Source organism: Paenibacillus sp. J31R98 (assembly GCF_056269245.1).
Genome location: NZ_JBWDNO010000001.1, coordinates 576,296 through 691,638 on the forward strand (window position 1 = coordinate 576,296; position 115,343 = coordinate 691,638).

Annotated in this window: 101 protein-coding genes and 2 pseudogenes (2 of these 103 running past the window's edge); 69 read left to right on the forward strand and 34 right to left on the reverse strand. The window is 51.6% G+C overall.

Annotated elements, in window-relative coordinates; all coding sequences use genetic code 11:
- The 4 genes from AC0YNX_RS02630 to AC0YNX_RS02645 form a co-directional block, all read left to right on the forward strand.
- A protein-coding gene (locus AC0YNX_RS02630; protein ID WP_475814087.1) for a DAK2 domain-containing protein crosses the window boundary here: on the forward strand, window positions 1-849 show its 3' end. 996 nt of this gene lie to the left of the window's left edge; 849 of the gene's 1,845 nt are visible here — the last part of the coding sequence; its start codon lies beyond the left edge, outside the window; its stop codon occupies window positions 847-849.
- Window positions 850-861: 12 nt separating this feature from the next.
- Window positions 862-1,716, forward strand: a complete 855-nt coding sequence (locus AC0YNX_RS02635; RefSeq protein ID WP_475814088.1) for a DegV family protein — start codon at window positions 862-864, stop codon at window positions 1,714-1,716.
- Window positions 1,717-1,726: 10 nt separating this feature from the next.
- Window positions 1,727-3,775, forward strand: a complete 2,049-nt coding sequence (gene recG, locus AC0YNX_RS02640) for an ATP-dependent DNA helicase RecG (protein ID WP_475814089.1) — start codon at window positions 1,727-1,729, stop codon at window positions 3,773-3,775.
- Window positions 3,776-3,851: 76 nt separating this feature from the next.
- Window positions 3,852-4,139 (forward strand): stage VI sporulation protein F, encoded by a 288-nt coding sequence (locus AC0YNX_RS02645; protein WP_475814090.1) that lies wholly within the window; start codon window positions 3,852-3,854, stop codon window positions 4,137-4,139.
- A 44-nt stretch (window positions 4,140-4,183) separates the two neighbouring features.
- Here the strand turns inward: AC0YNX_RS02645 and AC0YNX_RS02650 are convergent, their stop codons facing one another.
- Complete coding sequence (locus AC0YNX_RS02650; protein ID WP_475814091.1) at window positions 4,184-4,861, reverse strand: SOS response-associated peptidase; 678 nt, start codon at window positions 4,859-4,861, stop codon at window positions 4,184-4,186.
- 124 nt (window positions 4,862-4,985) lie between these two features.
- Between AC0YNX_RS02650 and AC0YNX_RS02655 the strand changes: the two genes are divergently transcribed.
- Complete coding sequence (locus AC0YNX_RS02655) at window positions 4,986-6,281, forward strand: DUF2515 family protein (protein ID WP_475814092.1); 1,296 nt, start codon at window positions 4,986-4,988, stop codon at window positions 6,279-6,281.
- A 55-nt stretch (window positions 6,282-6,336) separates the two neighbouring features.
- Here the strand turns inward: AC0YNX_RS02655 and mtnB are convergent, their stop codons facing one another.
- The 8 genes from mtnB to AC0YNX_RS02695 all read right to left on the reverse strand — a co-directional run bounded on the left by mtnB (window position 6,337) and on the right by AC0YNX_RS02695 (window position 14,461).
- Entirely contained in the window at window positions 6,337-6,987 is a 651-nt protein-coding gene (mtnB, locus tag AC0YNX_RS02660) for a methylthioribulose 1-phosphate dehydratase (RefSeq protein WP_475814093.1), read from the reverse strand.
- Between the two features lie 2 nt (window positions 6,988-6,989).
- A complete protein-coding gene (locus tag AC0YNX_RS02665) occupies window positions 6,990-7,649 on the reverse strand; it encodes a 2-hydroxy-3-keto-5-methylthiopentenyl-1-phosphate phosphatase (RefSeq protein ID WP_475814094.1) in 660 nt (219 codons plus the stop codon).
- Window positions 7,649-8,884 carry a 2,3-diketo-5-methylthiopentyl-1-phosphate enolase gene (locus AC0YNX_RS02670; RefSeq protein ID WP_475814095.1) on the reverse strand — a complete coding sequence of 412 codons (1,236 nt, stop codon included), beginning with the start codon at window positions 8,882-8,884 and terminating at the stop codon, window positions 7,649-7,651. The genes AC0YNX_RS02665 and AC0YNX_RS02670 overlap by 1 nt, the downstream gene beginning before the upstream one ends.
- Complete coding sequence (gene proC, locus AC0YNX_RS02675) at window positions 8,881-9,762, reverse strand: pyrroline-5-carboxylate reductase (RefSeq protein ID WP_475814096.1); 882 nt, start codon at window positions 9,760-9,762, stop codon at window positions 8,881-8,883. The genes AC0YNX_RS02670 and proC overlap by 4 nt, the downstream gene beginning before the upstream one ends.
- Window positions 9,763-9,783: 21 nt before the next feature.
- Window positions 9,784-11,031 carry a glutamate-5-semialdehyde dehydrogenase gene (locus AC0YNX_RS02680; protein ID WP_475814097.1) on the reverse strand — a complete coding sequence of 416 codons (1,248 nt, stop codon included), beginning with the start codon at window positions 11,029-11,031 and terminating at the stop codon, window positions 9,784-9,786.
- Between the two features lie 25 nt (window positions 11,032-11,056).
- A complete protein-coding gene (proB, locus tag AC0YNX_RS02685; RefSeq protein ID WP_475814098.1) occupies window positions 11,057-12,172 on the reverse strand; it encodes a glutamate 5-kinase in 1,116 nt (371 codons plus the stop codon).
- A 397-nt stretch (window positions 12,173-12,569) separates the two neighbouring features.
- Window positions 12,570-13,757: an aminotransferase class I/II-fold pyridoxal phosphate-dependent enzyme gene (locus AC0YNX_RS02690; RefSeq protein WP_475814099.1), complete on the reverse strand. Its 1,188-nt coding sequence runs from the start codon at window positions 13,755-13,757 to the stop codon at window positions 12,570-12,572.
- Window positions 13,758-14,005: 248 nt separating this feature from the next.
- Window positions 14,006-14,461: a hypothetical protein gene (locus tag AC0YNX_RS02695; RefSeq protein WP_475814100.1), complete on the reverse strand. Its 456-nt coding sequence runs from the start codon at window positions 14,459-14,461 to the stop codon at window positions 14,006-14,008.
- 140 nt (window positions 14,462-14,601) lie between these two features.
- Between AC0YNX_RS02695 and AC0YNX_RS02700 the strand changes: the two genes are divergently transcribed.
- The gene (locus AC0YNX_RS02700; RefSeq protein ID WP_475814101.1) at window positions 14,602-15,399 is read left to right on the forward strand and encodes a carbon-nitrogen family hydrolase; all 798 of its coding nucleotides are present in this window, start codon (window positions 14,602-14,604) and stop codon (window positions 15,397-15,399) included.
- Between the two features lie 17 nt (window positions 15,400-15,416).
- Here the strand turns inward: AC0YNX_RS02700 and AC0YNX_RS02705 are convergent, their stop codons facing one another.
- The gene (locus AC0YNX_RS02705; protein WP_475814102.1) at window positions 15,417-16,319 is read right to left on the reverse strand and encodes a LysR family transcriptional regulator; all 903 of its coding nucleotides are present in this window, start codon (window positions 16,317-16,319) and stop codon (window positions 15,417-15,419) included.
- A 195-nt stretch (window positions 16,320-16,514) separates the two neighbouring features.
- On the opposite strand from AC0YNX_RS02705, the gene leuC reads away from it, so the two are divergent.
- From leuC to gyrA, 16 genes are all read left to right on the forward strand, one after another.
- Entirely contained in the window at window positions 16,515-17,936 is a 1,422-nt protein-coding gene (gene leuC / locus AC0YNX_RS02710) for a 3-isopropylmalate dehydratase large subunit (RefSeq protein ID WP_475814103.1), read from the forward strand.
- Window positions 17,937-17,969: 33 nt separating this feature from the next.
- Window positions 17,970-18,563, forward strand: a complete 594-nt coding sequence (gene leuD / locus AC0YNX_RS02715; RefSeq protein ID WP_475814104.1) for a 3-isopropylmalate dehydratase small subunit — start codon at window positions 17,970-17,972, stop codon at window positions 18,561-18,563.
- Between the two features lie 153 nt (window positions 18,564-18,716).
- Window positions 18,717-20,225: an N-acetylmuramoyl-L-alanine amidase gene (locus tag AC0YNX_RS02720; protein WP_475814105.1), complete on the forward strand. Its 1,509-nt coding sequence runs from the start codon at window positions 18,717-18,719 to the stop codon at window positions 20,223-20,225.
- 11 nt (window positions 20,226-20,236) lie between these two features.
- Window positions 20,237-20,878, forward strand: a complete 642-nt coding sequence (locus AC0YNX_RS02725; RefSeq protein WP_475814106.1) for a GerMN domain-containing protein — start codon at window positions 20,237-20,239, stop codon at window positions 20,876-20,878.
- A 15-nt stretch (window positions 20,879-20,893) separates the two neighbouring features.
- Window positions 20,894-23,605, forward strand: a complete 2,712-nt coding sequence (locus AC0YNX_RS02730) for an S-layer homology domain-containing protein (protein WP_475814107.1) — start codon at window positions 20,894-20,896, stop codon at window positions 23,603-23,605.
- A gap of 190 nt (window positions 23,606-23,795) precedes the next feature.
- The gene (gene nth, locus AC0YNX_RS02735) at window positions 23,796-24,443 is read left to right on the forward strand and encodes an endonuclease III (protein ID WP_475815163.1); all 648 of its coding nucleotides are present in this window, start codon (window positions 23,796-23,798) and stop codon (window positions 24,441-24,443) included.
- 55 nt (window positions 24,444-24,498) lie between these two features.
- A complete protein-coding gene (locus AC0YNX_RS02740) occupies window positions 24,499-24,765 on the forward strand; it encodes an NAD/NADP transhydrogenase alpha subunit (protein WP_475814108.1) in 267 nt (88 codons plus the stop codon).
- Window positions 24,766-24,949: 184 nt separating this feature from the next.
- The gene (locus AC0YNX_RS02745) at window positions 24,950-28,645 is read left to right on the forward strand and encodes a dynamin family protein (protein ID WP_475814109.1); all 3,696 of its coding nucleotides are present in this window, start codon (window positions 24,950-24,952) and stop codon (window positions 28,643-28,645) included.
- Window positions 28,646-29,246: 601 nt separating this feature from the next.
- A complete protein-coding gene (locus tag AC0YNX_RS02750) occupies window positions 29,247-31,025 on the forward strand; it encodes an ABC transporter ATP-binding protein (protein ID WP_475814110.1) in 1,779 nt (592 codons plus the stop codon).
- Window positions 31,022-32,860, forward strand: coding sequence for an ABC transporter ATP-binding protein (locus AC0YNX_RS02755; protein WP_475814111.1), 1,839 nt, complete (start codon window positions 31,022-31,024; stop codon window positions 32,858-32,860). The genes AC0YNX_RS02750 and AC0YNX_RS02755 overlap by 4 nt, the downstream gene beginning before the upstream one ends.
- Before the next feature lie 69 nt (window positions 32,861-32,929).
- Window positions 32,930-34,108 (forward strand): formate-dependent phosphoribosylglycinamide formyltransferase, encoded by a 1,179-nt coding sequence (purT, locus tag AC0YNX_RS02760; protein ID WP_475814112.1) that lies wholly within the window; start codon window positions 32,930-32,932, stop codon window positions 34,106-34,108.
- Window positions 34,109-34,284: 176 nt separating this feature from the next.
- Window positions 34,285-35,115, forward strand: a complete 831-nt coding sequence (locus tag AC0YNX_RS02765; protein WP_475814113.1) for a GDSL-type esterase/lipase family protein — start codon at window positions 34,285-34,287, stop codon at window positions 35,113-35,115.
- Between the two features lie 12 nt (window positions 35,116-35,127).
- The gene (locus tag AC0YNX_RS02770) at window positions 35,128-36,102 is read left to right on the forward strand and encodes an ABC transporter ATP-binding protein (RefSeq protein ID WP_475814114.1); all 975 of its coding nucleotides are present in this window, start codon (window positions 35,128-35,130) and stop codon (window positions 36,100-36,102) included.
- A complete protein-coding gene (locus AC0YNX_RS02775) occupies window positions 36,095-37,081 on the forward strand; it encodes an ABC transporter permease (RefSeq protein WP_475815164.1) in 987 nt (328 codons plus the stop codon). The genes AC0YNX_RS02770 and AC0YNX_RS02775 overlap by 8 nt, the downstream gene beginning before the upstream one ends.
- 74 nt (window positions 37,082-37,155) lie before the next feature.
- Window positions 37,156-39,129, forward strand: a complete 1,974-nt coding sequence (gene parE / locus AC0YNX_RS02780) for a DNA topoisomerase IV subunit B (protein WP_475814115.1) — start codon at window positions 37,156-37,158, stop codon at window positions 39,127-39,129.
- Window positions 39,130-39,141: 12 nt separating this feature from the next.
- Window positions 39,142-41,598 (forward strand): DNA gyrase subunit A, encoded by a 2,457-nt coding sequence (gene gyrA, locus AC0YNX_RS02785; protein ID WP_475814116.1) that lies wholly within the window; start codon window positions 39,142-39,144, stop codon window positions 41,596-41,598.
- A gap of 17 nt (window positions 41,599-41,615) precedes the next feature.
- Here gyrA and AC0YNX_RS02790 read toward each other — a convergent pair whose 3' ends face one another.
- On the reverse strand, window positions 41,616-41,783 hold the full coding sequence (locus AC0YNX_RS02790) for a hypothetical protein (protein WP_165911052.1): 168 nt from the start codon (window positions 41,781-41,783) through the stop codon (window positions 41,616-41,618).
- A 240-nt stretch (window positions 41,784-42,023) separates the two neighbouring features.
- On the opposite strand from AC0YNX_RS02790, the gene AC0YNX_RS02795 reads away from it, so the two are divergent.
- The gene (locus AC0YNX_RS02795) at window positions 42,024-42,431 is read left to right on the forward strand and encodes a MarR family winged helix-turn-helix transcriptional regulator (RefSeq protein WP_475815165.1); all 408 of its coding nucleotides are present in this window, start codon (window positions 42,024-42,026) and stop codon (window positions 42,429-42,431) included.
- 706 nt (window positions 42,432-43,137) lie between these two features.
- On the opposite strand, the gene AC0YNX_RS02800 is transcribed toward AC0YNX_RS02795, so the two are convergent.
- From AC0YNX_RS02800 to AC0YNX_RS02815, 4 genes are read right to left on the reverse strand one after another with little or no spacing between them, the layout of a single operon-like run.
- Window positions 43,138-44,565, reverse strand: a complete 1,428-nt coding sequence (locus tag AC0YNX_RS02800; RefSeq protein WP_475814117.1) for a CapA family protein — start codon at window positions 44,563-44,565, stop codon at window positions 43,138-43,140.
- Window positions 44,562-45,320: an RluA family pseudouridine synthase gene (locus AC0YNX_RS02805; protein WP_475814118.1), complete on the reverse strand. Its 759-nt coding sequence runs from the start codon at window positions 45,318-45,320 to the stop codon at window positions 44,562-44,564. The genes AC0YNX_RS02800 and AC0YNX_RS02805 overlap by 4 nt, the downstream gene beginning before the upstream one ends.
- Before the next feature lies 1 nt (window position 45,321).
- Window positions 45,322-46,188, reverse strand: a complete 867-nt coding sequence (locus AC0YNX_RS02810) for a class I SAM-dependent methyltransferase (protein ID WP_475814119.1) — start codon at window positions 46,186-46,188, stop codon at window positions 45,322-45,324.
- Complete coding sequence (locus AC0YNX_RS02815; protein WP_475814120.1) at window positions 46,175-46,903, reverse strand: response regulator; 729 nt, start codon at window positions 46,901-46,903, stop codon at window positions 46,175-46,177. The genes AC0YNX_RS02810 and AC0YNX_RS02815 overlap by 14 nt, the downstream gene beginning before the upstream one ends.
- Before the next feature lie 50 nt (window positions 46,904-46,953).
- Between AC0YNX_RS02815 and AC0YNX_RS02820 the strand changes: the two genes are divergently transcribed.
- Window positions 46,954-49,089: a sensor histidine kinase gene (locus tag AC0YNX_RS02820; protein ID WP_475814121.1), complete on the forward strand. Its 2,136-nt coding sequence runs from the start codon at window positions 46,954-46,956 to the stop codon at window positions 49,087-49,089.
- Here the strand turns inward: AC0YNX_RS02820 and AC0YNX_RS02825 are convergent.
- Both AC0YNX_RS02825 and AC0YNX_RS02830 read right to left on the reverse strand, forming a co-directional pair.
- Complete coding sequence (locus tag AC0YNX_RS02825; protein ID WP_475814122.1) at window positions 49,086-49,406, reverse strand: helix-turn-helix domain-containing protein; 321 nt, start codon at window positions 49,404-49,406, stop codon at window positions 49,086-49,088. The two genes, AC0YNX_RS02820 and AC0YNX_RS02825, sit on opposite strands and share 4 nt — an antisense overlap.
- A 199-nt stretch (window positions 49,407-49,605) precedes the next feature.
- Window positions 49,606-50,310 (reverse strand): protein-glutamine gamma-glutamyltransferase, encoded by a 705-nt coding sequence (locus AC0YNX_RS02830; RefSeq protein ID WP_475814123.1) that lies wholly within the window; start codon window positions 50,308-50,310, stop codon window positions 49,606-49,608.
- 123 nt (window positions 50,311-50,433) lie between these two features.
- Between AC0YNX_RS02830 and AC0YNX_RS02835 the strand changes: the two genes are divergently transcribed.
- The gene (locus tag AC0YNX_RS02835) at window positions 50,434-51,585 is read left to right on the forward strand and encodes a hypothetical protein (RefSeq protein WP_475814124.1); all 1,152 of its coding nucleotides are present in this window, start codon (window positions 50,434-50,436) and stop codon (window positions 51,583-51,585) included.
- A gap of 36 nt (window positions 51,586-51,621) precedes the next feature.
- Here the strand turns inward: AC0YNX_RS02835 and AC0YNX_RS02840 are convergent, their stop codons facing one another.
- Window positions 51,622-53,610, reverse strand: a complete 1,989-nt coding sequence (locus AC0YNX_RS02840; protein WP_475814125.1) for a terpene cyclase/mutase family protein — start codon at window positions 53,608-53,610, stop codon at window positions 51,622-51,624.
- 175 nt (window positions 53,611-53,785) lie between these two features.
- Between AC0YNX_RS02840 and AC0YNX_RS02845 the strand changes: the two genes are divergently transcribed.
- From AC0YNX_RS02845 to AC0YNX_RS02865, 5 genes and pseudogenes are all read left to right on the forward strand, one after another.
- Window positions 53,786-54,844, forward strand: a complete 1,059-nt coding sequence (locus tag AC0YNX_RS02845; protein ID WP_475814126.1) for a FecCD family ABC transporter permease — start codon at window positions 53,786-53,788, stop codon at window positions 54,842-54,844.
- A gap of 3 nt (window positions 54,845-54,847) precedes the next feature.
- Entirely contained in the window at window positions 54,848-55,873 is a 1,026-nt protein-coding gene (locus tag AC0YNX_RS02850) for a FecCD family ABC transporter permease (RefSeq protein ID WP_475815166.1), read from the forward strand.
- A pseudogene (locus AC0YNX_RS02855) lies at window positions 55,866-56,051 on the forward strand (multidrug ABC transporter ATP-binding protein); the annotation flags it as partial. The gene AC0YNX_RS02850 and the pseudogene AC0YNX_RS02855, both read left to right, overlap by 8 nt.
- A 54-nt stretch (window positions 56,052-56,105) precedes the next feature.
- Window positions 56,106-57,140 carry a stalk domain-containing protein gene (locus tag AC0YNX_RS02860; RefSeq protein WP_475814127.1) on the forward strand — a complete coding sequence of 345 codons (1,035 nt, stop codon included), beginning with the start codon at window positions 56,106-56,108 and terminating at the stop codon, window positions 57,138-57,140.
- A gap of 94 nt (window positions 57,141-57,234) precedes the next feature.
- Entirely contained in the window at window positions 57,235-58,476 is a 1,242-nt protein-coding gene (locus tag AC0YNX_RS02865) for an aminopeptidase (RefSeq protein ID WP_475814128.1), read from the forward strand.
- A gap of 88 nt (window positions 58,477-58,564) precedes the next feature.
- Here AC0YNX_RS02865 and AC0YNX_RS02870 read toward each other — a convergent pair whose 3' ends face one another.
- The 4 genes from AC0YNX_RS02870 to AC0YNX_RS02885 all read right to left on the reverse strand — a co-directional run bounded on the left by AC0YNX_RS02870 (window position 58,565) and on the right by AC0YNX_RS02885 (window position 60,561).
- The gene (locus tag AC0YNX_RS02870; RefSeq protein WP_475814129.1) at window positions 58,565-59,107 is read right to left on the reverse strand and encodes a GNAT family N-acetyltransferase; all 543 of its coding nucleotides are present in this window, start codon (window positions 59,105-59,107) and stop codon (window positions 58,565-58,567) included.
- A 69-nt stretch (window positions 59,108-59,176) separates the two neighbouring features.
- Entirely contained in the window at window positions 59,177-59,809 is a 633-nt protein-coding gene (locus AC0YNX_RS02875; protein WP_475814130.1) for a hypothetical protein, read from the reverse strand.
- 16 nt (window positions 59,810-59,825) lie between these two features.
- Complete coding sequence (locus tag AC0YNX_RS02880; protein WP_475814131.1) at window positions 59,826-60,233, reverse strand: permease prefix domain 1-containing protein; 408 nt, start codon at window positions 60,231-60,233, stop codon at window positions 59,826-59,828.
- Window position 60,234: 1 nt separating this feature from the next.
- Entirely contained in the window at window positions 60,235-60,561 is a 327-nt protein-coding gene (locus AC0YNX_RS02885) for a PadR family transcriptional regulator (RefSeq protein ID WP_126017726.1), read from the reverse strand.
- Between the two features lie 505 nt (window positions 60,562-61,066).
- On the opposite strand from AC0YNX_RS02885, the gene AC0YNX_RS02890 reads away from it, so the two are divergent.
- The 17 genes and pseudogenes from AC0YNX_RS02890 to AC0YNX_RS02970 all read left to right on the forward strand — a co-directional run.
- Window positions 61,067-61,945, forward strand: coding sequence for a sugar phosphate isomerase/epimerase family protein (locus AC0YNX_RS02890; RefSeq protein ID WP_475814132.1), 879 nt, complete (start codon window positions 61,067-61,069; stop codon window positions 61,943-61,945).
- Between the two features lie 32 nt (window positions 61,946-61,977).
- Window positions 61,978-62,970, forward strand: a complete 993-nt coding sequence (locus AC0YNX_RS02895) for a zinc-dependent alcohol dehydrogenase (RefSeq protein ID WP_475814133.1) — start codon at window positions 61,978-61,980, stop codon at window positions 62,968-62,970.
- Window positions 62,971-62,975: 5 nt separating this feature from the next.
- The gene (locus AC0YNX_RS02900; protein ID WP_475814134.1) at window positions 62,976-63,827 is read left to right on the forward strand and encodes a sugar phosphate isomerase/epimerase family protein; all 852 of its coding nucleotides are present in this window, start codon (window positions 62,976-62,978) and stop codon (window positions 63,825-63,827) included.
- A 6-nt stretch (window positions 63,828-63,833) separates the two neighbouring features.
- Window positions 63,834-64,637 carry an alpha/beta fold hydrolase gene (locus AC0YNX_RS02905; RefSeq protein WP_475814135.1) on the forward strand — a complete coding sequence of 268 codons (804 nt, stop codon included), beginning with the start codon at window positions 63,834-63,836 and terminating at the stop codon, window positions 64,635-64,637.
- A gap of 18 nt (window positions 64,638-64,655) precedes the next feature.
- Window positions 64,656-65,555 (forward strand): sugar phosphate isomerase/epimerase family protein, encoded by a 900-nt coding sequence (locus tag AC0YNX_RS02910; protein ID WP_475814136.1) that lies wholly within the window; start codon window positions 64,656-64,658, stop codon window positions 65,553-65,555.
- A gap of 1 nt (window position 65,556) precedes the next feature.
- Window positions 65,557-66,369: a sugar phosphate isomerase/epimerase family protein gene (locus AC0YNX_RS02915; RefSeq protein ID WP_475814137.1), complete on the forward strand. Its 813-nt coding sequence runs from the start codon at window positions 65,557-65,559 to the stop codon at window positions 66,367-66,369.
- Window positions 66,370-66,460: 91 nt separating this feature from the next.
- Window positions 66,461-67,267, forward strand: a complete 807-nt coding sequence (locus AC0YNX_RS02920) for an ABC transporter permease (RefSeq protein WP_475814138.1) — start codon at window positions 66,461-66,463, stop codon at window positions 67,265-67,267.
- Between the two features lie 20 nt (window positions 67,268-67,287).
- A complete protein-coding gene (locus AC0YNX_RS02925) occupies window positions 67,288-68,187 on the forward strand; it encodes a carbohydrate ABC transporter permease (protein ID WP_475814139.1) in 900 nt (299 codons plus the stop codon).
- Between the two features lie 48 nt (window positions 68,188-68,235).
- Window positions 68,236-69,888, forward strand: a complete 1,653-nt coding sequence (locus AC0YNX_RS02930) for a type 2 periplasmic-binding domain-containing protein (protein WP_475814140.1) — start codon at window positions 68,236-68,238, stop codon at window positions 69,886-69,888.
- Between the two features lie 67 nt (window positions 69,889-69,955).
- Window positions 69,956-72,190 (forward strand): helix-turn-helix domain-containing protein, encoded by a 2,235-nt coding sequence (locus AC0YNX_RS02935; RefSeq protein ID WP_475814141.1) that lies wholly within the window; start codon window positions 69,956-69,958, stop codon window positions 72,188-72,190.
- 666 nt (window positions 72,191-72,856) lie between these two features.
- Window positions 72,857-75,289, forward strand: coding sequence for a nitrite reductase large subunit NirB (gene nirB / locus AC0YNX_RS02940; RefSeq protein ID WP_475814142.1), 2,433 nt, complete (start codon window positions 72,857-72,859; stop codon window positions 75,287-75,289).
- 25 nt (window positions 75,290-75,314) lie between these two features.
- Window positions 75,315-75,650, forward strand: a complete 336-nt coding sequence (gene nirD, locus AC0YNX_RS02945; protein ID WP_475814143.1) for a nitrite reductase small subunit NirD — start codon at window positions 75,315-75,317, stop codon at window positions 75,648-75,650.
- Window positions 75,651-75,681: 31 nt separating this feature from the next.
- A complete protein-coding gene (locus tag AC0YNX_RS02950; protein ID WP_475814144.1) occupies window positions 75,682-76,866 on the forward strand; it encodes a nitrate/nitrite transporter in 1,185 nt (394 codons plus the stop codon).
- Between the two features lie 75 nt (window positions 76,867-76,941).
- Complete coding sequence (gene nirB, locus AC0YNX_RS02955; protein ID WP_475814145.1) at window positions 76,942-79,329, forward strand: nitrite reductase large subunit NirB; 2,388 nt, start codon at window positions 76,942-76,944, stop codon at window positions 79,327-79,329.
- Window positions 79,330-79,378: 49 nt separating this feature from the next.
- Entirely contained in the window at window positions 79,379-81,511 is a 2,133-nt protein-coding gene (nasC, locus tag AC0YNX_RS02960; RefSeq protein WP_475815167.1) for an assimilatory nitrate reductase catalytic subunit NasC, read from the forward strand.
- A gap of 275 nt (window positions 81,512-81,786) precedes the next feature.
- Window positions 81,787-82,671, forward strand: a complete 885-nt coding sequence (locus tag AC0YNX_RS02965; RefSeq protein ID WP_475815168.1) for an NAD(P)-dependent oxidoreductase — start codon at window positions 81,787-81,789, stop codon at window positions 82,669-82,671.
- 187 nt (window positions 82,672-82,858) lie between these two features.
- Window positions 82,859-83,008: pseudogene (locus AC0YNX_RS02970) on the forward strand (ketol-acid reductoisomerase); the annotation flags it as partial.
- Window positions 83,009-83,743: 735 nt separating this feature from the next.
- On the opposite strand, the gene AC0YNX_RS02975 reads toward AC0YNX_RS02970, so the two are convergent.
- The 3 genes from AC0YNX_RS02975 to AC0YNX_RS02985 all read right to left on the reverse strand — a co-directional run bounded on the left by AC0YNX_RS02975 (window position 83,744) and on the right by AC0YNX_RS02985 (window position 85,167).
- Window positions 83,744-84,007: a hypothetical protein gene (locus tag AC0YNX_RS02975; protein WP_475814146.1), complete on the reverse strand. Its 264-nt coding sequence runs from the start codon at window positions 84,005-84,007 to the stop codon at window positions 83,744-83,746.
- Window positions 84,008-84,127: 120 nt separating this feature from the next.
- Entirely contained in the window at window positions 84,128-84,541 is a 414-nt protein-coding gene (locus tag AC0YNX_RS02980) for a VOC family protein (RefSeq protein WP_475814147.1), read from the reverse strand.
- 113 nt (window positions 84,542-84,654) lie between these two features.
- Window positions 84,655-85,167, reverse strand: coding sequence for a tetratricopeptide repeat protein (locus AC0YNX_RS02985; protein ID WP_475814148.1), 513 nt, complete (start codon window positions 85,165-85,167; stop codon window positions 84,655-84,657).
- Window positions 85,168-85,356: 189 nt separating this feature from the next.
- Between AC0YNX_RS02985 and AC0YNX_RS02990 the strand changes: the two genes are divergently transcribed.
- From AC0YNX_RS02990 to AC0YNX_RS03060, 15 genes are all read left to right on the forward strand, one after another.
- The gene (locus AC0YNX_RS02990) at window positions 85,357-86,337 is read left to right on the forward strand and encodes a substrate-binding domain-containing protein (protein WP_475814149.1); all 981 of its coding nucleotides are present in this window, start codon (window positions 85,357-85,359) and stop codon (window positions 86,335-86,337) included.
- Between the two features lie 3 nt (window positions 86,338-86,340).
- On the forward strand, window positions 86,341-87,780 hold the full coding sequence (locus AC0YNX_RS02995) for a sensor histidine kinase (protein WP_475814150.1): 1,440 nt from the start codon (window positions 86,341-86,343) through the stop codon (window positions 87,778-87,780).
- On the forward strand, window positions 87,777-89,366 hold the full coding sequence (locus AC0YNX_RS03000) for a response regulator transcription factor (RefSeq protein ID WP_475814151.1): 1,590 nt from the start codon (window positions 87,777-87,779) through the stop codon (window positions 89,364-89,366). Before AC0YNX_RS02995 ends, AC0YNX_RS03000 begins: the two co-directional genes overlap by 4 nt.
- 16 nt (window positions 89,367-89,382) lie before the next feature.
- Complete coding sequence (xylF, locus tag AC0YNX_RS03005) at window positions 89,383-90,483, forward strand: D-xylose ABC transporter substrate-binding protein (RefSeq protein WP_475814152.1); 1,101 nt, start codon at window positions 89,383-89,385, stop codon at window positions 90,481-90,483.
- 213 nt (window positions 90,484-90,696) lie between these two features.
- The gene (locus AC0YNX_RS03010) at window positions 90,697-91,794 is read left to right on the forward strand and encodes a sugar ABC transporter substrate-binding protein (protein ID WP_475814153.1); all 1,098 of its coding nucleotides are present in this window, start codon (window positions 90,697-90,699) and stop codon (window positions 91,792-91,794) included.
- Between the two features lie 131 nt (window positions 91,795-91,925).
- Window positions 91,926-93,446, forward strand: a complete 1,521-nt coding sequence (locus AC0YNX_RS03015) for an ATP-binding cassette domain-containing protein (RefSeq protein ID WP_475814154.1) — start codon at window positions 91,926-91,928, stop codon at window positions 93,444-93,446.
- A 12-nt stretch (window positions 93,447-93,458) separates the two neighbouring features.
- The gene (locus tag AC0YNX_RS03020; RefSeq protein WP_475814155.1) at window positions 93,459-94,634 is read left to right on the forward strand and encodes a sugar ABC transporter permease; all 1,176 of its coding nucleotides are present in this window, start codon (window positions 93,459-93,461) and stop codon (window positions 94,632-94,634) included.
- A 123-nt stretch (window positions 94,635-94,757) separates the two neighbouring features.
- Window positions 94,758-95,594 (forward strand): methyl-accepting chemotaxis protein, encoded by an 837-nt coding sequence (locus AC0YNX_RS03025; RefSeq protein WP_475814156.1) that lies wholly within the window; start codon window positions 94,758-94,760, stop codon window positions 95,592-95,594.
- Between the two features lie 136 nt (window positions 95,595-95,730).
- The gene (locus tag AC0YNX_RS03030) at window positions 95,731-95,946 is read left to right on the forward strand and encodes a hypothetical protein (protein ID WP_475814157.1); all 216 of its coding nucleotides are present in this window, start codon (window positions 95,731-95,733) and stop codon (window positions 95,944-95,946) included.
- A gap of 35 nt (window positions 95,947-95,981) precedes the next feature.
- Window positions 95,982-96,710 (forward strand): hypothetical protein, encoded by a 729-nt coding sequence (locus tag AC0YNX_RS03035; protein ID WP_475814158.1) that lies wholly within the window; start codon window positions 95,982-95,984, stop codon window positions 96,708-96,710.
- On the forward strand, window positions 96,707-97,915 hold the full coding sequence (locus tag AC0YNX_RS03040) for a glutathionylspermidine synthase family protein (protein ID WP_475814159.1): 1,209 nt from the start codon (window positions 96,707-96,709) through the stop codon (window positions 97,913-97,915). Before AC0YNX_RS03035 ends, AC0YNX_RS03040 begins: the two co-directional genes overlap by 4 nt.
- The gene (locus AC0YNX_RS03045) at window positions 97,912-98,556 is read left to right on the forward strand and encodes a signal peptide protein (protein WP_475814160.1); all 645 of its coding nucleotides are present in this window, start codon (window positions 97,912-97,914) and stop codon (window positions 98,554-98,556) included. Before AC0YNX_RS03040 ends, AC0YNX_RS03045 begins: the two co-directional genes overlap by 4 nt.
- On the forward strand, window positions 98,556-98,948 hold the full coding sequence (locus AC0YNX_RS03050; RefSeq protein WP_475814161.1) for a DUF350 domain-containing protein: 393 nt from the start codon (window positions 98,556-98,558) through the stop codon (window positions 98,946-98,948). Before AC0YNX_RS03045 ends, AC0YNX_RS03050 begins: the two co-directional genes overlap by 1 nt.
- Before the next feature lie 167 nt (window positions 98,949-99,115).
- Entirely contained in the window at window positions 99,116-100,189 is a 1,074-nt protein-coding gene (locus AC0YNX_RS03055) for a BclA C-terminal domain-containing protein (protein WP_475814162.1), read from the forward strand.
- Window positions 100,190-100,512: 323 nt separating this feature from the next.
- Window positions 100,513-100,920: an S-Ena type endospore appendage gene (locus AC0YNX_RS03060; protein WP_475815169.1), complete on the forward strand. Its 408-nt coding sequence runs from the start codon at window positions 100,513-100,515 to the stop codon at window positions 100,918-100,920.
- A 17-nt stretch (window positions 100,921-100,937) separates the two neighbouring features.
- Here AC0YNX_RS03060 and AC0YNX_RS03065 read toward each other — a convergent pair whose 3' ends face one another.
- Complete coding sequence (locus AC0YNX_RS03065; RefSeq protein ID WP_475814163.1) at window positions 100,938-101,279, reverse strand: DUF3992 domain-containing protein; 342 nt, start codon at window positions 101,277-101,279, stop codon at window positions 100,938-100,940.
- A gap of 26 nt (window positions 101,280-101,305) precedes the next feature.
- Window positions 101,306-101,677 (reverse strand): DUF3992 domain-containing protein, encoded by a 372-nt coding sequence (locus AC0YNX_RS03070; protein WP_475814164.1) that lies wholly within the window; start codon window positions 101,675-101,677, stop codon window positions 101,306-101,308.
- Between the two features lie 232 nt (window positions 101,678-101,909).
- Here AC0YNX_RS03070 and speD point away from each other — a divergent pair, with 232 nt between their 5' ends.
- Complete coding sequence (gene speD, locus AC0YNX_RS03075) at window positions 101,910-102,722, forward strand: adenosylmethionine decarboxylase (RefSeq protein ID WP_475814165.1); 813 nt, start codon at window positions 101,910-101,912, stop codon at window positions 102,720-102,722.
- A 79-nt stretch (window positions 102,723-102,801) separates the two neighbouring features.
- Here speD and ytxJ read toward each other — a convergent pair whose 3' ends face one another.
- The 4 genes from ytxJ to AC0YNX_RS03095 form a co-directional block, all read right to left on the reverse strand.
- Entirely contained in the window at window positions 102,802-103,146 is a 345-nt protein-coding gene (gene ytxJ, locus AC0YNX_RS03080) for a bacillithiol system redox-active protein YtxJ (RefSeq protein ID WP_475814166.1), read from the reverse strand.
- A gap of 98 nt (window positions 103,147-103,244) precedes the next feature.
- Window positions 103,245-105,179, reverse strand: coding sequence for a glycosyl hydrolase family 18 protein (locus AC0YNX_RS03085; protein ID WP_475814167.1), 1,935 nt, complete (start codon window positions 105,177-105,179; stop codon window positions 103,245-103,247).
- A gap of 152 nt (window positions 105,180-105,331) precedes the next feature.
- The gene (locus AC0YNX_RS03090; protein ID WP_475814168.1) at window positions 105,332-105,610 is read right to left on the reverse strand and encodes a YxcD family protein; all 279 of its coding nucleotides are present in this window, start codon (window positions 105,608-105,610) and stop codon (window positions 105,332-105,334) included.
- Window positions 105,611-105,612: 2 nt separating this feature from the next.
- Window positions 105,613-106,041, reverse strand: a complete 429-nt coding sequence (locus tag AC0YNX_RS03095; RefSeq protein ID WP_475814169.1) for a hypothetical protein — start codon at window positions 106,039-106,041, stop codon at window positions 105,613-105,615.
- A gap of 119 nt (window positions 106,042-106,160) precedes the next feature.
- On the opposite strand from AC0YNX_RS03095, the gene AC0YNX_RS03100 reads away from it, so the two are divergent.
- A complete protein-coding gene (locus tag AC0YNX_RS03100; protein WP_475814170.1) occupies window positions 106,161-106,691 on the forward strand; it encodes a DUF309 domain-containing protein in 531 nt (176 codons plus the stop codon).
- A gap of 70 nt (window positions 106,692-106,761) precedes the next feature.
- On the opposite strand, the gene AC0YNX_RS03105 is transcribed toward AC0YNX_RS03100, so the two are convergent.
- Together AC0YNX_RS03105 and AC0YNX_RS03110 are read right to left on the reverse strand one after the other, a co-directional pair.
- Complete coding sequence (locus AC0YNX_RS03105; RefSeq protein ID WP_475814171.1) at window positions 106,762-107,340, reverse strand: beta-class carbonic anhydrase; 579 nt, start codon at window positions 107,338-107,340, stop codon at window positions 106,762-106,764.
- 42 nt (window positions 107,341-107,382) lie between these two features.
- Window positions 107,383-107,703, reverse strand: coding sequence for an iron-sulfur cluster biosynthesis family protein (locus tag AC0YNX_RS03110; protein WP_475814172.1), 321 nt, complete (start codon window positions 107,701-107,703; stop codon window positions 107,383-107,385).
- A gap of 125 nt (window positions 107,704-107,828) precedes the next feature.
- Here AC0YNX_RS03110 and AC0YNX_RS03115 point away from each other — a divergent pair, with 125 nt between their 5' ends.
- The 4 genes from AC0YNX_RS03115 (at window position 107,829) to AC0YNX_RS03130 (ending at window position 112,773) form a co-directional block, all read left to right on the forward strand.
- Complete coding sequence (locus AC0YNX_RS03115; protein WP_475814173.1) at window positions 107,829-109,340, forward strand: carboxypeptidase M32; 1,512 nt, start codon at window positions 107,829-107,831, stop codon at window positions 109,338-109,340.
- A 76-nt stretch (window positions 109,341-109,416) separates the two neighbouring features.
- Window positions 109,417-110,412: an aromatic acid exporter family protein gene (locus tag AC0YNX_RS03120; RefSeq protein ID WP_475814174.1), complete on the forward strand. Its 996-nt coding sequence runs from the start codon at window positions 109,417-109,419 to the stop codon at window positions 110,410-110,412.
- Between the two features lie 149 nt (window positions 110,413-110,561).
- The gene (locus tag AC0YNX_RS03125; RefSeq protein WP_090573227.1) at window positions 110,562-111,116 is read left to right on the forward strand and encodes an outer spore coat protein CotE; all 555 of its coding nucleotides are present in this window, start codon (window positions 110,562-110,564) and stop codon (window positions 111,114-111,116) included.
- 139 nt (window positions 111,117-111,255) lie between these two features.
- Window positions 111,256-112,773 carry a putative amidoligase domain-containing protein gene (locus AC0YNX_RS03130; RefSeq protein WP_475814175.1) on the forward strand — a complete coding sequence of 506 codons (1,518 nt, stop codon included), beginning with the start codon at window positions 111,256-111,258 and terminating at the stop codon, window positions 112,771-112,773.
- Between the two features lie 190 nt (window positions 112,774-112,963).
- Here AC0YNX_RS03130 and AC0YNX_RS03135 read toward each other — a convergent pair whose 3' ends face one another.
- A complete protein-coding gene (locus AC0YNX_RS03135) occupies window positions 112,964-113,977 on the reverse strand; it encodes a glycoside hydrolase family 172 protein (protein WP_475814176.1) in 1,014 nt (337 codons plus the stop codon).
- 250 nt (window positions 113,978-114,227) lie between these two features.
- Between AC0YNX_RS03135 and mutS the strand changes: the two genes are divergently transcribed.
- Window positions 114,228-115,343, forward strand: partial view of a DNA mismatch repair protein MutS gene (gene mutS, locus AC0YNX_RS03140; RefSeq protein WP_475814177.1) — the start only. 1,653 nt of this gene lie beyond the right edge of the window; only the first 1,116 of its 2,769 coding nucleotides appear in the window; the start codon lies at window positions 114,228-114,230; its stop codon lies beyond the right edge, outside the window.

Below are 115,343 nucleotides of genomic sequence, written 5' to 3' on the forward strand. Positions count from 1 at the left end.
ATCTTGAACATGCGCGAGCAGCACCGTGATCTACTCCACGAAGAGACGGTTGAACTGAACAGCACTGCAGCTTCCAGCGATACACTTCATGAGACAGCGATCGTGGAAGAAGCAGCGCTCGGGCTCGCCGTATCCGAAGTGCTGACAGGCACTCAGGCGACATCGCTCTCCGCAGAGCAAGCGCATGAATGGGCGCCGTTCGGCATCATCGCAGTTGCGATGGGCGAAGGCATCGGCTCGATCTTCCTCGATAACAACGTTGACGTCGTGTTATCCGGCGGACAATCCATGAACCCGTCTACAGAAGACTTCGTCAATGCAATTGATTCTCTCGCGGCTGAACATATCTTCTTGCTGCCGAACAACGGCAATATCATTCTGGCTGCTCAGCAAGCCGCTGAATTGACGGATCGGAACGTAACCGTAATCGGGACGAAGACAATCCCTCAAGGTCTTGCAGCCGTGCTGGCGTTCAAAGAAGAAGGAACAGCCGAGGAGAATACGGAAGCGATGAGTTCCGCATCCAAGCATGTCCGCTCCGGCCAGGTAACCAATGCGGTTCGCAACACAGAGATCGACGACATCACGATCCAAGAGGGCGATTACATCGGCATCATGGAGAAGTCGATTGTAGCCTCGTCTGCTAGCTTGCAAGAGACATGCCAAGCGCTGCTGACTCGCATGCTTCAGGACGGTGGCGAGCTCGTCACGATTCTGACTGGCGAGCAGGCAAATCCAGCGGAAACATCCGAATTCATCGCGTGGGCGAAGGAAACGTTTGACGATGCTGAGTTTGAAGTGCATGCTGGCGGTCAACCGCTTTATCCATATCTTTTTGCAGTGGAATAGGGGGCATGTAGGATGGGCGCAGTCAAAATTATTACGGACAGCACGGCCGATGTGCCGAAGCGCGTTCGCGAACAATATGGCATCGAGATGGTGCCTCTGAAAGTGTTGTTCGGAGAAGAGTCGTTCCTTGATACGGTGACGATTACGAATAATGAATTCTATGAGCGTCTTGCGAAGTCAGAGATGCTGCCGAAGACATCGCAGCCTTCTCCGACGGAATTTATGGAAATGTACGAGCGGCAGGTTGCCCAGAAACCGGATCAATCCATTATCTCGATTCATCTGTCTTCTGCGCTTAGCGGCACTTATCAGTCCGCGCTTCTGGGCTCGACGCTGCTCGAAACGGAAAGTGACATCACGGTGATCGATTCCAAGTCGGCATCGTATGGGTGCGGTATGCTTGTTGTGGCGGCTGCCGAGATGGCTGCGGCCGGCGAGTCGAAAGAGAGGATTCTTGCGAAGATTGATGAAATGATCAAGAACCGCAAAATTTATTTCTTGCTCGATACGCTCGATTACTTGCAGAAGGGCGGCCGTATTGGCAAAGCTGCTGCATTGTTTGGTTCGATTCTGAACATTAAGCCGATTCTGACCATTGATCAGGATGGCGAAGTGTCGGCGGTCGATAAAGTACGCGGCACGAAGAAAGCCATGCAGCGCATCGTAGATCTATTCAAGCAGGAATACGGCGACGATCCCGTTGAAATGACGGTTGGCTGGACGCATAAGAGCGATCTTGCAAAGGAGCTTGCGGCTCTCGCGCAGACGCAGCTCAAAGTGGTTACGATCAGACAGACGGAGATCGGCTCCGTTATCGGAACGCATGCCGGCCCAGGGGCCGCTGCGTTATTCATTACGCGAGTGTGAGGTTTGGGAGATGAAGCTGGATGAGATTACGGTCCGGCAAATAAAAGGCGTGAGTGCTCAGAAAGAACAAGAGCTTCACGCCTTTGGCGTTCATACGATCGCCGATTTGCTGGATTACTTTCCGTTTCGGTATGAGGATTACCGCATTCGGGACATTGGGGAAACGAAGGACGGAGAGAAAGCGACGTTCGAAGGCAAAATCATGGGCAATCCGTTGCTTCAGCGCTACGGAAAGGCGAAGACGAGGCTTACTTGCAAGATCGTGATTGAGAACGTACTCATCACAGCGGTGTGGTTTAATCGTCATTTTCTGCAGGAGCAGCTGATCCCTGGCCGTGATATTATCATCACCGGCAAGTGGGAACAGCATCGGCTGCAGATGACGGTGTCGGACTCGGAGTTCCCCGATAAAGGGAAAGCGAAATCCGGTACGCTTCAATCGGTTTATTCGGTTGGAGGAAGCATCACACAGCCATGGATGCGCAAAACAATCAATCAAGCGCTCTTGCAGTACGACGCGATGATTGAAGAGATGCTGCCGGTAGAGCTCATGGACAAGCATGGACTGATGCCGCGCAAAGATGCGGTTATGCACATCCACAATCCCGAAGATATTGCCATGGGGCAAGCTGCCAGGCGTAGGCTCGTGTACGAGGAGCTGTTCTTGTTCCAGCTCAAGCTGCAGGCGTATCGCACGATCAATCGGAAACGGCAGGATGGTGTTGCGCATGTAGTTGACGGCGAGTCGATTCGCGTCTTCGTGCGCACTCTGCCTTTCGAGCTGACGGATTCGCAGAAGAAGGTCGTCAATGAGATTCTCATTGATATGCGCCATCCGTCCTGCATGAATCGACTGCTGCAAGGCGACGTCGGCTCAGGCAAAACGGTGGTGGCGGCCATTGCGCTGTTTGCCGCGGTTAAAGCGGGTCACCAAGGCGCGCTGATGGTGCCGACGGAGATACTAGCGGAGCAGCATTACCGTTCGTTACAGAAGCTGCTTGGCGGCGTAGGGCTGCAGGTCGGCTTGTTAACGGGCAGTCTCACGGAGAAGAAGCGGCGGGATGTACTGGCTGGGCTGCAAATGGGCCTTATAGATGTGATTGTCGGCACGCAGGCGATCATCCAGGAAGGCGTCAATTTCCGCAGCCTTGGACTCGTCGTTACAGATGAGCAGCATCGGTTCGGCGTCAACCAGCGGAGTATTCTGCGCCGTAAAGGGATGAATCCGGATGTGCTTACGATGACAGCGACTCCGATTCCGAGAACGCTTGCGATCACGGCGTTCGGTGATCTGGATGTGTCAACGCTCCGCGAGCGCCCGCAAGGACGCAAGCCTATTCAAACCAATTGGGTCAAGCATAATATGCTGGACCGTGTTCTTGGCTTTATTCGGCGTGAAGTAGAGGCGGGACGTCAATGCTACTTCATCTGTCCGCTTATTGAGGAATCCGACAAGCTCGATGTCCAGAATGCGATTGATCTGCACATTCAGATTCAACAGGCGTTCCCGGATCTGCGGATAGGGTTATTGCACGGGCGGCTTACGACGGCGGAGAAAGACGAGGTCATGCGCGCATTCAGTGAGAATGAAGTGCATGTGCTGGTAGCAACGACCGTCGTAGAAGTCGGTGTAGACGTACCGAATGCGACGCTCATGGTCATCATGGATGCGGAACGGTTCGGCCTCTCACAGCTGCATCAGCTGCGCGGGCGGGTAGGTCGTGGAGCTCATCAATCGTATTGTGTGCTCATTGCGGATCCGAAGTCCGAGAACGGCCGTGAACGGATGAAGATCATGACGGAGACGGGCGATGGCTTCGAAGTGTCCAGGCGGGATCTTGAGCTGCGCGGCCCTGGCGACTTCTTCGGTACGAAGCAGAGCGGAGTACCGGACTTTAAGCTGGCCGATATGGCGGCGGACTTCGGCGTCCTTGAGGATGCGAGGGATGATGCGGCAGAGCTGACGGCAAAGCCGGATTTCTGGAGTGCGGCCGCATTCGCGAGACTGCGCGAGGTACTTAGGCGGGAGCAACTTTTTCAGGGAGAGCTATTGGACTAGTTTCTTAAAAGCGCTCAGGCGGCATATAGTACAACGAATGGCTTTTATGAAGCCGGACGGAGGTGCTATATCGAAGATGAGCTATACGAAATACGGCATTCGGCCGGATCTGGTCGAGCGTGTGAAAGTGAAAATGAAGAACCCTGTCACTAAGGATAAAGTAAAGAAGCTGCTCGAGGGCGTGAACAAATATGATTTGCAGGATCGGCTCAAGGTGCGCAAGCTCGTTCGGGCAGCAGCTGGGGTATTGCAAGAGCCGCTAACGGAGCTTCAAGAGGAGCAGCTCATCTCGTTCGTGCTCGGTCAAAAGATCGATCCGAATAATACGCTGCACCTAATTAAATTATGGGCAATGTTCCGCTAATCTTCGGATTGGCGGTTTTTTTTATGTATAGGGGCATGTATTAGCTAGCTCGTAAGCGGTTCGATGCAGGACGGATCGTCATAGCTGACGCTACCCACGGTCTTGGCGACAGGGTAGGCATCCATTAGCTCCGACGGGAAAGGAATTAGGAGTTTATCGAGGTCCGTACGCGTCTGAATGCGCCGATTCAGCCAGAGGTGCTCGTCCTCCTCATGAAGAATGACAGGCATGCGGTCATGAATGGGCTCCATTAGCTCGTTCGGGGTAGTTGTAAGAATCGTGCATGTGCTAAGCTTAACGCCTTCGTGTGAAATCCACGTATCATATAAGCCTGCCATGCTGAATAGCTTGCGGTCTTGTCGTACGATCCGCATCGGCTGTTTCCCTGTGAGCTCATCTTGCCGCCAGTCATAGAATCCGTCTGCTGGAATGATGCAGCGCTTGCGGCGGATCAACTCACGGAAAGCCGGCTTCTCCCAAGCGGTTTCTGCTCTTGCATTGAGCATCTTCGGTCCTACCTTCGGACTTTCTGCCCATGAAGGGACAAGCCCCCATTTGAGCTCGCCAAGACGGTTCTGTTCCCCATCATTAATAATCGCCATAATCATCTGCCCTGGGGCTACATTGTATTTAGGCTTGTGAAAAGGCACATTTGAAGAGGAAATGAAATACCGTAGCATAAGCTCTTCCATCGTAATGGTAATCGTATACCGTCCGCACATTCGGCTGCAGCCCCTTTATTATCACGTTTTGGTTCTCTTTTTTAAGTATACTACGAGCGGCTAATTGAAGGTAGTGAAGCAGATACTATCGCTTAGGCAGATGAAAAGAAGGAGGGAGAGGGATATGAACCGCCTGCTCAAGCTGTTCAAGCGGCTCGCATTGCTGCCGGCCAAACTGATAGGATATGCTGCGATGAAGCGGCGGGCACGAGTAAAGTCCGAGCAGCAGCTGATTCAAGCGGAGGCTCCGAAAATGCGGCTAGAGCTTGTCCGTGAGCTACAGCAAACTTGGCATTCGCTCCCGAAGGTGCTCGACAAACGCGATCAGGAGTATATGAAGGTCGAACGCGCGCTTATCCATCGAATCCTTCATGAGACGGAGCAAGCCAACCGAAACAACGTAACGCGCACCGAAGCATATCGGGCGATCTATCATCGCAATCAGGAGCTGCACTGGGCGCTTCTTGCACATGTTGTTTCCCGCAATGGCGGCTGGAATATGACGGATCTGCAGGGGGATCTGCTGCCGAGGCTGCTCGATGAGGGGCACCGGAAGGATACGTTTCTTCTTCTTGAGCGAGCGAATTCGCTTATTTTCCAGGATGCCTACCCGCAGCTGCTTCTCTATGAAGCTTCATGCAAGGCAGGAAGAGAGCTGTTCGATTTGCTGCCTGCTTTTCATGTGTCAGCTTTTATGAAGCCGGTATGGAAGCAATTCTGGCGGCGGGAAGACTCGGCGATTCTTACGACAGCGCTTATTGTCAATGAACAGCATGTCATTGAAGAGCCAATCATCCAAAGTCCTTTCTTCAAGCAGCATGTGCTCGGTCAGCCTTCATTTCTGCTGCAATCCCCTATGCAGACAAACGCCGTGTTCATGCCTTATTGCACGCCAGGTTGTGTAGATACGAGGCTGGCCGGTCTCATATTGGAGGATTTCAGCGACTTGCGTGAGCGAATCGAATTCGGGAAACGATTGTATGCCATACTATTCGGTGTCCCTGAGGTATCGGATGGGGTGCATGCCTTCGTTCGCGCCGTGCCGCACACGGGTTCGCGTGTGGATTACGCACCGCATCTGTTTACGAAGGAGCAGGATGCGACAGCTTCATCAGCGGCATATGCGGAGAAGCTGGACGGCTGTGGGCTGCGTGCTGGCGCTACTAAGCTATCGAGTCTGGAGCTGGCCTCGGCATGGGAGGATGTTCCGTTCGAAGCAGTGGGTCTGCAGGATTGGTTCAATGAGGTGAAGGATAATCTGGTGAGTTATTTCGCCGCGGCGGAACTGCCATTGCCGGATGTCTTCGAGATGACGGAGGAGCACTGCTATGCGCTGAACAAAATCGAGCTTGCCGTACTAGCCGCTGAACGGCTGCGGATGACATTCACAGAGAAAAGAAAAGGCGATAAAACGAGCTGACGAATGAACGTGCAGCCTATTTTATCGCCTTTTTGGTGCTGTTAATTGTTGATTGTTACGCCTTGCGTTGCAGCAGCTCCCAGCGGTAAACATATTCGAACAAGAATTCGAATGCTTCCAGATGGCGCTTCGCTTCGAACGCATTCGCGCCCCAAGCGTAGATGCCATGCTTGCGCAGCATGATGCCAGGGATACGAGGATCAAGACGCTCAGTTACTTCCGGCACGATACTTGGGATATGGGCAAAATTCGAAACGATCGGAATGTCGATATGCGCTTCCTCGTCCCAAATGTTGAACGCTTTAATTAGCTCAACGCCGTCAACTGGAATTGACTTGCGCTCCCAGAACAGCTCGGACACGATGCTGTTGAACACGGAATGGATATGAAAAATCGCCCCTGCACCTGTTTGACGATAAATCTCGCAGTGGATAAGCGTTTCCGCGGAAGGCTTCAGACGTGTCGTCTCGCAAGGCTTGCCCGATTGATCAACGAACAGGAAGTCCTCCGGCGTCGACAGCGACTTGTCTTTTCCGCTCGCCGTAATGGCGAAGTGGAATTCGTCCGGTGCGTAATCGCCGACGCGAATGGACAGATTGCCGCTTGTGCCCGGGAACCAGCCGCGGGAAGCGAAGAGGCTCTTCACTTCGGTAAGCTCTGCAAGCGCGCGCTGTTTATCTTCTGTAGCAATTTGTTCGAATGACATCGTTAAGTGGTCGCCTCCTGCAGTTTCAGTACCTGTATAACCTCATGGAAGGTTTCGAACGGATGGAAAGGTAGTCCGAGCTCCTTGCATTTCTGGATGAGATGCGAGCGTGCGAATACGGTGTCAACGAGCTTCGCGCCTTCAAAGTCCGTTACGCTGTCGCCAATAATGATTCGCTCATAGCGCTCAGCTGGGAAGCGGCGGATGATGGTCGATTTGCACATGCCGCAATCGGTCTTGCAATCGCCCTGGCACGGATGCGGCCAAGTGATCTCGATCTGCTCGCCAGAGAAGTCGCTGCCGTTGCAATAAATATGCTCTTCCGGAATGCCGAATGGCGCAAGCAGCGGATAGACGAAGAAGTCGATCCCGCCGCTCGTGACGTAGAACTCGATATCGGCATCTTTGCAGTATTGCAGCAGCTCGGCGAAGCCAGCGCGAATCTTCGCGTTCGAGATGGCATAATCCACAACTTCGCGTTTCATCGAAGTGGGAAGCAGGAGGAACAGTTCACCGACGCCTTGCCGGATAGTCTTGCACCCCGCGACGATGTCGTTCACAATTGCCTCCCAGCCGGGAGGGTTGAAATGACGGATAATCGCGACAATGTTATCGTTCTCGGTAATCGTACCGTCAAAATCACAAAAAATAACGCGTTTCATTACTGTTTATACCCCCACAATTCAATCGCGGCCTTGAGTGCTTCATTGCCAGGTTGTGCTGCCGCATCAGGCAGTGGAACGCCCGCGCTTGTCGCTTCAATCGCTTGACGGAACGCATGACCGCCGGCTGCAGTGCCCATAGGATGTCCGTGGATGCCGCCGCCTGCGTTCACGACAACCTCTGTACCGAAGTCCCTCAGGATGAGCGGGACGAGACCCGGGTGAATGCCTGCGGAAGGGACAGGGAAGCTAGTGCGAACAGGCAATGCTGCATCGATAAGCGCGGCTTGAACCGCGAGATTCTCTTCTCTTGGCATGACAACAGAGCCGTATGGCGACGGGAAGAGGGCGAGATCCGCGCCAGCAAGACGCATAAGCTTGCCAAGCAAGAGCGGAGCTGCAATGCCGTAATGCGGCGATGGGTAGAGTGCTCCAGCCATCGCAGGGTGAGCGGCAATTGGCACCGAAATTTCCGGATCGCTGCTTAGCTCATGAAGCACGTCGTAGCCGTAAGCCAAGACGTTGAAGAGCAGGGCATTGGCGCCTGCAGCAATTGCTCGCTTCGCTTGCGAAGCCAGCTTCGAAGTTGGTCCAGTTAAATTAACGGCATAGAGCAGCTTCTGGCCGGTTTCAGCTTCTGCTTGACGCGCTGCTTCCATACATGCTTCCACACGCTTCTCAAGCGGTGTGAGCGGGTTCTCGAATAGAATTTCGTCATCCTTAATCAGATCCACGCCGCCGAGCGCTTGTTTGTAGAATTGGTCGCGCAAGTTGGGGAGGTCATGTCCGATAACGGATTTGAAGATGCTCATAAGCAGTGGACGATCATACACACCGAGCAGATCGCGAATGCCGGAAATACCGAACTTCGGGCCAGGGAACGCGGATACGAAGTCGGAAGAGAAATCGAGATCAAGCAGCTTGATCTTGCCGTCCATGGACAGCTTGCCAAATACGGTTACAAGCAGGGCAGGGAGGTCACGGCTAAAGTTGACGTCGGGGTAAGCGATGCGGATATCCGCATAACGCTCACCTGGCGCTGCATCAGCCGGCTCACAAGCCTCAACCGAAACGACGCGTCCGAGATGCTTCTCCATCTCGGCTTTGCGCGCTTCCGGCAGCTCTGTCCAGCTGCCTACGGTAAGCCCTACGGCAATGCCGAGCGCTTTCTTCTGAAAATCTGCTTTATCGTCATGTAGACGATACGTTGCTATACATACTGCACCATTGCTCATGATGTCGCTTTCCTTTCAATTTCTGCGCCCATCTCGGCAGCTCGCTCAGCAGCGCGTGCTATTGCGCTGATTAAGCCGCCAGAGAAATTATGCGCATCCAATTTTTCAATTGCCGCTTGGGTCGTTCCGTTCGGAGACGTTACCTTGCGGCGTAGATCTGCCGGATTCTCACCTGTAGCTTTTACCATATGGGCAGCTCCTAGTACGGTTTGAATCGTCAACTCGCGTGCTGCTTCCTCGGTTAAGCCAAGCTCAGCACCGGCAGCAATCATTGCTTCCATCAAATAATAGACATAGGCAGGTCCGCTGCCGGAAAGTCCAGTAACTACATCAAGCTTTGGTTCCTCTACGACGGCCGTCAAGCCGACGGATTGGAAGATCAGCTCCGCAACCGATCTCTGCGAAGCCGAAACGGAAGCAGAGAAGCTGACGCCTGTTGCGCCAAGGCCGATTGTACTCGAAGTGTTCGGCATTGTACGTACGATGGGCATCGGCATGCCGACGAGCGTTTCGAGCGTCTTAATGGTCATCCCAGCGATAATCGAGATTATCAGTTGGCCAGGATGAAGCAAATCACGGACTTGCGAGATTGCTTCGGCCGCGTCCTTGGGCTTCATCGCGAGGAAGACAATATCGGCATCGCGCAGCATCTCGGATTTCGCCTCATCCTCTGCTGAGGTATGAACGCCATATCGGGAGGATAGCTCGTTAAGCCGGTCAACGTTCGAACGATTCATCATGCTAACCTGCTGCGGTTCCGTTAAACCACGGTCCAGCAAGCCTCTTACCATGGCTTCGGCCATTGAGCCTGCGCCGTAGAAACACATCTTGAGCGAACTGATTTCTTGTACAGCTTCTGCATTCGAAAGTGTTGTCATTGCCTTACGCTCCTCCTGTCCTTATCCGCGAATTTGTCCGTTGCCGTAAACTCGAAACTTCGTTGAAGTGAGCGCAGGCAGACCCATCGGTCCGCGTGCATGCAGCTTCTGAGTGCTGATGCCGATTTCGGCGCCATAACCGAATTCGAAGCCGTCTGTGAATCTTGTGGAAGCATTATGGTAAACTGCTGCAGCATCAACCTGCTGCAAGAATGCAGCTGCATGCTCTTCATTCTCCGTCACAATGCATTCCGAGTGCATCGTGCCATACTTGCGGATATGCTGGATCGCTTCGTCCACGCCTCCGACAATTCGAATATTCATGATGTAGTCATTGTATTCTGTCGCATAATCGGCATCCGTTACTGATTTCGCTTCAGGGATTAGGTTCAATGTCTGCTGGCAGCCGCGAAGCTCTACGTTAGCCGAGAGGAAACGGTTTGCAAGTTCACGCAGATGGCGAGCAGCCCAAGCTTCATGAACGAGCAGCGTCTCCATGGAGTTGCAGACGGAAGGGCGCTGTACTTTGGCATTGAAGGCGATGTCCGTTGCCATATCCGGCTGCGCGCTTTCATCCAAATAAGTATGACAAATGCCTGCCCCGGTTTCAATGACAGGGACGGTCGCATTTTCAACAACATTACGAATTAATGAAGCTCCGCCGCGAGGAATGACTACATCGAGCAGGCCGTTCAGCTTTAGCATCTCGTCGACCGAGCTGCGGGATGGATCTTCGATGAGCTGCAATGCATCTGGCGGAAGGGCAGTGCCAACGAGCGCTTCGCGCAGCACCTCGATGATGCGGCGGTTCGATTCAAGCGCTGCAGAGCCGCCGCGAAGCACGACTGCGTTGCCTGTCTTAAGACAGAGTCCAGCGGCATCAACGGTGACATTCGGACGCGCTTCGTAGATCATGCCGATGACGCCAAGCGGCACCGATACTTTCTCAACGCGAAGTCCGTTCGGGCGTTCGAACGTTTCGAGCATCTTGCCGACAGGATCCGGAAGATCCGCGACTTGGCGCAACCCTTCCGCAATATCTCCAATACGGTTCTGCGTTAGAGTGAGGCGATCTAGCAAAGACTCGCTTGTTCCATTCGCACGGCCGCGATCAATATCGATGCGATTGGCTGCAATGATGGAATCTTGCTGCAAGATCAGATGGTCCGCCATCACTTGCAATGCTTTGTTTTTCTCATTCGTGGTCATTCGGTTCATGACAGCCGCAGCTTGTTTTGCTAACGCTGCTTTTTCCCTCACTTCACTCATAACGCTCTCCCTCTCCATCTCTTATCTATGCTCTAAGTGTGACCCATTCATCGCGGTGGATGACTTCAATCCGTGATACTTCGACGCGTCTGCGCACTTCCTCGGTGCTGAGTCCGGCGACGGCTTGAACTTGCCATGCCGCGTAGTTGACGACGCCGCGTCCGAGCGATTGCTGATGCGCATTGAACACTTCAACCACATCGCCAGGGTGGAAGTCGCCGTCGATTGCTTGAATCCCTGCCGGCAACAAACTCTTCCCGCCGAGCAGGAGAGCCTTCTCAGCGCCGTCATCGACAATAATGCGGCCTTGCGGCATCGAGTGGAAGCCGAGCCACTGCTTCTTCGTAGTCAAGTTATGTTCACTCGTGTCAAAATAAGTGCCTTTGCCTTCATTCTTCACAGCAAGCATCAGATCACCGGGTTCCATCACGCGGCCGATAAAGACCGGAACGCCGCCGCGCATCGCAATTCTCGCCGCTTCGATCTTGGAGCGCATGCCGCCGGTTCCGACAGATGAGCCTGCGCCGCCAGCGATACGGAGAATGTCGTCCGTAATGTGATCGACGCGGTCGATCTTCACCGCATTCGGATTTTTGCGCGGGTCTCCCGTATACAAGCCGTCCATGTCGGTGAGAATAATAAGCCTCTTCGCTTTCACGAGATTGCCGACAAGCGCGGATAAGGTATCATTTTCGCTGAACTTCAGCTCATCCGTTGCGACGGTATCGTTCTCGTTGATTATCGGCACCATCCGTCGATGGAGGAGCTCTTCAATGGTCATGAGTGCGTTATTGATTCGCTTGCGGTTAGAGAAATCTGCGCGCGTCAGCAGAATCTGAGCTACTCCGATTCCTTCGCCAGTTCCATAGGAAGCGAACGCTTCTTGATAGGCTTGCATGAGCAGCGCTTGACCGACTGCTGCGGCAGCTTGTTTCTCATGAACGAGCTTGGGCCGTGAAGCGTAGCCGATCTTCTTGAAGCCTGCGGCAATTGCGCCGGAGGTAACGAGCAGTACTTGAAATCCGGCTTCATGCAGGGAAGCGAGCTCATTCGCGAAGAAGGCAATGCGTTCCTTGTTGATGCCTCCTTCTTCGGAGGTTAAGGAGCTGCTGCCGATTTTGACTATGATGGTATCTGTCATGATTCACCTCAAGCCCTTTCTATGTAGATAAAATAAAAAAAACTTCCATCCCTTGTAATTATACAAAGGACGAAAGTTGTTTACTTCCGCGGTACCACCTTTATTAACGGCGATGAGGCTCCAATTGGCTGGAGGCATGCCGTTCCGCTCAAAGACCTGTTAACAGCAGGCCGCTGTCCGACTCGTCGCCGGCCGTTCCGGGGTAGGTTTCTGCAGCAAATGCTGTAAATTCTCTCAGCTAATGAATTTACTCTCTGATCGCATCTGCGGTCTGCATACTTAGCCCCATCAATACGTTCTCGTTATTTAATTAACGATAAGCATACCACGCAGAGGCTCGGGCTGTAAAGACATACAAAACCCGTAAAGCTTAAGCTTTACGGGCGGTCATTGCTACTTAAAAAAGATTCAATTTCCCTATGCGGTGAATCGCTTCCTGCAGCCGTTCTTCCGATGCGAGCAAGCCAAGCCGGACGTATGATTCTCCATGCGTACCGAATCCGACGCCTGGCGCGAGTACGACATCCGCATGCTCAAGCACGTAATCGGAGAACGATGCAGAAGTGTGACCTTTCGGCACAGGCAGCCAGCAGAAGAAGGAACCGCTAGGCTTCGCAGCTTGCCAGCCGATCTCATTCATCGCTTCGTAGAGGGCGTTACGGCGACTCTCATAAGCGGAGGTGAGATCTTTGACGCATTGCTGGGAGCCGGTGAGCGCTTCTGCAGCAGCGGCTTGTATGCCGCCGAAGAGACTGCAATAGTAGTGGTCTTGAATAAGATTGATGAGCGAAATAATTTCTGAGTTGCCGAGCGCAAAGCCGACGCGCCAACCTGCCATGTTATAGGTTTTGGACAGCGTATAGAACTCAACGCCGACTTCCTTCGCGCCAGGCGTCTGCAAGAAACTGACTGGCTGCTTGCCATCGAAGCCAATAGCGCCGTAAGCGAAATCGCTAGCAACGACGATACCGTGCTTCGCTGCAAATTCAACCGTACGCGAGTAAAATGCTGAATCAGCCGTCGCGCCAGTCGGGTTGTTCGGATAGTTAATGAACATCAGCTTTGCTTTGTCCGCTACTTCCGGTTTGACGCGGTCATAATCAGGCAAGAATGCATTGTCCGCTGTGAGCGGCATATATTCCATTCGGCCGCCTGCAAGCGCGACGCCGGACCAGTAATCTGGATATCCGGGATCAGGAACGAGGCAGACGTCCCCAGGATTGAGCAAACATTGCGAGATTTCGATTAGACCTGTTTTGCCCCCGAACAGAATGGCAACTTCCTTCTCCGGGTCAAGGTCGACGCCATAATCTTCCTTGTACCGCTGCGCGACCGCTTGTTTCAGAAACGGATAGCCGCTGAAAGGCGGGTAGCGGTGATAAAGCGGGTTTGGCGCCGCTTCCTGAAGCGCTGTTACAATATGCTCTGGGGTTGGCCGGTCTGGATTGCCTTGTCCCAAGTTGATGACATCGCGACCTTTGGCCGTCTGGGCATTCGCTTTGCCAACAAGTCTTGCGAAAAATTGTGTAGGCAAACCGGTCATCCGGTTTGCCGGGTTGATTTGAAATGTTTTTGTTCCATCCATCGTCATCACTCCACCGTTAATCTAAGCCTAAATGTAGCATAGGAGCGCTCGCTACATCAATGCATGAGTTTTAATATGTTCTTTAAGTGCAATACCGGCTCCGCCTCGAAATTGCGATGATCGCTCCCGTTGTACTTCGTACAAAAGTCGCTCTCATTCGCAATTTCGACTGCTGCGCCTTCTTGCACCAAAGAACAAACGACAAACTCACGATTGATTCGCTCGTTTGGTGGGGGGAAAGAAAAAACCTATAGATCGATTGCCTTCAGGAACGGCTTAATATTCCCTTTGAACGTGAGCAAATAGGGTTTACGGTTCTCATCGAAGATAAGAAGCAGCTGAGGCTTCTTCGGGCAATAGAACAGGAATACGTCCTGGGTCATGACTTGAGTGCCGCCGGCATTGACGGCTGTTGTCTCGTCGAGCGGGATACGGAACACATAGCCGCATTTGTCATCGGCCGTTAGTTTGGGCGACAGACCGGTTACGCCTTTGAGCCATGACTTGGCGTAGCCTTGATATTCTGGGCTGTTCGGTACGGACTTGACGACTTTGCCTTGCACGACGTCGAAGGCTTGGACAGGTCGCTGTCCTGCGCCGCCTTCATCATGTTTCGCTGCGCCAGCTGCATTCGGGATCATTAAGCATAGGAATAACGCGATAACGGCAATGAAGTGCTTGCGGTACATTCTCATCATGTTCATCAGATTGGTCTCCTTTATGTCGGTCATGGTGGTTTCTCAGTTACGTTACCCATCTTGACAGCGAAGCATGAGACGTTATGATAAGGTAAAACTGAGCAGATAAGGTCGGTTCAGCTAGTGTTTTAAGGAGGCAAATTATTATGACAGATACGAAGCTGCGGATTGCGCTTGTGCAGATGCATGTTGATGCAGGAAATCCGGATGCCAATTATGAACGGTTGAAGGCAAAGCTGGAAGAGGCGGTACAAGGTACCGAGAAGCCAGATCTCATTATGCTGCCGGAGATGTGGAATACGGGTTATGCGCTGGAGCAAATCGATCAGCTTGCAGATCCGAACGGGGAACGCACGAAATCGATGCTGTCTGCATTCGCAAGCGAGCATCGCGTTCAAATTATCGGCGGTTCTATCGCGGAGAAACGCGATAACGGCGTATTTAATACGATCTACGCTTTTAATGAGCAAGGAGAAGTGATTGCGGATTATTCGAAGATCCACTTGTTCCGTCTTATGGACGAAGAGAAGCACTTGCTCGCAGGGGAGAAGCTTGGGAAGCTCCAAGTAGCTGGAGCGGACGCTGGCATGATGATCTGCTACGATATCCGGTTCCCGGAGCTTGCGCGCAAGCTTGCGCTTGATGGAGCGAAGGCCATGTTCGTGCCGGCACAATGGCCGAATCCGAGATTGCATCATTGGCGTACACTGCTGCTTGCAAGAGCGATTGAGAATCAAATGTTCGTTATCGCTTGCAATCGCTGCGGCACGAGCGGTGCGAGCACGTTCTTCGGCCACTCGCTTATTATTGATCCGTGGGGTGAAATTATCGCAGAAGCGGGCGAGGAGGAGACGATTCTTCGAGCGGAGATCGACCTCTCCATGGTGGATGCGGTTCGCGCCAAGATTCCAGTGTTCGAAGATCGTCGTCCATCGTTGTACTAACTGTTCACAGCTTGCTGTTAGCTGCCAAAATGCTGTTCCGTCGTCAGTTTCATCGTTTCAATGAACGCTTCGGCCGCTCTCGACAGATAGCGGCCCTTGCGGCTTGCGATGACGAGCGTCCTGATGGGTGCGGGTGATGCGAGCGGAAGGTATACAGGGGTCAAAGCGTTCGCGTTTGTCCGCGTAATCATCTTGGGTATGAAGGTGATGCCCATTCCAGCGGCTACGAGCGATTGAACCGTCTCAATGTTTGTGCTCTCGAAGACGATCCGCGGCTCGAAGCCGGCTTTCTCGCATATTTCCATAACATTTTGCCGGAAGCCTTGTCCTTTCTTCAGAACGATGAAGGGCTCATTACGTAAACTTTCGATCCGAACAGGCTCAAATTGTTTCGCCAGGTGATGCTCCGGCGGCACGGCAAGTACAATTTCTTCTTCTATAATAGGGACCCATTCAAGCGATGGCTCGAATAGCGGAAGGGCGAGCAGACTTAGATCTGTCTGACCGCTTGCTGTAAGCTGCTCAAGCTTGGATGGAGTATCCTCGACGAGGACAATTTCAATCTCGGGATACTGCTCGCCGAAGATCGGCAGTACGATTGGCAGAACATGAGACCCTGTAATCGAGAGGCTGCCGACGACAAGCTTACCCTTTCGCATGTGGGCGAGGTCATCAAGTTCTTGCTTCAGCTGTTCGATATTATCGAGGATGCCTTGCGCTTTGGTAACGAAGACAGAGCCGGCGTGTGTCAGTTCTACCGAGTTTGTAGTTCGGCGAAACAGGAGGACGCCAATTTCCTTCTCCAGCTTCGAGAGCTGCTGACTTAGTGACGGTTGAGCGATATGAAGCTTCTCAGCGGCACGGGAAAAGTTCTTCTCTTTGGCAATTTGTATGACATATTGGAGCTGGCGAAATTCCATTCTTAGTTCACTCCACGACTTATATGAATTGTAAGGTATACTCATAGGTTAAACCTATTGCTGTTATAGATATTATATCTTAGATCAATGAAGAATGAAATGTTATGATTGCTTCAGTGAAACACATTGAAAGTACGATTAAGTACGATGAATTGATAATTGAACGAATCAAATGAACTTATGAGGTGAATTCATATGACAAAAAGAACGATGTTTGAGAAAATTTGGGATAATCACGTCATTCATTCAGAGGCTGGCAAGCCAAGCGTCATTTATATCGACCTGCACCTGGTGCACGAAGTAACTTCTCCGCAAGCGTTCGAAGGTCTTCGTCTGACAGGCCGTCAAGTTCGCCGTCCTGAGCTGACTTTCGCAACGATGGATCACAACGTACCGACAAAGGATCGTTACAACATTACAGATCCAATCTCCAAACAGCAGATTGATACGCTTACGCAGAACTGCAAAGACTTCGGCGTAACATTGTACGATCTGGACAGCATCGACCAAGGCGTTGTTCACGTTATGGGTCCTGAGCTCGGTCTTACGCACCCTGGCAAAACAATCGTATGTGGTGACAGCCACACTTCGACACACGGCGCATTCGGTGCACTTGCTTTCGGTATCGGTACTTCCGAGGTTGAGCATGTAATGGCTACTCAATGTTTGCAACAATCCAAAGCGAAGACGATGGAAGTTCGTTTCATCGGTAGCCGTAAACCAGGCGTAACGGCGAAGGATATGATTCTTGGCGTTATTGCCAAATACGGCACAGACTTCGGTACTGGCTATGTTATGGAGTACACAGGCGAAGCAATCCGCAGCCTGTCAATGGAAGAGCGTATGACAGTATGTAACATGTCCATCGAAGGCGGTGCACGTGCTGGTCTTATCGCTCCGGACGAAACAACTTTCGAATACCTGCGCGGCCGTGAATATGCACCGCAAGGCGAAGCATTCGATCGTGCTGTTGCCGCTTGGCAAGAGCTTCAAACAGACGAAGGCGCTACATTCGATACGGTTCTTGATTTCGATGTAGATTCCTTGATTCCGCAAGTAACTTGGGGCACAAGCCCTGGCATGGGTACTGACATCACAGCAAACGTACCTGTACCAGCTGAGCTGCCTACAGAGAATGAACGCAAAGCTGCTGAAAAAGCACTTGAATATATGGGCCTTACTCCAGGCACGCCAATGAGCGAAATTGACATTGACTATGTCTTCATCGGTTCTTGCACGAACGGTCGTATCGAAGACCTTCGCGCTGCGGCTGAAGTTGCACGCGGCTACCAAGTAAGCGATCGTGTAACGGCAATCGTTGTTCCAGGCTCAGGCCGCGTTAAGATTCAAGCGGAGAAAGAAGGTCTTGATAAGATCTTCACAGAAGCAGGCTTCGAATGGCGTGACGCTGGTTGCTCCATGTGCCTTGCGATGAACCCTGACGTACTAGAACCAGGCCAACGCTGCGCATCGACATCCAACCGTAACTTCGAAGGTCGTCAAGGCCGCGGCGGACGTACGCATCTCGTATCTCCGGCAATGGCTGCAGCTGCTGCAATTATGGGTAAATTCACAGACGTTCGCGATTGGCAGATCAAATCCGAAGTTCTGAACTAGTATATATTTGAGATTCGAGAGGAGTTCATCAACATGGAAGCTTTCAAACAACTAACGGGTCTTGTTGCCCCGGTAGACCGTGTAAACGTAGATACAGACGCAATCATCCCGAAACAATTTCTGAAGCGCATCGAACGCAGCGGATTCGGTCAATTCCTGTTCTTCGAATGGCGCTGGGACGAGAAAGGCAATGTCATTGACAGCTTCAGCCTGAACCAACCGCGCTATCAAGGTTCGGAAGTGCTGATCTCCCGCGCTAACTTCGGCTGCGGATCTTCCCGTGAGCATGCACCATGGGCAATCATGGACTATGGCTTCAAAGTGGTCATCGCGCCTTCGTTCGCTGATATTTTCTACAACAACTGTTTCAAGAATGGCATCCTGCCGATTCGTCTGAGCGAAGAGCAAGTTGAAGACTTGTTCCAGCGTACAAACAAGACAGAAGGTTATAAGTTGAATGTCGACCTCGAGAACAATACAATTACTGATGATGCAGGCCTTAGCATCTCGTTCGATCTCGATGAGCACCGCCGTCAATTCTTGCTGCTCGGTCTTGACGATATCGGCCTGACGCTTCAGCACGAGGACAAGATCTCTGCTTATGAAGCGAGCCGCGTAGCATTCTAATCCGTTTGAAATAATACGTTCAATGAGAAACTCCGGTACCGGTGTACCGGGGTTTCTTTTTTTTTGCGTCAAACATGTTACAAATTTCCTCAAAACGCAACTTTTTCTGTCAAATTGCGTCTAAGTAAGCGATAAAAAGTCACGAGGTGAAAGATGAAGAAATTTGTAACCGCTGTACTGTTGTTGTCGTTCCTCATCTCTATGTTTCCGGCTCTTGTAGGAGCTGCAGAAGCTGCGCCGAAGCTCTATCTGAACGGCAAGCAGCTGCAAAGCGGCACAGAACCGCAAATTGTCGGCGATACCACTTTTGTGCCTATTCGCACGGTAACCGAAGGACTTGGATTTGATGTATCATGGACGTCGCCTGTTGTCACCATCTCGAATGGCGATACGAGCATGCTGCTAACGATTGGCGATAAGACGGCCATCGTGAACGGTCAAGAAGCGTCGCTAGAGAAGCCTGCTATGATATCGACGGGTTCGACGTTAGTTCCGCTTCGATTCGTAGGCGAACAGTTTGGGTTACAAGTTTATTGGGACAAGCTGTCACGATCTGTACACTTATATGCCGACTCCACTGCACCGGGTTCGCCTGACGATTCAGGTAACGGCAATGGAGGAGACAACGGCACGGGTTCAGGCGATTCCGGCAACCCAGGCACTGACCCGTCAACCGATCCACCAACCGACGAGCCAAATTCCACAACAATGTTGAAATCTATCGAGTATAATGGACTTGGCAGTATTTCTCTCCCTTATGACGGCAGCTTCGGCGATGCACAAACACAAGTGCTGCACAGCCCTGAGCGAATCGTCATTGATTTGCCGAATATGAATTTCGCATCGGATTTCACGCCAGGATTCACGAACAGCACCGCGAAACTCGGGGAAATTCTCGTCGATTCGCATCCGACTCTACAGAAGATCCGATTCTCGTATTATTCGGACAAGCCTTCGACCGTTCGTATTGTATTGGATCTGACGGCTCCGACCAATTACAAGGTCGTGAAGGAAGATCAAGCCATTCGCATTGATGTGCTTGAGCAGACAGGACCACCGCCTGTCGACCCGCCGCCGGTGACCGATCCGGATCCGCCGATAGTAACACCGCCAACTGGACCGGTTATTTATAAAGTCGTATTGGATGCCGGGCACGGAGGCAAGGACCCGGGTGCTGCAAGCGTAAACGGGCATAAGGAGAAAGAGTACAATCTAGCGATTACTTTGAAAGTAAAAGCGCTTCTTGACAAAGAAACAAGAATTAAGCCGTATCTGACAAGATCGAATGATACCTTCATTGAACTTGATGATCGCGCTGCATTCGCAAACAAACTTAAAGCGGACTTATTTATTTCATTCCATGCGAATAAAGCAGAAACTGCATCCGTTACCGGTTCGGAGACGTACTACTATCATGCCAATAGCAAAGCTTTCGCTGATATCATTCACAAGCACTTGATAGCTGGTACCGGACTTAAGGATCGCAGTGTAAGAACGGCTGCATTCCGCGTCGTGAAAGCAACGACGATGCCGGCGATCTTGCTTGAAGCAGGATATCTGTCGAATAGTAATGACAGCTCGGTATTGTTTAGTGACCAGAAGCAGAATAAGATCGCTGCAGAAATCGTCAAAGGAATCAAAGAATATTTGAAGCTAAGCTAGGAGGATGCAGGATGAAACGTCATGTCACGACTTCTTTATTTTCAGTTCTCATAGCTGCAACGATGATCGTCCCTCTTAGTGCCTGCGGAAGCCGAGCCTCTCAGGAAGGTCAGCAGCAGAATTCACAAGCGGGCTCTGTAAACCAGCAGAATACGAATGCGAATGCGAATGCGGATACGAACGCGAACCAGTCGCTCGCGGGAGGAACGAATTCGGATAATACGGCCTCGAATGAAGAACAAGAGCCGCCGAAGCCAGAGGTAAAGAAGGAGCAAATCTCGCTTTACTATACCGATGACGAAATGCTGGATTTACATGAGCAGAAGGCCGAGATTGAGTACAGCGATGGCAAACAGAAGCTGGAAGCGGCTTTCGCTGCCATGAAGAAGGACGATGCGAAGGGTGAACCTTCCCTGTGGAAGCATGCTGAACTCCTCAGTGCAAAGCAGGAAGGAACTGCAATTACGCTTGATCTTCATCTTCCGGATGAAGCGCGGCTCGGGGCTCCGGGCGAGATGCTCGCTCTTGAGGCGTTAGAGAAGACTTACTTCCAATTCCAGGACGTGACTTCCATAGACTTGCTGGTCGACGGCAAGTCCGTGGAAAGCCTTATGGGTCATATGGATTTGGACCATCCAATTACTAAACAATAGAGGGAGCTTACAGACATGCCGCAACAGAAGAAATGGGTCAAGGCAGTATCGTCGATTATGGTGTTCTCGCTGTTAACAGGTTTCTCCGCAGTAGGAAGCACGCTTGCACATGCAGAAGCTTCTTCAGTCGTTACGAAATTCACCGATGTACCTGCCGGCCATTGGGCGGAGAAGCATATCGCGAAGCTAGCCATGCAAGGCATTATTAAAGGAACGAACGGCGCGTTCAAGCCAGCCGATAATGTGTCGCAGCAGGAAGCAATAGCGCTTGCGATTCGCTTCATTGGTAAAGAGCAAGATGTGAAGGCAGACGACGCGATCGTCTTCCCGGAAAGCTTCGATGTCAGCACTTATTTCAAACCTTATATCATTCTTGCTTTCCAACTTGGTCTACTTGATCAGACAGAAGAATTTAAACTTGCGGAAGCAGACACGAATTCGCAGTGGGGACTCAAGAAAGCGTCCCGGGAGTGGATTACGAAGCTAATTGTTAAAGCTATCGAGAAGCAGAAGACGGCGGACGAGCTAGCTTCAGCTCCGGTTTCCTTCAAAGATGCAAGCAAAATCGACAAAGGCTATGCAGGATATATTAATGCAGCCGTATCACTGGGTCTCATTAAAGGGATGACGGCGGATACGTTTGATCCGCAGGGCTTCATTACACGTGCTTCTATCGCTACGATCTTCAGCAGAGCCGAAACTCAGTACCCAATGAATTATAATGGCCAGTATAATGCTATTCTTACTAGCGCTGATGCAAGCACGCTTCACCTCTTTGCCAATGACAAGGATACAACGATTGCATTGTCACCGGATACTTACGTGTACCGTTTCGATTCCGAGAAGCCGGCAACAGTCAGCCAATTGACGCCTAACACGAAGTTGCTCGTTATCGCGGATGGCACGAATCCGCTTTACGTAGAGCAACTGGATGACAAAGCTCAGGTAAGTACGGTGTCAGGTGCGGTAACTCGCGTAGCTGCAAATGATAAAAAGCTTTGGATCTGGTCTGATGAAGACATGGTTCCGATTACATACAGCAGCGCAACAAAAGTGACGGACGGCTCTGGCAATGCGATTGCTATAACAAGCTTAGCGGCAGACAGCCAAGTTGAAATTACTCAAGATACATACCGGGCTAAGCCAGTAGCAATTGCAATTAAAGTCCAATCCGCTCCAGTTAATAAGACAGGACAAGGCATCATTCAATCCGTACAAGTATCTCCACCTTCGTTAACGATCCAAGATGATGAGGCAGATACAACTTCGATGTATAACGCCGCTTCTCAGGTCGATGTGGTTTGGCAAGGACAAATTCTTGATGGCGGCTTGTCGGCTCTGCGTGTTGGCGATGTCGTTTCTTACGAAGTGAAGGATTCGCTTATTACGAAAGTAACAATTGTGCAAACATCAGCAAAGCTTGTCCGCGGTGAATTCTACACCGTGAGCAGCGATGGCAAGATTATTTCGTACTTGAGCACAACCGGCTCTGCGAAGCTGGAAGCGAAGTTTATTTCCAGCAATGTTGAAGTAACGATTGATGGACTGACGGGCACCTCGGTCGCGGATCTTGTAAAAGGCGATGTACTTGATATTACGCTGAATAGCAAGGATGAAGTAGTCGCGATTAAAGTAGTGAACCGTCAAGTGGAAGTGCTTGGCGGAGCATCCATTGTAAGTTACGATTCTGATTTGAAGGCACTATTGTTGAAGTCCTCTGCCGGAGGATTGATTTCAGTTTACTTGACTGATGCTACGAGGATTGACATGAACGGTTCGCCGCTCTCAGTCACGGGTGCAAGTGCATTCCTCGTTAAGAACAAGAAACTGACAATCGGTTACACGAACGATAAAGCGGTATTCATCCAATTCGTATACAAATACAGCGGTACGGCTACAAGCGTTAGCTCCAGCTTGAAGCAGGTTACGATCGTACAATCGAATGGGCTTAACATTACGCTCCCGATGGATACGGTTAGTACAGTTGAAATTAACGGCAAAACTTCGGCTACTTTGTCGGATATTACAGTTGGAGATACGGTTACAGCTGTATTGAATGCGAATCAAGATAAGGTTGCAGTGCTGCAAGTGCATACGGCGAAGCAAGCAGCTGTGACTTCGGTAGATAGCACCAATAAGAAGATTACGGTAAGAACGAGCGAAGGAACTCTGGTCGACATCCCTGTAGCAGCTATTGATATGACCAATGAGAACGGCGATAAGCTGACTATTGCGAGCTTCAAGGCCGGACAGACAGTTAACGTGTATTATGTAGGGAAAACTGTTTCTTCTGTGAAACTCGTAAATGTAGCTGTTGGCCGAGTAGTGGCTGTTGCTGCTGGAAGTGTATCCATCATCGATTACAGCGGCAAAGCATCAGAAGTTCAGCTTGGCACAGGCTTCTCCATTCAGAAGAACGGAACGACAAGCAGTAGCTCGACTGTGCTCACTGTCGGTGACCGGGTTGAAGTGAAGAAGAATGTGAAGGATGCTGTGGTCGTTACGGCCTACAGCGGTGTTAACAAGACGTTCTGGAAGTATGACTCGACAAACGGTCAGTTGTCTGTGAAACGGGTGTCGCTGAATGATGCCAACACCTACACAGTGACTTCTGCAACGAAAGTGACACAGGGCGGCAATGTAATCTCGATCGCCCAATTGACAGACGGCGATTCGATTGTGCTTTATGTGAATCAGAACTCCGTTATTGAGATTGAGAAGCTATAATTTCGATCATCGCGGTCCTGGCTGAGAGGCCAGGACTTCTTTTTTTGCAATTCTGTGAAAAGAGGAACAAAATAGAACTTCTTAGGCTAGTTGGCGCGCCAAAGCGGTTGATTAATGCGACATTTTTCGCTACACTTTAGGGCAATGGCCGTAAATAGGAGTGAGTTATCGGTTGAAGGCGAAAGAGAAGATGGATCATTTTTTGCGAGTCGTTGGCGAGATGTTTCCGGATGCCCATTGCGAACTCAATCACCGCAATCCGTTCGAGCTTACAATCGCCGTCCTATTGTCCGCACAATGCACCGATGAAACAGTCAATAAAGTAACGGCAGATTTGTTTCAGAAATATCAGACGCCCGCGGATTATCTGGCTGTACCGCTCGAAGAGCTGCAGCATGACATAAGACGAATTGGTCTATTCCGCAATAAAGCACTGTTTATTCAGAAATTGTGCCGGATTCTCATTGATGAGCATGACGGCGAAGTGCCGGAGAAGCACGAGCAGCTGACGAAGCTGCCTGGTGTAGGGCGCAAAACGGCTAATGTTGTTGTTTCCAACGCCTTTGGCGTTCCAGCCATTGCAGTAGATACACATGTCGAGCGTGTTTCCAAGCGGCTAGGATTTGCCAAGAATGATGATAGCGTGCTTGAAGTTGAGAAGAAATTGATGAAGCTAGTGCCTCGAGATCTTTGGACGGAAACGCATCATCGGCTTATTTTCTTCGGAAGGTATCACTGTAAAGCTCAAAATCCGCAATGCGAGGTTTGCCCAGTGGCAGAACATTGCAAAGAAGGTAAAGGACGTATGAAACTTGCCTTAAACCGAAAGGCTAAGTAATACGTGCGGATCACCACCACCACTAACTAACTTAAATGAGAAGGATGATTGAACCATGAAATGCATCTCCGTATACACGAAAGATTTTTCCCTATTCTCTGATATCTACGAGCAAATTATGGAGTCACCTCCAGCTGAGAATGAAGAAATTATTGTGGAAGGCGTTACAGTAAGCGGCGCAGGCGACGTGCCTGATCAATATATTGAACGTATGAGATTGAAACCGGAATGCGTCGTCATGAAGGAGAAAGAGCGCAACATTACGATTCTCCAGCACGGCGAAGTGTTTGAAATTTGCGTACCTGCTGTTCAATTGGTATAAGAGCGTAAAGCGTAAAGTGTAATTTATAAGCAGTGCAAAGCGAAAGGGTCACAAGGAATGAAGCTAAGTTCGAGCGGTCAAGGTACGTGGCCAGAGAACAAAGGTTTGTTCTTATTGTGGTCCTTTCGTTCAATTATGCTGTATAATGACATGATGAATGGGAAGAAGACAGGGAGAGAGAGAAATGAGCCAAACGATGGAGAAGTCCGCTCAAACGCTTAACAGTTCACTTGCAGAGATAGCGCCTATAATGGCGGAGCAAGGGGATACGGCGGATGCGGCAAGACTGCTGGAGCTGCGTGAAAAGCTGGGGAACGGTCAGTTGACCGTCGCTTTCTGCGGACATTTCTCGGCAGGGAAATCAACACTCGTCAATCGGCTGTGCGGCACTCAGCTGCTGCCATCGAGCCCGATTCCAACGAGCGCGAACGTGGTCAGCATCGTGAACGGCGATGCGAAAGCGACGATCAAGAAGCTGATCGCAGGCGAAGAACAGACGATTGAAGTTCCGGTTGATCAAGTGAATGCCTATTGCAAGGACGGCGAAACGGTGCTATCCGTCAGCTTGTCCTATCCGATCCCGCGTCTTGGCGCACACACGGTGCTGCTAGATACGCCCGGAATTGACTCAACGGACGACGCGCACCGGATGGCGACCGAATCGGCGCTCCATTTGGCAGACGTCGTCTTTTATGTGATGGACTATAACCATGTCCAATCGGAAATTAATTTCACGTTCGCGAAGCAATTGAAAGAGTGGGGAAAGCCGCTCTATCTGATCGTGAATCAGATTGACAAACATCGGGAGCGCGAGCTTTCATTTGAAGCATACAAGCAAAGCGTTGATGAAGCGTTCAGCAACTGGCATCTGGAGCCGAGCGGCATCATCTATCTGTCTCTGCGCGAGCCGGATCATCCGCATTCGGAGCTGTCCGCGCTGGAAGGCCTGTTCGAGTCGCTTGCCGCGATCCGCGGGCCGCTGTCGGTGAACAGCGTGGATGCGTCAGCTCGCTATGTTGTTCGGATGCATGGCAAGTATATGGAGGAAGCATCGGAATCAGAGCGGGAGCGTCTGTTGGCAGAAGCAGGGGGCGAAGGCGAAGCAGAGCGTCTGCGTGGTGAGATCGCAGGGCTGGAAGAAGAGCTGCGCGTGTTTGCTGCGGAGAGCGAAGGCCTGAAGACGAAGCTGCGCCTTGAAATTCAAAGCATTCTCGATAATGCCAATATTACGCCTGCCCCGACAAGGGACTTGGCGCACACTTTCCTTGAGAGCCGCAAACCTGGCTTTAAAGCAGGGCTGATATTCGCCGGAGCGAAGACAGCAGCGGAGCAGGAGCGCCGCCTGAACGCGTTCTTCGAGGACTTCGACGATCGCGTCCGCGCCGGAATTGAGTGGCATGTTCTTGATGTGCTGCGTAAAGCGGCAGATGCAATTGGCTGGCGCGATGAGTCGCTTGAGCATGAGCTGAAGAGCCAGTTCAACGGCTTACTCACGCCTGAGGTGCTTGTGAAGCTCGTGAACACCGGAGCGGTGTTCGGCAATGAATATACAATGACGTATAGCCGCGATCTAGCCGCGGAAGTGAAAGGGCTGTTCCGCAAGCGCGCGCTGGAATGGATCGACGCGCTAGGCACTCGTGCGGCAGCGGCTGGCGAAGCTGCCGCTGCACCGCTTCGCGCGCGGCTTGCCGAGCTCGCGCAGCAAGCCGGCGCGCTCGCGCAGCTGGCCGCGCTTGAGCAGCGCGCGGCCGCGCACCTCGCGCGGCTGGCGGCGCTGCTGCCTCCGGCGCCGCCACGCCCGGAGCTGCCGAAGCCGCAGGCAGCGGCTATCGGCAGCGGGGCGCTTCGCGCCCCTGGCGCCGTGCCGACTGCGGCAGGCGAAGCCGCCGCCGGCACTGGCGCAGCCGCTCTCGCAGGCGGCGATGCGCACGCCCGCGAAGCGGCAGCAGCGTCTGCGACGGCGGACCTCGCCGCAGACGCTGGCGCTGCGGCGCCGCACGCGCTCGCGCCGCAGCGGCAAGCCGCGGAGCGGCTAACACGCGCCGCCGAGCTGCTGGCGGCGCAGCCATCGCTTGCCGCGACGGTCGCCGGCATGCGCGACAAAGCAGAGCGGCTGCGCAGCAGCCGCTTCACGATCGCGCTGTTCGGCGCGTTCAGCGCGGGCAAATCATCGCTCGCGAATGCGCTGCTCGGCGATTCCGTATTGCCGGTGTCGCCGAACCCGACGACGGCGGCGGTCAACCGGATCGTGCCGCCAAGCGAAGGTCATCCGCATGGTACGGCAACCGTGCTTATGAAATCGCGTCAATCGATGCTGGATGATCTACGATATTCACTTGAGCTGCTTGGCGAAGACGCTGGGTCGCTTAGCGACACAGCTCTGCTGCAAGCGATTGTGAAGCTGACTCCGGATGCCGTGCATGCCGGAGGCAGACCGCACTACAGCTTCTTGAAGGCAGCTGCCAAGGGCTGGGCTGCTCATGAAGCGCTGCTCGGTCAGCAGTTATCTGTAAGCGGCGAAGAGTACCGCAGCTATGTAGCGGATGAGTCGCGCTCTTGCTTCGTCAGCGAGATTGAACTGCATCATCGCAATCCGCTCACCGCGCAAGGCATCGTCCTAGTTGATACGCCGGGGGCGGATTCAGTCAATGCCCGGCATACCGGCGTTGCGTTTAACTACATCAAGAACGCGGACGCGATTCTGTTCGTGACTTACTATAACCATGCGTTCTCGCAAGCGGACCGCCAGTTCCTGATGCAACTGGGCCGCGTGAAGGACCAATTCGAGCTTGATAAAATGTTCTTTATCGTCAATGCGGCCGACCTCGCGGCAAGCGAGCAGGAGCGTGACGATGTACTTGCCCACGTAGAGCGCAATCTGCAGCAGCACGGCATCCGCTTCCCGCGGATGTTCCCTGTATCCAGCCTGCAGGCGCTGGATGGCAAGCAGAGCGGCAATGCTTCTCTTCTTGCATCATCCGGAATAGGTGCATTCGAAGATTCGTTCCTCAGCTTTACGCAGAACGATCTCGGTGCGCTTGCGGTAAGCTCAGCCGAGCAGGAGCTTGAGCGTGCTCGCCGTACAATTGCGAACTGGCTGGAAGCTGCGTCAGGCGATGCCCTCTCTCGCGAGCAGGCGCGCGCAGCACTGCAGGCAAGCGCAGACGAAGCTCGTGCGCGGGGAGCGGCTCTTGCCGAGTCGCCGAACAATCAGCAGCTGCAGCAAGAGCTGAAGGAGCTTCTCTTCTACGTGCTGCAGCGCGTGCAGCTTCGCTTCGGCGATCATTATAACTTCGCCTTCAATCCTTCCGTCCTCCAGGACGATGGCCGGGATTTGAAGAAAGCAATGCTTACCTGCTGGCTGGAGTTGCAGCGACTGCTGCAAATTGAGCTTGCGCAAGAGCTTGAGGCCACTTCTCTGCGCCTTGATAACGCGCTGAATAAGCTGGCAGCGAAGAAAGCTGCTGATACAGCGGAAGAAACTTCTCAACTGCTCCCTGGCTTCGCGCCATCCGGCTTCAAGCCGCTTGAGATTGCGACGCCGGAGGAGCGTACTGCTTGGCAGGCGAAGAACATTGACACGAAGCTGCTCTGGAGCAAGTTCAAGTCGCCGCGCCATTTCTTCGAGGGCGAAGGCAAGGCAGCGCTTCGCGCTTTGCTTGAGAATGAGCTTGCTGCGCCGCTGCAGAGCTGGATCAGCGAAGCGGAAGCCGACTGGAGCGAGCGTTATGCCCAGCTGTGGCAGCAGGCAATGAATAACAGCGGGTCAGCGCTGCAGCAGGATATCAGCTCCTTCAGTGAAGGCAAGTTGAGCTCGTTGTCGGATAATGCGAACCTGGAAGAGCTGCGCAGCATCTATGCTGAACTATTAGCAATTTAATGCTTAATTAACTGGCTGCCTCCTTCGGGCTAACGAATCGTATAGCGCTTATTTAGCCCATTTCGGCTGAATTAACCGGTTAACGAACCGTGGGCACGCTATTGCCTCGATTATGCCACCAGAATGGTTAAAATGCGCGGAATAACGTTATGTGAGTTCGTTAGAATATCAATCCAGCCCAATTGTCTCGAATAACGACTCCTGAGTTCGTTAGAGTGAGAGAAGGGCGAGGGAGTAATCGTGCTTCGTTAGAGGCGTCGCATGCTGCACTTACCAAAGTTATATCTTATTAACTGCATAAAAAATCAAACAGAAGCTTATACACCGAAAGAAAACATTCGTGTATAAGCTTCTTTAATTTTTTCAAATAAAATTATGCAAAAAAGAGGGCAAATGTGCAAAAACGGAGCAATACGGACCTATATAGGGTGATTTCAGACGATTTAGAAGAATACCCCCTTACTTTTGATCGAGATGGAAGAGGAAGCGAAAATTGTCAACTATATGCCCCAGCACTCTGTTTGCCGTACCGCACTCATGCTGTTAATATTCACTCATATTCATAAAAAAGACAAAAACGCTGTAGGGAGTGGGTTACCCATTGGACGTCTTTAGGCAACTAAAAGAGTATTATTGGGTCGAACGGAAGAACTTGTTTCTTTCCATCTTCTGTTTGATCTGCGCAACCGCGCTGGGGCTTGTGTATCCGAATTTGCTGAGGATTCTGATCGACGATGTCATCAAGCCAAGAGACTTTAGGCTCGTACCAGCACTTTCTCTAACTGTAGTAGGGGTCGTAACACTTAAAGGCTGTCTGCAATTCCTAAGCGGCTTGTTCGGAGGAAGGCTCGGCAACCGGGTTGCGTTCCGACTTCGCAACGCGTGCTACACGAAACTGCAATCGCTATCTTTCCAGTACTATGACACGGCGAAGACCGGCGACTTGATGTCCCGTCTTACAGCTGATCTGGAGGCGGTGCGCAACTTCATCGGTTTCGGTTTTGCCCAAATCTTCAACATGGTCCTCATGGTTGTCTTCGGGGCAGCAATGATGTTCTCGATTCACTGGCAGCTGACGCTCATTACGCTGATTACGATGCCGGCGCTCGTGCTTGTCGCACTCAAGTTCGAGAAGCTTATTCATCCAGCGTTCCGCGAAATGCGCCAAGCGATGAGCAATCTGACAACGGCGGTGCAAGAGAACATTACCGGCGTTCGAACTGTAAAATCCTTTGCCCGCGAATCGTTCGAGATGGATAAGTTTTCGAGCCGCAGTGATTCGTACAAACAGAATCAGATCTCTGCTTCGGGACTGTGGGGCAAATATTTTCCGGTCATGGAGCTGCTCTCATCGCTGTGTGCGGTTATCCTCCTCGTTGCAGGCGGTACGCTTGTTATCCGGGGATCCCTCACGCTTGGTCAAATGGTCGCATTTTTCAGTATGGTGTGGTACATCATTGGACCGATGTGGTCGATGGGCTTCCTCATCAACAACTTTACGCAATCCAAAGCTTCCGGCGAACGTCTGGTTGAGCTGCTGAACGAATATGTACATGTGAAAGATGTCGAATCGGCGATTGAACTTGACGACAAGCATGTCAAAGGACATGTCGAATTCCATAACGTCACATTCAACTTCGCGGACAAAGCGCCTGCGATTACGAACGTTAACCTGGATGCGAAGCCGGGCATGGTTATTGGTCTGCTCGGGGCTACAGGCTCAGGGAAATCGACGATCATACAGCTGCTTATGCGTGCTTATAACGTGAAGACCGGCTCGATTACCCTTGATGGCACGGATATCCGCGACATCTCGATTGAGAGCCTGCGATCACAGATCGCGACCGTCTTCCAAGAGACATTCCTGTTCTCTTGCTCCATCCGGGACAACATTGCGTACGCAATGAAGAACGTTAGTATGGATGATATTGTTAAAGCGGCGAAGCTTGCGAAAGCCCATGACTTTATTATGGAATTGCCTGAAGGCTATGACACGATCGTCGGTGAACGGGGAATGGGCCTCTCCGGCGGTCAGAAACAGCGTATCGCGATTGCGCGCGCCTTGATTAAGAATCCGCGGATCCTGATCCTTGACGATGCGACCAGCGCCGTCGATATGGAGACAGAGCACGAGATTCAAGCCGGCTTCAGCGAACTTATGGCGGGACGCACCACATTTATTATTGCCCACCGGATCTCATCTCTTCGCCATGCGAACGAAATTATCGTCCTTGATAAAGGCCATGTTGTACAGCGCGGTCAGCATGAGAAGCTGATTGCTCAGGAAGGCCCGTATCTGGATACGTATAACATCCAATACGCGGATCGTCCTAGCGCCGCTAATCCGAATTTGCAAGTAGAAAGAAGGGTCGCACAGTGAGTGAGCAGCAGCAGAAGGGGCAGCCGCGCGCGAGCCATGAACGGTTCATCTATAAGGATGACGAAGCAATCGAGAAACCGTTTAACTGGGCTCAAGTGACAAGGCTGTTCACCTATATGAAACCATACCGCAAGCAGTTGCTGCCGGTCATCATCATTACGATGGTGCTCGGCACGCTCACGCGGCTGGCGATTCCAGCCATTATTATTATGGCGATTGACCAAGCGATTCAGCCGAAGAACGGCGGAGATGCGAGTCTCTCGAAGCTGTATCTGTACGCTGGATTGATGCTAGCTCTCTATATTATTCAATGGGCAGCTAACACGTACCGAATTAAGTATACGAATATCATTGGTCAGCAGGTCATTTATGATCTGCGGGCAGATTTGTTCAAGCATATCCAGAAGCTCTCATTCCGTTTCTTCGATAAACGCCCGGCAGGCTCCGTTCTCGTGCGTGTAACGAATGATGTTAACGCACTGCAGGATCTGTTCACCAACGGCGTCGTCAACTTGCTGATGGATTGCATTCAGCTTTTCGGTATCGTTATCATTTTGCTTCTCTGGAACTGGAAGCTCGGCCTTGCGATTATGATTACTGTGCCACTCATGTTCGTCATTTCGACGAAGCTGCGCAAACGGATCCGCTTCGCTTGGCAGGACGTTCGGATGAAGCAATCTCGTATTAATGCTCATCTCAACGAGAGCATTCAAGGAATGCGCGTGACCCAAGCGTATACGCAGGAGAAAGCAAACTTCAGCTTCTTCACGAGCGTTAACGGTACGAATATTAAAGCGTGGAATAAAGCTTCGGCAATGAACCAAATGTTCGGACCGATCATAGAGATTACGTCAGCACTCGGGACACTCATCCTGTTCTGGTACGGTGCGCATCTCATTCAAGTCGATGAAATTACTGTCGGTGTACTCGTCGGTTTCGCCAACTATGTGGGCAACTTCTGGGATCCGATCAATCGATTAGGTCAAATGTATGCACAGTTGCTCATTGCAATGGCATCCTCAGAGCGGATCTTCGAGTTTATCGACGAGGAGCCAACGGTAGGCGAGCTTGAAGATGCGGCCCAGCTTCCGCGCATTCGCGGGGATGTCTCCTTCGATTCCATCATATTCGAATACGAGAAGGGGAGACCGGCGCTTCGCGGCATCAGCCTCGACGTGCAGGCAGGCCAGACCATCGCGCTTGTCGGCCACACCGGCTCAGGCAAGAGTACGATCATGAACCTGCTATGCCGGTTCTACGATCCCGTTCAAGGCGCAGTGCGCATCGACGGTATCGACATTCGGAATGTAAGCATCGAGAGCTTGCGCTCGCAAGTCGGCGTCGTGCTGCAGGATACATTTATTTTCTCAGGTACGATTCGTGAAAATATCCGGTTCGGACGCCTTGATGCAACGGACGATGAAATTGTGAAAGCAGCAACGGCAGTCGATGCTCATGATTTCATAATGAGCTTGCCTGACGGATACGACACCGAAGTACAAGAGCGCGGCAACAGCCTCTCGATGGGTCAGCGCCAGCTGCTTTCCTTCGCACGTGCATTGCTTGCAGATCCTCGGGTTCTCATTCTCGATGAAGCAACCGCGAGCATCGATACAGAGACGGAGCTGAAGATCCAGGAAGCGCTGAAGAAGCTGCTGCAGGGTCGTACTTCCTTCATCGTAGCACACCGTCTATCCACGATTCGTAATGCAGATCGCATCGTCGTGCTCGATCACGGTCAAATTGTTGAACAAGGCAGCCATGAAGAGCTTATTCGTCAGCAGGGCACCTATAACGGGCTTATCGAAGCACAGTACCGCTTTTTATCGGCATAATTCTTGATTTTTCGCGAGAGAACCTCCACAATGGAAGAAAACATTTCTTCCAGGAGGTTCTTTCCTTTTATGTACGGATCACCGCTATCTTCGAACGCTCGCAAAATCATGCTGCTTGGCTCAGGTGAGCTCGGCAAGGAAGTCATTATTGAAGCACAGCGCCTCGGCATCGAGACTATCGCTGTTGATCGTTACGACAATGCGCCAGCGATGCAGGTTGCTCATCGTTCGTATGTCATTGACATGCTTGACGCTGCCGCGCTTCGTGGCCTTATAGAGAAGGAGAAACCGGATTTCATCGTTCCAGAGATCGAAGCGATTGCGACAAGCGCGCTTGTCGAGCTGGAGAAGGAAGGCTTCCGCGTCATTCCAACTGCACGTGCCGCTCTGCTCACAATGGACCGTGAAGGCATTCGCCGCCTCGCCGCAGAAACATTGCAATTGCCAACAGCGCCATACCGTTTCGCCGATACGCTCGAAGAGCTGAAGGCAGCGGTTGAGGAACTTGGCACGCCGTGCGTCATTAAGCCGATTATGAGCTCGTCCGGTAAAGGACAGAGCGTCTGCAAGACGGAAGCGGATGCAGAGAGCTGCTGGCAGTACGCGATGGATGGCGGACGCGCTAAGAAACAACGCGTAATCGTCGAAGGCTTCATTCATTTTGACTCGGAGATTACGCTGCTTACTGTTCGTTCGTCTTCCGGCACGACGTTCTGTGCGCCGATCGGACATGTTCAGAAGGACGGCGACTATATCGAATCGTGGCAGCCGCATGAAATGTCGCAGCAACAGGTTGAGGAAGCGCAGGAGATTGCGCGTGCCGTAACAGAAGAGCTGGGCGGCTACGGTATCTATGGCGTAGAGCTGTTCTTGACGAAAGATGGCGTGCTGTTCAGTGAAGTTTCGCCGCGTCCGCATGATACGGGCATGGTTACGATGGTCACGCAGGATCTGTCTGAATTTGCGCTGCATGCGCGTGCCATTCTCGGCTTCCCTGTGCCGACGATTCGCCTGCTGACGCCTGGCGCGACGTATACGCTCAAAGCTGACCGCGATTCGGATAGCTTCCGTATCGGCGGGGTAAACGAGGCGCTTGCGCTGCCGAATACGCAAGTACGTGTCTTCGGTAAACCGGTGACGAAGCCGGGTCGCCGAATGGCAGTCGCGATGAGCTCTGCGGATTCCTGCGACGAAGCGCGCAAGGTAGCGAAGCAAGCGGCTGAGCTGCTTCATATTTCGTACGAATAATCACTTGGATTGAGCTGGCGCTGTTGCGCTAGCTCTTTTTTCATTCTCGGGCCTGCATTGCTAGTGTGTCTTCCATGGAGAAATTTGCAAATTGATCCCGAAAGCATTACTTTAAAAAGAAAACGAGTTTTAACGAATTGTGAAGTTTGTGGAAAGAGAGAGGAGAAGCTGCCGCAATGACAAGGAAAACATCGAACGCGCTATGGCGGGCGATCGGCATAAGCGCATTAGTCTCGACTGCGGTGCTGCTTGCCGGCTTCGGCTATGCCGTCAAAGATATGCTTGCCCCCGCAGGGTCTACATACGAGGGTAAACCAGCTGCCGATCCAGCACCCGCTGCGCAATCCCCGTTAAGCGAGAGCAAGACGATTACCGTTGCCGCAATCGGCGACTCGTTGACGAAAGGGACAGGCGATGCGACAGGGCAAGGCTATGTGAAGCAGGTCGTCGATCTGTTGAAAGCCAAGTACCCGACCAAATTAGTCAAGCTTGGCAACAACCTGGCTCTGAATGGGTTGCGCGCGGATCAGTTGGCTCACTTGCTTAGTACTGACAAAGGCTATCGTTACGCGCTGCAGCAGGCGAACTTAATCGTGTTCACGATAGGCGGCAACGACTTGTTCCAGATCGCATCTGGCCAATCCTCGAATCAAGTGACCGGCGATATTAGCCTTGATCAGGTGAAAGCGGAGCTGCCCAAAGGAATTGAACGATTTAAGAAGGTCGTAAAGATTCTGCATGACATCAATCCGAATGCGCATGTCGTTTATGCAGGGATGTACAATCCGTTCTTCGATATTCAAGATTTGCGCGACGGCAGTCTGCAAGTGCAGAAGTGGAATGAAGAAGCGTATGCCATTATGCATCAATATCCGAATATGACGATGGTTCCGACGTTTGACCTGTTTGAGAGGACGATTGGCGACTATTTGTCGAATGATCATTTTCATCCGAATCATGAAGGTTATGGGCAAATTGCGGATCGAATCGTACAATCGCTGGAATAGGAGGGCAAGCCTATGCGTACACATGCAGCAGCATCTGAGGATGTCGTGCTTTCCGTGCAGGATGTAAAGAAACGGATTAGCGGCAAAATGATTATTAAAAATGTCTCCTTCGACGTCAAACAAGGTGAAATCTTCGGTTTCCTTGGTCCGAACGGGTCAGGCAAGACGACTACGATCCGCATGCTCGTTGATCTAATTAAGCCGACCTCTGGCGTCATTCGCATATGCGGCCACGACGTGCAGCGAGATCCGGAGCGAGCGCTTAGCTATATTGGCTGTATCGTGGAGAATCCCGAGGTTTACAGCTATATGACCGGATGGGAGAACCTCGAGCATTTCGCACGCATGCAGCGCGGCATCGACGAGAAGCGAATAGCAGAAGTAGTTGAGATCGTCAGCCTTCAGCAGCGCATTCACGATAAAGTGAAGACGTATTCGCTCGGGATGCGGCAACGGCTCGGCATTGCACAGGCGCTGCTTGGGCGACCGAAGTTGCTCATTCTCGACGAGCCGACGAACGGGCTCGATCCGAAGGGAATCAAGGAGTTGCGAGAGTTCGTGCGCATGCTGGCTGATCAAGGGATGAGCTTGTTTATCTCCAGTCATCTTCTCAGCGAAATCCAGCTCATGTGCGACCGGGTTGCGATCATTAGTCATGGCGAGGTGCTGGCGGTCGGCACGGTTGACGAGCTGGTAAGCCAAGCGGGCAATTACGTGCTGTGGCAGTTCGACAAGCCCGAAGCTGGCAGACAGTTGCTGGCTAGTGAGCCTGGCATGAAGATTATCGGTCATCACGAACACCACATTGATGAGAACATTCTCGCTGGCATGACGGATGCGATCATTACGACGATGAATACGGACCGGATCGCCGCGTTCGTGGAGAAGGCCGTGCACGCAGGCATCGGCGTCCTCTCCGTACAAAAGGTTGCGCCTACGCTGGAAGAGTTATTTTTGCAAATGACGGAAGGTGAAAGCATTGGATAGACTGCTCCCGCTCATTCAGAATGAAACGCTCAAGGTATGGAAGAAGAAACGGTTTTTCGTCGTTCTTCTCGTTCTTCTCGTTCTTATTCCGATTTTTACGTATGCGCAAATGAAGATTGCGGAAACAAATAAGAAGAACTTCAATGATTGGCGCAATCAGCTCGTCCAACAGATTAATGAGTATCAGAATATGCTCTCGAGTGACCGGATTCCGGAGGAATGGAAGCGTCAGCGCCGTATCGCAGTCCAGCAGCTGCAATACTATCTGGATCACGATGTGAACCCGAATTCGCCGAATGGCGTTACGTTCACGCGCAGCTTTATGTCCAATGCGGTGACGCTGTTCTATCCTTTGCTCGTGCTTGCCGTTGCATCGGATCTTGTCTCTGGTGAACGGTCGACGGGAACAATCAAGATGCTGCTGACTAGACCTGTCCGAAGATGGAAAATCTTGTTTAGCAAGCTCATCGCACTCACCATGTATGTTTCATTAACCGTTGTCGCGAGCGCCATTCTCTGTTATCTTATATCAGGCGCAGTATTCGGCTACGGCGGCTGGCAGATGCCGGTCTTCACAGGATTCGTTATTAACGGCTCAACCGTTGAAAGTTCTTATGTGCATGCCGTACCGCAATGGCTCTATGTGCTGATGGAAGGCGGGCTCATCTGGGTGTCGTCGATGACGGTCGCGATTCTGGCACTAATGGTATCCGTACTTGTTCGAAGCACAGCCGCAAGCATTGTAACGATGATGGCAGCGATTATCGCAGGGACGATTCTATCGAGCATGTCGTCCTCCTGGGAGAGCGCTAAATATATTTTTGCAGTGAATTTACAGCTTACGGACTATTTGGCAGGCTCTCCGCCACCGATACAAGGAATGACGTTATCTTTTTCACTGCTCATCCTTGCCATTTGGGCGGCCGCGGGACTGTTCGTCTCATTCCGTGTCTTTACGAAACAGGACATCATGAATTAGAATAGCTTGAAGTGAAGGGCGAATGCGCGTAAAGCGTTTAGAAGATAGCACGAAGATTACCAAAGGAGGAGCCTATGACTGAGCAGTTGAATCTGTTTACGGGCGATACGAATTCGGCTGCCGGCAATTATGATGCAGACGATATTCAAGTGCTGGAAGGACTGACGGCAGTCCGCAAGCGCCCTGGTATGTATATCGGGAGCACGAGCACATCCGGTCTTCATCATCTCGTCTGGGAGATTGTCGATAATGCGGTGGACGAGCATCTCGCGAAGTTCTGTTCCGCGATTGATGTGACGATACATAACGACGGTTCGATTACCGTTCGCGACAATGGACGCGGCATTCCGACCGGGATGCATAAAACCGGCATTCCAACGCCACAGGTTGTATTTACGATGCTGCATGCTGGCGGCAAATTTGGCGGTGGAGGGTACAAGAAGTCCGGCGGCCTTCACGGCGTTGGTGCATCGGTGACGAACGCGCTCTCCGAGTGGCTGGAAGTGGAAATTTACCGCGATGGGAAGATCCATAAGCAGCGCTTTGAGTACTGGGTCGATGATAAAGGCAAAGAGCATGTCGGCGAACCGGTGACCGGCCTTGAAGTAACCGGCAATACGAACCGTACGGGCACGAAGGTTACGTTTAAACCGGACGTGCGTGTGTTTCATGGCAATATTTCGATTAACTACGATACGTTATCCGAGCGGCTGCAAGAAATTGCGTTTCTGAACTCAGGCCTTAAAGTGACGGTGAAAGACAGCCGCAGCGGCAAAGAGGATCAATTCCACTACGAAGGCGGCGCGAGCCAGTTTGTCCAGTTCCTGAATGAGGACAAAACGGTGCTTCACGATGTCATTCATTTTACTGGCGAGAAGGATGAAATCGAGTTGGAGGTTGCGCTTCAGTATAACGATGGTTATACCGAGACGATGGCATCCTTCGTTAACTCGATTCCGACGCGCGGAGGCGGTACGCATGAGACGGGCTTTAAGACGGCGTACACACGTGTCATGAATGATTATGCACGCAAGAACGGTCTTGTGAAGGAGAAAGAAAAGAATCTCGACGGCAACGATCTACGTGAAGGCATGATGGCTGTCATCAACATCAAGATGGGCGAGGTTGAGTTCGTCGGACAGACGAAGGACCAGCTCGGCAGTGCATCGGCAAGAAGTGTAGTCGATGCGATTGTTTCGGACAAAATGCAGGTGTTCCTCGAGGAGAACCCGCAGGTAGCACAGATGTTGCTGAAGAAAGCGGTGCAAGCTTCGAAAGCTCGTGAAGCTGCGCGCAAAGCACGCGATGAAATCCGCAGCGGCAAGAAGAGGAGCGAGAGCTCGAATCTTGGCGGCAAGCTGTCGCCAGCTCAGTCGAAAGATGTCACGCGCACGGAGCTTTTCATTGTAGAGGGTGACTCCGCGGGCGGATCGGCGAAGCAAGGGCGCGACTCGAAGTATCAGGCGATTCTTCCTTTGAAAGGCAAGCCGATGAATCCGGAGAAGGCGAAGCTCCTTGATATTTTGAAAAACGATGAATATAAGGCGGTTATCGCAGCAATCGGTGCCGGAATCGGCCCGGAATTCGACGCGGAATCGTGTAACTATAGCAAAATCATCATTATGACCGACGCGGATACGGACGGCGCGCATATTCAAGTGCTGCTCCTGACGTTCTTCTACCGTTACATGAAGCCGCTAATTGATCTTGGACGCGTCTTCATCGCACAACCGCCGCTTTACAAGATTACGCGCAAATCCGGCAAGCTGGAGACGGTGCGTTACGCTTGGTCCGACGAGCAGCTGCAGAACTACTTGAAGGAGTTCGGCAAAAACTTCGAGCTGCAGCGGTATAAAGGACTTGGCGAGATGAATCCGGACCAGCTGTGGGAGACGACGATGAACTCGGAGACGCGCACGCTTCTTCAGGTTCAGATCGAGGATGCAGCCAAAGCGGAACGCCGCGTATCGACGCTGATGGGCGATAAGGTTGACCCGCGCAAGCGCTGGATCGTCGAGAACGTTGATTTTACGGAGTATGTAGAATAGGAGAGTAGCGGCATGAGTATGCTGGAACAGTTTTTGCCCGCGTTTCTGGAAGAGGTTGTTGGCGACCGATTCGGACGCTATTCCAAATATATTATTCAAGACCGTGCGATTCCCGACGTTCGTGACGGGTTGAAGCCGGTGCAGCGGCGTATTCTGTACGCCATGTATGATGCAGGCAACACGCCTGACAAAGGCTACCGGAAGTCTGCGAAGACCGTCGGCGACGTTATGGGTAACTACCATCCGCACGGCGATTCTTCGATCTATGAAGGTATGGTGCGTATGGCGCAGCCTTGGAAAATGGCGCATATGCTCATTGACGGCCATGGCAACTGGGGCTCGATCGACGATGATCCGGCTGCTGCGATGCGTTATACGGAAGCGCGTTTGTCGCCAATTGCGATGGAGCTGCTGCGTGATATTGAGAAGAGAACGGTCTTATTCAAAGACAATTTCGATAATACAACGAAGGAACCGGTCGTACTGCCTTCCCGTTATCCGAACCTGTTAGTAAACGGGGTCAGCGGGATCTCGTCCGGCTTCGCAACGGAAATTCCGCCTCATAACTTACGAGAAGTTATTAATGCATGCATTGCCATGATGGAGAACCCGGACATTGAGCTTGCACAGCTCATGTCAATCGTGAAGGGACCGGACTTCCCAACTGGCGGCCTCATTATGGGCGAAGATGGCATTCGGGAAGCATATACGAACGGCAAGGGACGCATCTACCACCGATCCAAATCGACGATTGAAGATATGAAGGGCGGACGCCAGCAAATCGTCATTACGGAGATTCCGTACCAGGTGGTGAAGTCGCGTCTTGTTACGGCGATGGAGAACATCCGTATTGAGAAAAAGGTTGAAGGCATCGCGGAAGTTCGGGACGAAAGTGGTCGTAACGGTCTACGAATCGTTGTGGAGCTGAAGAAGGATGCAGATGCCACGGGAATCCTGGCGTTCCTGCTGAAGAAGACCGACCTTCAAGTTGCTTACAACTTCAATATGGTCGCGATCGTCAACAAGACGCCGAAGCAGCTGGGCCTGAAAGAAATGCTGAGCGCTTATATCGCGCATCAGCGTGAAGTGGTGACGCACCGTTCTCAATACGAGCTGGAGAAAGCGGAAGACCGTGCTCATGTGCTCGAAGGGCTTGCGAAGGCGCTTAATTTGCTCGATGAAGTCATCGCGACCATTAAGGCTTCGAAGAACCGTCAAGATGCGCAGAACAACTTGGTCGCGAAGTTCACGTTTACGGAGCGTCAAGCCGATGCGATATTGACCCTCCAATTGTACCGTCTGACGAATCTGGAGATTACTTCGATTGAGAAGGAATTGAAGGATATCCAGAAGAAAATTGCTTACCTTAGCTCTATTCTTGCGAGCGATAAGAAGCTGATTGGCGTCATTCGGGAAGAGCTGCTTGAAATCCGCGAGAAATTCGGCATTGACCGCCGCTCGGATATTCAGGGCGAGGTTGAAGAGCTGAAGGTTAATCTCGAAGTGATGGTTCCAGCCGAAGATGTGTTCGTGACGTTAAGCCAAGAAGGCTATATCAAACGGACTTCGAAGCTGTCCTTCACCCGTTCCGGCGGCGAGCTGAACAACGCTGGCGTTAAGGAAGGCGACATTATTCGTACGCTGCTTGACGTGAATACGATTGACCAGCTGTTGCTCTTCACGCGCAAAGGCCAGTATTATCAGCTGCCTGTCCACCAAATTCCAGAGTTCAAGTGGAAGGATACCGGCACAGCCATCGTCAACGTTATTCCGATGCCTAAGGATGACAGCATTATTAGCGTCATCCCGGTGAAGGATTTCGAAGCGGCAGCGGATCAGTCATTAGTGTTTGTGACGAAGCGCGGCCAGGTGAAACGTACGGAGCTGAAAGAATATAAATCGACGCGCTCAACTGCCATTGCAGCCGTGAAGGTTGCGGATGGCGATGAGGTATTGCGTGTTCTAACGAGCGACAATAGTATGGACTTGCTGCTCATCACGAAGAACGGCCTCAGCATCCGGTTCCCTGAGAATGAAGTGAATCCGATGGGACGCGTTGCGGCAGGCGTTCGAGGCATTGCTCTGAAAGACGGCGATGAGCTTGTCGCTGCAGAGCGTGTTGTAGGCGATGAAGGCGAAGTGCTCGTCCTAAGCGAGCTCGGCTTCGCGAAGCGATCGCTGCTGCTGGATTATCCGATCCAAGGACGCGGCGGCAAAGGTGTTGCGACGTTCGAGTTCAAGGTGGGCAAAGGCGTCCGTACAAACGGCAATGAGCTAATTGGCGGATTGCATTGCAAGGAAGAGCGCGAGCTTGTCCTGTTCACCGCATCAGGTGCGAATTTCATTGCATCTACGGAGAAAGCGCCGATTGATGATCGCAAGTCAACAGGCCGTGCGCTCGCACCGGTAGATAAGAAAGATGTGCTTATTTCCATGTTCGTCCGCGCGGAACTGACGCGAGAAGGATAAGTAGTTATTGTTTTCGGTTAATCGTAGGGCAGATGGGGCGGTTCTTTCCGCTCCACCATTTGCATAATAAGATCAAGCACGACCCATAATGGCGCAGGTTCATCAAGTCGATCCAGCCATCGTGGGTCTTTTTTTATACCGAGATCCGCTAATTTACGTACGAGTTCAGCTTTGCGCTCATCCATAATTGGTCACGCTCCTTAACCGTTTTGCAGGCGAGCAAAACGGGCTTAGTAAGGTAATGCTTGGGGCTAAATTCGAGCCGGTACAACAGCCTATAGCACCAATGTATGTCTAAAGCTGTCAAATGGTTCTCTTTCAGCGCGATTAATGAGACAAAATATTAACTGCGTTAACCTTATATTCGACAATATCGCATGCTATAATAAAAGTAAGAAAACTCGGACAGAAAGCAGGTGGGTGTCATCGTTTCTGCGGAATTTGCACGGTTGTGGATGAAGATGACGAAGGAATGGAAATCGCATCTCGAGGAAGCGCTGGCGCCGAATTTAACGGAAGGCCAGCTCAGCGTGCTGGAGCTGCTGAGGCAGCATCAACCGATGAAACCGTCTGATTTGCTAGGATATTTGGAAACGACACCTGCGGCGATTACGACGCTGCTGGACCGCATGGAGCGGGGCGGACTCGTCGTGCGCAACCGCGATGAGAGCGACCGCCGCATCGTGTGGGTGACGATGACCGAGAAGGGACAAGCCGAGAGTGAGCGCGGCGTAGCCATCCGCGACGCCTACATTACCGAGGCGCTGGATCGGATCTCGTCGCATAACCAGCAGTTGCTGGTGTATTTACTCGGGAAGGTAGCGAATTCATAAAATGGTAGGCAGCAGCGCAGGAGTGATCTGCGCTGCTGTTTTTTTGTGTTGCGGGGTTTCTGTGCTGCAGTTCATGATAGAGAGAGGTTTGTTGAGAGAACACATGTGTGCTCTCGGCACCGAAGAGTGACCAACTAACATTCATTCTGTAGCTGAGAGAACGCATACGTGCTCTCAACCGCCAAACCACGCCGAAAGTTAGCTGAGAGAACCTATATGTGCTCTCAGCACCGAAGTCTGCCCAACTAACCAGTTTTCTTAGGCTGAGAGAACACATACGTGCTCTCAGCACCGGAGTATGCCCAACTAATCAGTTTTCTTTAGCTGAGAGAATGCACGCGTGCTCTCAGCCTCCAAACCACGCCGAAAGTTAGCTGAGAGAACCTATATGTGCTCTCAGCACCGAAGTGTGTCCAACTAACCGGGGTGTATTTCGGAACTGAGAGAGGTAAAACTCGCTCTCGGAGTGGGAAAACGGACGAAAGTGGCAGTGAGAGAGGGAAAAGTCGCTCTCAGAGCACAAAGGAGACTAACCAAGGCAATTTACGGGGCTGAGAGAGGTAAAACCCGCTCTCGAAGCGGAACTGTGGTGAAATTGGCGCTGAGAGAGGGAAAAGCCTCTATAAGTTGTTGTTCAAATGGGTTGTTCCCGGCAAAATAACAAATAAAACCTCCAGCTCTACAAGTAGCTGGAGGTTTTATTAACTTACCCGGCAACAGGCAGTTTGAGCGTTTTACCTGACATCGCGTGAATACGCTTGGTCAGCTGGCTGTACATGCTGGATAGGCTGCGATAATCGGCAGTGGACAAGTCTTTGAGCGACTTGGCATCTATCGTTTGTTTAAGCGGGACGACCGAGAACTTGCTGACGCCACCTGTCTTAATGCGATGAACCCAAGTGGGGATCGCTTCAACATCCTTGATCGTCGTTAGCTTGGACGGACCGTCCTTGTGAATTTGAACTTTATAAATGACACCATAGTCTTTCGATTTGCCTTGTTGGCTGGAAATGAAATTGCCCATCGAATAAATAATGAGTCCCTTGTGCACGGTGCCGTCTGGCTGAGCGGCTTCGACCATCTCATACGGCTGGACAACGTGCGGGTGAGAACCTGCGATAATATCGGCGCCAGCAGCGATTAGCTTGCGGGCCAATGTCTTCTGTGCATCATTCGGCGCAGTTTGGTATTCAATGCCGAAGTGAAGAACCACTGTGATGAAATCTGCTCCCGCAGCGCGCACTTTCTTGATGTCCTGCTGCATTTTCGTTTCATCAATCAGCGACACAGCGTAAGGTTGATCCTTCGGAAGCGGAATTCCATTCGTGCCGTACGTGTATGCGAGTAAGCCCATCTTAATGCCTTTGCGCTCCACGATCGTAATCTTCTCTGACTCAGCCTTCGAGCGAGCGGTGCCTTTAATATCAAAGCCGAGCTTCTCAAGCTTCGCCAGCGTCAGCGAAATGCCTTTGGCACCACGGTCGAGCGCGTGATTGTTCGCGGTCGTAACCGTTGTGAAGCCGGCGTACTTGAGCGCATCGCCCAGCTCAGTAGGGGCGTTGAACCTTGGATAGCCGGAGTAGCCGAGCGACTTGCCGCCAATCGGCGTCTCTAGGTTCGCCAAGGTCCAATCTCCCTCTTCCAGAATCGGCTTAACTGGTGTGAAGAACGAGTTAAAGTTGTACGTCTTCGTCTTCTCGTTATACGCGCCAGGGAGCTGAGGCATGTGCATCATAATGTCGCCAACAGCTACCCATGTCGCGTCAACTGATGGATCCGGCTGCTCAGGAGGTGGGGGAGTCTCGGAGTTCGAACTTCCCTGACCTGCATCCGAATTCGATCCTGGAGCATCCGCATTGTCTCCAGAACCATCATCGGCATTCGAAGCTGTCCCATTTCCAGTTCCATTCCCACTATTCGTAGCCGTACCATCTCCAGTTCCACTGTCTCCATTTGCAGAAGAATCAGCATTGTCAGATGGCGTTGTCGCATCATTACCTGGATTATTGGCCGTGTTATTCACGCCGTTATTGGGTGTATGCGGCTGCCCATTATTGACAGATGATTCATTGCCACAGCTGCAGAGCAGCAAGACGAGCAGCGGCAGCCACAACCATCGAAATGGTTTGGTCATGAGCCGTCAGTTCCTTTCTGCGGCAGTATCGTTTGTGCCCGTGCATAATCCTCATCGCTAAATCGGCTCCATGGCTCCGTCTTCGGCGGGGCTGCATGAAACGTCAGCCATTCCTTCGTGACAGGGTGTGCCACGCCGACCATCGCGGACCATAAAGCAATGTCTTGCTCACCCTGCACCACAGGAGCGCCGTACTTGCGGTCATAGACTAGCGGGCAACCGATCGCCGACATTTGGGCTCGGATCTGATGCGAGCGTCCTGTCAGCAGCTTCACGGCTACGAGCGAGTAGGCGCCATTCCTTGCGACAACCGAGTAGTCAAGAATCGCTTCTTTGGCATCCTGTACCTGTTTCGTATGCACCGTGACGATATTGCGTCCTGCATCTTTGCGAAGAAAGTGCCGCAAACGCCCTGACGAAGCTTCAGGCGTCCCATGTACAACGGCAACGTACAGCTTATCAAAAGAGCGGCTGCGAACCGATTCCGATAGCCTGCTTGCCGCCTTCGAGGTCTTCGCAAACAACATCGTGCCGCCAACCGGACGATCCAAGCGATGCACCAGTCCGACATAGACGTTGCCAGGCTTGTCGTAGCGCACCTTCAAGTCTTCCTTGAGCAGTGTCACCATATCCTGCTCTCCGGTATCATCGGCTTGCGAGAGTATCCCTGGCGGCTTGATAACGGCGAGCAGATGGTTATCTTCGTATAAAACAGGAAGGAGCGGGGTTGGTCCCGCTCCTTTGTCCATTGCCATCTTACTTGCCCTCCCAGCGACCGAGGATGCCACAAGGCAGTGTTAGGCCGGATGCCGAGATCGGCAGCCCGATCTCTCCGCATTGAATCGACCCTTCAAACTTGCGGCCGACCGTCATGTGCAGCATATTGTGCAGCACAGTAGGGGAGATGCCTGTTGTATATGAATTCACGAGCACGAATAGCGGATTCTCCGACAGAATCGTCGTACAGAAATCGAGGAACGGGAACAGGTTCGTCTCCAGCTTCCACATCTCTCCGTTCGGTCCGCGTCCGTACGAAGGCGGGTCCATAATGATCGCATCATACTTATTGCCGCGGCGCTCTTCGCGCTGGACGAATTTGAACACATCATCCGTAATATAACGGATTGGAGCAGATGCAAGGCCGGATAGCTCAGCGTTTTCTTTTGCCCACTGGACCATTCCTTTTGCCGCGTCGACGTGACAGACTTCTGCGCCAGCAGCAGCAGCTGCAACTGTTGCACCGCCAGTGTATGCGAACAGGTTGAGTACGCGAATCGGACGGCTTGCATTCCGGATTTTGTCCATCATCCACGTCCAGTTTACCGCTTGCTCAGGGAACAAGCCTGTGTGCTTGAAGCTCGTTGGCTTGATATGGAATTTCAGCTCACCATACTCAACCGTCCAACGTTCCGGCATCTTCGTGCGGAATTCCCATTCGCCGCCGCCTGAGGAGCTGCGGTGATAATGGCCATCGGCCGTCTTCCATTGTCCGGTTTCGTTCTCAATTGGCCAAATCGTCTGCGGGTCAGGTCTGCGCAGCACGAAGCGTCCCCAGCGCTCTAATTTCTCGCCGCCCCCCGTATCGAGAAGCTCATAGTCTTTCCATAAATCAGCGTTGTACATGAAGATTTCCTTCCTTGAAGTTAAATTTGTAGCCTACGCCCCGTACAGTCACAATGAAGATCGGGTTTGCAGGATCGGGCTCGATTTTTTTGCGAAGATTGCTGATATGCACCATCAGCGTGCGCGTATCCCCCATACTGTCATGACCCCAAACGACCGTATACAAGTCATCCAGCGCAAAAGCACGGTTAGGCGTCTTTGCGAGACGAACGAGCAGTTCGAACTCCTTGGCGGACAGGAAGACTTCCTTATCCCGCACATGAACCGTTCTTGCAGGCAGATCAATCACAAGGCCTTCAAACTGCAGCACCTCGCCAGTCATGCGTTCGATGGAACGCTGCTCATTGACCGTTTGGCGACGCAGATGCGCTTTCACGCGCGCGACGAGCTGGCTTGGGCTGAAAGGCTTCGTCATATAATCATCGCCGCCTACCGTAAGACCATGTATAATGTCAGTATCGTCGCTCTTGCAGCTGATAAACAATATGGGAACGTTGGAAACGGTACGAATTTGCTTGCAAACCTCGTAACCATCCAAATTTTTGAGCGAAATATCGAGCAAAATCATGTCCGGAATAATAGATTCCGCCAAACGGACGGCGTCTTCACCGTTGTCTGTTGTATGTACATCGTAGCCTTCGCGTTCCATATAAAGCGTAATGAGCTCAGTAATGTCAGCTTCATCGTCTACAACTAATATTTTGCTCCCACTCATCTTCGTTTCTTCCCCCTCTTCCTAGGCTATTATAACGAAAGGAGACAGGGGTGGGCAATCCGCGTTTCCAGGAGGTTAGCACAATTCGGCGTTATTTATGTTATTTTCTATTCGTTATGATCCCGATTCTTGCATTAACAAGTTGTTCGGTCGAGAATAAGCAGGTTAAACCGGCAGCCAAGGAAGGGACAATTGACCTGCGAAGCTGGCAGTTCGGATCAGACGGTCAGGTAGAATTGGCTGGTCAATGGGCGTTCTATGCAGGCAAACTGCTGCGGCCGGGCGATGCAGCGCTCGAGCAGCGCACAGCGACTGTAAGTGTGCCTCGGTCGTGGAACAGCTATCGTGACGTGCAGGGCATTAACGCGGGCCAAGGCTATGCGACGTATAAGTTAACCGTACTGATACAACGAACGGATCATGTGCTCGCGATGCGTCTGCCGAATATTTTTAGCAGCTATAAGCTTTGGGTGAACGGCAAGGAGCTCGCAGAGCTCGGGGAAGTCGGCACGAGCAGGGACAACTCAAAGGCGGAGCAGTTTCCGAAGATTGTCTCATTCAGCTCGGATTCGGACAAGCTCGAAATCGTCATCCAAGTATCCAACTTTCAGCATCGCAAAGGAGGCATTTGGGTTCCGATTCAGCTCGGCGACAGCGATTCGATCGTTGACGCGCAGATGAAGACAACAGCCAAAGAGATGCTGATTCTCGGCAGCCTCATCATTATCGGCGTCTATCACATTGGTCTGTACGCATTTCGGAGACAGGAGCAGTTCACGATTTATTTTGGCTTGCTCTGTTTATTCGTTGCTGCAAGAGCAAGCGTGACAGGGGAGAATTACCTGCTAAGACTATTCCCGATTTCGTGGGAAGCAGGACTCAAGATCGAATACATAGCATTCGCGCTCAGCGCGGTAACGGGCTTCCTCTATGTGTACAGGCTGTTCCCGATGGACGCCTCGAAGCGTTTGATACCTTTTGTAACGGGAATTGGGCTGTCTTTATGCGTGTTTGTGCTCATAACCCCTGCAATTATCTTCTCGAAGCAGCTTGCTCTGTTTCAATTATTCGTCGTAGGCGTTGCGATCTACTTGCTTGCCGTGCTCATTACCGCTCGGATACGCCGAAGAATCGGCTCCGCATTCGTCCTTACGGGGCTTGCCGTCTTCGTCGTGACCGTATTAAACGACATGTTGTTCTTCAATGAGTGGCTCGTCTATACGCAGTTAGTGCCGCTTGGCTTGTTCTTCTTTATGCTGATGCAATCATTCATTATATCAAGGCGCTTCTCGAATGCGATGGTGCAAGTGGAGCTTGTATCGAATGAGCTTCGTGAACTGAATACGCATCTGGAGGAGAGAATCGAAGAGCGTACGATCGCACTTAGCGATACGAACGCTACGCTGGAGCAGACGAACCGCGAACTGCAGCGATCGGAGACGTCACGGAGACATCTGATGACGAATATCTCTCATGATTTGCGTACGCCAATTACGCTCCTGCAAGGTTATTTGGAAGCCTTCCAGGATGGCTTGGTGCAGACGGAGGAGCAGCAGCGGCGCTATATTCGGATGATGCTCGGCAAAGTAGGAGGGCTCAACCGTCTCATCCGTGATTTGTTTGAGCTGACGAAGCTGGAGGCAGGTCAGACGCGGTTTGATTTTGCGAAGGTGCCGCTTGGGCAATGGATCCAGCAGCTGCATGACATGTACGAGATTGATGTCATCAGCAGCGGCTTGCGGTTCAGCTGCGATTTCCACAGTGTCAGCTCCACAGAGGATGGCCATGCGCATGAGAAAGAACAGCAGAACCGCATACTGCTTAGCCTCGATCTGGCAAGAATGGATCAAGTGCTGGCGAACGTTGTGTATAATGCGATCAAGTACACGCCAAGAGGCGGGGAAATCACGCTCTCCTTCTTCTTCGAGGAGCATACAAGCCGAGTCATCGTAACGGTGAGCGATACCGGCAGCGGAATCGCGGATGAACATTTGCCGTACATATTCGACCGTTTCTACAAGAAAGACGTGTCGCGGAATTCAGCGGATGGCGGAAGCGGGCTTGGGCTTGCGATTGCCAAAGAAATTGTGGAGGCGCATGAAGGCGCGATAGGTGCGGTGAGTACGGTGGATAAAGGGACAATGATTTGGTTCATGCTGCCGGCGGAAGTGCGGAAAGTTAGTTAATCGACTTGTTTAATGACAGCCATCATACGGTCAATGGACACTTTGCGCTTCTCCTGATCCATATTGCTGAGCAGCCGAATAATTTCGATCGTCTCAGGTGTCAATGTAGGTGATTCGCGCCTTGATGGCTCACCGCCGATAATATAGTCGAGCGAAACGCTGAACAGAGCGGCTAGTTTCCTCAATGTGTCATAGACAGGTTGTCTATTGTTAATCTCATAATGGCTGTAGGCAGAGCGGGTAATGCCGATCTGCCTTGCCACCTCGTCTTGCGAGTATTTGTGGCGCAGTCGCAGCTCACGTAATCGATCTCCCATCGTCATCATCGAAAACCCCTTACTTCATAATTATTTATCTATTTTGCTACAGAATGTCCTATTATGTAATTTATGATACAAACTGTATCGTTGTCAAGTGATTTTTTATATCGTATTGATCTAGCAGCGGGCTAGGACGGCAAAAGGTGAATAGGCAAAGGCCAAGCAGAGCGATGACTCAGCCTGGCCTTTACTTGCGTTAATGCACAATATATCTCCGCATACCTATAGTCGCGCACACCGTATTTGGTTCAAGTACGATAGGAATCACTCGGTTCGGTCGAATGTCAGCAGGTGCGTGCTTGGATAATGAGGCGAAATTCGGATATATAAACTGATCCTCCAGATAGGCGGATTCCGTCGCACCAGGGGCGCGATGCTTATTCAGCGCTCTGATAATGCCTTCCCCGTCCTCCATGCCGATGCCATGTCCGAAATAGTTATCCTCGCCCATCTTGATCACATTCTCGCCTTGCCAGATTCGTTCCTCCGGATTAACCTCCGGATTCTTGAAGTACAGGACATCGCCGGGCTTCGAGTTCGAGCTTGGCGCGTCTTCCCGGGTTAATCCAAGATTGTTGTCGAACTGCCACGAATGCAAGTAGAGCCTTGGGAATAGGCGGTTGAACTGCTCATCTCCGAGCGTCTCCAACACTGCTTTGTATTCAATTATCATTACAGCAGTCGCACACTCAAATCCATATTTACTCGAATTGGTGTAAATATCGCGGATCCCTTCAGCTGCTGTGACATCCCGCTTCAGCTCGAAGCCGCCCTCGCTAGTCAAATTCCAATATTCCGGATTGCTATACGACGTCCGGAACGTCGCGAACCCCGCATCGCTATTGTTCATGGCTCTGGCCGCTGCCAAAATATTCGACCGTAATACCGGTTCAAAATTCATCTCTCATACCGCCTTTCTCATGCAGCTCTCACGCCTACCCCATTGTATGGGCAAAGGATAATGCTTGTGCATTTAGCAAACCCTGTAAAGGTTGACGCAAGTTTGAGGGAGGTGAGGAATGGCATGCGCAATGCAAGGTTCATCTGGCAGATCGTCTGTCTACTCGGGATCGCTGTTATGCTTGGCAATGGCAGCTACCGCGCCTCTGCTGAAGCTGAAGGGGCAAAGCTGCGCGTGGCTGCGACACCTGAATCGGTCAGGGCAACGGAGCTTGCGATCGGGAGCGATGAAGCCATTACGAAGATGCTGAACAATGGGTCTCGCGTCCGGATATATTCGATCCCCGTCACGGATACATACATCTCCTTTAGAAAAGGAAGCGAGGAGCTGACGCTTCCAGTCGATCGTTACGGCGCTGTATATGACACGGTTGCTGAAGAGAAATTGATCCTGCGAGAACCGGATCAGCAGCTGCTCTCTCAGCGTGTTCATGAGCTTCGGAGAGCATTTTATGGTCGAGTGCTGCCATGGGAAGAGGCGAAAGTGTTTGTTCCGCTCATGTCCAGCTTCACTCTTACCGATCTCGATACTGGCCTGACGTTTAACGTGCAGCGACGAGCCGGCAGCAGCCATGCCGATGTTCAGCCATTGACGCGCGAGGACACGGAGATTATGAAACGCATCTATAATGGCAAATGGAGCTGGAAGCGAAAAGCGATTCTCGTTCAGGCAGACGGTGAGGTGCTGGCAGCTTCGATGCACGGTATGCCGCATGGGGGAGACGGGATCCCGGATAATGATTTTTCCGGCCACTTCTGTGTGCATTTTCTCGGGAGCACGACGCACAAGACGCAAAGCGTCGACCCGGAGCATCAACTTATGGTGTTCAAAGCAGCCGGCAAGCTGCCCGAGTATGTTGGCGCCATGAATCCGGACAACATTGTCACAACCTTCTTCAAGACTTTTAATTTGAGGGAAATTCAAGCTGCCCGCATGTTGTTCGAGGACCCTTATGATGAGAAGCTTGATAGGCTTCTTGCTCATGTGGAACGGATCGCTGCCGAGCAGAAGAAAGAGATCGCGGTGAACGCCTTGGAAGACGAGCTCATCGCGGATCTCTCGCAGAATGTAAGGATGCTGGCTCAGAACAAGAAGGTGCTGAGGCTGAAGCTGGGGCTGATTCTCGTTCGGGAATCTCCGGCAGAGCCATGGAAGATCGAGTCGATTGCCGCGACGGACGGCAAGGGCCGAGATATGCTTGAAGCGGACCAATAAGTATAGTAAAGCCAGCTAACAGCTTGTGATGTTCATTCATCCCCCATACTTGTTGCGGTAATGAGCGAGAGCGAGCAAGGGCCAGACGAGCGGGTAGCTCTCGTAGCAGGAATAGATATAACCGGGCAGGCCAGCGCCATTCGGATAGCGTGCAGCAAGCGATTGCTGCTGCAGATGCTCGCCGGGCAGCTCGCGCAGCAAGTAGGCGCAGGCGCGCTCCATCGTCACGGTCGGCGACGCATGCACCGCTATGAGAGCATCCAGCGCCCAAGCGGTTTGGACGAGTGTGGAGGCAGGTAGGGGGACGAAGCGCTTCCCGATGTCGCTAGCGCATGATTCACCGAAGCCGCCATCCTCGCGCTGGATGCTGTTCAGCCAATCGACTGCGCGGCGGATTTGCGGATGCTGCGGCGGTTCGCTGACAGCGGCGAGTCCGGTCAGAGCCGCCCAGGTGCCATAGATATAACAGACGCCCCAGCGTCCGTACCAAGAGCCATCCGGCTCCTGATGGCTGTAGAGCCAATTCGCAGCTCGGCGGATGAAGTGATGCTCGGTTGTCAGCCTGCCGAAGCGGCCGAGGTATTCGAGCGTCCTGCCAGTCAGATCCGGCGTGGATGGATCAGTTGCTGCGTCCTCGGCGCCGTCAAGCGGTACCCAGCTGATCAGTTTGCTGTCGATGCCCCGTTCGAACGCGGCCCAGCCGCCGTCGGTGTTCTGCATCGAGAGAAGCCAGTTGAACCCTTTCTCGCGAGAGGCTGTGTAGTCCTCTGCTGCTAGAGCATGAATGGCTCGCAAGGCAGCTGTTGTATCATCATTGTCGGGGTTGATCGTGTTAATGTTCGAGAAGCCCCAGCCGCCAGGAGCGGGATTCGCGACTTTGCGCTGCCAGTCGCCAAGCTTCGTATGCTGCCGCGAGAGCAAGAATTGCCCCGCGCGCAGGATAGAAGGATGCGACGGAGAGAAACCGGCTGCTTGCAGCGCGTGGCTGATGAGTGCGGTATCCCAGACGGCGGACGTAGTATTTTGGACTGTGGAGGCTCTGCTATGCTGTGTCCAGTCTGGTGTAAGCATGGTCTCGAGCCCTTGGATCGCTCCGGCAATTAGCGGATGCCCCGCCTTGAAGCCAAGTGCCCGCAGCGCATGAACCATCAGAACGGTAGCTGTCGCATAGCTGTACAGCATGCCATCGGCTTCGATGCGCGCTTGCATGAACGAGACGGCTCGATCGGTCGCCTCCTGATGCAGCACACGGCGATCATCATCGATCTGCCGCAGTTTATAATGAAAATGCCTCTGCCAGCTGCCCTGCTGCAGCCTTTGTTCCTCATCTGAGCTTCTCAGTGATTGGAGCGGAGCGATCGACGGCAGCGTGAATGCGGGCTTGCGGTCACCAAGTATGAGCATCGGCGCCATATGGACGCGCGCGTAGCCGGAGAATTGATAGAAGTGGATAGGCGCTGATTTCGGCAATAACATGAGGGTGAGCGGGACCGGAAACCAGCGCGGCCAACGGTATTGTCCAACTGCGGCGAGCAGAAACTTCGTTAATAGGCTGTCGATACGGGATAAGCCGCCAAGCGCGAGCATAGCCTCGCGAGCTCGCTTCATATGCGGCTCATTCGGGGATGCGCCTGCGAATTGCAAGGCGTAGTAGCATTCCGCTGTTGCGGCGGCATGTCCGGCCGCATCATTCGGGTAGCTGCGCCACGCGCCATCCGCGCTCTGCTTGGCTTCGATCCTCTGCCGCAGCTCAGCGACTAATTGGGGCTTCGGTATTTGCATGCTCTGCAGCAGCATGATAACTGCCGCATCCGTGGACGTCCCGGCATCCACGAAACCAAGTCGCCAGCTGCCATCGGCGTGTTGCCTCGGCAGCAGACGATTGACGAGCAGATTGATGCCAGCTTGGATCTGGTTCAGCTCTGGCTGCATAGCGGCACCTCCTTCCCAAGTTGCATCTGCGATCCGCTCGATATGGATGCTGCCCTTCGGGTATAAGTGTATGATGCTAACGCCATCATTCATGAGGAGATTGACACAAAAAAAGTAACAAATGTTGCTTGACCTGCGCTGCAATAAGGAAAAGATTCGCGTAATGGATGGACAACTTCACTGGAACTCTTTATTATGAAAATAATTCTCAGTTGAACCCGTGCTACGCATCCTTCAGGTACAAGAGGTACATAAGTAAAGGTGGTTTATGATTGTGCAGTCTCAGTCTCACTCGATCTCCCGAGCAGAAGAGCCGGATGTAACGATTCAATCGCGTCCGCTTGCTGCTATTATCCTGCTCATTGTCGGGAGCGCACTGCTCTTGCTCAGCGCTGGGTTATCCATCGCAGTTGGCGCGGCGGATATCTCGCTAGCTACGGTATGGGAGTCGCTCGTTCATTTCAATCCCGATCTGACCTCGCATCAGGTCATTCATCAGCTCCGCATTCCGCGTGTTATCGCAGGAGCACTCACAGGAGCTGCATTCGCAACGGCTGGCGCGCTTATGCAGGGGATGACGCGCAACCCGATTGCAGATTCAGGATTGCTTGGCATTAATGCAGGCTCGGGCCTGCTGCTCGCGGTTTGCTTCGCGTTCTTCCCGGGAATGTCCTTCGTCAATTTGCTGTTCTTCTCGTTCATCGGAGCTGCACTCGCGGCTGTTATCGTATTTGGCGCAGGATCGATGGTGAAGGGCGGTCTGACGCCGGTGCGGCTTGTGCTTGCTGGCGCCGCCGTATCCGCTCTGATGCTTGCGATAAGCGAAGCGATTGCGATTCATTACAACGTCGGCCAAGAGCTTGCATTCTGGTATGCAGGCGGTTTGCAAGGCGTTCAATGGCCGCAGGTGAAGATTATTACGCCTTGGATTCTTGGCAGCATCGCGGTGGCGATTCTCTTGTCCCGCTCCATTACTTTGCTTAGCCTAGGCGATGATATTGCAACAGGACTCGGACAACGTACAGGTCTTGTCAAAGCGATAGGAGCGCTCCTCATTCTCATCTTGGCAGGTGCTTCCGTCTCCGTCGTAGGCGCAGTAGGCTTCGTCGGCTTGATCATTCCGCATGTGGCGCGCTATCTGGTAGGCGTTGACTACCGCTGGATCATTCCGTGTTCCGCTGTGCTCGGCTCGCTGCTTGTTGTACTCGCTGATATCGGCGCAAGAATGTTCAACCCGTTCGCAGAGACGCCGCTAGGCGCGCTCATTGCGATTATTGGCGTGCCGTTCTTCCTCTATCTCGCCATGAACGAGAGGAGGGAGCTGTAGATGATGTCGACTGCCATTCCTGCTTCTTCAGAGGCAGCTCGCCGCAAACGGGCTTTCTCTATTATGACGCTATTATCTGTTCTCATCGTGATTGTCTTCATTATTAGTATGGATACCGGCCAATTGAAACTGACGCCGCATGAGGTATTGAATACCCTGCTCGGCAAAGGCAATGCGAAGCAGGAGCTCATTCTGTTCCAATTCCGGCTTCCGCGCATTGTCATGTCGCTGCTCGTTGGCGCAGCTTTTGCCGTGTCGGGCTGCATCCTGCAAGGGGTCACGCGCAATGTGCTCGCTGATCCGGGCATTCTCGGCATTAACGCCGGCGCAGGACTCGTCGTCGTGCTGTTCATCAGCGTCGTGCCGGTTAGCGGCACGATCTTCCTGCTGCCGCTGCTCGCACTGATCGGTGCGGGAGGTACTGCCGCGCTCATATTCACGCTCGCTTACCGGCGCAATCATGGCATCTCGACGATCCGTATGCTGCTCGTCGGTATCGCCGTAGCGGCCGGAATATCTGCGACGATGCTCGTGCTGACGCTTCGCCTCAACCCCGAACAGTTCAAATTCGTTCAGGTCTGGCTGGCTGGCAGCATCTTGGGCACCGATTGGCGATTCGTGCTCGCGCTTGTACCTTGGCTTGTCGTGCTGCTCCCGCTTGTATTCTTCAAAGCGCGGGTGCTCGACGTCATGAACCTCGGTGATCTTACCGCAAGAGGCCTTGGTACTGCGCTGAGCCGTGAGCGGCTTATCATGTATGCATCTGCTGTCGGATTAGCCGGTGCTGCAGTGGCAGTTGGGGGCGCCATCGGCTTCGTTGGTTTGATCGGCCCGCACGTGGCGAGACGGCTAGTTGGGCCTCAGCATCCGTATTTGCTGCCTGCCTCGGCGCTGGCTGGTGCTCTGCTGCTGATCATATCTGATACTTTCGCACGGTTGTACAACATTCCGACAGGTATAGTCGTTGCTGTGCTCGGTGCGCCTTATTTTCTCTATTTATTAATGCGGACCAAAGGGTCTGTTAGCTAATCTCTCGCAAGGACGGACAACGCTTGTTATCGCGCACCGGCTTGCGACGATCAAGAATGCGGACCGCATCGTCGTCGTGACCGAGGACGGCGTCTCCGAGCAAGGACGGTATGAGGAGCTGCTTGCTGCAGGCGGTCATTACAGCAGGCTGCATCATGCACAGTTCCAACATGCATGAAAGGCGGTATGAATGATGAGGCACAGAAAAACAACCCGTGTTATTTTGGCCCTTATGGCAATCTCCTTTGTTCTTCTAAGTCTCGGAACGCCTACTGCGGCTGCAGAGTCGCAATCGGGACAGGGACAGAACGTTCAGGTCATTATGCAGATTGGTTCATCAACAGCGACTATTAATGGGTATAACCAACAGCTTGATCCTAATCGCCGTAGCGCACCGCAGCTTATCAAAGGCGCAGTGTATCTGCCTGCTTCAAGCATTATGAAATGGTTCGGCGGGAGCAGTTCATGGGATGCGCGTCTGAAGAAGCTGACGTTGACTTACAAGAGTAAAGTTGCTAAGTTGACCCTCAATCAGGCAGCATCGGAAGTAAATGGTGCAACGGTACATCTATCGGCTGTGCCGCTGCTAGTAGATGGACAGTCCATGATTCCGCTGCGTGTATTGGAGCAATTGGGCATCTATGTCTATTGGCACGGCGCGAATAAGTTTATCACGCTTACCGCATCCGTTGCCGGGAAGAGACCTTGGTTCGCAGGGGATCAGTCGGGGAAGCTGAACCAGCTAGAAAGTGTGTATTATGACGGTGGCAAGTCTCGATTTAATTACAAAACAACCTTCCTCCAAGCATGGGGGATGCCGGTTGTCACCATTCGCGGCAACGATCCGTCCCAAGTGCTGAGCGGCTTCGGCGGCAAAGCGGTAATGGAGCATACGATCTTATTTTATCATTCCGATCATGCCTTGCTTCTTGGAAGCGTATGGAAGAGGGATGAGCAGCTTGATGATCAATCCTTTATGAAGCTGAATCATTTGCCTGTGGAGAGCAGTTCGACCTCGACAGTTAAAAAGCTTAGCGTGAAGGAAGCTGATAGCGCGTATCTCATCCACAATGGGAACAACGATACGTTCTGGTCGATGTCCGAATCGGATACGGTCTTGGTATTCAAAAGCAATGATGTGTTTATGCTGGAGCTGGTTCGGGAGAAAGGCATACTCTCGACTGTCTTTGAGGAAGATGTGCGTAAGTATTTCTACGATGATATGATTCCGAATATCTCGATTGGCAAGCTTGGGGCAATGCAATAATGCCTTCCGCTTTTTTGCATCCATCCCATTGACGCTGGTATAATATTTTGCTGAAAGAGATGTTACATAGAGGTTATTTAGAGGAGTGAAAAGAATGAACTCATTCGAGAATCGTTTAGCGCAATATGCAGCACTGGCTGTTGAAGTTGGCGTCAACATTCAACCCGGACAGAAGCTGTGCATTATGACTCAAGTAGAGGCAGCGCCTTACGTACGCCTTGTTGTTAAACGCGCATATGAAATTGGCGCAAGCTACGTCCATGTGGAATGGATAGATGAGGAGATCGTACGTACTCGGCTGGAGAAGTCGCCTGAAGAAGGACTTTCTTTCTATCCAGAGTGGATCGTCGATGGGCGCATTAAACTGGCAGAAGAGGGAGCGGCGTTCTTGTGGATCACAGCTGAGAATCCGGACCTGCTGAAAGGCATCGACGCATCGCGAATCTCCGCCGTGACGAAGCCTGCGCAGACCGCGCTTCAACCGTTCCGCAAATATACGCTCAGCAATGATTGTGCTTGGTCCATCGTAGCGGTACCAACGCCAGAGTGGGCTGAGAAAGTGTTCCCGGAGCTGGGATCGTCGGCTGAGCAAGTGAGTGCGTTGTGGGAAGCGATCTTCGCTGCAACCCGCGTGGATGCGGACAATCCGATCGCTTCTTGGCGTGAGCATGCAGCTGGGCTTCGCAGCAAAGCGGAGCGTCTGAATGAACTTCGATTCAAGGAACTGCGTTACCGCTCTGCTGCGTCAGGGACGGACGTGTCGATTGGTTTGCCGGACGGTCATCTCTGGGTATCCGCAGGAACGAAGAACAAACAGGGCAGCGTGTTTATCCCGAACATGCCGACGGAGGAAGTGTTCACATCGCCACATAAAGATGCTGTGAACGGCACCGTATACAGCAGTAAGCCGCTTAGCTACAACGGCAACTTGATCGACAAGTTCTCGATTACGTTCACGGAAGGACGCATTACGGATTACCAAGCTGAGCAGGGCTATGAAGCGCTCAAAGGGCTTGTTGAGACGGATGAAGGCTCGCATTTCCTCGGAGAGATTGCTCTCGTTCCTTTCCGCTCGCCAATCTCCGATACGAACTTGACGTTCTATAACACCTTGTTCGACGAGAATGCGGCATGCCATCTGGCGATTGGGTTTGCATTCCCGTTCTGTATTGATGGCGGGCTTCAGCTAAGCAAGGAAGAGCTGGCGGAGCGCGGCTTAAACAACAGCTTGACGCATGTTGATTTCATGATCGGAACGGCAGATCTTGATATTGACGGCGTACGCGAGGATGGTTCGCTCGAACCGCTGTTCCGCGGTGGCAACTGGGCATTTTAATTGAAAAAAAACGGACCGAGAACATCTCGGTCCGTTTTTTTTTACCGTGAAACGTTAGCTATGCCGCCCGGAGGACGGCGAGAGCCGGTTACACTTGTTTCAAGAACTTCTCGTATAAGCAAAAGCCGGTTGGCGACGTGCCTTTGAACGTGTAGCCCATTCCGCTGTAAAACTTGTTCAGCGTTTCATTGCTTGCAATGCAATCGAGGCGGATGCGGTCCTTGCCGGGGAACGAAACGCCTTCCTCCGCCCATCTTACGATGTCAGCGCCAATGCCTTGTCCGGCATATTCACGATTGATCGCGAGACGATGGAGGTAGACGATCGATTCATGTCCATCTGGTCCCCACAAACCGTGATCCCACTCGCCGGGCACCTGCATAAGCAATACGATGCCTGCGAGCGTGTCGCCGTCCTTGAACATGAAGAGCTCGCCTTTCTCGATATGTCCAGTCACATTATGGTGATCCTCGCCGTCTAGTAGCGCGCTCCACTGTGTGGAACCTTTGCTTTGCAACCAGCGTGCTGTGCCGACAAGCAGGTTCATTATGTCAGCAGCGTCAGAGGCTTGAGCTTGTACGACGCGGATACGATCGTTTGCGTATTCTTGTTGCATTGTGAATGCTAGCATAGATGAGTTCTCCATTTTAGTAAGTGTAGTGTAGCTCTGATCTATTGTAGCATTCGGTGCTTCCGGCAATCAAACCGGCGGACGTTTGGCATAATAATGCATGCTGAGCGGCCACCAAATCACAGCGAAGATCGGATAGATCGCCCAAACTTCATCTGGTGACGAGATTGCGTTCACTGTAATGAAGAGCGCGCTCGTCAGCAGTGATGCGCACAGCGAGAAGTCGAAATATCTGCGCGATCGCGTGAAATAGATGGACATTGGCCACCATAGGATTCCATACGCTACGAAGATAATCCATGGGTATCCCGGCGAGAATAGCAGGTTAAGAACGCCATACGAACCGATGATTAGGATACTGCTGATAATCGCCATGCCAAGCGTAGCAGCGTAACGGCCGGCGAGCATGATGATTGGCCACCAGATGACGGCTAGCGCCGGGTACAAGAACCAAGGATGGCCTGAGCCTTGGATAATATTTTCCCAAATAAGATAGAGAATAAGCAGAAGTGTCGTGACTAGCGAGTATTGCTTGATTCGTCCTGTCGCTGCAAAATACATCGCGATCGGCCACTGTATGAGCGCGAAGGCAGGATGGACGAACCATAAGTAATCCGGTGATGTAATAATGTTCACGATGAGCAGAAAGATGATGGTCATGATGCTGCCGGTCACGGCAAAGTTTGCACGATGGTTCCTCATAGCGGCGCCTCCTTATTTACCAGCCTAGCCACTTGTAGAACATGACAAGCGGCCACCAAGCAACTACGAATGCTGGGTACACGAACCAGATGGTGTTTGGCGTGTAGTACATGTTTATGAACAAGAAGAAGGCAATTATGAGGCATGTCCCCCAAATCGAGAAGCCTAAGTGCAAGCCGAACCGCTTGCGTGGATCCATTACAGGCTTGAAGCTAATAACGCCGAGCTCTTGCTTGATGTCTGAAATATCGCCGAACTCAACAATGGCTTTGTTCGTTGCATCTTCTTCGCTCTTGCCGGCACGCATAAGGTCGTACACTTTTTCTTCGAGGTTCTGCGTAATTTCCTCTTGAATCGATTGCTTCTGCTCGCTGTCCGGTATATCGCGAAACCATTCCTCAACATGTGTGTTAATCTTCTTCATTCTACAATCCCTCCATGAAAATATTGACGATCTCTTTAATTTCGTTCCATTCTTCAACCGTTTCCTTCAAGTAGGCTCGTCCAAGCTTCGTGATCTTGTAGTAGCGCCGCTTGCTGCCATGCGATACGTCACCCAAATACGATTCGATCAGCTCTTTGCGTTCGAGCCGTTGGAAGACGGCATACAGCGTTGCTTCCTTGATTTGGAACCGATCATCCGTCCGCACGCTGATTTCCTTGGAGATCTCATAGCCATAGCGGTCTTCTTCGTATATAAGCCGCAAAATAATCGCATCGAGATGTCCGCGAATGATGTCACTTCGAATCATGCAAGGTCCTCCTGTAAATCATAATCCTATGCCTGTCGTACGTGACGCTGTTGTACTCTGTCACATAGTGCTCTACCAGACATAGTTCTATCTGATGGAGTAAATTTAACATAGATTACTCTATGTGTCAAAGTAATTGTTAGAACTAATTTATTTCGGTGTATGAAGGAGGTGGAATGAACCAGGATATTGAGTCCTTGGTGTGTTTACTGAATAGAAGCAGCTGTTAAAGAAACCACTCATGCAGTGGATTTTTTTATTTTATACCCGTTTCCCTTGAAGCCGCACTTGCCATGATAGACCTGAATCTACAGTAGATAATCGATAATTTGTTAAGTGGCGGATTTTGGTTTACAGATCCTCGTCTATCCTTGATTCATATGGGTTAGCGTTAATGTATGTAAAGCGGATAATTGATAATTGTGCACGTGCGTTCCGTCCTCCTATACTTGGCATTGCAAGCGCTTACGGTTTACATAATGAGTGACTGGGGGATTGAGCATTGATGCGATTGGGCGGCCCGATCTTTAAAGCCGGGGAACGCGATCCGGCAAAGCTGGTGAAGGTTCATCAAAGGCTTGGCTATTCCGCGGCCTACTGCAGCTATATTGCAGATGCAAATGAGCGGGAAGAATTCAAGCATGCTTTTCGTGAGGCGGATATTGTGCTCGCTGAATTAGGGGCCTATTGCATCAACATATCGGACCCGGATATGGGGCAGCAGGAGAAGAACATTGTTGAAATTATGACTCGTCTCAGGCAGGCAGAGGAGATGGGGGCGGTCTGCTGTGTGATGCATGGCGGCAGCTACAACAACATGGGTTGCGTAATGAGCCATCGGGATAACTTCACGGAAGCGAACGTCGAACATAATATCCGGGTTATCCAGCGCATTATCGATGAAGTGCAGCCGAGCACAACAAAGCTTGTTCTAGAGACCGAATCTTATGTATTGCCGGACAATCCGGATCTTTATCTGCAGATGCTCAAGGGAATTAATCGAGATGCGTTTGCTGTACATCTGGATCCCGTCAACATGACCTCAGACCCGAGGCGTGTGTATTACAACGGTGATTTCATCCGTGAATGCTTTGAAAAGTTAGGCCCTTATATCGTCAGCTGCCATGCGAAAGATACCAATTTGATTCATCATGCCACAACGCAGATTACCGAAACCTTTGTGGGGAACGGCACGCTGGATTACGATGTTTACCTCTCCGAGCTCAGCAAGCTGCCGCAGGAGCCATCGCTCATGATTGAGCACTTAAGCGGAGATGAACTTCCTGCCGCCCTGGATTATCTCTTCGGTAAAGTAGAGAAATTGGGAATTTCATTCAAGTATGGCGAGAAGCGCGAAGTGTTCGGAGCTGGAGGCACCCGTTAGTTCTTATATTGATACATAAGGAGAGTTGAGATATGAAGCAGGCAGCAATTACTGGCGAGAGGAAAGCGGATCTCGTGGATAAGGAAATGCCAGAGTTGAAAGAAGGCTGGGCATTGGTGAAAATCCATGCTGCCCCGATGTGCGCCGAATACAAGGGCTTCGTGCATGGTCACAAGAATGACTGCCTTGGTCATGAGGCGGTGGGTGAAGTCATTCAGGCGGCTCCGGGCTGCAAAGTACAACCGGGCGATAGAGTCGCGGTCATGCCTCAATATCCGTGCGGGGAATGTGAATTATGCGTCCAAGGAGACTACATCCATTGCGAGCACAACTTGAATTATCACGCGGCGACGATGAGCCAGTTTATCGCCAAGCCTTCCGCGCTTCTCCCGAAAATTCCGGATGATGTTCCTTATGAGAAAGCTAGTCTTGCTTGCTGCGGATTAGGACCGTCTCACGGAGCCTTCGAACGGATGGGAGTCGATGCCTTCTCGACGGTATTGATTACCGGTCTTGGACCGGTCGGCCTGGGGGCGATCGTGAATGCCAAGTATCGGGGTGCAACTGTAATCGCCGTAGAGATGCAGGAGTATCGGATTAACCTCGCCAAACAGCTTGGAGTGGATCATATCATTGATCCTCGGGATCCGGAGGCTGTGCAGAAAATCAAAGCGTTGACTCGAGGAAAAGGAGCGGACTGCGGACTGGAATGCTCCGGGGTAGTCGCTGCGCACCGTCTGCAGATCGATTCCATCAAGCGGTTGGGTCAGATATGCTTCGTCGGCGAATGCGGGGAAGAAACGGCGATACGCGTGAGTCCGGACCTGATCCGAAAGGGGATTTCCCTGACAGGCTCCTGGCACTATAATATCAATCATTTTCCTAAAATTATGGAAGTCATTCAACATTCACCGCTGCTTGACACGTTTATTACCCACGTGATTCCGATGAGCCGAATCCAAGAAGCGTTTGAGGTGTCAGCTTCCCAGCTTAACGGCAAGATTATTCTGAAGCCCTGGGAGTGAGTGCTTTGAAAATAGGGATGAACTTGTTGTTATGGACCGATTCGCCGAGCGCGGAACATCATGCCAGCCTATTTCGGCAAATCAAGGAGTGGGGCTTTGACGGGATCGAGGTTCCGATCGATGGGCTGGATTTGAAGGAGGCTTCGGCAATCGGACTCGTACTGAAAGATTTGCAGCTTGGGTGTACAACGATATCCGCGCTTGACGCTTCTGTTGCGGACCCTGCGAGCCGTGATGCATCGCTTCGGCGGGCGGCGGTGGAAGCGCTTAAGCGAAACCTTGAACATTCACGAGCGGCTGGTGCGGACCTCATGTGCGGCCCATTATTCCAGGGACTCGGGCGGTTTACAGGGAGAGGTCCGGAGGCTGACGAATGGAGCTATGCGGTAGAGACAATCCGAGAAGCCGGCGAATACGCGCAAACGCTCGGCATTACGATCGCGCTTGAGCCGCTTAACCGATTTGAGATGTATATGGCGAATACGCTTGCAGACGGTGTCCGCTTCGTGAGTCAGGTTAGCCTTCCGAATGTCGGGCTGCTGGCGGATACCCATCATGGAAACGTGGAAGAAAACCATGTTCCGAGTGCATGGCGAGGTGCAAGCGAGCATATTGCGCATGTACATATCTCGGAGAACAACCGCGGAGTTCCGGGGAGCGGGCATGCCGTGACGCCCGAGATATTCGATGCCCTACAGGATATCGGGTATGACGGCTGGCTGACGATCGAAGCCTTCGGCACTACTGTGCAGGGGCTGATCCCGAGGTTGCATCTGTGGCGTTCTTACTCGGAACACAACGATGATGCCGCACGTTTAGGACTAACGTTTATCCGTGAAAGTCTGAAAGCGAGGTGAGATCCAATGCCTATCGTAACAACCAATGGCATTCAGCTCCATTATGAAGAACGCGGAAGCGGAGAGCCTTTAATTCTTCTTATGGGTCTTGGGGCAGACGGACCGACCTGGGAGGACCACGTGAAGGCTTACGAGCAGAACTTCCGCTGCATTCTGGTGGATAATCGCGGTGCGGGCCGCTCTGATAAGCCGAATGGCCCCTATACGACAAGAATGATGGCGGAAGACACAGCAGGCTTGATGGCAGCTCTTGGAATCGAAAAGGCGCATGTCTCTGGCATTTCCATGGGGAGCGGAATCGCTCAGGAGCTTGCGCTGCTTGCACCGGAGCGGATTCGATCGCTGACGCTGATTGCTTCATGGGATCGATGCGACCAATACACCGCTCGGATCTTCGAAGCCTTCCGCTCGCTGCGTGCGGAAGCCGACCCTGTTTCATTCAACCGGCTATTGCAGTTATGGATTTTTACGCCCGAGTGGCATATCAACAGGCTTGACGATCTGCTGCAAAGAGAGGAAGCGGGAAAGGCGTATCCATATCCCATGCCACTCCACGCGTTCCAAGCCCAGTGTGATGCCTGTATCTCGCATGATACGCATGACCGGCTGCATGAGATCCGGATACCCGTGTTGATTACCTCGGGAGATATGGATTTGTTTACACCATTGCATTATTCGGAGAAGATCGCTGAAGCCATTCCTGGCGCGGAGCTTGCAGTGTTCCGGGGCGGCGGCCATACGCACCACTGGGAGAAGCTCGATCAGTTTAACGAAACCACGCTGTCGTTTCTTCTAAAACATAGCAGTTAAATGAAGGAGGTCAGGACGATGATGAATCCGAAAATCTCGATCGGCTCCTGGGCATTTGCATTCGGGCCATTTGCTGCCTCACCCTGGCCATTCTCTCGCATTCTTCAATACGCGCAAGGAGCAGGCTTTGACGGTGTGGAGATCAACGGCTTCGCGCCTCATCCGACACCGGCAAGCCATCCTACGCAAGAGAGCAGACTTGCGCTGTTACGGGAGATCGAATCGTACGGACTTGGGATATCGGGCTACGCACCGGACTTTACTATGGTACCGCCGGCGCTTGTCGAAAAAGAGCGGTATCTGGAACGGCTGCGGAGTTATATCGCGTTTTCCAGTGATCTGGGGATTACAACGATTCGGGTCGATACGGTAAGCCCGCCTGAACATCTGGAGGAAGAGGAATACGCTGAGCGGTTTGATCGACTCGCGGAAACCTGGAGGGCTTCCGCCGAGTTGGCTGAACAGTCAGGCATGTGTATCGTATGGGAATTCGAGCCCGGCTTCTGGCTGAACAAGCCGAGCGAAGTCAAACAAATGGTGGAGACGATTCATCATCCTGCTTTTCAAATCCTGTTCGATACAAGCCATGCTTATATGAGCGGCGTCATAGGCGCAAGGCATGACGGGGAGAAGGAGATTCTTCAAGACGGTGTCATGGAATATGCGCGTATGCTAAGCGGGCATATCGGACACCTCCATCTCATCGATTCCGACGGAACGCTGCATGACGAAGAAACCAGTACCCATGCAGAATTCGGTGCCGGGTACATCGAATTTCGTGAAATCTTGACCGAATTGAGACCGGTTATCGCAAAACTGGACTGGTGGTGCGTAGACTTCTGTTTTAATGCACAGGTGGAAGCATGGGGCAAAGCTTCGGTGCCCTTCATAAGGGATCGGATTAAGGAGGTGGGCTGAAATGGCGATTAAATTCGGCTGCCAGACCTACACTTGGCAGATGTCCTATGACAAATTCAAGGATTCCTTTGCCGACATCCTGGACACGATTCAGGCATCAGGTTTTAGCGGCGTTGAAGCTGAGGTTTGTATGCTTGGCAGCTTTTACGACGACCCCATGCTGCTGAAAGAAGCTCTGTCGGCAAGGGGGTTGGAGCTGGCTGCGTTGACATTGGCACTTCCTTGGCTGCATCGGGAGGAGACGGATGAAGAGAAGGCAGAAGCAGACCGGCTTATCGCTTATTTGGGTCATTTTCCGGAAGCGCGTCTGATTCTGGTACAGCTTCCGGGAGCAGACCGGTCGAATCTCGAAGGACGGCAAGTCCATGCGCTGAGCTGCGTCAATTCGGTGGCGGAGCGCGCTAGTAGCCAAGGTATTATCTGCGCCTATCATCCGAACTCTCCTCCCGGATCGGTCTTTCGTACCAAAGAGGATTATGCCGTGATGTTCGCGGGATTGGACGAGAGATACGTGGGGTATTGCCCAGATTCGGGACATATCGCAAGCGGTGGTATGGATGCGACAGCCATGTTCAGCGAGAAGGGATCTATCATTCGCCACGTGCATTTCAAGGATATATCCGCTGACAAACAGTGGCGAACGATGGGAGGGGGCATACTTGACCATCCTGCTATCGTGGATTTCCTGAAGAAAATGGGTTATGACGGCTGGATTATGGTCGAAGAAGAATCTGAACTGGCTGAGAAAGAACCGGATCATGCAACGAGGATAAACGGGAAATATGTGCTTGAGGTGCTGCATGAACGAGCATAGGCTGATTCGGAAACGGTTTGCGAGATATTGGCAATTATATGTACTCCTTCTTTTACCGCTAGCGTACATCATCATTTTTAAATATGTTCCTATGCTCGGTGTACAGATCGCATTTAAGAACTACAACATCGTGAAGGGGGTATGGGGAAGCGACTGGGTTGGGTTGCAGTACTTTCGTCAGTTCTTCCGGTCCCCGAACTTCTGGCCCATTCTGAAGAATACGTTTGAGATCAGCATGGTAACGCTGCTTTTCAATTTCCCGGCTCCGATCATCTTGGCCTTGTTTTTGAACGAAATTCGCACCGGGTTTTTCAAGAAAACCGTCCAGATGGTTACTTACGCACCTCATTTCATCTCAACGGTCGTCATGAGCGGGATGATCCTTCTGTTCCTTTCCCCGACGGGGGAGATCGGCAAGTTATTCGGGTTCTTCGGTGCGAAAGCCGCCAATTATCTGGGGAGCGCGCAGGATTTTAAATATGTTTATGCAATAACAGATATGTGGCAGCATATGGGCTATGCCTCCATTATTTATCTAGCGGCGCTTTCTGGCATCAATCCGGATCTATACGAGGCTGCCCGTGTGGACGGAGCATCACGCTTCAAGAAGATACTGAATGTGGATCTTCCGGGCATCATGCCGGCTATTATCGTACTTCTTATATTAAGCACGGGTGATGTGCTGAATGTTGGGTTTGAGAAGACATACCTACTGCAAAATTCGCTCAATCTTCCCGGCTCCGAGGTCATTGCCACCTATGTCTACAAAGTAGGGCTTATCAATGCAAACTACAGCTACTCCACAGCGATCGGCGTTTTCAATTCGGCGATTACCTTCATTCTCTTGGTCCTCGTCAATGGTATCTCGCGGCGATTCTCGGAACACAGCCTATGGTGAAGACGAAAGGGGGCGCCCGCATGTCGAGGCCGATTAGAATCAAAGAGAGCCGGGGTGATCTAATCTTCCTGGGCATGATCTATACGATCTTATTTATGATACTCGTCATCGTAGCCTATCCGCTGCTCAATGTCGTCAGTTCTTCTTTCAGTGACTCCGATGCCGTCATTCAGGGGCGCGTCACTATTTTTCCAATTGAACCCACAATTGCGGCATATAAAGCGATTTTTGAAAGCTCGCAGTTGCTGAGAGGCTATTTGAATTCTATATTCTACACGGTAGCAGGCTTGCTGGTTCAAGTATCCTTGACCGTTATGATTGCTTATCCGCTTGCGCGAAGACAGCTCTATGGCAGAGGACTAATCATGGGTCTAATGGTTTTCACGATATTTTTCAGCGGCGGTCTGATCCCCACTTATTTGGTTGTCAAATCGCTAGGCATCCTTGACACACGGCTCGCATTAATCCTTCCCGGTGCCTTGGCGGTATTTCAGGTCATTGTCTCCCGGACTTTCTTCCAAACCAGTGTTCCGGATGAAATGTACGAAGCTGCAGAGCTAGACGGCTGTAGTGAGTTCGGTATCTTCTGGCGGGTTGTACTGCCGCTTGCAAAGCCAATCCTTGCGGTACTGGTACTCATTTACGGAGTGAACAATTGGAATGCCTATTTCGACGCAATGATTTACCTGAATTCAGACCACTTGTTCCCGCTGCAGCTGATCTTGCGCAACATTCTTATTCTGAATACGCAGCCCGGAAAAATCATTGCCGATCCTGAGCGTATGATTGCTCTTCAACGAATCGCGACACTTCTTAAATATGCCTTGATCGTAGTGGCAAGCCTTCCGGTTCTGATTTTCTATCCGTTTATTCAGAAGTACTTCGTCCAAGGTATGATGATCGGTTCGTTGAAAGGCTAATCAAATAGACATGGCTTGACTATATATCCTATGGGAGGTTTATCGTTCATGAGGAAATTGTTAGGATTGCTATTGGCCGTCGTGCTTGTACTCAGTGCATGCTCGTCAAATTCCGACTCCAATTCGAGTACGGGGAACACGAGCGATACAGCTGTCAATAAAGACGGGAATTCGGGGAACTCCGCATCCGCGGGCGCTACAATTTCACTCCCCGCATTCAGTGTTCAGTCTTCTGCGATTCAGGATTATGACAATAACGACCTGACCAAGAAGATAGCTGAACAATTCAATGTGGATATTAAATGGACGCTTGTACCGGGAGACGCAGTGCTGGAGAAGCAGAATGTGCTTCTTGCAAGCGGGAACTACCCGGCAGTTTTCTTCGGCGGCGATTTTAACCAAAATGACCAGATCAAGTATGGTCAGAGCGGGATCCTGATTCCGTTGAATAAACTCATTGATCAGTACGGTCCCAATATTAAAGCTGCCTTCGAGAAATCGCCTTACCTGCTCAAGGGCGTGACGGCACCGGACGGTAACATCTATGCTTTGCCTGGACTGGAAGAATGCTATCATTGTGATTACGCTCAAAAGCTATATATCAATAAAGAATGGCTGGCAAAGCTTAATCTGCAGATGCCGACCACAACCGATGAGCTCTACAATGTCTTGAAATCGTTTAAAGAGAATGATCCCAACGGCAACGGGGTACAGGATGAAATTCCGCTCACAGGAGCGACCAAGTGGTGGCACGGGGAACCGACTTACTATCTGATGAATTCTTTTATATACGCGACGGATAGCGAGTTTCTTACTTTACATGACGGGAAGGTCGATATTTCGGCTAATAAGCCGGAATGGAAAGAAGGGTTGGCTTATATTAGAAAGCTATATCAAGAGGGCTTGATCGATCCTCAGGCGTACACACAAAACTTCGAGGGTTTGCAGAAGGTTGCTGACAACCCCGACACGGTTATTATGGGAGCTTACACTGGCGGATGCTGTTCGGTAACTGTTGGTGATGATGGCAGATGGACGCAGTACGAAGTTGTCCCTCCGGTCAAAGGCCCTGGAGGAGCTCAGTTCACGGGTTACTTCGGCGGCAGCGTGGGAAGCGGACTCTTTGCGATTACGAGCAAGGCCAGTGAAGAGCAGCAGATCGCGGCGATCAAGATCGTTGATTACCTCTTCTCTCAGGATGGATCGCTTGATGAAATGTATGGTCCTAAGGGGATTGGCTGGAATGACGCGAAACCAGATGAGAAGGGAATCGACGGGAAGTCGGCGTTATATTCGGCGACCGAGCCTTATCAACGTGAGGATAAGCGTAGCGTGACTTGGGATAACGGACTGAAGTATACGCCGGCGGAACTCTTTAACGGTCGTGCCCAAGGACAGGATATTACCAAGCCGGACGGCTTCGAACGCTATCTTGCCGTTCAGACTGATAAACTGGTTCCGTTCAAGCCTCAAGAGTCATTTCCTCTTGCCATCTGGTACAACCCGGAGGAAGCGCAGAATATCGCACAGCTAAAGACGGATATCATGAATTACATTAATACGAATGCGCTTCAGTTTATTACCGGCAGCAATGATCTAGAGAAGGATTGGGATAGCTATGTAAAAGGATTTGATGGTCTTGGATTGAATACTTATATTGACGCTAACCAGAAGGCATACGACGAACAGTATAAAAAGTAGCATGTATTTTGACGGATTCCGGGTCTGCCATTGTAGGCAGACTCGCTTCCGGTTGTGGGGGATGCCGATGAAACGACCATGGTATTACCGTATGCTTCTCTCGTATCTGCCGATTGTTTTCTTTATCTCCTCTTTCCTGTTCTTTATTTTTTTTCAGGAATTAAGCGCGCAGTCCAAGAGAGATGCGGTAAAAGCGAACAGGGTGCTCAATCTTCTCGCCATGGATAAAGTGGAGAATTCACTTTCTACCATAGATTATGCCATGGTCGATTTCTCTTTGAACAACATTGTGCTGAACCGGTTTTTTCAGGCAGACAACAAGCAGAACGTTGTGCTGAACAAGGACGTTCTGAAGGAGATCGACGTCTTCAAAAGACAGAATTCTCTCGTGGATTCTGTCTATCTATTCCGTCCCGGCGACAATGTCGTTTTGACGGAAAATTATATGTTTGCCGAGGATGAGTTTCCCGGAAGGGCATACATACAAGACGTCATGCGGGCAAAGGGATCCGTGAAATGGACAACGCCTCACCTGTATCAGGTGTTCGATAAGTCCGTACCCAAGCAAGTGGTAACGCTTGCAAGAGTCCATTTTACGGTGCTTGGTGAGCGTTGTTTGATCGTGGTTAATGTCAAGATCGATTCACTAAGGCAGCTGGTCGAGCAAACCTATAATAAGGATGTGAGCTTCGTCTCCATCGCGGGTCCCCAAGGGACGGACATTCTTGGCAATCCCGATGATCAGGACGACCGTCAGGTATTGGCAGTGAATAAGTCGGATTATTTGAATTGGACATTCAGCAGCGGACTTGAAGATGGCAAGCTCAGTACATTTGTTTTTGAAATATCCAAACTCTGGTTGCTGCTTGGCGTTGTAGTCGTTCTGCTAGGTCTGATCGCAATCGTCTTCATCACCAGAAGAAATTATCGCCCGCTTGAGAACGTCGTCGCCCAGATCCAGTCCCTCGTGAGCGACAAGCCTAAGCAAGCAAAAGCAGGTGCCAATGAGTTTATGCTGATCGAGACGGCGATCGAGGATTTGAAGAAACGATCAACCATGAACGATAAGCGTCATGAAGAAGAGATGACACTTCGGAAAAAGCATTTTCTATATGAGGTCATCGAGGGTGTTCGGCTTATCAGTGACGATGAATGGGCGGCCGAAATGGCCAATTACGGTCTTCCCTTTTCCATACATGGTGCACAAGTGCTTGCGGTAGAAATCGATAACTATGCTGACTTTTGCAGCCGTTTCTCAAAGAAGGACCAGTTTTTGCTGATGTACGCCATTCATAATTGCGCAAAAGAAATGTTTCACCAACATAACCTGGCGAGCTGGAGCGAGTGGGTTACCGGAAAGAGGCTAATCTGCATCGCCTTGCAATCCGCCGGAAGCCATGATGAGACTACGAGGCAGGCGTGCGAGGAATTTCTTGCGTGGGTAGCTCGCCATTTGCCTCTGACCGTATCGATCGGCAAAGGGTCAGTAGCCCTCCATCATGATCAAATCACAGTCTCTTATCACGAAGCGCTTGAGGCTATTACCTACAAGTTTTTCAAAGGGTTCGGGACGGTTATCGGCTTCAGTGAAACCAAAATGAAGCATGGTGCTGAGCTGTTTTCCTATCTTCAGTCGATCCGCTCGCTAGCGCAGGATTATCGGATGGGAGCACCGGGATGGGAAGTGACCCTTCATCAGCTGTTTCATGATATTCGCTTCGCACAGCTGTCGAAGGATGACGTGATCAGCCTACTCAACTATTTGATCTTTCACTTGGAACGATCGATTGGCGAGCTGGCGCCGGAATACCAGAAGCTGTGGAAAGAGAATGGAATTTCGACGTTGACCGATGTGTTGGATAACACGGAGACGCTGCATGAAATTCAAATGCAGTTCCTCGCTGTACTTTGTGAAATGAGTGAGCTCATCGGCAGCGTTTCCGAAGCCAATCACCACCATCAGCTCCTGCTTGAAGTGCGCGGCTTTATAGAATTGAATTATACGGACCCGGATATGTCACTTGACCGTCTTAAGGATCAATTCGGATTGAGCCAGAAATACCTCAGCCAATTGTTCAAGGATAAATTCGGGGAAGGGTTCATGGACTTTCTGATCCGGCTGCGGATGGAGCATGCGAAAGAGCTGCTCCGAACAACCTCGGACACAGTTCAATCCATAGCAGGCAGAAGCGGATATTCGAACGTGATCTCATTTACACGCGCGTTTAAGAAAGTAAGTACGATGTCTCCTGGGGATTACAGAAGGCAGGAATCTCGGCCAAGAATCACACACGAAGGCTAACATCTACCGATAAACGATTATTGCTGGTAAGCAAAGGCTGCAAAGAGACAGCCTCAGGATGTAGTGAAACCCATGTCTTCTATGAGAAGACATGGGTTTCTTTTCTATTTCTTGCCTCTAGTTTTTCGTGGTTGAGGGAGGCGTATGCCTCCTTATACCTCTGTTCTAAGTGGTGGGCGATCAACGTGAGATTATGTTACATATTGATTCGTTTAGTCAGTATTATCAGCTCCTTGCACCTGGATGAGGCTCGCTTCGATTCCATTCGTTAAGGATCCAGATAGGTTGAATTTGCTCCTTTTGAACGATAAACCTGACATGGAAACCGTATTTGGAGGCGTGAGTTGCACGTTTACCGAATGCTATTCATGTAACAAGACATGAATGGAATAGCTCAATCAACGGTGTTGTGTCACTGTTTTTAAGTGTAAAAACGAACAATAATAGCGATATGAAGACATATCGTTCGCCAAAAAGGGCGATTACAGGCAGCTAGAAACGATTTCGTCGAATTAATCATTGCCAAAACAAATGGTCTACGTTAAAGTATGAATATGGAATGTAAGGAAACGTAACATTAAAAAGTGAATTCTGATGTTGGTAATTATCTTGTCTGCATTAACCTTACACAATAATGTTAGATAGTAGATTGGAGTGTGTGTTTCAATGAAAAAGAAACTTGTTTTGGTAGGAAACGGAATGGCCGGTGTGAATTGCATCGAACAGCTGCTGAAGCTGGCTCCGAACCTTTATGATATTACGATCATCGGCAGTGAGCCGCACCCCAACTATAACCGGATCCTGCTGTCCTCCGTTCTGGCAGGGGACGCTGATATGAAGGATATCGTCATAAACGATTGGTCCTGGTATGAAGAGAACCGCATTACGCTGCACACGGGGCAGACGGTTACGTCAATCGATTCCGATCGTAAGCTGATCGTGACGGATAAAGGTCTTAAGCTTCCATATGATGAGCTGATTATTGCGACAGGCTCCAGCGCTTTCATCCTCCCGGTTCCGGGGGTTGATAAACCGGGCGTTATTGCATTCCGGGATATCCAAGACTGCCAGACAATGATGGAGACGGCGAAGAAATACCGCAAAGCGGTTGTTATCGGCGGCGGCTTGCTCGGTCTTGAAGCAGCGCGTGGGCTGCTTAACTTGAACATGGAAGTAACGGTCGTGCACAAGCACCCTTACATCATGGAGCGCCAGCTGGATCAGACGGCATCGACGATGCTGCGCAGCGAGTTGGAGCAGCAAGGCATGAAGTTCCTGCTTAGCAAGAATACGGAGCGCATTTATGGCAAGAAGCGGATAACGGGTCTGCGGTTCACCGATGGCACGGAAGAAGAGGCGGATCTGATCGTCATGGCCGTCGGGATTCGGCCTAACGTTGCACTGGCACGTCAAGCAGGCATAACAATCAACCAAGGAATCGTCGTTAACGATCTTCTGGAGACGAATCTCCCGAACGTATATGCCGTCGGCGAGTGCGTCGAACACCGCGGAGTCGCTTATGGCCTTGTCGCACCGCTGTACGAGCAAGGCGCGGTCATCGCGAAGCGGCTGGCGGGACTTGCGACGGATGGCTATCACGGTTCGGTCGTCTCGACGAAGCTGAAAGTATCGGGCGTTGACGTATTCTCTGCCGGGGTGTACAACGATCTTCCGGGAGCTCGTTCGGTACGAGTGCAGGATGATTTTGGCGGGGTCTACAAGAAGGTCGTCATTAAAGACGGCAAAGTGATCGGCGCCGTCCTGTTCGGTGATATCACGGACAGCTCGAGATTGTTCAAGATGATTCGTACCAGTGAAGACGTTGAGGGACGCGAGAAAGAAGTGCTGCTCGGCGCGTCCGGTGGAGGCGCTCAGAAATCCGGGGCGGAGCTGGTGGCAGGAATGCCAGAGGATGAAATCGTCTGCGGCTGTAACGGGGTATCCAAAGGTGCGATTATGAATGCGATTAACGAGAAAGGCTGCAGCAGCGTTAACGAAATTAAAGCGTGCACCAAAGCAGGTGGATCCTGCGGCGGCTGTAAACCTCTCGTGGGAGATGTTCTGACGTACGTGCTTGGCGCGGATGGTGTGAAGACAGTGAAGGAAGGCATCTGCGGTTGTACGACGCTTGGCCGCGATGAAGTGGTCGAAGCGATCAAGAATATGCATCTGACGACGTCGAAGGAAGTCATGAATGTCCTCGGCTGGTCGAATACGGAAGGCTGTTCCAAGTGCCGCCCGGCACTCAATTATTACTTAGGCATGATATGGCCGGATGAGCATGAAGACGAGCGCGAATCCCGTTTCGTTAACGAACGTAACCACGCCAATATTCAAAAAGACGGCACGTATTCCGTCGTGCCTCGGATGTACGGCGGCGTGACGACGCCGGCGGATCTGCAGAAGATCGCTAATGTGGCGATTAAATATGACGTACCGCTTGTGAAGATGACCGGCGGACAACGGATTGACTTGCTTGGCGTGAAGAAGGAAGACTTGCCGAAGATGTGGGCCGATCTCGAAATGCCTTCGGGTTATGCATACGGCAAGACGCTGCGTACGGTTAAGACTTGCGTCGGCGAAACCTTCTGCCGTTTCGGCACGCAGGATGCGATGGGCATGGGCATCAAGATGGAGAAGAAGTTCGAGCGTCTGGCAACGCCAGCTAAGTTCAAAATGGCCGTATCGGGCTGCCCGCGCAACTGTGCGGAAGCGACGATCAAAGACTTCGGCGTCGTCGCGATCGACGGGGGCTGGGAGCTGTACATTTCCGGTAACGGCGGAACGAAGCTGCGCGGTTGCGATCTGTTGACCAAAGTGAAGACGGAGGACGAGGTCATGGAATGGTGCGGCGCGTTCATTCAATACTACCGCGAGACGGGCAAATACAACGAACGGACCAGCGAATGGCTGGAACGCATCGGCCTTGATACAGTGAAGGCTGCACTCAAGAAGCAGGAAGAGCGTCTGGCGCTTGTATCGCGCATCGAACACTCGCTCAGCCTGACAAAGGATCCGTGGAAAGAAATTATCGAGAAGGACGAACTGAACAAGACGTTTTCTCCAATGAGCGAAGGAATGCCGGCGTCCACACGATAAGCACATAGAGAAGGAGTTTGGAGAGATGACTAGAGTCCACATTGGCAAAGAAAGCGATATTGCTGAGAAACGTGCGCGGGTTGTACGAATCGGCGAGCTCGAAATCGCCGTGTTTAAGATGACCGGCGGCGAGCTGAAGGCAATCGAGAACCGCTGTCCTCACAAGGGCGGCAAGCTCTCGGAAGGCATCGTTTGCGATCAACATGTATACTGTCCGCTGCACGATTGGAAGATCAGTCTTCAGAACGGGCTCGTACAGGCGCCGGATGACGGCTGTGTAACGACCTATCAGCTCGAGATCGACGGGCAGAGCGGCGATGTTTGGCTTCACCTCCCGAAAAGTCAGACGATCGCATCCTAGGTACGGATAGGCAGGAAGAAGGGGTAGTCACATGAGCATTCCTAAGAACAGACAGATTCAGGCCTTACTGTTATCGACGATCGCCATGGCGGCGTCCTTCATCATATGGAATATGTTTTCTCCGCTTGTCGTCAAGATCAAGGAGCTGTATGACCTGACCGGTTTCCAGTCGAGCGTGCTGGTCGCAGCTCCGGTGCTCCTCGGTTCCGTCATGCGCATCCCGATGGGCATCTACGCTGACCGATACGGCGGCAGGCGCGTATTCTCCGCAACGATGCTGTTCTTGATCGTGCCGCTCTTGGCAGCCAGCTTCGCGTCATCCTATCCGGCCTTGCTGCTCTGCGCGCTGTTCCTAGGCATGGGCGGGTCGACCTTCGCAATCTCGCTGACCTATATCTCCAGGTGGTTTCCGGCCCAGAAGCAAGGTCTTGTGCTTGGCCTTGCGGGGCTTGGGAATCTTGGTGTGGCGGCGGCAAGCTACGGAGTTCCGGTCCTGCATGCGCATACGGGATTGAGTGGTACATTCCGCATCTTGGCGGTCATGATCGGCTTGGTGGCAATCTGCTTTTGGCTGCTGGCGCAGGATTTGCCTAAACCAGCATCGGTCAAAACATTCAAGCAATCTATGACGGTGCTGCGCAAGAAATCGACTTGGCTGCTCTCGTTATTCTACTTCTTGACGTTCGGCGGGTTCGTTGCATTCAGTGTGTACTTGCCGACGCTTCTGAAAGACCAGTTCGAACTTTCGGCGACGGAGGCCGGTCTTCGGACGGCGGTGTTCGTCCTGCTGGCGACGCTCATCCGGCCGCTCGGGGGCTTATGGGCGGATCGGACCGGTTCGCGCCGCGTGCTGGCCGTCGTGTTCTGCGGCATCGCTATTGCCGCATTCATCATGACATTGTCGCTTGAACGGCTTCCGCAATTCACGGCAGGCTGTCTGATGGGCGCGATGTTCCTCGGAATTGGCAATGGTGCCGTATTCAAAGTAGTGCCGGAAGTTTCGCCGCAAGATACAGGTGCCGTAACCGGCATCGTTGGCGCAGCAGGCGGCCTTGGCGGCTTCTTCCCACCGATGCTGCTCGGATTCATTCATGACGCAAGCGGATCGTACGTGTTTGGCTTCATCTTATTGATGGTTTTTACCGCCGTATGCTTTGGTTTCAATGTGTGGACCTTACGCCCTGCCATAGAGAAAGGGGCGACTCACGCCGCATAGCGTCCGACGTATCTGAAGCGAGAGGGTTATACCGCGAAGGATGAAAGTTTTGGTGTGGACAGTGGAGGTAATTGTATGAGGAAAACGAAGCTCGTTGTCATAGGTAACGGTATGGCGGGTGTACGATGTGTCGAGGAAATCCTGAAGCTGGCACCGGACGAATTCTCGGTGACGATCTTCGGAAGCGAGCCGCACCCGAACTACAACCGAATTATGTTGTCGAAGGTCCTGCAGGGAGATACGAAGTTGGCCGACATTACGATCAACGATTGGCAGTGGTATAAAGATAACGGCATTACGCTGCATCCTGGCGATCCCGTTGTCCGGGTCGATACCGAGCGCAAGCAGGTAATCAGCAACAACGGGGTAGTTGTCTCGTACGATAAACTTCTTTTCGCCACGGGTTCCTTGCCGTTCATGCTACCACTGCCTGGCGTCAACTTGCCTGGCGTTACCGCATTCCGGGATATTAAAGACTGCAACACAATGCTGGAAGCTTCCAAAACGTATCGCCGGGCTGCCGTTATCGGCGGCGGCTTGCTTGGATTGGAGGCGGCGCGCGGCTTGCTCAATCTTGGCATGCAGGTCGACGTCATCCACATTAATGAGTATTTAATGGAGCGTCAGCTGGACCGGGAAGCCTCGAGCATGCTGCGCAGGGAGCTGGAGAAGCAGGGGATGAATTTCCTGCTGACCAAGCAAACAGAGAGAATTCTCGGCAAGAAACGGGTCGAAGGACTGCTGTTCAAGGACGGCACGATCATAAACGTAGATCTGATCGTTATCGCTGTCGGCGTTCGTCCGAACGTAAGGCTGGCCGCCGAAGCCGGACTTGAGATCGATAGGGCGATTCTCGTCAACGATTATATGCAAACGAGTATAAAGGATGTCTATGCAGTTGGGGAGTGCGCAGAGCATCGCGGCATGGTTTACGGTATGGTATCTCCGCTGTATGAGCAGGGGAAAGTGCTTGCCAAGCACATCTGCGGCATCGAGACACAAGGGTACGAGGGCTCGATTCTCGCTTCCCATCTGAAAGTATCGGGCGTAGATGTATTCTCGGCCGGCGAGATCCGCGACAGCGCAACAGATGCATCTTATAAATTGTCCAATGGAATCAAAGGCACGTACAAGCGGGTTTTCGTTAAGGAAAGTAAGGTCGTCGGCGCGGTCCTGTTCGGGGACAGCGCAGAAGGCGGTAAGCTGCTCGGTTATATTAAGCAGCAATCGAATGCTTCCGTTTTGGAGAAGGAAGCGGTGCAAGCTTCAGGCGAGGGAGCGGATATGGCGTCAATCGCGGCAATGTCCGACAAAGATGCCATTTGTTCCTGCAATGGCGTAAGCAAAGGTGCAATCGTATCAGCAATTCGCGAGAACGGTCTGGAAACGTTCGAGCAAGTGCGCAGCTGTACGAAGGCTTCCAGCTCATGCGGCGGTTGTAAACCGCTCGTGTGCTCGATTTTGGATTATACGCTTGCGAACGAAGAAGAGCCGGAGCCGCCGAAGATAACGGTGTGCACTTGTACCAATCTGAGCCATAACGAGCTTCGCGTTGCGATTGCCGGCGGCAGCGAGACGCATCCAGCTGCGGTAAGACATTCACTCGGTTGGAAGACTGAGAATGGCTGCGACGTGTGCCAAGCGGCTTTAACGTATTATATTGGAGTTCATGCTTTTGTGAGGAAGGCGAAGGTCGAGGATTCGTCTGAAGCTGATTCGGAGCATAAAGGTGCAAGTCTTGCCTTCTCGCATCTAGCTGACGGCACGTATTCGATCATGCCGCGCATGTATGGCGGAATTACGAATGCGGATCAGCTGCGACGCATTGCCGAAGTCGTGGATCGTTTCAGAATTCCGCACGTGAAGCTGACGAGCACGGGCGGCCTGGATCTGCAAGGAATTGCCGCCGAGCAGGTTGCCGCCGTTGGTGCGGCGCTGGCTATGCCGCTGGCGGCATCCAGATATGGCAAGCCGCTTGGCGCGGTCATTACCTGTGCAGGTCCGAAGTATGATTCGGGGGCATGGCGCGATTCGGTGGAGCTGGGCGCGCGGCTGGAATGGATGCTCGAAGGTCTTGCTTTCCCGGCTGAATTTACAGCGGCAGTGTCCGGCAGTCCGATGCATCGCGCAGGGACGTTGACCGCCGACCTCGGTCTTGTTGGGACGCCGGCAGGCTGGGAGATCTATGCAGGCGGCAGCCGAGTCAAGGAGCTGCGGACGCCGCAGTTGCTTGGCGTATGCAGCAGTGACGAAGAGGCAATCGACATCGCGGCGGCTTTCGCCCTGTGGTACCGCAAAGAAGCGGAATATGGAGAACATGCATGGCAGTGGATGGAACGTATTGGCCTTATTCCGCTTCGTGAAGGACTGTTCAATAGCGATATTCGGGATCAGCTTCTGGCTAATGTACCTGCCGCGGATCATGTGAAACCGTTAGCTGAAGCGTTAAGCAGATCCATCTAAGGTCAAGAACCGGCAGCGGCCAATGGATCAGGAGGAAATGGCAATGAAAATGATGCAGCAGCAGGATCAGATGGTTGGCGCGGCTCCCATCCTGAAAGTGATGGAAACCCAATGCCCGTTCTGCAGCGTTCAGTGCAAAGCGGTGGTGACCGAGCGTTGGGAGCCCGGGGCTGCAAAGCCGATCTATACCGTGGAGCCGAAGATGAATAAGGCTTCCGAAGGGCGGCTCTGTATTAAAGGGATGAATGCTTACCAGCATTCGCTTCATCGGGAACGACTGACTGTGCCGATGCGCAGAGAAGGGGAGCGCTTCGTTCCGATCTCCTGGGAACATGCACTCGAGCTCATCGGCCAGCAATTCACCGAGCTGCAGGAGCGATTCGGCCGCGATACGGTCGGGGTATATGGCGGCGGCTCGCTGACGAATGAATCCGCTTATTTGCTTGGCAAGTTCGCACGTGTTGCGCTGCGGAGCAAATATATCGATTACAATGGACGGTTCTGCATGTCTGCCGCTGCTTCGGCTAGCAACAAGACGTTCGGCATCGATCGGGGGCTTACCAATCCGCTGTCCGATATTCCTTTGGCCAAATGCATCATTCTCGCCGGAACGAACATCGCAGAGTGCCAGCCGACGCTCATGCCTTATTTTACAAGGGCGAAAGAGAACGGTTCCTTCATTATCGCGATCGATCCGCGCGAGACGGGAACGACGCGGATAGCCGATCTGCATCTGAAGGTGAAGCCGGGCATGGATGCTGCGCTCGCGAACGGATTACAGAAGGTACTGCTCGAGGAAGGGCTGCTTGATGAAGCGTTCATGCAGGAGCGGACGAAAGGATTCGCGGAACTAAAGGCACACCTAGAGGTGCTTGATCTGGAAGAGATTTCGCAGCTGACGGGCGTCTCGGTCACGAACATCCGCAAAGCTGCGATCACGTACGGAAAGTCGAGCACGGCGATGGTCTTCACCGCCCGCGGCGTTGAGCAGCAGACTGACGGTTACATGGCGGTGCGCAGCTTCCTTAATATGGTGCTCATGACCGGCAAGATCGGCAAACCAGGCTCCGGGTATGGCGCCGTGACCGGTCAAGGCAACGGGCAAGGCGGACGCGAACATGGACAGAAAGCCGATCAGCTGCCAGGCTATCGGCTGATCGAGAATCCGGTCGACCGAGCGTATATCGCGGACGTATGGGATATTGAGCCTGAGGAGCTGCCTGGAAAAGGTGTATCCGCGTATGAGATGATGGAGAAGGTGCATGCGCAGGAGATTCGGGGCATGCTCGTGATGGGCTCCAACCCGATCGTCTCGAATCCGAATGCCAATTTCGTCGAGGAAGGGCTCCGCAAGCTTGATTTCCTCGTTGTTGCCGATATGTTCATGTCGGAGACGGCGCGTCTGGCTGATCTGATCCTCCCGGTGACCTCTTATATGGAGAATACAGGGACGCTAACGAATCTAGAGGGACGTGTGTTGCTGCGCGAAGCGAGCCGTCCTGCTCTCGGCGAGTCGCGTGACGACTGGCGAATTCTGTGCGATATCGCGAACCAGCTGGGCCGGGGCCAGTATTTTGAATTCGGCAGTGCCGAAGATATTTTCGAAGAGCTGCGAGTCGCGAGCCAAGGCGGCATCGCAGATTACTACGGCATTACCTATGAGCGGCTTCGCTTGGAAGAAGGGGTCTATTGGCCTTGTCCGTCCCCGGGCGAAGTGAATACCGGCCGACTGTTCGAGCAGCAATTCGCCCATGCCGACGGCAAAGCGGAGCTTGTTTCGGTCGACAATCATATGCCGGCCGAACTGACGGATGAAACGTACCCGCTGTATCTGACGACCGGCCGTGTGCTTTCGCAATATTTGACCGGTGTACAGACGCGCCGGAGTCACTCCTTGGCCGCTCGTGATGTGGAATCGTTCGTGGAGCTGCATCCGAAGACGGCTAAGGCTTATCGGATCTCCGATGGCGAGCTGGTGCGTATGACTTCACGCCGCGGCAGCATTGTCGTTCGCAGCAAGGTGACGACAGACATCCGGCAGGATACCGTATTCGTGCCGATGCATTGGGGCGATTCCCAGAACGTGAATAAAATTACCAATCAGGCACTCGATCCGACATGTCGGATGCCTGGCTTCAAGGTATGCGCAGTAAATATCGAGCCGCTTACGAGCGGGGCTTAATCTATAGGAAGATAAGGAGACTCGGCTTGCCGGGTCTCTCTTTTTCGTGGTTTGTGTAAGCGTGCGTTGATGAGAGATAATAGCGCAACAAGGATAGGCTGCCGCATCGACTCGGCAGCCTATTCCGCTGACGGACAATTTTGCTAATCAGTGGTCAATCTGTCAATGGAATTAGTGGTTCCGCAAACGGGAGTTAAGTTGAATAGAAAGAAATGATAAAATAAAGAAAACGAAGGACGTTCTGACAGTCTCTTATTTAAAGGAGTGCATTTATGATGCTTAAACAAGACAATACTGTAATTGGTTTTATTGGTACTGGCGTAATGGGTAAAAGCATGGCCGGTCATCTGTTGAAGGCTGGATATTCTTTAATCGTTTATAATCGGACAAAAAGTCGGTCAGATGAACTGATCGCTCAGGGCGCAGTTTGGAAGGATACTGTAGCGGAGGTTGTTTCACAAGCCAATGTTGTTATTACTATGGTGGGATATCCTAAAGATGTGGAAGAAATCTATTTTGGACATGACGGAATCATATCTAATGCGAAAGCAGGCACATATGTCATTGATATGACAACATCTACACCATCATTGGCGAGAAGAATTTATTTGGAATCGAAAAATAATGGCATTTACGCAGTTGACGCGCCGGTTTCCGGTGGCGATATTGGAGCAAGAGAAGCCAGATTAGCGATCATGGTTGGTGGAGACGCTTCTGCTTTCGAAGCACTTCTTCCGATTTTTCAAATCATCGGCAAGAATATTCAATTGCAAGGCGATTCAGGTGCCGGACAACATACAAAGATGTGCAACCAAATTGCAATAGCATCCAATATGATTGGTGTCTGTGAAGCGATCGTATATGCTGAAAGAGCAGGACTTGATCCTGATACCGTATTGAAAAGCATAGAAACCGGAGCAGCCGGAAGCTGGTCATTAAGTAATCTAGGACCGCGAATGATCAGTGGAAACTTCGAGCCCGGCTTTTATGTCAAACACTTCATCAAAGATATGGGGATTGCTCTTGATGCTGCCAAAGAAATGGGATTATTAACACCTGGGCTTGAATTAGCCAAATCATTATATGATGAGCTTGCAAGCAAAGGGGAAGAGAACAGCGGCACTCAAGCATTGTACAAGCTTTTGGCAGGTAAGGTTTAATATTGCAAATCCTTTATTTCGCCGGTTGGCCAGTACATTGTTGAGCTAACGAGCAGGTTTGTTAGTTTAAGAGCGGGAATAATATATGTACGATAAAAGGGGCAGTCCCAAAAGTCATTTAAATGACTTATGGGACTGCCCCTTTGGTTTTTAAGTTATGGGAGATGGCTGATAACGCGGTAAGACAATTGCAATTATCGTTTACAGTTCCCAAGGTCATGCCCAAGCCCAAAACCTGCGCGACAGAGGACTAAAAGTCATCTTCAGTCTTCGCGCCGAGCAAATCCGCCGAAAAAGCGAACTTGGAGAAGCTGTCAAACTAGCTGCCGTTGTTCAAACTTAATGCCGGATGTTAGCTGAGAGAACGTATATGTACTCTCACCACCGAAACCTGCAAACTAACCAAGATTCTGGAACTGAGAGCACACATATGTGCTCTCAGCAGTCAAAAAGCGCCGAAAATTTGCTGAGAGAACGTATATGTGCTCTCACCATGCCCCTCAGTAAATTCGACTAGTAATTTCCTCGCTGAGAGAGGATATAACCGAAATCGCCGGAGAATGCCGCCCATTCCCGTAAAGAGAGGGAAAACCCGCTCTCAGCCCTCAAAATCACGGAAACAGCATGCTGAGAGAGGGGAAAGCCGCTCTCGGAGTCCAAAATCACCGTAGAAGCAGCCTTTTCCCTGCAAAGAGAGGGAAAAGCCGCTTCCAGCCCTCAAAATCGCGAAACAGCATGCTGAGAGAGGAAAAAGCCGCTCTCGGTTCCGAATTCTCACCACGCGAAGACGCCACGATGGCTCAGCGTCAAGCGCAACAAAAAGAAGCCGAGAGCTCAAATCCTGATCTCTTGGCTTCGTTCTCTCGTCTTCAATCCCTCGCCTTCAATCTCTCGGCTCCAATCCCTCGCCTTCAATCTCTCGGCTCCAATCCCTCGCCTTCAATCTCTCGGCTCCAATCCCTCGCCTTCAATCTCTCGGCTCCAATCCCTCGGCTCCAATCTCTCGCCTTCAATCTCTCGCCTTCAATCTCTCGGCTTCAATCCCTCGCCTTCAATCTCCAGCTTCTTCCCCTCAACGCTTGCGAAGCATCTTCGTGTTCAGCCAAGCGCTGCTCGTCGGCTGCGGATTGCGCTGGCCCGCTTGATCGTTGATGCTACGGTTGACGGCGATCTGTCCGCCTTGGGTCGCTGCGAAACCGACGTGGCGGTTGATCATGCCGCCGCTTTCCGCTGTTTGAATGATTTTAATATTCTTTTTGATGATATTGCCGTAGTGAATCGAAATGTTGTAGGTGATGTTTACTATTTTTTTGTAGGAACGGTGTTTACTGCCCATCTCTCATCCTCCAATCCTATTTGCTCTACGATATGAATCTATGAGAGAGGGGAGTTGTGCGCATGTCCGGCCAAATAAAAAAAGGACAGCCATTAACTGGCTTGTCCTCTTCGCGAAAACCTATTGTTCCATGTTGAACTGCCACAGAATGCCGAACTTATCTGTCGCTTGTCCATAAAGCTTGCTCCAGAAAGTCTCTTGAAGCGGCATTGTAGCTGTGCCATCACCGCTAATGCGGTTGTAAACACGCGTAAGCTCTTCTGTATCATTAATAACGAGCGCAAGCGTGATGTTATTGCCCATCGTGAGCGGCATGCCCGGGAAAGTATCGGAGAACATGAGGTCGCTTCCGTAAGCATGGATGCGAGCGTGCATGATATGCTTTTCAGTTCCTGGTGGAAGCGGGTAATCCGGATGTGCCGGCACGCTGTCGAATGTAGCGAGGTTCGTTACTTCGACATTGAACACTTCAGCGTAGTATTCTACAGCTTCGCGTGTATTGCCTGGAAAATTGAGGTATGCACTGATTGCCATTACGATCACGCCTCCAAAGGTTTAGTAGATTTTGGCACAGAAGTACCTTCAATAGTTTATCATGTCCGATGCCAAAAGCAAATTTCGTCTTCAGCAAGACATCCCGCATTCAGCTATTTCTCCGCAGTTTCATCCAGGTCTTCTTTGTAAGCCAGTATGCCGCGTTTGAAATAATGCAGCTTCTCGTCGGTGGTCGTTTCCATCAGGTTCTGAATGAGCAGTTCTACGCTCTCCTTGTAGCTCTTGCTGTTGTACAGCGCCATGGCAAGGAACACTTGAATCGCCCTGTTCTCAGGGAATTCCTCACGACCCATACGCAGCGTCTCGACCGCTTCGTCGTACTGTCCCCAATACCGATAGGTGCTGCCGAGCCCCTTGAGGCATCGTTCGCGATCGGCGCCGGATAAGCCCAGCTCAAGCGCCTTCACATAATACGGAATGGCTTCTTTACCGAGACCCGTGTTGTCATGCACGATGCCGGTCTGATAGTTAACTTCTGCATCATCAGGATATTCAACTAATAATGACAATAATTGCGCCCGAACTTCACTCAGCAGCGCTTGATCCTGTTTAGCGCGGCCTTCTTCACGTTTCTCAATCAATTTCACAAGCTGTTCTCTTCCCATACATGCACCATCCTAACTCTAATACGGCATTAACAAAGATGGACTTATTTTAGCACAACGGCTGGTATCCTTTGTATAAGTTTCCAGTGGAAAATCGTGCAGGGTCGGGAACATATTTTACAATCATTTTCGAAACGATATAATCATGGTAGAATGACGGTGAAAATCGCGCAAGCTGAGGGAGAATATATGAAGAAGCCCATTTTTTATTCCATCATCGGAATTAGCTTGGCCGCCTTGGCTGTTACGCTCTATTCCATGTTCACGCTATATTCCAACGACCTTGGCATGTCGAACGTTTCGGAGCCTGTGCTGACGACGTCCAAGCCTCATATCGTTATTATTTCTCAGGAGCAGGGCAGCTATATGATGAACGAAATCCAGCGAGGGGCGCGGGATGCGGCGGCGTCGCACGGCATGGCCATCGAATTCTGGGGAGTCTACCGCTCGAATGTGGAAGAGTTGATTAAGCAGGTCGATATTGCAATCGCTTCCAAAGTCGACGGAATCATCATCGAAGGCGTTGACCGACCTGACTTCGTGGAGATGGTCAATAAAGCGATCTTCAGCGGGATTCCGGTCGTGACCATCCAATCCGATTCGCCGGGCAGCCTGCGCAAGTCGTACGTCGGCTCGGACCACTATCAAGAAGGGATTCTGATGGGGAAGCATATCGCACAGAAGCTGAATGGGCAAGGCACGGTAGGCGTCATTACGAATACGGAGGCGTCTGATACGGACAAGCTGCGGCAGCAAGGCTTGCATGAAGTGCTGAAGAACTATCCGTCGATCAAGCTTGTTACCGCTTCACACGACAATGCGAATGCGCCTGCGAACATGCAGACCTTCGACATTCTGAATCATTATCCGGCTGCGAACGCATTCATTGGCCTGCCGACAGAGTCCGGAAGAAGCATCGTGCAAGCAGGAGGAGCCCGTTCGCATTCCAGCCATTACCAAGTATTTATGTTCGACGATTCCCCGCAGACGATGAAGCTAATCCAGGAGAACATCGTGGAGTCCGGATTGTCGCAGCATTATGAGGAAATGGGCAAAATGAGCGTCGATCTCGTTAAACGTTGGCTCGATAGCGACAGGCTGCCGCTGCACAACAGTTATTTTACTCCCATCAGCGTCGTGGATTCGGCGGATGAAGGAGGCGACAAATAACCGATGAAGACGATCCGCAGCAAAATGATGCTTTTGTCCATTCTCATCTGGATCATTATGGCGCTTATCTGGCTGTCGATGAGTGCGTTCAATCAGAAGACGGTAGAGCAATATAACCAGATCTTGCAGCGTTATTTGCTCATGAATCAAGCTTCCCAGCAGAGCCAGCAGACTTTAACCTCCTTGAATAACTATCGTATTACTCCGACTGAGGCGAACCTTAGGCTGTATGAGGATGATAATAACACGCTGTTCCATACAAAGTCCGAGCTAAGCTGGCTTCGTAATCCGAACAATGAGATGACCTTGGATAACTTTCAGAATATGATTGAGAGCCAGTCTGAAGCGATGGACCTCGTCATTCGCTTCCAGAAGGACAATGACGAAGACTCGGTTGCCAAGAAATTCGACGAGGCATCGAACATTTCCAAATATATATCCGAGACAACGCTCACGCTGATCAGCGGCGAGCAGAAGACGTATGACGCGTTCTACCGCAAAATCATCAAGCGCAGCAATGATTTGTTCCGTATGGGCTTCTGGACGCTGGCCCTCGTATCGCTGCTCCTCCTGTTGTTCTCATTCCGCTTCGTTAACAGCGTTACTCAGCCGATTCTGAAGCTGACGCAAGGGGCGCGCGAGCTCTCGCGCGGTAATTTCCAGAAGCCGATAGAGATCGGCAATAACGACGATATGGCTTTTCTCGCCAGAACGCTAGATAATATGAGGCTGAACATCGGTAATTTATTCGATGAGATCCAGAGCAAAGCGCAGCTCGAATATGATCTGCATAAGCATAAGCTGATGCTGAAGGAAAGTGAATTGAAGAGCTTGCAGAGCCAGATTAATCCGCATTTTCTGTTCAATACGCTGAATATGCTTTCGAAGGAAGCGTTTCTGGCTGGCGCTGACAAGACGAGTGAGCTGATCAGCTCCGTTGCCGGCATGCTGCGTTACAATCTGCGCAGAATGGACAGCCGTGTGTCGCTGCGCGATGAGGTCGAGGTGCTGGAAGAGTATCTAACCATTCAGAAGGCGCGGTTCGATGACAGACTGACCGTCATTCGCGAGATCGACGAGGAGGCGCTTGATATCGAGGTGCCGATCTTGATTCTGCAGCCGCTGGCTGAGAACGTATTTATATATGCCATCGAACCCTCTGAGCATGGCGGGACATTGACGCTGCGCGTGAAGCAAGAGCAGGATCATGTCATTGTTCAAGTTGAGGATACTGGACAAGGCATGAGCATGGAGCAAATCGAGAAGCTGCTGTCCGAAGAGGAGAGCTCCACTTATAAAGGCCATTCAACCGGAATCGGCATTCGCAACGTCCTGCATCGACTTCAGTTGTTCTATGGTGTTGAAGACATTATTGCGATAGATTCAAAAATCGGCGAAGGAACATGCATTACGCTTACGCTTCCGAGGGGGAAACAACAATGATACGCGTACTAATTGTAGATGATGAGCCGATAGAACGGATTGCCTTGCAAAAGATAATTACGGAAGGCTTCGGCGAGGTCGAGGTCGTAGGACAGGCTGCCAACGGCAGGGAAGCGATTGAGCAGACGATGCTGTTAAAGCCGGACCTCATAACGATGGACATCAAGATGCCAGGATTAAGCGGACTTGAGGCGATCCAAGGGATTAAGGCGGCAGGCATTCGAACCAAGTTCATTATGGTGACCGCATATGATACGTTTGAGTTCGCCAGACAAGCACTGCAGCTCGGCGTTAGCGATTATTTGCTCAAGCCAAGCAAGAAAGCGGTCATTCTTGAAACGATCGGCAAAGTCGTAGATGAGATTGTTGCAGAGCGAATGGAGCAAGAGCGCCAGCAACTGGAATCGGAACGATTGCGGAAGATGCTGCCGATTGTGGAAGCGGATATCGTGTCCCAGCTCTTGTTCGATGATGTGCAATCTGTTCATCTGAGCGAGAACATTGAGCTGCTGGGCGTGCCGGGGTCAAGGGGCGGCTTCGTCGTCAACCTGCTGCTCTCGGATTCGAAGAAGGGTGACGCCGTGCCAGGCGAGCTTGAGCAGCTGTACGACACGATTATCGCGCAGCTGAACGATGCTTCGATCCATTATTGGATCGGCAAGCTATCCGGTAAGCAAGTGCCGATTATCATATTCATCTCTGGCGAGCTATCCTATCGCAATCACGCCGTTGGAATCGGCCGGAAGCTGGTTCAGCTCGTCCAGCGGCATAGCGAGTTTGAACCCTTCGCCGGCATTGGCGGCTTATGCATCGACATTGGGGATGCGATGCGCAAGTCGTATCATGAAGCGCTTCTTGCTTCCGTTGATCTCACCATACCTGCGCGATTCCGATTGTATGAAGATCTGCCGCAGCATGAAGATGTCCCAGCTCGAATCGAGACGCTCGAGATGGAGAAGAACGTACTGGAAGAAGTCCGTCGCGGCAGCTGGGAAGCAGCGGCTGATCTAGCTAACCAAATGATTGATGCTTATGAAGGAGCCGGCGAGCAGATCGGCATGGCGCAGCAGCGCATCTTCGAAGTGCTGATCATCGTCACGCGGATGCTGCATGAGATGGGCGTCGGCGTGGATAAGCCCTATTATCCGAGCCAAGCGGCAAGCTATGTGCAGCTCAAAGCCGAGACTCGTGCCATCTTTAACCGGCTCGCACAGACGGCTGCTGCGCTGGAAGGAGAGATGGAGTCCGATCTCTTGCTAACGCTGAAGCGCTATATTAAAGAACATGCGCATGAGGAATTATCGCTTGAGCGCATCGCGGCACATGTGGATCGCAATCCGTTCTATGTCAGCAAGCTGTTCAAAGAATATTTTGGCATGAATTATATTGATTATCTGACCGAATGCCGGGTAGAGACAGCGAAACAATTGATGCAAGAAACCGATAAGAGCTTGAAGGAAATTACGTTCGATATCGGCTATAATGACCCGAATTATTTCAGCCGCGTATTCAGGAAGATTGTCGGCAGCACGCCAACCGATTACCGGAAGCAGCTGCTGCGTCCGCCCGCGAAGAAACAGAGCTAAGGAGCGATGATCCTTGATGCCTATACAGAAATTTCATAAAGCAATTGGCGCCGCAATGATCATCGCTGCACTTGTGCTCAATTCATCCTGTTCGGTGCTGCAATCGGATAAAGGGAAGATCGGCGAAGCGCTGAAACAGCCGGAGAGGACGGAGCACGTTCGCGCTGCTGGCGACGACGATCAGCTCGTCATCGGGTTATCTATTGATACTCTTGAAGAGGAGCGGTGGGTGAAGGACCGCGACTTGTTCAAGGCGGCCGTGGAGGAGCTTGGCGCGAAGGTCGATGTTCAGGCGGCAAACGGAGATGACGCGAAGCAGATCGCGCAAGCGGAGAATATGATTTCGAGCGGCGTTGATGTGCTCGTCGTTGTGCCGCATGATGCCGAAGCGTGCGCGGCCATCGTGGCGAAGGCGCATCAAGCTGGCATAAAGGTCATCTCTTATGACCGGCTCATCTTGAATTCTGACGTCGACCTGTACATTTCCTTCGACAATGAGAAGGCGGGCGAGCTTCAGGCCGAGGCAATCGTGAAGCAAGTGCCGAAGGGCAATTATGTCTTGATTGAAGGCGCGGATACAGACAATAACGCCCATATGTTCAAGCAAGGCCAGATGAACATCATTAAGCCGCTCGTGGATAATGGCGACATCAAGATCGTGTATGACCAGTTCACGAAGGAATGGATTCCGTCCAATGCCAGAGCCAATATGGAGGTTGCGTTGAATGCGAATCAAGGTCATATTGACGCTGTTATTGCAGCCAATGACGGAACGGCTGGCGGAGTCATCAGTACGCTCGCAGACCACCATCTGGCCGGCAAGATCCCGGTCTCCGGGCAGGATGCCGAGCTTGCGGCTGCGCAGCGGATTGTGGAAGGAACGCAGACGATGACCGTATACAAGCCGATCCCGAAGTTGGCGGAGGCTGCGGCTGAGCTCGCGGTCAAGCTGGCGAAGGGTGAGGATGTAAGCACCGATCGGAAGGTGTTCAACAAGAAGATTGATGTCCCTGCCATTCTGCTCGAACCGATCGCCGTCGATTCGAACAATATGGAGGAGACAATCATTGCCGACGGCTTTCATAAGAAGGCAGACATCTACCGCAATGTGAAATAGACGCACAATCGGACGCTTCAGCTTATAGCTGGGGCGTTTTTCTTTTGCCATCAGGGAGGTCTGTTGCAGCTCTTTGCTCTCAAGCTTGTCTCGGAATCACAAAATAGTGTAGATGGTATAAAAAAAGTGCTAATGTATAGCGCTTTCATGATGTTTGACCGGTGCTATAGTTGCAATGTAAGCGTTTTAGAAAAACCGAAAGGGGAAACAAACATGAAAAAAGGATTCAAAGCAGTAGCGCTTCTGGTCGTCATTATGCTGTTCGCAGCAGTTGTAGCGGCTTGCGGTAAGAGCGAGAAAGTAAGCGTAGGTATCGTACTTCCAACGAAGGATGAGCCGCGTTGGGTACAAGACGAGCAGCGCTTCAAGGACGCGCTCAAAGGCACGGATTATACGACGGAGATTCTGTTCAGCCAAGGTTCCTCAGCGAAAGAGAAAGAGAACGTTGAGACACTTATCAATAAAGGCATTCAAGTATTGATCATCTGTCCTCAAGACGGCGATGCAGCTGCAGCAGCAGTTGAAGCTGCGAAGAAAGCAGACGTTAAAGTAATCTCTTATGACCGTTTGATCACGAAAACAGACGCAGTTGACTACTACGTTACATTCGACAGCGTTGCAGTAGGTAAAGCACAAGCGCAATACCTGGTTGACCACGCGAAAGGCAGCGGCGAGCCACTGTACCTGTACGCTGGCGCAGCTTCCGACAATAACGCATTCCTGTTCTTCGAAGGCGCATGGTCGGTGCTTCAACCGAAGATCGCTGACGGCACATTCAAGATCGCAAACTCCAGCGAAGCTGAAGCTCTGAAAGGCAACGCAACATTGGAGCGCGACCAAATGAGCAAGCTCATCGGTCAAATCACGACAAACTGGGATGCAAACGAAGCGAAGAACAAAGCACAAACTCACTTGACTGCAGCAGCAGCTGACATGAAAGGCGATGTTGCTATCCTTGCGCCTAACGATGGCACAGCACGTTCAATCGCAGACGTATTCGGTACAGATAAAGAAGTGAAGAGCTTCGTGATCTCGGGTCAAGATGCTGAGAAAGCTTCCATCCAATATGTTATTGACGGCAAGCAATCGATGACGGTATTCAAAGACGTTCGTAACCTTGTTAAAGACGCAATGGGCATGGCGCTGTCGATCCTCGATAACAAAACAGTTGAAACAACTGGCGAGTACGACAACGGCAGCATCAAAGTACCAGCGAAGCAAACGGATGTCATCGTAGTTGACAAAGACAACGTGAAATCGGCTCTGATCGATTCCGGCTACTACAAAGCTAGCGACTTCCAAGGGCTGTAATCCATAAAAGGTTCTTCGAGGAATAGTGATAGGTCATCTATCACTATTCTTCGATTCATCATTCAGGATTGCCTGTCATGTGGATGCCGCCAAGTAAACACCTGAATGATTTAGTTAAGGAGTGCGAAACCATGAGTGACTATATATTAGAGATGAACGGCATATCCAAAGAATTTCCTGGCGTGAAAGCACTGTCGGATGTGAGCTTCAAAGTGAAGAAGGGCGAGATACATTTTCTGGTCGGCGAGAACGGTGCAGGCAAATCTACGCTCATGAAGGTGCTCTCCGGGGTATATCCGCATGGAACGTACAGCGGAGACATTGTATTTGAAGGCAAAGTACAGAACTTCACCAAGATCAGCGATAGCGTAAAAACAGGCATTGCGATCATTTATCAAGAACTTGCGCTGTTCCCTGATTTGACGGTATACGAGAACATTTTCGCAGGAAACGAAATTAAGCGCGGCTCATTCGTCGATTGGAACCACACCATTATGCGGGCGAAGGAAATGCTGCAGATGGTGAAGCTGGATGTCAATCCGGAGACGCTCATCAAGGATCTGGGCGTCGGCAAGCAGCAGCTTGTCGAAATCGCCAAAGCGTTAAGCAAAGAAGTAAAGCTGCTCATTCTGGATGAGCCGACAGCCGCGCTGAATGAAGATGACAGCGAGAACCTGCTTGCGCTGCTTCGCGAGCTGAAGAAACAAGGCATTACTTGTATCATGATCTCCCATAAGCTGAAAGAAGTTATTTCGGTCGCGGACAAAGCAACCGTCCTCCGTGATGGACATACGATCTGTACGCTCGACGGCTCCAAAGGCGAAATTACGGAAAGCGCCATTATCAAAAACATGGTCGGTCGTGAGATCGAGGATATTTATCCGAAGCGGGCTGACAAGAAAGTTGGCCAGAAGATTCTAGAGCTTCAGAACTGGTCAGCGCATGATACGAATCTTGGCCGCAGCGTCGTCAAGAACGTCAATCTGCATGTTAAACAAGGTGAAATCGTCGGTATTGCCGGCTTAATGGGCTCTGGACGAACAGAACTTGCACAAAGCATTTTTGGTAATCCGAAGTCTTATAAATTGCAAGGCAGCTTGCTGCTTGACGGCAAGAAAAGAAGCTTTAAGCATCCGCAGGACGCGATTACCGCTGGTATTGCATACGTAACGGAAGACCGCAAGGGCGATGGCCTGTTCCTCATTCAAGATATTAAGAGCAACATCGTTGCGGCGAATCTGCACGGCATCTCATCGCGCGGTTTCATCAATCACAATGAAGAAGTGAAGATTTCGAATGCATATAAGCAATCGCTCAATATCAAAACACCTTCGGTCGAGCAGCTTGTCGGCAAGCTCAGCGGCGGTAACCAGCAGAAAGTGTCGCTCGGCAAATGGTTGTTCGTCGGACCGAAGCTGCTCATATTGGATGAGCCGACTCGCGGTATCGACGTTGGCGCCAAGTTCGAGATCTACACGCTCATGAACAAGCTAATCGCAGAAGGTATGAGTATTATCATGATTTCGTCAGAGCTTGGCGAGGTGCTCGGCATGAGCGATCGCATCTATGTAATGGCGGAAGGCCGCATGACAGGCGAGCTGTCCATCGAAGAAGCGGACCAAGAGAAAATTATGCAACTTGCAACGCAATAGGGGGAAGACATAATGAATTTCTTTAACGAAGCGAGATCATTGATCAAAGTAAATATACGCGAATACGGGATGTATATCGCACTGTTCGTCATTATGCTGACGTTCACGATTATGACTGACGGACTATTCTTGTCCTCGCGTAACATTAGCAACCTGCTTGACGCGACTGGTTACATCGCGGTGCTGGCTGTCGGAATGACGCTTGTCATCGTCATTCGGCACATCGACTTATCTGTCGGCTTCATGGCTGGATTTCTTGGCGCGATTGCTGCCATCTTCCTATCCCAAATGGGTGTGCCTTTCTACATTACGATTCCAATCATCCTTGTACTTGGTATCGTTGTTGGCTTGTTAAATGGCTTTCTCGTTGCACAGATCGGTATCCCATCCTTCGTTGCCTCGCTGGCAGGGATGCTGATCTTCAGAGGCGCGCTGCTTCTTGTAACGGAGAAGACAGGCACGATCATCATTAAAGACGACCATTTCAACGCGATCGGCAATGGCTTCATCCCGTCGCTTGCCAAAGTAGGCGGCCTGAATTTGCTTTCCTTGATTCTCGGCGCTGCTGCCATTCTGATCTACATTCTCGTTGAAATTTCGAACCGCAGAAAGAAGCAGCAATACAATTTCGAAGTCACCTCGAACAATATTTTTGCCGTAAAGCTTGTATTCGTTTCAGCAATCATCGCTTATATTACATGGCTAATCGCTGGCTATAACGGCTTCTCTTGGACTGTTGTTGTCATGCTGCTCGTCGTTGTGGTTTATCAAATTCTGTCCACAAAGACCGTTCTTGGCCGCCACATCTATGCAGTCGGAAGCAACCCGGAAGCAGCTCACCTGAGCGGTATCAGCGTAAAGAAAATTACGTATATCGTATTCGGTTCGATGGGGATGCTGTCTGCTCTTTCCGGCATTCTGTATACCGCCCGTCTGCAATCCGCGACAACGACTGCAGGTACGCTGTTCGAGCTTGATGCAATCGCAGCGGCTTATGTCGGGGGCGTGTCTGCGGCAGGCGGCGTAGGTAAAGTAACAGGATCGATTATCGGCGCGATCGTAATGGCTTCGCTATCCAGCGGTATGAACCTGCTCGGCGTTGGTATCTCCTATCAGTACATGATTCGCGGCGCGGTTCTCGCTGCAGCAGTTATATTCGACGTCATGACGCGCAAGAAGAGATCTTAGAATGATTTGATCCATAGTTGCTTTAAGGGGCCAGGGACAATACGTCCCTGGCTATTTTTTACACGTAAAGTCGAGCCAAGCAAATGCCGATATAGGAGAGAGGAGAGGAGTTGGACGTTTACGATGAGTAAAGAAATGTACTTGCAATCGGTGGTCGATATGATGGAAACGTATCAGCAAGCTTTTTCGGAGGAAACGATTCTGATCGTGATGGATTTGGAGAAAATTATCGGATTTAAGCCCACGCCATCAATCAACGTTACAATTCCCATAGGAACACCGCGCAGCGCGCTCCTTAATACTGTGTCGGATCAGGCATTAAGCCTGAATAAAGTATGCAATGAAGAACGTGGTCCCGAGACGTTTGGGATTGCATACGTTGCAACCGCATCGCCTCTGCGATATGAAGGCGAGCTTGTCGGTGTGCTTACCTCAGTAACGGTGAACGAGAAGTTCGAGATGATCCGTAATTCATCAGAGAGCCTCGCAGCTTCGGTAGAAGAAATGACGGCAACCTCGAATCATCTCGCCTCCGGTTTCGCTTCGATTAATGGCGAGATGGATCAATTGTCGGTGAAGTCGACCACGCTCATGCAAGATATCGGTGCGATTCAGTCCATTATCGGCGTTGTGCAGGAGTTGGCGGACACTTCGAATTTGCTTGGGCTGAACGCTTCTATTGAAGCTGCTCATGCCGGTCAATATGGCCGCGGTTTCGCTGTCGTAGCGAATGAGATTCGCAAGATGGCGAATCAGAGCAAGGATGCTTCAACCACGATCCGTGAGCAGCTAAGTGATATGCAGAACCGATTGAATGAGATCAACCGTTTCGTGGACACTGTCAAGCATGACATGGTTCATCATTCGGAGAGTGTCAAGGAGCTGGATTCCGCCTTCGAGCATGTTGCGGTAACTGCGAATGAGCTTCTCGATCGTTTCTCCAAGGTCACGCAAAAATAATGGAAGAGGTACCGCTAGTTCCTTAGATACAAAGGGCTGGCGGTTTTTTCATGCGGATTGCAGCATTGACAATATCTTCGACTCTCAGTTACTGTAAAACGTGGTACGAATTTGGTTAGAGAGGGTGCAGTTGATCGTGGATAATGGCATAGCTGTCGTTGTAGTAGAGAAAGAGACGGACGGCCAGTTGCGGCGCATTGATGAGCGGAATTGGACGACAGCGATGATTGCATCGCTTGAGCATATCAACTTCATTACAATTGGCAATCAGGAATATAAGACGATTGAAGGCCGTTTAAACTTGGACATTGGAAAACTTGAAATTTTAGTCGTAGCTGTACGTAATGAATAGAGGCTATGAGGGCTGCAACATGAGGAGGGGTAGTAATGAAAAGGAATGAAAGCGAAGCCGAGTCACTTCGGTGTAAGCTGTTCACAAGAGACGGCAAGCCGCTCCGGATCTTATCGACGTCGCTTGGCGTTGCTCTAATTGCGAATGCGGCGTTCGGTGCGATGGCTTATGCAGACGGAACTACGACTGCGGGAGCCGAACAGCCGAAGCTGGTGGCATTCTCTACAGAAGAGGTAAAGCAATATTTCGATCCTGCCGTGGATTGGAATTTGCCAATGCTTGGGGATGAGAACGCCGAGGAACAAGGCGACGATACTGCAACGGGAAGCGGCGGCAGTGGCGGAGTTGTTAGCGGAGGCGGCACAGGTGGCGGTACTTCGAGCTCTGGCGATACGGTAATTATTAACAACGGGTCGCACTCAAGCTTTGGCTGGGATGATCTGATGCTTTACCATTTGCTCTTTAACCAAGGCTCGTCGTATTCGACGTCGCGTTATTATACGACTCATACCGCGTATACGGCGAGCACTCGCCAGCCATACAAGCCGAAGACAACGTATTCGAGCGACAGTTTTCAAAATAAACCGGTTACCGGTTCGAGCGTCCGTCCAGTGACATCGAACAAGAGCGGCTCGGTTACGCGCCGTTCGACTTCGTCTTCGCCAGGCGGGATCGGCGGCAAGTCCAGTTCGATGAGCTCGTCAAGCAGCAGCAGTTCTTCGAAGAGTTCGTCACATTCAAGCTTTGGAGGCTTCGGCGGTTGAGGGCAGCTGCGAATCCATTCGTTGTGGCGACACAGCCTCATCCGGACCGCGCGTCTCGCGTCGCGCAGCTGCGTGAGATAGGCTTCGGTTGGGCTGACCTCGCGGATGAGCCTTACTGGATCGACCAGATCGTCACGATGCCGCGGTCGTTGTTTGAAGAATTGGAGACGGCATCTGCGAAGCTGTGGCTGATTCTGGATATGACTGCACGCCATATTCATGGCAAGCCGGAATTGTATGAGCTGCTTGGCATTCCCGAAGTGCTATGGGAGGCGCTTGATCTTCTCCCGGTTCCGGAAGAAGGGCTTATTAGCCGATATGCGCGGTTTGATTTTGCAATCTCGAATGAAGGCGTCATTAAGCTACTCGAACTGAATGCTGACACGCCAACGGGCTATGTCGAAGCTTCGATTGCGACGCCTTGGCTCTGCGAGGAAGCGGGCATCGCATCGCCGAATGCCGGTATGGCGCAGCGAGTGGCTGAGGCATGGGGCGTTGAACAGCCTGAAGCGGCAGCTTGCGTAGGGTATGGCGAGCATATGGAAGATTCAGGTACCATCGAGGCGCTTGTGAAGCATAGCGGCTTGCCAATGCGCTGCGTCAATTGCTTGGAGCTATGGGTAGACGAAGGCGTGCTGAAGGATGCCGATGGCCAGCCGATTCGCAGCATGTTTGCCTTGTATCCGAAGGAATGGATGGCTGTGGACGAAGGCGGAGAAGCGCTCGCATACGCGATCGAGAGCGGCAATCTGAAGCTGTATAACGGCATTCATAGCATTCTGTTGCAATCCAAAGGATTACTGGCTGCTGTCTGGGGCTTGTACGAATTAGGGCTTCTGTTTAGTGAGCAGGAGCGAGAGGCAATTAGCCGATATATGCTGCCTGCCTATAACAATCCGGTCTTCGAGGGCAGCTTCGTCTCGAAGTCAATGTTCGGCCGCGAGGGCGGCTCTGTCCGTCTGTTCAATCAAGCAGGCGAGCTGGAGCTTGCGGATGTAGACGGCTACGATACAAGCGAGCTGTTCCCACTCGTGTATCAGAAGCGGGCGGAGCTTGCCCGGATTGAGACAGCGGCAGGCGAGCTGCATCTGTTGACAGGCATGTTTGTCATCAATGGAGTTCCTTGCGGCATGCTTGGCCGTGCAGGCGGCCCGATTACGGGGAATACGAGCCATTTTGTGGCAATAGGAGTGAGAGAAGAATGAGGAAGGCTGGCAGGTTAAGGCTGCGGCTCTATGGGCTGACGATGCTTGTGCTACTTGCAGGTCTGCTGCTTGGCGCATGTGCATCGGATCAGCAGTCTGTATTCTCAAGCGCTGACGTTATGACGGAAGATGCGGCAACCGTTAATGCAATTCCGTGGGATTATCGCATTGTGCAGGGCAAAGTTGGCGATCTGGTCGGCGGCGACATGGTTATTTTGCCGGATAATACATTGATGGCGAACGATGGCAACTATGCGACGGGCGATGAGGTATGGACATTGCAATATATGACTGCGGAAATGTCTGCGGGCGCAAGCGGCAGCAACTCGATCAAGCTGTCGGCCTGGAATCCGATTAAGTCGTTCAAGACTGAAGCAAGCGCGAAGGAAGATCTTGCGAAGCTGAAGCTGTCGTTGCAGACGGAAGTTCCCCTTGTTGGCGTATATAAGACGTCGTATCAAGGGAAGACGCGGGATTTTGCCGTTATTACGCTGCCTTCGGGCAATCAGCTCAAGCAGCCGATTGACGATAAACGATATGAGAAGCTGAAAAGCTTAAAGAATGTGATGGTCAATATTGAAGAAGTGCATGACTATCTCAATTATGATCTCGCATATGCCAAATTCAGGGGGTGGGCGTAATGACCGTCGTCATTAATCTTGTCGTAAGTGTTGCTGCAATTATTGTACTTCAGTTGGCGGGCATGCTGATCTTCAGCTGGATGACGCCTTATAAGGATATGGAAGAGCTGCGCAAGGGCAATGTGGCCGTCGGTCTTGCGCTTGGCGGCAAGTTCTTGGCAACCGCGATCATTCTGGGTGTCGCAGCTTATACGAATACGTCGATCTGGCATGTCATGATGTGGTTCGGAGTAGGTTATGTTTGTCTTGTGGCGGCTTATTGGCTATTCGAGTTGGCAACGCCAAAGTTAAATGTGGCTGAGCATTTGGAGAAAGGCAATGTCGCGGTGGGGACGCTGTTGTTCTGCGTGTTCCTTGGCACAAGCTTTGCGGTGAGCAGCCTGATTATTTAATCTGGCCAAGTTGATCAGGACGAAACAACGGAGCGCAAATTGCGCTCCGTTGTTTTATTTTTGGGAGGAGAAAGGCTTCCGTACAAGCGCACAGCGTGGAAAGCCATTTACTAATAGGAGTTGAATGGTTAGGGATAGCTTGCTTGGGTAACGGGAGGTGGAGCGGCATGGGCGACAATGGTCCGATGAGGAACGAAGTGTTTCTTGAAGCTTCGAATCGTCGTCATAAATGCACCTGTACAGGTTCGTTAAGCTGTGACGGCTGCAGAGGTGTGACTGGAGCGACTGGAGTGACAGGAGCGACTGGGGAGACGGGAGCAACTGGAGCAACTGGAGCAACGGGAGCAACCGGGGCGACAGGAGCAACGGGAGCTACAGGAGCGACAGGAGTGACAGGGGCTACAGGGGCAACGGGAGCAACGGGAGCGACTGGGGAGACAGGAGCAACAGGGGCAACTGGAGCAACTGGAGCAACGGGAGCAACCGGGGCGACAGGAGTGACAGGAGCGACAGGGGCAACTGGAGCAACGGGGTCAACAGGTGCAACAGGTGCAACAGGTCCCACCGGAGCAACAGGAACGACCGGAGTGACAGGAGCAACCGGCGCAACGGGGTCTACTGGTCCAACAGGATCTACAGGAGCTACAGGATCTACAGGAGCGACCGGCGCAACCGGCGTCACTGGGGCAACCGGCCCCACCGGCCCCACCGGACCAACCGGTCCAACCGGTGAAACAGGTGCGACCGGGCCGAATTTTGCGGCAACGGGGTTTTCGGCTTTTTTATCAACGCTCTCGATATCAGCTAGCACGCAGCTGACGAACTGGTCTGTCGCGAGCCCATATTACGGACACGCGAACTTCAATGCGACGACCGGCAATTTCACCGTGCCTGCGACTGGAAGGTACACGATCCTCGCCACGATCAACTACGCAACAACTGCCGCGCTCTCGATAAGCCTTGGAGCTGGCGTCAATCCGGCTTTTACCGTACAGCGGACATCACCAACGGCAACAAACCTCGTGAGCGGTCTTTTTCCCATTCTGAACGTCAATATCGTGCTCTTGCTTACGCTTCGTGCCATTCTCGGCAGCGGTGTCGTGACGTTGGCTGGCGAGGTCACATTGAATGCTGGTGACGTCGTAGGGTTGTTCTATAACGCGAACGGACTAACGGTGTCCATTAACATCGGCAACGGCTCGACGAACGGCGTTGTTTGGTCGATGCATCAAATCACTTAAACTTAAACGAGATTGGTGCCCATTTGCCTAAAAACCCACTTTTCAAATGACCGCGCAGGAGGCTGAGGCATTTAATATACAAGTGCATCAATTCGGCGCTGCCCGCGAATAGGAGAAGAGGGGGAGTTTGAATGAAGGGATCGCCATTCTTAGCCATGAATCTCATCGTCAAGCTGCCCGCCTCGTCATGTCCCCCAAAAAACAAAAAGCCAAAATGCAAGAAGCCTAAGAAGCCATGCCCAGGACAAACGAAGAAACGGCGGCCTCGCCCCGTGTTTCCTTGTCCTCCCGTAAATCCACACCGCTGCGTACCTGTGAAGGAGATGCGCTCCATCTCCTACTGCCCACCACCACCAGTTCCACCGCCGCCACCGCCTCCAATCGTGCCCATTGATCCGATAAAGCCGGTTAACAACATTATTATCGATAAGGAGTGCTGCGGATCGATATTGATTCAAGGTGTCCAGCCTGATTTTCAAATTTGGGAAAATAACGTTATCGCCATGATTAATCTTGTCCAAATTAGCATCACCTCCAGCGCTAGCAGCACACAGTCGCTCGAAGTACTCATCTCAGGCACGGAACAAAAAAAGATGACTGTACCGCCAGGCAGTACAATCAATTATATCGGGCAGAGCATCCACGCGGTTATCATCCCTTCGCAGGGCAACGAATTCACCTATGTAGAAGGGCGATATGCCATCTCGACAAGCATCAAGCTGCCGGGCTGACAACACTCGCCTCATCATTAGAGCGTATAGCGAACGGTGATGCAGAACTCCCCTTGAACCGCGCCTGTGGACACCAGGTTGATCGTATTGAAGCGGCTAACGGTGAACGTTGAGCTACCATTAGGTGGAATAACGATCTGTTGAACAGGAGTGACTACACCAGTCAGCAAGAAGTTTACCGTCACCCCCACTGTGCCCGTTACAATCTTGACATAGCCGGTTCCTTTGATGATTTGGGACAGGTTGTCGGAGTAGATCGTTTGGGTGCCAGCCGCTGTAAACTGCCAGTTTATACATACCTTGTCTTGCACGGCTACGCTCTCTGAGCAGCAGCTAAGCGCAGAACTAGAATCACACATGGATGGATGCCTCCTTCATGAGCGTATTAGGTCATTGGGTAACGGGCGGTAATGCAGAATTCACCCTGATACGTCCCGGCATCCGTACCGGGCAGTGTCAAAGTGATTTGAGCAAAACGACGATAAGTAAAAGCGAGACTCGTTCCAGGTTCGATCGTAATTGGAGTAATCATCGGAGCGCCAGCGCTGTTAAGTAAATTGAGCGTTATCGCTGCCGGGCCAACGTCATATTGAACATAGCCGGTGCCGACGAGGTTCTGATTCAAGTTGTTGGTGAAGACAATAACGGTAACATCGGTAGCCGTGACAGTGCCGCTCCAAGGGGAGCAGACTTTATCTTGAACGTAATTTTTTTCGGAACAGCAGGTTAGGGCGCTTGCGCTGTTAGAACAGGACATAGTCAGATAACCTCCTATTTAGGTTCTGCACTATTTAATGCTCAAAACTCAGGGCTCGCATGGACAGGTGCCTGATTGGAGTCGAAATAATCATAGCCATAGGCTGAAAAGCGTCGAAACCTGCTGCTCCTAGTTACTGGGAATAGAAGATGCCGCGTCAAACCATCCTAAGAACAGACTTTGAACCCATTCAGCGCTACAAGCGTGCGGTTACACTTAAGGGGGAGCTAGCTTGACCATGACGACGGAGCAGCGCATTACGCTGCATGGCTTTAACAATTTGACCAAGTCGCTCAGTTTCAATATGTACGATATTTGCTTTACGAAGACGAAGGAAGAGCGCGAGGCGTACATCAGGTATATCGACCAGCAATACAATGCGGATCGGCTAACTGCCATTCTAAAGTCTGTAGCGGACATTATTGGCGCTTATGTGCTCAATATCGCGAAGCAGGACTACGAGCCGCAAGGCTCCAGCGTGACGATGCTCGTCTCGGAAGGGCCGATCGAGCAAGAGCCTGAGGAATCGTTCGAAGAGTCGCCGGGTCCCTTGCCGAAAGCCGTTGCCGTGCATTTGAACACAAGCCATATTACGGTACATACGTACCCGGAGTATCATCCGGACGAAGGCATCAGCACCTTCCGTGCAGATATCGACGTATCCACGTGCGGGGAGATCTCGCCGCTTAAAGCGCTCAATTACCTCATTCACTCCTTCGACACGGATATCCTGACGATGGATTACCGGGTACGTGGATTTACGCGCGACATTTACGGGCATAAGCTGTTTATTGACCACGATATCAGCTCGATTCAGAATTATATCCCGCCTGAGATTCAAGATCAGTACCAAATGATTGACGTTAATGTCTATCAGGAAAATATTTTCCACACCAAATGCAAGCTCCGCGAATTCGATCTGAACAATTATTTGTTCGGTTATACGAAGGATACGCTCAGCAGGGAGGAGCAGCTGGAGATCGAGAAGAGTGTGAAGTGGGAGATGGACGAAATCTTCTATGGCAAGAATATCGTCTTCAACTGAAAAAAAGAGACCGTCAGCAAGGAGTATCATGAACTCCCAAACTGGCGGTCTCTTCTTGTAGCTGCAACTATGAACTCGATTATTTCATTACTGCGCTCATGTGCGCTTCTGTAATGGACCAGTGAGAAGCTGTCCAATATTTCGCTTTATCCTTGATCAGGATAATTTGCGGAGACTCATGCTTCACAGCGGTATCTTCTGCGATTTGGTTGGATACCGGTCTCGACTCGATTACCTTAACGAGCACGAAATCAGTGTCATTTTGTTCCTCGTTGTTGTTCAAGTAGTTCGAGAACTCGGTGAATGCATTCGCGCTTACCGGGCAAGTTGTGCTGTGTTTGAACACAACGAGCGGGCGAGTGCTTGAGCCCTCCAAAGCCGCGTTCCATTCTTCAACGGTTGTCAGTTCTTTTAATGCTGGCATAGTGAACAGTCTCCTAACTGTTATAAAATGAGTTACAGAATAACCATCGTTAACATCATATCATAACGGGGAGCCGCCATTCCACTTGGATGAAAGTGTTATTTCTGCTGCAGCAGCATCGTCCACAAGGAAGCCTGCTCATAGCCGAGCCGCCATGCAGCGACGCCTGCCAGATCATATTTCTTGGCGATGGCAAGACGCGCTTTGACCGAGTCTGCTGTCTCTGCCCAGAATACATGGGTGTAACCATCCGAGCCTGTGTACTGGTATTTCACTTGGCCAGAGATCGGATCATACCTGCCGACAGCACCTGTTTCTTGTATAACGCTCGGCAGATCGCCCATCAGCAGCGCACGGTTGCTTACCAGGTTGCCGCTCGCATCGATGCTCCATTCCCGCACATAGAACGGGATGCCAAGCATCAGCTTGCTGCGCGGAACGCCATATGCGAGGAATTGTTTCACGCCATCCTCTACCCAAGTCAGCTCTGCGACTGAGCCGGCTTCGTCGCTGCCTTTCCAGTGCTGATCATACGCCATAATCATGATCATATCGACGATGCCTGCAAGTGCATTATGATCGTAGGCTGTCTTCGCATCCCACGCGATGTCGCCTCGCGGCAAATCGATGGATACGGTAAGGCCTGCTGCGTGAGCCGCTTTCGTAAGAGAACGAATGAATTCGGTATACAAGGTGCGGTCACTGCCAGCCATATTCTCAAAATCAACATTGACGCCTGCAACATGGAGAGAACTCAGCTTGCTTACGAGCGCATTAATGAATTTCGCCTTGGCTGCTTCATTACGCAAGAAGGCACTGGTCAGCTTGCTGTCGAATTGGTTGCTGACGAGCGGCGTTACTTTGATGCTGGACGATGCTAATGAGGTCATCAGCGCCGGATCGGAGAAGTCGCTCAGTGTGCCGTCAGCGCTAGCAAGCTCAAACCACGAAGGCGAATCATAATCAAGCCCTTGCGTCTGGCTGAGTTGATTCAATATGCTATCTGTACGCGCTGTACCGTTCCAGCCGAGAAGCTGCATCTTCTTCGTATTATCCCAGATCACGCGGGCATCGGGCGTGGTTACTTCCGTATTCGCATATAGGCTTGCAAATTGAACGGCTCCTTTGCGCGTATGGAAGGAGCGGAGCAGCTTGTCGCCTTGCACGACGCTCAGGTAGGGGGTGTTCGTCCACCACGTGAGGCCGTCCTTGACTACAGATGCGCCGGACAAGGAATTCGCGAAAGCAATTGCTTTCGTAATGCTGTAATACGAACCGACGACGCGGCCGGATTGAGTTACATCAAAGCTCGGTTTATTCGTTTGTACGACTTTTCCGGAAAGCGTATTAACGACATTGCTGCCTGGCAGCGAAAGTGAGGAGCGGATTGCATCGAATAGATAGCTGTATGTTTTGTCAGTGAGCGGAGTGCCGTCTTCGGCTTCGATGCTGTATACAGGAGCCGCTGCGCGTTGAACAGTCTCTTGGTATTCAGTCAGGTTGTCCCATACCCATTGATTCGTTGATAAATCGATAATATGTATGTTGCCGTATGCTTTAGCCGCTTTCTTCGCTTCGCCGAGCGTAGCGAAATTCCAGTTCGCTAATGTTTTGTCCCCTTGATAAAGACGGTAAGCGGGGTAGACGCTTTGTATGAAGCCAGGCTTCTCCAGATCGCGGATTTGCGCGAACGGAACTTTGCTGGCATACTGCTTCGCTTGAGCAAGCGTTGCGAACTCGCGACCAGACGAGGATACGCCGTTCTCGTATACTTTGTAGTGGGGGAAGTTGTCCCAAATCCATTCGCGGCCAGTAATCTTCTCGACATGCATATACGTAAAGTTCTTGGCATATGCAATTGCGCTTGCGCTCGTCGTAAACTCCTTGATCGCGGTATCGTTGTGATAGACGCGATACGCCGATGTCTGATCGGCAGAAGAGGCGGCATGGGCGGTAACAGCTGTCGTCGCAAAGCCGGCCTGCATAGCAATGACCAGTGCAAATACAAGCTGCTTCTTATTTCGAATTGGCATGGTAAAACATAACACTCCTCTCAAAAATCTACTCTATTAGACGTAGAATAGAGTGAGAGGTTGCGCCGATTTCGACAACTTCCGATAATTCCCATAGAAAAAGCGGGTACAGAGATGCTCTGTACCCGCTTTAAGTCTAACCTTGCATGCAATTAGTCTTCAATATCTGCCCAAAACTCTTCGTCCGCATCCAGTGTAATCTGAGAACGGAATTTACGGATTTGATACTGTTTCCATAAGTACTGCTCAATCGCTTCAAGCAAGTTCGCTTCAACCAGGTACTGGCTGCGGCCGTGCACCCACACTTCCGCTGTGTATCCGTACTCCTCTTCCCATGACAGCTGTACTTCGACATCTGTCGGCGAGACACCTTTACGTTCTGCCACATTCAGGCAAACGGCATTAATAATCTCGTCCGTATAGATTCTCATCCTTAGTAAGGTCTCCTATGTTCAGGATTCGCCGGTTTGCGGCGATTCTTGAAGTAATGGAATATACCTCGTATCGCTACAATGATCAGATAAATCGCGAGCACGTTAATAAGTAAGCCGAAGATATCACCGAGGAAACCCAATCCTCCAAACATGCCGCCGAACAGCATGCCTGCCAATCCGCCAATCATCAAGCCTTTCATGAAGCTACCGCCGCTGAAGAAACCACGTTTTGTTGTCGTAGATGCTGCTGCTCCGGGTTTTGTAGTGCCTGATGTGCTTTTGTTCACATTATCTGCAGGCTTCGCTGGGGTTGTCGTGAAACTCTTCTTTGGTGATTTCATACCGCCCCGTGGCTTAGCATCTGCTGACCCTACGCTGAAAGCAAAGAACAGCGCAAAAGCCATTAATAATAAAATCCCTTTTTTCATCTGTAATTCTCCTCCTAGTAGATTGCGATAGCTGAATATATTGCCTTTCAGTTCAATTACGAATAATATAGTCAAAGGTTTCAGATTTCATTCTTTTTTTCGAAAAGCGGGGGATAGCGATGGAGAACAAGTATCCGGCGGCATACGAAGCGTATCTCTATGAATTTCATGCGACGAGAGATTATTTCGAATGCCATGAGCTGCTGGAGGAATACTGGAAGGCGCATCCTGGAGATTCACGGAGTGAAACATGGGTCGGACTCATTCAGCTCGCTGTCAGCTCCTATCATCATCGAAGGAACAATTTCCGCGGCGCGCTGCTTATGATGCGTCAGTCTAGGCAACGGCTCACTGCAGAGCGGCTAGATGAGCTTGGGCTTCAGGGAGAAGCCGTATGCACGTTAATTGCCAAGAGGATTGCAGCGATTGAAAATAGTGAGTCATTCACGGATGTCAATTTGCCTCTTATAGATGAAGCGCTTCTTAAGCGAGGGATGCAGAAGGCTGAGCAGGAAGGTTATCGATGGGCAGCCCCGAGCCGAGAAGCGGATGAGCTTATTCATCGCCATAAGCTTCGTGATCGGAGCGATGTTATAGCAGCGCGGGCGGAAGCGGCAAGCCGCAGAAGGCAGCAGCCTCCCTTACAATAATAAAAGCTTAGCTTCAAGAGAGGAAATTAAAATCCCCTTGAGAAGCTAAGCTTTTTTTGAGTCGCAATTATTATTTCGCTGCCGCTGGTACGGAACCGTCTACGATAAGATCGAGCTTGCCGGTTTCCGGATCAATGATGAGGCCGTGTACCGGTGTGTTGACCGGAAGAAGCGGGTGGTTCTTAATGATGCCAACGCTTCGCTCAACGCTGTCCTGCACGTTATCGAAGCCAGTCAGCCAGCGCTCCAGGTGCATGCCGGAGTTCGTCAGCGTACGAATCGTTTCATCCGTTACGCCGCCATTCTCAAGCATGTGTTTGATAACGACGTCAGGATTGAGGCCTGTCATGCCACAGCCATGGTGGCCGATGACGACAACTTCCTCAGCACCTAGTTCGTAAACGGCGATCAGAATGCTTCGCATAATATTGCCGAACGGCTGCGTCACGATTGCGCCGGCATTCTTGATGATCTTCGCATCGCCGTTCTTCAAATTGAGCGCCTTAGGAAGCAGCTCGATCAGACGCGTATCCATGCAAGTAACGATAACCATTTTCTTCTCGGGGAAACGGCTCGTTATGTATGTCTCATACTCACGATTCTCTACAAACTGTTCATTGAACTCTAATATGTCTTTAAGATTGTTCACAGCAGTTCCTCCTCACTCATGTTCGAGTTTCTTCTAATGTTATTATGGCTTCATTAACCGCAAATTAGCGGTATAAATCTGATTGTCGCTCTTCAAGCTGAACGCATTCCGGTCCTCGTTGTAATCGACTTTTAGTTTCGGCTCGAAGAAAACTTCATACCGAGGCTCGTACCATACGGAATATGGCGTGCCTTCGCCAAGTTTATCATCCGCAAGCGGAGTTTCGATCACCTGCAAGGCAGGGACGCCGCTAACGACGCAGCCACAGCCTTCCGTATCGTACAACAGCTTCAGATGCTTGGTGCCATCCTGCATGAAATGTTCAAGCTGTGCTGCTGCGGAAGGTGTAAATGTAATATGCAAGGGTAAGGACTCCTTTCGCCAATGCTTGTTCGCTAAAGTGATGATGATTAGGTTGATTATACGGGTTGCAAAAAGTATGATCAAGTAGAAGCTGGTAAACGTTATGGAAAGGTGATGACAGTTTAATGACAAATTCGAACAAAGCGCTGGACTTATTCGTTGAACGAATCGCGCTCATTAAGAGTTATGAAGAGTCGCTGGGACTGCTTTATTGGGATTTGCGTACAGGCGCGCCGCGCAAAGGGATGGATGTTCGTTCGGAGGCAATCGGCAACCTGTCCGGGCAAATGTTCAAGCTTGCGACAGCGCCAGAGCTTGGCGAATGGCTGACAGAGCTGGAACAGCCGGCTGCATATGAAGGTTTAAGCGAAATTCATCAGCGTCTTGTGAAGGAGACGCGCAAGGAATATGATCGCAGCGTTAAGATACCGCCGAAGCTCTACCAAGAATACGTCGTCCTCACTTCGCAAGCGGAGTCGATGTGGGAAGATGCCAAAGCTAACAGCGATTACGCGTCGTTCGAGCCGTACCTCGACAAGATCATTACATACACGAACCAATTCATCGACCTGTGGGGCGTGAAAGGCACTCGTTATGATACGCTCCTCGATATGTACGAGCCAGGCATGACTACGGAAGAGCTGGACCGTGTGTTCGGCGGCCTGCGCGAGAAGCTTGTGCCGCTGTCGGCTGCGATTGCCAATTCGCCGCATCAGCCGGAGACGGGCTTCCTGAAGCAGCAGTATGCGAAGGAGTCGCAGAAGAAATTCAGCCTGTTCATTCTTGAGCAGATGGGCTTCGACTTCACTGGCGGCCGGCTTGATGAGAGCGCGCATCCTTTTGCAACGGGCCTCAATCCAGGCGATGTGCGGATCACAACTCGCTACTTGGCGGATGATGTGACGAGCGCGCTGTTCGGCACGATCCATGAAGGCGGCCATGCCTTGTATGAGCAGAATATTAGCAAGGACCTGATCGGCACGACGCTTTGCACAGGCACGTCGATGGGCATCCACGAGTCGCAATCCCGCTTCTGGGAGAATGTGATCGGACGCAGCACGGGCTTCTGGAAACGTTACTTCGGCGATTTGCAGCAGCATTTCCCGAATCAGCTGGATGTGTCCGTGGAAGATTTCTACCGCGCTACGAACGTCTCCCAGCCTTCCTTGATTCGTATCGAAGCGGATGAGCTGACCTACAACCTTCACATTATCATTCGTTATGAGATTGAGAAGCTGATCTTCAACGAAGGCGTGAAAGCATCCGAGCTACCTGCGCTCTGGAATGCCAAATATAAGGAATACCTTGGCATTGAGCCGGCGAACGATGGCGAGGGCGTCCTTCAGGATGTGCACTGGTCAGGCGGCGCATTCGGTTACTTCCCGTCGTACTCGCTTGGCAATATGTACGCGGCACAAATGACGGATACGCTGGAACGCGAAATGCCGAACTTCTGGCAGCTCGTGGAGAGCGGCAACCTTATTCCGATCAAAGAATGGTTGACGGATAAGGTGTACCAATACGGCAAGCTGAGAACGCCTTCGGAGCTCATTACGAGCATTACAGGCAAGCCGCTTGATCCGGACTATCTGTTCCGTTACCTGCAGAAGAAATATACGGACATCTATAAGCTGTAACAAGCATCCATCAGCCGCCCCCACGCTAACAAGCCGCAGGGGCGGCTTTGTTAAGATAGCAGAACGGGAGCCGACTATGGGTATACGTGTAATCAAAACCGCTATTGCAGCACTTGCTGCACTCTATACAGGGCATTATCTCGGGCTTCAGCCGCCGCTCGCAGCTGGCCTGCTTGCCATACTCGGCGTAGAAGTGACCGTCATGCGAGGTCTGCGCAATGCGTTTGCGAGGTTCATGGCTTCTGTACTTGGGTTATTTTTTGCCTCATTTCTATTTATGCTGTTCGGCTTTCACCTTTGGACCATTTCGATCTTCATTCTCGTGGCGTTCCCGATTCTGTCCCGGTTTCATTTGAAGGAAGGCATCGTCACGAGTGCGGTTATCGTCTTCCATGTCTACGCGAAGGAAGAAGTAACAACGCATCTGATCGCCAATGAAATCATGCTGCTTGTAACGGGGCTCGGCTGGGCGCTCGTCGTGAATTTGCTCTATATGCCCAAAGAGGAACATAAGCTAGTAGAGCTCAGGCATGTGACAGAAGAGAAGTTCGGCGCGATCTTTATGAAAATGGCTCAAACGTTGCGTCAGCCTGCAATGGTCTGGAACGGGGAAGAGCTGCTTGATGCAGGGAAGGCGATAGAAGAAGGGATTAGGCGCGCGGACGTGAGCCGGGAGAATTTGATTTGGCGCGGGCTTCGCAGCGGCTTTAGCGTGAAGATGCATTGGTCGAATTACTTCGAGATGCGCCAGCAGCAGCTCGATTCCGTCAGTCTCATGCTGACTCAATTGGCTCATGTTTATGAATCATTGCCGCAGGGAGAGCTGGCGGCCGAGCTGTTCGAGGATCTGGCTGGCGATCTGAAATCCGATGTGTACGAAGGCAAAGTGGAAGCACAGCGGAAGCTGCTCGGGGAGCGGTTCCGCGGTATGCCGCTGCCGACGACTCGCGATGAGTTCGAGATTCGGGCGGCAATCTGGCATCTGATGCATGAACTCGAGCATTATCTCTCCATTGCGAAGCGGCTGAAAAAGCAAAAAAACAGCCTAGAAGCCGCAGTAATGGCCGATTAGAATCGGATGCGGCACAGCTGTTTAACTATGAAATCAACCTTTTAAAATATAGAAAGTAAAAATTTGTACATGTCAAAAAGAAATAGTCACCGTAGACGAATGTCCTGCATACACTTTAATTGAATGATTGTATGGAGGAGGTTAGATCGATGGCTTATGCAGATAAACAGCTTAAGGCTAGAGAAATTATTACCAAAGCTGTCTGCGGCAAAGGTCGTAAGTTTTCCACAGTAACTCATAACGTTACGCCGCCTCATCACCCAACGAGCATTTTGGGCGCATGGATTATAAACCATCAATATGAGGCGGTCCGCTCAGGAGACGGGATCGAGGTTATCGGTACTTACGATATCAACATTTGGTATTCTTACAACAAAAACTCGCAAACAGACGTAGCCAAAGAGACGCTCTCTTACGTGGAACACGTGCCGCTCTCCTATCTGGATCCGAAGCATCGGGCTTCGACCGAGGAAGTATCTGCGGAGTCAACGCAAGAGCCGAACTGCATCGAGGCGAACATTTCGTCGAGCGGCAACGGTGTCGTCATTCGCGTGGAGCGCGAATTTGCGGTTATCCTTGTTGCTGAGACTAAAGTATGGGTAGCCACTTTGCCAGGCGGATCGGATGACGGTAAGGATTATGAGTATGGCGATGACGGTGACTTTGAAGATCTGGATCCGGAACTGCTCGACGACGAGCTGTAATTAGGCGATTACAGCGGTTGTAATGTAATGTATGCGAGGGCAGTGAAAGATTCGAGGGCGAGAGCCCTCTTTTTTTTCGAAAAATATGTGCTGCAGCGCTTGTTTACCAGGTGCTGCAGTGAAATGGAGTGGCTGCTAAGTGGGAGGCAGCGTATGGGTCGTGAACGAAGCGAAGCGGATTCGAATCGGCGCTTCGGCTAAGCGTGATCGGGACAAGGGGGGCATTAGTGACAATTGCTCTGAGACCCCCACTCATGGTGACGTCATCCTAGTTGGCGGCAAAGACTATGATGGAGCGGGGAGCGAGCTTCAGCTGCTTGTGTTGAACGATGGCGCAAGGGCGTTTGCTGCGGAATCTCATGAAGTGATTCGGAGGCGGCTTAGTCGTGCTGGCGTTGCAGTGGTGAGCAGCGGGAGAGTAGGTGTGGATGCGAGCGGGAGTGGGAGTACTCTTACGAATAGCGGGAGAGTAAGTACAGCTTCGAGCACGAGTGCTCTCAATCCGCCCGTTCCGACGCTGAGGAGTTTCCATGTGTCGCTGTTTCAGCTGCTGCCCATAGCGGTGGAACGTCTGCCTTTACGCGGAAACGGCGTCATGATGCGCGGGAATGGGAGTGAGCAGCTGCCCGAGGAGGATTCGCGCTATCGCCCTTTAACTCGGCTTGCGACTCGGGCGCTCTATGCTTGCGGGCTTGATTGCGGTTCGGTGCTGATTCATGCGGATATGGATGGTCGCTGTACGGTTGCTTCCGTAAATCTGCCACCCTATCAGCAGCTGCTTGATGCTGAGAGCATCTGGGGCAGAGCGCTTGCGCGTCTGGCTCAGATGCTCGTAGATGGCATGGATGGGAGTGGCGAGTCGAAGCAGGTGCTGCTTGGCGCCGATCCTGAATTTCTGTTGCTCTCGGAGAGCGGCAAAGTCATCTCCGCCGCACGTTACCTCGAAGGCGGACATGGAGCTGGCTGCGACTCCGTTCTCATCGGCGGGCAGATCAAGTACCCTGTCGCGGAGCTGCGGCCAGCGCCAACGGAATCGCCGGCTGAGCTCGCCCGGAATATCCAGCGACTGCTCGTGCAAGCAGCGAAGCGCATACCGGATCAGCCCCCGCTTCGCTGGGCAGCGGGTGGGATGCCTGCCGCAGGCTTTGCGCTTGGCGGGCATCTGCACTTGAGCGGTGTTCCGCTCACCGGCAGGCTGCTTCGCCTGCTGGACAGCTACATCGCGTTCCCCCTCGCGATGATTGAATCGCCGGCGGAGCAGGCGCGGCGTCCGCGCTACGGCAGCCTTGGCGACTTCCGCCTGCAGCCGCACGGCGGCTTCGAGTACCGGACGCTGCCGAGCTGGCTCGTGTCGCCGCTTGCCGCGAAGGCGGCGTTCGCGCTGGCGTTGCTCTGCGCGCGGGAGAGCGGAACGCTCGAGGCTTGCCCTGCAGCGGAGGAGCGGTATATCGACGCCTATTATGCAGGCGACCGCGACACGCTGCGCGGCTGCTTAGACGATCTCGCCGCCTCGATGGCGAAGACGGAGTCGTACCGCGAGCTCGCGGTTTGGATCGAGCCGCTGCTGGAGGCCATTCGAGCGGGGAGAACGTGGGACACCGAGGCGGATATCCGAGTGAAATGGAAGGTTGCACGAGCAGAAGCCAAAGGAGTGTAACGATGCTAAGAACCCGTATCCGGTGGGATACGGGTTCTTGGTTCTAGATGAAGTGATAGGCGCAATCGTGAGTCCAAACGCAGTAGCTGCGCTAACGGTTGTCAGAGCGCCTATTTGGCATTATCGGCATCGAAATCAATCGATTTGAGCCCAATAAGCGCTTTGGCAGAGGAGCAGATAGCGAAAGCTCTTACGGATAAGATTGATGATCCGTATCGCGAATGCGGTATAAGCTCATCAGCCTGTCAATGGGCAGCTTCGCAGGCAGAGCCGCCGCGCGGTCCTGATACCAATATGCCGTGGACGAATACCAGTAGGGCTTCAGATGCTTCGCTTCCCACGGATTAACGAAGGAAATTCGCAGATTTTCCTTGAATGCAATCGCGTCGCGCTCATGGAATCGGTACATGCTGATCATGGAACGCAGCGTGTCTTTGAGCGGCACGCCGTGCAGCTCGCTATGGAATTCGCCGTCGCGGAAGTACCAGCCCCCGTTAAAATAATCCTCAAGCCCTGTTCCCACAATCGTCGGTTCGTCACTATCCGTATCAATATGGATGTACTCCGGCGCCTCCAAATAAGATAAGTAATTCAACTCTTCGCCCTGCATGGACAATGCGCAGCCGACATAATGACCGCTTCCTTGGATGTCGAGCAGCGGCAGCGGATCGGATCCGTTCAGGCGATTCGTCTGGAACAGGCAATGGAACCGGCCTTGTCCGGGTTGTGGCTCATCATATTCCTCGTAATTGGCGTTAAAGAAAACGTCGCACGGAATGCTCTCATGCAGATTTTCCAGCTCGATCCGAACTTTATTGTAGGGCATTGGGAAGTAACAGTAGAACCCGCCGCTCGACATGCCCAAGTAACGGGATACATAATGGCGGAACTCGCAATGGCCGTTGCCGAAAAAATCACCGACAGGCGCTTCTACGGATGGGTGCTGCTCGCCGTCCCAATAAATGCGAAGAATAAGCTTTTTCAAAGTAGAGGGATCGTTCTTTGCTTTCGAATCCCAGTGCCTCCAGAACCAGCCGGGAAAAGTGAGCCACATCCGCGTAATCATCCCCGGTTTGTCGCTTTCAATGAGCGTCGTGGCAGGTGCGCCAGGTTCGATTCGTCTGGTCTTGCTCTTCGTATGCGGATCGAACGTCGTGAACTGCTTCGAAGTTACGCTCCGCAGCTCGGAAATGGTGTTCAGCACAGATATTCATCTCCTTATTCGGTATTCCATTCTAATGGAAGAAAAGATGTAATCGCTTACGAATGGCTAGATTATATAATGTGTTGTGCAAATTGTACATGTAATTCTAGTAAACAAATTGCTCACTTTACTCGAAATGCACATTTTGTTTGATTACATTTTATACGAAGTCAGTAAACTCCAAGCGGGGTAGCTTTTCTGCTATAATAAAAGTCTGTTGTTTATCGCTCATATCTATAGGAGGATCGGCATGACTGCATATACCCCCATGATTCAACAATATCTAGGGATAAAAGAGGGCGCGCAGGACGCGATTCTTTTTTTTCGCTTAGGTGATTTCTATGAGATGTTCTTCGACGATGCGATTAACGCGTCGCGCGAGCTTGAGATTACATTAACGGGCCGTGAAGGCGGCGGGGACAAGAAGATCCCGATGTGCGGCGTTCCCTATCATTCCGCTGACAATTACATCGCCCGTTTAATTGAAAAAGGCTATAAAGTCGCGATATGCGAGCAAGTCGAAGACCCTTCGGCTGCAAAAGGCGTCGTCCGCCGCGAAATCATTCGCGTCGTAACCCCAGGTACGGTTATGGAGACGAAGTCGCTTGCGGATAAAGCGAATAACTTCATCGTGGCAGCTTCGCTCCAAGACGGTGTTTTTGGCGTGGCGGCTTGTGACCTCACGACAGGTGAATTGTATGTCACTTCATTCGCAGCGACTGCAGAGTCGCTGTATGACGAGGTGAACGTGTACCATCCATCTGAACTCGTCGGTGATGCTGAAGCGCTGGAACTTCTGCGACCTGCTGCATCGACGTGGAATCGCCCTGTCCTGTTTACGGAACGGGCTCCAATGGACTCCCGCAGACTATCCGAGCAGTTCAGCCAGCTTGCGCTTGACGCTCTGAATCCTGCTAGACATCGCGCTGTAAGCCTGTTGACCGGCTATCTCGATGAGACGCAGAAGCGCTCTCTTGGGCATGTACGACGCATCTCGGTCTACGAGCCTAATCAATATATGATTCTTGATCCGTTTACAAGACGGAATCTTGAGCTGACGGAAACCGTACGTGACCGCAACAAGAAAGGCTCGCTCCTCTGGTTGCTGGATCGTACGCGCACTTCGATGGGAGCACGTCTGCTTCGCCGCTGGATCGACAAGCCGCTGCTCTCGAAGTCGGCCATTGATGAACGGCTGGAAGCGGTGGACAAGCTGTATCACAGCTTTATTTTGCGAGATGAGCTTCGCCATGAATTGAATGAGATCTATGACCTTGAACGTCTGGTTGGACGGGTCGCCTATGGCAGCGCGAACGGACGCGATCTTAATGCGCTCAAGACTTCGCTGCAGCATGTGCCAGCACTG

Coding starts and splice junctions, on each gene's coding strand:
- AC0YNX_RS02635 (WP_475814088.1), top strand. CDS start 862: ATGGGCGCAGTCAAAATTATTACGGACAGCACGGCCGATGTGCCGAAG.
- recG (WP_475814089.1), top strand. CDS start 1,727: ATGAAGCTGGATGAGATTACGGTCCGGCAAATAAAAGGCGTGAGTGCT.
- AC0YNX_RS02645 (WP_475814090.1), top strand. CDS start 3,852: ATGAGCTATACGAAATACGGCATTCGGCCGGATCTGGTCGAGCGTGTG.
- AC0YNX_RS02650 (WP_475814091.1), bottom strand. CDS start 4,861: ATGTGCGGACGGTATACGATTACCATTACGATGGAAGAGCTTATGCTA.
- AC0YNX_RS02655 (WP_475814092.1), top strand. CDS start 4,986: ATGAACCGCCTGCTCAAGCTGTTCAAGCGGCTCGCATTGCTGCCGGCC.
- mtnB (WP_475814093.1), bottom strand. CDS start 6,987: ATGTCATTCGAACAAATTGCTACAGAAGATAAACAGCGCGCGCTTGCA.
- AC0YNX_RS02665 (WP_475814094.1), bottom strand. CDS start 7,649: ATGAAACGCGTTATTTTTTGTGATTTTGACGGTACGATTACCGAGAAC.
- AC0YNX_RS02670 (WP_475814095.1), bottom strand. CDS start 8,884: ATGAGCAATGGTGCAGTATGTATAGCAACGTATCGTCTACATGACGAT.
- proC (WP_475814096.1), bottom strand. CDS start 9,762: ATGACAACACTTTCGAATGCAGAAGCTGTACAAGAAATCAGTTCGCTC.
- AC0YNX_RS02680 (WP_475814097.1), bottom strand. CDS start 11,031: ATGAGTGAAGTGAGGGAAAAAGCAGCGTTAGCAAAACAAGCTGCGGCT.
- proB (WP_475814098.1), bottom strand. CDS start 12,172: ATGACAGATACCATCATAGTCAAAATCGGCAGCAGCTCCTTAACCTCC.
- AC0YNX_RS02690 (WP_475814099.1), bottom strand. CDS start 13,757: ATGGATGGAACAAAAACATTTCAAATCAACCCGGCAAACCGGATGACC.
- AC0YNX_RS02695 (WP_475814100.1), bottom strand. CDS start 14,461: ATGAACATGATGAGAATGTACCGCAAGCACTTCATTGCCGTTATCGCG.
- AC0YNX_RS02700 (WP_475814101.1), top strand. CDS start 14,602: ATGACAGATACGAAGCTGCGGATTGCGCTTGTGCAGATGCATGTTGAT.
- AC0YNX_RS02705 (WP_475814102.1), bottom strand. CDS start 16,319: ATGGAATTTCGCCAGCTCCAATATGTCATACAAATTGCCAAAGAGAAG.
- leuC (WP_475814103.1), top strand. CDS start 16,515: ATGACAAAAAGAACGATGTTTGAGAAAATTTGGGATAATCACGTCATT.
- leuD (WP_475814104.1), top strand. CDS start 17,970: ATGGAAGCTTTCAAACAACTAACGGGTCTTGTTGCCCCGGTAGACCGT.
- AC0YNX_RS02720 (WP_475814105.1), top strand. CDS start 18,717: ATGAAGAAATTTGTAACCGCTGTACTGTTGTTGTCGTTCCTCATCTCT.
- AC0YNX_RS02725 (WP_475814106.1), top strand. CDS start 20,237: ATGAAACGTCATGTCACGACTTCTTTATTTTCAGTTCTCATAGCTGCA.
- AC0YNX_RS02730 (WP_475814107.1), top strand. CDS start 20,894: ATGCCGCAACAGAAGAAATGGGTCAAGGCAGTATCGTCGATTATGGTG.
- nth (WP_475815163.1), top strand. CDS start 23,796: ATGGATCATTTTTTGCGAGTCGTTGGCGAGATGTTTCCGGATGCCCAT.
- AC0YNX_RS02740 (WP_475814108.1), top strand. CDS start 24,499: ATGAAATGCATCTCCGTATACACGAAAGATTTTTCCCTATTCTCTGAT.
- AC0YNX_RS02745 (WP_475814109.1), top strand. CDS start 24,950: ATGAGCCAAACGATGGAGAAGTCCGCTCAAACGCTTAACAGTTCACTT.
- purT (WP_475814112.1), top strand. CDS start 32,930: ATGTACGGATCACCGCTATCTTCGAACGCTCGCAAAATCATGCTGCTT.
- AC0YNX_RS02765 (WP_475814113.1), top strand. CDS start 34,285: ATGACAAGGAAAACATCGAACGCGCTATGGCGGGCGATCGGCATAAGC.
- AC0YNX_RS02770 (WP_475814114.1), top strand. CDS start 35,128: ATGCGTACACATGCAGCAGCATCTGAGGATGTCGTGCTTTCCGTGCAG.
- parE (WP_475814115.1), top strand. CDS start 37,156: ATGACTGAGCAGTTGAATCTGTTTACGGGCGATACGAATTCGGCTGCC.
- gyrA (WP_475814116.1), top strand. CDS start 39,142: ATGAGTATGCTGGAACAGTTTTTGCCCGCGTTTCTGGAAGAGGTTGTT.
- AC0YNX_RS02790 (WP_165911052.1), bottom strand. CDS start 41,783: ATGGATGAGCGCAAAGCTGAACTCGTACGTAAATTAGCGGATCTCGGT.
- AC0YNX_RS02800 (WP_475814117.1), bottom strand. CDS start 44,565: ATGACCAAACCATTTCGATGGTTGTGGCTGCCGCTGCTCGTCTTGCTG.
- AC0YNX_RS02805 (WP_475814118.1), bottom strand. CDS start 45,320: ATGGCAATGGACAAAGGAGCGGGACCAACCCCGCTCCTTCCTGTTTTA.
- AC0YNX_RS02810 (WP_475814119.1), bottom strand. CDS start 46,188: ATGTACAACGCTGATTTATGGAAAGACTATGAGCTTCTCGATACGGGG.
- AC0YNX_RS02815 (WP_475814120.1), bottom strand. CDS start 46,903: ATGAGTGGGAGCAAAATATTAGTTGTAGACGATGAAGCTGACATTACT.
- AC0YNX_RS02825 (WP_475814122.1), bottom strand. CDS start 49,406: ATGGGAGATCGATTACGTGAGCTGCGACTGCGCCACAAATACTCGCAA.
- AC0YNX_RS02830 (WP_475814123.1), bottom strand. CDS start 50,310: ATGAATTTTGAACCGGTATTACGGTCGAATATTTTGGCAGCGGCCAGA.
- AC0YNX_RS02835 (WP_475814124.1), top strand. CDS start 50,434: ATGCGCAATGCAAGGTTCATCTGGCAGATCGTCTGTCTACTCGGGATC.
- AC0YNX_RS02840 (WP_475814125.1), bottom strand. CDS start 53,610: ATGAATGATGGCGTTAGCATCATACACTTATACCCGAAGGGCAGCATC.
- AC0YNX_RS02845 (WP_475814126.1), top strand. CDS start 53,786: ATGATTGTGCAGTCTCAGTCTCACTCGATCTCCCGAGCAGAAGAGCCG.
- AC0YNX_RS02850 (WP_475815166.1), top strand. CDS start 54,848: ATGTCGACTGCCATTCCTGCTTCTTCAGAGGCAGCTCGCCGCAAACGG.
- AC0YNX_RS02860 (WP_475814127.1), top strand. CDS start 56,106: ATGGCAATCTCCTTTGTTCTTCTAAGTCTCGGAACGCCTACTGCGGCT.
- AC0YNX_RS02865 (WP_475814128.1), top strand. CDS start 57,235: ATGAACTCATTCGAGAATCGTTTAGCGCAATATGCAGCACTGGCTGTT.
- AC0YNX_RS02870 (WP_475814129.1), bottom strand. CDS start 59,107: ATGCTAGCATTCACAATGCAACAAGAATACGCAAACGATCGTATCCGC.
- AC0YNX_RS02875 (WP_475814130.1), bottom strand. CDS start 59,809: ATGAGGAACCATCGTGCAAACTTTGCCGTGACCGGCAGCATCATGACC.
- AC0YNX_RS02880 (WP_475814131.1), bottom strand. CDS start 60,233: ATGAAGAAGATTAACACACATGTTGAGGAATGGTTTCGCGATATACCG.
- AC0YNX_RS02885 (WP_126017726.1), bottom strand. CDS start 60,561: ATGATTCGAAGTGACATCATTCGCGGACATCTCGATGCGATTATTTTG.
- AC0YNX_RS02890 (WP_475814132.1), top strand. CDS start 61,067: ATGCGATTGGGCGGCCCGATCTTTAAAGCCGGGGAACGCGATCCGGCA.
- AC0YNX_RS02895 (WP_475814133.1), top strand. CDS start 61,978: ATGAAGCAGGCAGCAATTACTGGCGAGAGGAAAGCGGATCTCGTGGAT.
- AC0YNX_RS02905 (WP_475814135.1), top strand. CDS start 63,834: ATGCCTATCGTAACAACCAATGGCATTCAGCTCCATTATGAAGAACGC.
- AC0YNX_RS02910 (WP_475814136.1), top strand. CDS start 64,656: ATGATGAATCCGAAAATCTCGATCGGCTCCTGGGCATTTGCATTCGGG.
- AC0YNX_RS02915 (WP_475814137.1), top strand. CDS start 65,557: ATGGCGATTAAATTCGGCTGCCAGACCTACACTTGGCAGATGTCCTAT.
- AC0YNX_RS02920 (WP_475814138.1), top strand. CDS start 66,461: ATGCTCGGTGTACAGATCGCATTTAAGAACTACAACATCGTGAAGGGG.
- AC0YNX_RS02925 (WP_475814139.1), top strand. CDS start 67,288: ATGTCGAGGCCGATTAGAATCAAAGAGAGCCGGGGTGATCTAATCTTC.
- AC0YNX_RS02930 (WP_475814140.1), top strand. CDS start 68,236: ATGAGGAAATTGTTAGGATTGCTATTGGCCGTCGTGCTTGTACTCAGT.
- AC0YNX_RS02935 (WP_475814141.1), top strand. CDS start 69,956: ATGAAACGACCATGGTATTACCGTATGCTTCTCTCGTATCTGCCGATT.
- nirB (WP_475814142.1), top strand. CDS start 72,857: ATGAAAAAGAAACTTGTTTTGGTAGGAAACGGAATGGCCGGTGTGAAT.
- nirD (WP_475814143.1), top strand. CDS start 75,315: ATGACTAGAGTCCACATTGGCAAAGAAAGCGATATTGCTGAGAAACGT.
- AC0YNX_RS02950 (WP_475814144.1), top strand. CDS start 75,682: ATGAGCATTCCTAAGAACAGACAGATTCAGGCCTTACTGTTATCGACG.
- nirB (WP_475814145.1), top strand. CDS start 76,942: ATGAGGAAAACGAAGCTCGTTGTCATAGGTAACGGTATGGCGGGTGTA.
- nasC (WP_475815167.1), top strand. CDS start 79,379: ATGATGCAGCAGCAGGATCAGATGGTTGGCGCGGCTCCCATCCTGAAA.
- AC0YNX_RS02965 (WP_475815168.1), top strand. CDS start 81,787: ATGCTTAAACAAGACAATACTGTAATTGGTTTTATTGGTACTGGCGTA.
- AC0YNX_RS02975 (WP_475814146.1), bottom strand. CDS start 84,007: ATGGGCAGTAAACACCGTTCCTACAAAAAAATAGTAAACATCACCTAC.
- AC0YNX_RS02980 (WP_475814147.1), bottom strand. CDS start 84,541: ATGGCAATCAGTGCATACCTCAATTTTCCAGGCAATACACGCGAAGCT.
- AC0YNX_RS02985 (WP_475814148.1), bottom strand. CDS start 85,167: ATGGGAAGAGAACAGCTTGTGAAATTGATTGAGAAACGTGAAGAAGGC.
- AC0YNX_RS02990 (WP_475814149.1), top strand. CDS start 85,357: ATGAAGAAGCCCATTTTTTATTCCATCATCGGAATTAGCTTGGCCGCC.
- AC0YNX_RS02995 (WP_475814150.1), top strand. CDS start 86,341: ATGAAGACGATCCGCAGCAAAATGATGCTTTTGTCCATTCTCATCTGG.
- AC0YNX_RS03000 (WP_475814151.1), top strand. CDS start 87,777: ATGATACGCGTACTAATTGTAGATGATGAGCCGATAGAACGGATTGCC.
- xylF (WP_475814152.1), top strand. CDS start 89,383: ATGCCTATACAGAAATTTCATAAAGCAATTGGCGCCGCAATGATCATC.
- AC0YNX_RS03010 (WP_475814153.1), top strand. CDS start 90,697: ATGAAAAAAGGATTCAAAGCAGTAGCGCTTCTGGTCGTCATTATGCTG.
- AC0YNX_RS03015 (WP_475814154.1), top strand. CDS start 91,926: ATGAGTGACTATATATTAGAGATGAACGGCATATCCAAAGAATTTCCT.
- AC0YNX_RS03020 (WP_475814155.1), top strand. CDS start 93,459: ATGAATTTCTTTAACGAAGCGAGATCATTGATCAAAGTAAATATACGC.
- AC0YNX_RS03025 (WP_475814156.1), top strand. CDS start 94,758: ATGAGTAAAGAAATGTACTTGCAATCGGTGGTCGATATGATGGAAACG.
- AC0YNX_RS03035 (WP_475814158.1), top strand. CDS start 95,982: ATGAAAAGGAATGAAAGCGAAGCCGAGTCACTTCGGTGTAAGCTGTTC.
- AC0YNX_RS03045 (WP_475814160.1), top strand. CDS start 97,912: ATGAGGAAGGCTGGCAGGTTAAGGCTGCGGCTCTATGGGCTGACGATG.
- AC0YNX_RS03050 (WP_475814161.1), top strand. CDS start 98,556: ATGACCGTCGTCATTAATCTTGTCGTAAGTGTTGCTGCAATTATTGTA.
- AC0YNX_RS03055 (WP_475814162.1), top strand. CDS start 99,116: ATGGGCGACAATGGTCCGATGAGGAACGAAGTGTTTCTTGAAGCTTCG.
- AC0YNX_RS03060 (WP_475815169.1), top strand. CDS start 100,513: ATGCGCTCCATCTCCTACTGCCCACCACCACCAGTTCCACCGCCGCCA.
- AC0YNX_RS03065 (WP_475814163.1), bottom strand. CDS start 101,279: ATGTGTGATTCTAGTTCTGCGCTTAGCTGCTGCTCAGAGAGCGTAGCC.
- AC0YNX_RS03070 (WP_475814164.1), bottom strand. CDS start 101,677: ATGTCCTGTTCTAACAGCGCAAGCGCCCTAACCTGCTGTTCCGAAAAA.
- ytxJ (WP_475814166.1), bottom strand. CDS start 103,146: ATGCCAGCATTAAAAGAACTGACAACCGTTGAAGAATGGAACGCGGCT.
- AC0YNX_RS03085 (WP_475814167.1), bottom strand. CDS start 105,179: ATGCCAATTCGAAATAAGAAGCAGCTTGTATTTGCACTGGTCATTGCT.
- AC0YNX_RS03090 (WP_475814168.1), bottom strand. CDS start 105,610: ATGAGAATCTATACGGACGAGATTATTAATGCCGTTTGCCTGAATGTG.
- AC0YNX_RS03095 (WP_475814169.1), bottom strand. CDS start 106,041: ATGAAAAAAGGGATTTTATTATTAATGGCTTTTGCGCTGTTCTTTGCT.
- AC0YNX_RS03100 (WP_475814170.1), top strand. CDS start 106,161: ATGGAGAACAAGTATCCGGCGGCATACGAAGCGTATCTCTATGAATTT.
- AC0YNX_RS03115 (WP_475814173.1), top strand. CDS start 107,829: ATGACAAATTCGAACAAAGCGCTGGACTTATTCGTTGAACGAATCGCG.
- AC0YNX_RS03120 (WP_475814174.1), top strand. CDS start 109,417: ATGGGTATACGTGTAATCAAAACCGCTATTGCAGCACTTGCTGCACTC.
- AC0YNX_RS03125 (WP_090573227.1), top strand. CDS start 110,562: ATGGCTTATGCAGATAAACAGCTTAAGGCTAGAGAAATTATTACCAAA.